The organism is Actinomyces lilanjuaniae (genome assembly GCF_003606385.1).
In the GTDB taxonomy this organism is placed as follows: domain Bacteria; phylum Actinomycetota; class Actinomycetes; order Actinomycetales; family Actinomycetaceae; genus Actinomyces; species Actinomyces lilanjuaniae.
In genome coordinates, this window is the sequence record NZ_CP032514.1 from 630922 (window position 1) to 746264 (window position 115343).

The window sequence follows — 115343 nt, forward strand, 5'->3', positions numbered from 1 at the left end:
CGGGGCCGCGCTGGGAGCGCGATACCGCGTCGCGGGCGCGGGCAAGAACGGCGGTACGTGCGTCCATCACTGGTCCTCCTGGGAAGCTGCCTGGGGTGCGGTGGCGGCCTCACCGGGCCTCCTCCCCGACGTCGGATGGGTGCGTGCCCACCACTGGCGGAAGCTCTCCGCAGGCGCCTCGGGGATGTCGCGCGCGCCGGTCCACTGCGAGGCTGGGAAGGGCAGGGCACCGATCCGGCCGTCTCTGCTGACCAGCCGTGAGGCCTTGACCGCCTGCTGGGCCAGTGACCACAGGCGGCCGTCACTCATCGCCGGCGCGGTGGCCTTCATGGCCACGTCCCACATGCCTGGCACGACCCTGCGTCTGGCCTCCACGGTGCGGGCGCGCAGGTGGATGAGGATCGTGGGGATGTCGATGCTGACCGGACAGGCCTCCCCGCAGGCCCCGCACAGGGAGGAGGCGAAGGGCAGGGTGTGGACCGGGTCGTCCTCGGACAGTCCCTGGGTCAGCTGGGGGGTGAGGATCGCGCCGATGGGGCCGGGGTAGACTGATCCGTAGGCGTGGCCGCCGGTGTGCTGGTAGACCGGGCAGATGTTCATGCACGCGCCACAGCGGATGCAGTGGAGGGCCTCGCGCCCCACCGGGTCGGACAGGACCTTGGTGCGCCCGTTGTCCATGAGGATGAGGTGGAACTCCTGGGGGCCGTCGCCCGGGGTGACTCCCGTCCACATTGAGGTGTAGGGGTTCATGCGCTCTCCCGTGGCGGAGCGCGGCAGGATCTGGGAGAAGATCTCCACGTCCTGGAAGCGGGGGACGAGCTTCTCGATGCCCATGAGGGTGATGAGGGTGTCCGGCAGGGTCAGGCACATGCGCCCGTTGCCCTCGGACTCGAAGATCGAGACGGTCCCGGTCTCGGCGATGCCCATGTTGGTGCCTGAGACGGCCACGGAGGCGTGGAGGAACTTTCTGCGCAGATGGGCACGCGCTGCCCCGGCCAGCTCGACCGGGTCGTCGGAGAGATCGGCGGGGGCGTCCTCCATGCGGTCCAGGAAGATCCCGCGCACCTCGGAGCGGTTGCGGTGGATCGCGGGCACCACGATGTGTGAGGGCATGTCGTCGGCGAGCTGGACGATCATCTCGGCCAGGTCGGTCTCGTGGGCGGTGATCCCTCGGCCTTGAGGTGCTCGTTGAGGTTGGTCTCCTGGGTGGCCATCGACTTGATCTTGACGACGTCGTCCACCCCCTTGGCCTTGATGATGCTGGTGACGATCCGGTTGGCCTCGGCGGCGTCGCGGGCCCAGTGGACCACGCCGCCACGCGCGGTGACGTTGGCCTCGAACTGCTCCAGGTAGTCGGGCAGGTGGCTCATGACCTCGTTCTTGACGGCGCTGGCCGCCTCGCGCAGCTGCTCCCAGTCAGGCATCTCCGCCGCACGCATGTCCCGCTTGCCACGGATGGTGCGGGTGGCCCGGCCCAGGTTGGAGCGCAGCTGGGTGTTCTGGAGGGTCTTGTGTGCGGCCTGGGGGAAGGTCTCCCCCCAGCGCAGGGTGTCGGTAGGAATAGTGACCGTGGTACGCCAGCCGCCGGTACCAGGCTCCTGGGCGGTAGGCCTGGAGCGGGTAGGCATGCCGAGAAAGACGCTGCTCATCGTGGTGTGGCCTCCTGGGTGTCCGCGGCAAAGGAGACGTTGCCGTGGAAGGGCTGGTCCTTGGTCGAGGCGAGGATCTCTGCCAGGTGCATGATCCGCACCCCGGAGTTGATGCGTGACAGTCCGCCTCCCACGTGCATGAGGCAGGAGTAGTCGCCCATGCACAGCACCTCCGCCTGGGTGGACATGACGTTGGAGACCTTGTCCGCCAGCATCGCGGTGGAGGTCTCGTGGTTCTTCATGGAGAAGGTGCCGCCGAACCCGCAGCAGACCTCCTCCTCGGGCAGGGGGAGCAGGGTGAGTGCCTCGACGGCGCGCAGCAGGCGGTAGGGCCGGTCACCGACCTTGGTGATGCGTAGCGAGTGGCAAGTCGGGTGGTAGGTCACCCGGTGGGGGAAGTAGGCACCGACGTCGGTTACTCCCAGGACGTCAACGAGCAGCTCGGGCAGGTCGTAGGTCCTGGCGGCGACCTCGGTGGCGCGCCGGGCCAGGGACGGGTTACCCACGTGCTCGGCGACCTGGGCCTGCTCGTGACGGGTGGCGCCTGTGCAGGAGCCCGAGGGGACGACGATGGCGTCCCACTCCCCGTCCAGGACCGGCTCAAAGGTCCGCACGTGGTTGGCGACCAGGGCGGAGGCCTGCTTGAAGTAGCCGGTGTTGGCGTGCATCTGGCCGCAGCACACCTGCCCTTCGGGGAAGACCACCTCGTGGCCAAGGCGTTCGAGGATGGTGACGGTGGCCTGCGGGGCTTGGGGGAACATCGAGTCCCCGATACAGGTGGCGAAGAGAGCGATGCGCACGGAATAACCTCCACGACGTCGTTGGCGGGAAGATGGCTGGCGGGAGGGTGGCGAGGACTCCTCTACCGTATTCGCTAGGAGGGCGTGGCGCGCGATGTGGTGGCTGGAGGCTGGTGGCCTGGGGCGGGGAGAGATCGAAGCGGTGCCATGACGCCGAGAAGCCTCTGCCGTCCATGTCGCGTGAGGGTAGTGGCGGGGGAGCGCCGGGTCGTGATCTGCGCGTGATTAAGCAAGCGAGGACTGTGCTTTTTCTGAGGCCGACAGCCTCTGTGGTCACGAGTCCTCTGCCTCGGGGCGGGAGGAGGGGGAACTCGGGGCGGGAGGAGGGGGGAAGATGACGTCCCACAGTGGTACGAGAATCAGGGGCGGCCCCGGGTGTGTGAGGACCCGGGGCCGCCCCTGAGCTGTCGCAGAGGGGTCCGGTCAGGCCCTGCCCCCTCGTCCACCAGCGCCCTCATGCGCGCGCGCGCGCCCTCGCGGCGCAGGGCAGCTAGCTCCTCAAGGAAGGTGGTGCGGAACCGCTCGTCGTCGGCCAGGTCCCGAAGACCTCCCGGTGACCGATGAAGGCGAGGTCATCGCCCGCCTCCTGCCTCTCCGCGAGTGGCCGCAGGTCGTCGGCCACCGGGATCTCCTGCCCGTTCTCGTCGGTGCCGAGAGCCCCCAGCGACCAGGCGGCGCACATGGCTGCTCCCAGTCGTACAGGTCCGTCGGCTGCCAGGTTGTCGCGCACAGTCGGCAGCACGAACTTCGGCATCCCGGAGGGGCCGAACTGTGCCAGCCGCAGCAGGGTGTCCGCGATCGCCTCGTTGGTGAAGCGCTCAAAGAGCGTGTCGATGTAGGTGTCCAGGTCGATGCCGGGCACGGGCAGCAGGCGCGGCCGTGCCTCACGCTGCAGGTAGGTGCGCACCCATGCGGCGATATCAGGGTCGGCGGCGGCGGTGTGGGCGTAGTCGATGCCCAGCAGCCGCCCCCAGTGGGCCAGCCCCTGGTGGGCGGCGTTGAGCAGGCGCAGCTTCATAAGCTCGTAGGGGACCACGTCCTCCACCAGCTGGGCGCCGACCTCCTCGAAGGCGGGGCGCCCGGCGGGGAAGGCGTCCTCCAGGACCCACTGGGTGAAGGGCTCGGCGACGACGGGCCAGGCGTCGTCCAGGCCTTCCAGGGCGCGGACCTCCTCAATGTCTGTCTGCGTGGTCGCGGGAGTGATGCGGTCCACCATGCAGTTGGGGAAGGAGACGTTGTCCTGGATCCACCCGGCCAGCTCGGGATCGCTCATCCGTGCCTGGGACACGACGGCGGTCCTGGCGACCTTTCCGTTTCCGGGAAGGTTGTCGCAGCTCATGACGGTGAAGGGCTGGGTCCCGGCCTCACGGCGGCGGCGCAGCGCCTCCACGACGTAGCCGAAGGTCGTCGTGGGCTGTCTCGGGTGGGTTGCGTCGTGGAGCGCCCCGGGGGAGTCGGTGCGGAAGGACCCGGTGGCGTCGTCAATGTTGTAGCCGCCCTCGGTCACAGTCAGCGACACGATGCGGGTCGTGGGCGCGGCCATGACCTCCAGGACGGCCTCAGGGTCGTCGGGGGCGAAGAGGTAGCGGTGGAGCGAGCCGATGACCGCGGGCTCGCGTCGCCCGCCAGGGTGCTTGAGCACGAGGGTGTACAGGTGGTCCTGGCCCTCCAGGGCGTCGCGCATGCGGGCGTCGCCGGGCAGCAGACCGACACCGCAGATGCCCCAGTCCGCCGCCTTGCCCTGGCGCATGAGGCGGTCGACGTACATGGCCTGGTGGGAGCGGTGGAAGCCGCCCACGCCGATGTGGACGATGCCGGTGGTGACGGCGGAGCGGTCGTAGTCGGGAGCCAGTGGTGACTCGGCCAGTGACAGGCCGGGGGCGGCGGGTGAGGTGGTGGTCATGATGGTCTCGCTTTCTTCAGCGGTGAGTAGAGTGCATGGTTGGGGGCGTGCGTTGTCTGGGTGTGAGAAGGGGGTGGTGGGCACTGGTCCTGCCAGGGACACCGCCATAGTGCCATGGTTCCTGTAGTGCGCCTGTCATGGCGCCTGTGGGGAGTGGAGAGACCGTATTCCCAGGTATTCCCAGGTATTTCCAGGTATCCCCAGGTCCCGGCGGGTGCCCGCCACGCACCCCTAGCGTGCGGCTTCCTTGTCCCTGATCTCCTTGTCCCTGATCTCGGGCTCCTCGTGCAGGACCCGGGCGTTACCCGGGAGCTTGAGGAAGAACAGCAGGATGAAGGAGATGCCGTAGATGCCGGCCAGGGCCAGCCCGGGAGCGGCGTAGTCGCCAGCGGTGTTGCCGTCGCCGATCAGCAGCAGCGAGACGATCCCCGGGCCGACGAAGGCTCCTAGCCCTGCGCCGAGGTTGAGGATGGCCAGGGAGTTGCCGGTCTCCCCCTTGGCGTGGGCCATGACGAGCGGTGTGGTGGGCACGTGCGCGGACAGGCCGATGCCGATGGCGGCCATGCCCAATGAGACGAGCCAGAAGTTCGGCCCGGCGACCATGGGGATGAAGTAGAGGTAGACCAGGGAGGCCCCGGTCAGCGGCGCGGCGATCCACTGGAGGGTGTTGCGCCAGCCCAGCTGGTCCCCGACCACGCCCCACACGACGTCCCCGATGATGGCGACGAGCCCGAAGACCGCGAAGGCGCGGGCGGCGTCGGCCTCCGGCATCCCGTAGACACGGTGGAGGTAGACCAGGTAGTAGGCCTGCATGCCGTACTGCCCGGACAGGTTGATGACCTTGACGATGCCCATGAGGGAGACCTTGGGGTGGCGCCACAGGACGCTGACTCCCTCAAAGAGGGAGGTCGCCACGGACACGCCCGTGGTCCGGGTGGAGGAGGGATGACGCAGCAGGAACAGCCACAGGATGGTGCCACCGATGCCGGCCAGTACCAGGCCCAGCCAGAGAGTGGCGATGTGTCCGATGGGGTTGAGCAGCAGGGAGGACAGCCAGGAGCCGAGGAGCTGCATGCCCAGGGAGAAGGCGAACCAGAACCAGCCTGAGGCGGCACCCTGCCGTTCGGTGGGGGTTACCATCATGACCCAGGTGAGGAATCCGTAGGCAAGCATCGGGTATCCCAGTCCCCGCGCCCCGTAGAAGACCATGACCAGGGGAAGGTTCCCCGACGGCAGGCCGACGGCGATGAACAGGAAGTCGAAGACCATGAAGGACAGGAAGCCGATGAGCATGACCCTGCGCGGCCCGATGCCGTCGCACAGGGCTCCGGAGAGGAACGCCCCGATCGCGACGACGACGCCGTAGGCGGTGTAGACGTCGGTGCCCTGTGATGTCGCGAAGCCGACGGCGTCGCTGGACAGGTAGCTGACGATCCATACGGCCTCGATCCCGTCACCGATGACGAAGATGATGACCGCCAGGAAGCCCAGCGCCAGGTTGGTAGGGAAGCCGGTGCGCTGGATCGCGGCCACCAGTATGCGCTGGATCGCGGCCACCAGTGGGTTTGAGCTAGGCATTGATAGACCTCTGGTGTGAGACGACGGTGTCTGCGGGCTTGTCCGGTGGTGACGGTGCCGTGGCTTCCGTAACCGCGACCGCCCGTGTCTCTATCGTGGGGTGTGGTGCAGGTCGTGTGGTTGCCCGGTCTGGTGGGAGGGCGTGACCGTTTTCTGACTGCTTGTCGCCCGGTGCCCCCGGTCGTCGAGACTGTGCTGCTGCGGTGTTTTTAGCGGCGCCTTCCGCGGTGTCTTCGCGCTGCTGGTGCGGCCTGTGAGAATGCGGCCGCGCGGCGAGGGGACTGATGGGGAGAACTGGCGAGCAGGGGTGTGCCGGGCACTGGCTGACCGCTGTGGACCGTGACGGTGACCGCTTCGTGGGGGCGGGGTGAGCAGGTTCGCGAGACTTTGTGCAGGTACGCAGCTCTCTTGTGCCCATCTGCATGTGTACAGTTCTCCTGTTCCTTGGTGAGGCAGGACAGGCCTGAGTTCCCTGCTGAGAGCAACAGAAGGTGTGCCATGTTGTCGGTTGTTGTTTCAGTCCTTGTCGCCCTGGTGGCGCTGGTTGTGGTGGTGGCCGTGGTGCACCGGGGCAGCGGGCCGCGCACCCGTCTGCTCCAGCTGGCCGCCGCATCCATGCTTGTGTCGGTGCTCCTGCGTGAGTACGAGGCGGTCTACGGGGACCAGGTGGTGGTGGACCTGGTCAAGCGCCTGGTGTTCCTGGTGACGATGGTGTCGGTGGCGGTGCTGGTGATGACGTTCCGCCGTGGTGGGCTGTCGCGGCGTGCGGCCTGGCGGGTGGCCGGGGCGGGCGCCGTGCTGGGCGTGGTGGACTGCGTGGCTGCGGCGGCGATGCCGCTGCGTGAGGGCGGCCTGCTCTACTCCTACGACCAGGCGGGGGTCTCGGCCTGGGTGGGGGTCTACTACGGGACCTACGAGGTAGCCCTGGCCGCGATGGCGGTGGCACTGGGCACGGGTGGGGTGTCGGCGCTGGTGCGCCGGGGCCAGCCGGGGGCGGCGCGGGTGTCGCTGGTGCTGCTGGTGGCGGCGGCGGGGCTGACGGTGGTCTACGCGGGCGTGGGCGTGGCCTCGCTGGCGGGGCTGGTCGGGCCCGGGGCCGGGAGGTGCGTCACGTGCTGTTCCTGGTGGTGCTGGTGCTGATCGTGGTGGCGCTGGCCGTGGGCGGCGTGCGCCGGATCGTGGAGGAGGGCCGCTCGGTGCTGGTGGAGCGCGTGGGCGAGCAGGTGGTGGAGCCGCTGTGGCGGGAGGTCACCCGGGTGCGTCCGGGGGTGCGCCTGTCGGTGGAGGGGCTGTCGGCTGGTGAGCGGGTGGTGCGTCAGGTGGTGGAGACCAACGACGTGCTGCACCTGGTGCGCTACGGGGAGGCCGCTGCGGGGGTGGCCGAGCCCGCCGGCCCGGCGGGCACCGCCGAGCTGGTGGTGGGCCTGGTGGGGCCTGAGGCGGTGCCGCGTCCGCTGGGGTGGTGGGACCGGGTGCTGGTGGGCCTGGGCCGGGTGGTCCTGCCGCGTGACGAGGTCAGTGCCTCCCTGCGCGAGCTCTACGAGCTGCGCCTGGCCCTGGCTCCCTACTACCCCGCACGCACGCGCTAGGGGCACGAGACGGCCAGGCCCTGCTCCGGCGACGTCGAGGAGCCCCGCCCCCACACGCTAGACACCGGAGCAGTTCCTGGGGGGCTGGCGTGAACCAGTCCGCCTGAGCCAGCCCGTCAGTACCGGGCCTAGACCCGCTCCACCTTGGTGCCCAGGAGTGACAGGCGCTGCGCCGTCGTGGAGCGTAGCTCGTGGCCGGTCAGGAGCACCTCCATCTCCCGCACGTGGGCGAAGCGGGTGAATGTCTGGCGTCCGAACTTCTCGTGGCCTCCTACGAAGACGCTGCGCCGGGCCGCGGCGATGACAGTCTCTTTGACGGAGGCGACAGCAGGATCGGGGGTGGACAGCCAGCCGTCCTCGCTGACGCCGTTGGCGCCGATAAAGGCCAGATCCGGGGTCATCTGCCGCAGGGTGCCCAGAGCCCAGAAGTCGACGACACCCATGGTGGTGCGTCGCACCCGCCCACCGACACTGATGACCCGGGTACGGGGACGTTCGCTCATCTCCATGGCTGTAGGAAGGGACGTGGTGATGATGGTGAGGTCGCGCTCCACGCTCAGTGCCCGGCCGACCAGCAGAGGCAGGTAGCCCTCGTCGAGGAAGATGGTCTCTGCGGTGTCGACGTACCTGCTGGCAGCGGCGGCAATTCTCAGTTTCTCCTCGGTCTGGTGGGTCTCCCGGAAGGCGCGGTCGGTCTCGAAGGTGGAGACGTCCACGGCGGTGACCTCGCCGTAGGAACGGGTGACCAGGCCGCGGTCCTCCAGGGCGCGCACGTCACGCCGGGCGGTCTCCTGGGAGACGCCGAACTGGGTGGACAGGTCGGAGACGGCTAGCGTGCCCTGCTCACGGATCAAGGCCAGCAGGACCTCACGACGGTCGCGTGCACTGCCTACTGGCCCAGTGGTGGTAGCGGTGGAGGCTGTCGGGGAGCTTGCTGACGACGCTGAGGCGGACGCCGGGGTGGGCGAGGGCGCGCTGGCTGGAGACGAGGTAGTCGGGGACGAGGAGGCCTGAGGGGTGGTGACATCGTCGTTACCCATATCTCCATGGTGCGCCCGCAGGCGGCTGCGCGCAGCTGTTTGTGCCGGGAGTGGGTCGGAGACGTGCTGCCCAGGAGCAGCCCCGAAGAGCAGCACCATGAGGTCGTAGCCGAGGTCGACGATGTGTGTGCCAGTCTCTGCTGCACATCTTCGGCTCTGGTTCGGTGCTGGAACGGCGTGGTTCCCGCGTGATGACGCCAGTTCGTCCGTGGCTGCTGGCTCAAGACAGTCTGAAGATGTGCAGCAGCCGATTCTCCCCGGCTCCAGGAGGTCAGGATGGGGTTGCCGTGCGTGGAGCTAGGAGGAGGTTCCTGTGCCGGTGAGGATGATGAGGTTGCAGCTGGTGGAGACGGCGAGCTCGTCGAGGGCCTGGGTGGTGGCTGGCCCGACGGAGACGACGGCGTGGAACCAGTAGGGACGATCAGGCTCCGGCAGCCGTGACTCGCTCTTGCTGACCCTGTACTGTGCGACAAACTGCGCCTCTGTGGCGATGATGCCTGGCATGCGTTGGGTCACTGAGCCTAGAGACGTCTGGACTTTCAGCGGCTCTGGTACGTATTGGGTGAAGTCGGCGAAGCGGTCGTCCTGCGGCTCCTCCTGGCCGGGGAGGGGCAGGACGGAGCACCCCGTCAGGAGGACGGCGCAGGCGGTTGTCGGAGTCGTCGCAGGCAATCCACCGGCGTGGCTCGTCACCTCGTAGGGCCGGAATGAGTGGCAGAAGCGCAGCGGTGTCGGTTCGAAGTCGGCCAGTCACCATCGACGCAACCTCCTCAGTACTGCCTGCCGTCAGGGTACCGGTTGGCCTGGTCGTCGCCACCGGGCTCGTGGCGGGGGTAGCGGCCTCCACCGTTGTCCCACCCGCCGCGCCAGTCGTTGCGGTCCCGGGACTCATCGTCGTGCGAGTCGCCTGGCTCCTGGCCGGAGCCGTCCCCGAGCTGGGGCGGCTCCTCCCCGACCTTCCACGACACCGTTCGGGTGAGGGTCCCCTGACGTATAGGGGAGTGAAACTCGGTGTCGGTATAGCCGTTCTCGACGAGCTCGTTGGCTGCCGTGATGGTCTCGTTCAGCTCTCCGTCAACCTCTTTGCGGATCGAGGTGTCCTCCCGGTACCCCTCCTCGTAGTCGAAGGTCATTTGATGGTCCGGTCCGGGGGTTCCCCGGTCGTGTAGCCATTGGCGGTGGTGTATGGGGCCTCCTGTGGCGACATGGGCGCAGTAGGCGCTGTAGAGGCCAGCGGGGCCGTGGCCTGGGTGTCCACCAGGGTGATCGCTTGGGCAAAGGCATTGAGCGTCGTCTGCATGGCAGCCATCTGGGTCAGGAGGAAACCTTGCCCGGTAGCCTGCTGCTGAGCCGCCGACAGGGACAGCGTCCAGTCGTCCGCAACCTCGAAACCCGCAGCCTCCATCTGCTGCGCGGCATCTACCGCTCTTGGCAGGCGGTGTTCCTCTGCATATGCATACCACTTCGGCAGGTTGGCATGCTGTATGAGGCTGCTGGCCAGCCCCTCTACCGTGCCTGCTATTGAGGTGGCGCGTGCTGCAAAGGCTGCTGCGGCCCTGCCCTTCCACCCCTCGGCAGCCGTCGTCTTGGCGCTGACGATCCCGTGCGCGGCGTCTTGGGCGGTGCGCCCCTGTGAGTTCAAGCGAAAAGCGGCCTGGTAGTAAGGCTCCGGGGTGAAGGACGCCGCAGCCGACAGCGTGACGGTCGTAGTCATGGCCGCAACCAACTTTATTCTTCTGGAGTGCTGGCAGCCGGGCACCGTGAGATCGCCAGGGAAGACGCGCCCCTGGGTGTGCGCAACCACATGACCACCAGGACGCCAGGTACCGGGAGCGGCCAGCGAGTACCGGAGGGTTGCAGTCGGTACGCGCCCGCCCGCGCCTTAGGCGGGCGTGTAGCCGCCCAGCCACCCCTGGGAGGCGGCCAGCACCAGTGCGCACAGGAGCAGGAGCAGGCCCACCGAGTACGGAGCCGCCCTGCGCAGGATCTCCGGCTCTGAGCCGGGGGAGTCCACGGCAGTGGTCACTACGGCCAGGTTCTGCGGGGAGACGATCTTGCCTAGACCGCCGCCGATGGTGTTGGCCGCCAGCAGGAGTCGGGGGTCCAGGTTCGCCCCCTGGGCTGCCGTGGCCTGGAGGTTGGCGAAGAGCGCCCCGGCGCTGGTGGCCGACCCTGCCACCGCCGTGCCGATCCAGCCCAGGACCGGGGACAGGAAGGCGAAGGCCCCGCCAGCCGTGGCCAGGGCCGCGCCCACCGCAGAGGTCTGCCCGGAGAAGTTCATGACGTAGGCCAGGGCCATGACCGTTGCGATGGTCAGGATCGACAGGCGCAGGTTGTAGCAGGTCTCCGGCAGGGCACGGAACCCTCGCGCGGCCGTCATCGGGAACATGCCCCCCGAGGAGCGGGCAGCGTACACCAGGGTCACGATGACTGCCGTGAGGAAGATCCACGTCCCGGGGTTGGACAGGGTCTGCAGCGTGTAGATCGCCGACTGGGAGGCCTCCCCGGAGGGGGTCAGCAGGGACCCGTACACTCCCGGCCACTGGACGGCCACGTCGGTGGAGGCCAGGACCTCACGCAGGTCCACGCCGATCCGCCACAGCTTGGTGACGGCGATGATTACCACCACCAGCACGTAGGGAAGCAGGGCCAGGACGACGCGCTCACGGTCCGGCCGGTCCTGTGCCGCCACCTCTGAGCGGTACTCCTGCGGAGTGCTCGGCGTCCACACCAGAAGGAACAGGTAGGAGGCGGCGAAGCCCAGGAGGGCGGCGATGACGCTGGTGAGCTCGTAGGAGACCGAGGGGGACAGGAAGTGCCCGGCGCCGGTCGCCAGTCCGGATACCAGGGCGAGAGGCCACAGCTGGCGCAGGGCACGCGCCCCGTCGAGCACGGACAGCAGGATGAAGGGCATGAGCACGCACATGAGCCAGGTGAAGCGGCCCATGAACGTGGCGACCACGGCTGGGTCCTCGCCCCCACCCAGGTTGGCGGCGGTGGTCACCGGGATCGCCATCGCCCCAAAGCCCACGTAGATTGAGTTGCCCACGATGGTCAGCAGCGCTGCCTTGATCTTGGGCAGCCCCAGTACCAGCAGCATCGCGGCGGTGATCGCCACCGGCGCACCGAAGCCGGCCAGGCCCTCCAGCAGTCCGCAGAAGGAGAAGGCCACGATGAGCGCCTGGGCGCGCTGGTCGCCCTTGCCGATGGTGTTGAACACGGCCCGCAGGTCCCGGGACCGGCCCGAGACCTCGGTCAGGTTGTACAGCCACACGGCCGCGATGATGATGTAGATGATGGGGACGAACCCCATGGCCAGTCCCTGGGTGGCTGACAGGGCCGTCATCCCCAGTGGCATGCGGAAGCACACGACTGCCAGGAGGGCGGAGACTCCCAGGCATATGAGGGAGCACCGGTGGGTGGGCACCTTGAAGGCTCCCATGAGGACGAAGAACAGGATGAGCGGGGCCAGCCCTACCAGGGCCGTGAGGAAGACGTTGCCGCCGACAGCGGTGGTAGAGGGGGTGAAGGAGGTTGCGAGCTGCAGGACCGGTTGGGTGAGGGGCGTCATTGGCGTGCTCTCCGAGTCTGGCGCGGGTTCGTGCAGACGGGACGTCACGGGCAGTGCGGGAGGGCGCTGCCTGGCGGACCGCGTTGTCCCAAGGGTGTGCCGGGCCGGGGCGGACGACGCCGGGACCCGACCGCGAGGGCGGGACGGCAGCACCAGCACTGACCGGACCGGCGTTGGCGCGACGTGTCACGATGATGCCACACGTTGTCACCATCATGTCATGGGGCGGTGCAGCCTGTCACAGGCGGTGTGGTGCCCTCGGTCAGGGTTCCGGTCTTGTCCAGCACCACCGGGGCCCAGCGGCTATGCCGTTCAGGCGCGCGAGGGCAACAAAAAACTCATAGGACAACATGCTGCGCGTTGTCCTATGAGTTTTTTGTTGCCGTGGGCGGGCCTGCCGTGGGCGGTGCGGGCGCCTGGGGCGCGGTGCACGCCCCAGGCCAGCGCCTACTCGACCACGTCCTCGTCCACCCAGTCGAGGGTGCGGGTCACGGCCTTCTTCCAGTTGCGGAAGAGACGCTCCCGCTCGCCCTCCTTCATGGCGGGCTCCCAGCGCCTGCCCTCGGCCCAGTTGTCGATGACGTCCTGGGTGCCGGACCAGAAGCCGACGGCAATACCGGCGGCGTAGGCTGCACCCAGTGCCGTGGTCTCGGTGACCTGGGGACGCACCACGGGCACGCCCACCTGGTCGGCCTGGAACTGCATGAGCAGCTCGTCGCGGGTCATGCCCCCGTCCACCTTGAGCTCGGTCAGCGTGGTGCCGGAGGCGGCCGCGTCGCGGTTCATCGCCTCCAGGACCTCACGGGTCTGGAAGGCGGTGGACTCCTCCACGGCCCTGGCGATGTGACCCTTGTTGACGTAGCGGGTCAGGCCCACCAGTGCGCCGCGGGCGTCGGGACGCCAGTAGGGGGCGAACAGCCCGGAGAAGGCGGGCACGAAGTAGGCGCCACCGTTGTCCTCTACCGTCTTGGCCAGCTCCTCGACGTCCTTGGAGTCCTTGATGATCCCCAGGTTGTCGCGCAGCCACTGGACCAGGGAGCCTGCGACCGCGATGGAGCCCTCCAGGGCGTAGACGGCGGGCTGGTCCCCGATCTGGTAGCACACGGTGGTCAGCAGGCCGTTCTCGCTGCGCACCGGGGTGGTCCCGGTGTTGATGAGCATGAAGCAGCCCGTGCCGTAGGTGTTCTTGGCCTGGCCCACCTCGAAGCAGGCCTGGCCGAAGGTGGCCGCCTGCTGGTCCCCCAGGATGCCGGAGACGGGGGTGTCAACCAGCAGGCCGTTCTTGCGGCCGTAGCCGAAGATGCCTGAGGAGGGCTTGATCTCAGGCAGCATGGAGGTAGGAATCCCCATGTCCGCGCAGATGTCCTCGTTCCAGTCGAGGGTGTCGATGTTCATGAGCATCGTGCGCGAGGCGTTGGTGACGTCGGTGGCGTGGACGCCGCCGTTGACGCCGCCAGTCATGTTCCACAGTACCCAGGTGTCCATGGTGCCCAGGAGCAGGTCTCCGGCCTCGGCCCGCTGCCGGGCGCCCTCGACGTTCTCCAGGATCCAGGCGACCTTGGGGCCGGAGAAGTAGGTGGCCAGCCCCAGACCTACCTGGTCCTTGTACCTGTCGGGGCCGACGTCCCCGGCCAGGCGGTCACAGATGGCCTGGGTGCGGGTGTCCTGCCAGACGATGACGTTGTACACCGGCTCCCCGGTGTTCTTGTCCCACACCACGGCGCTCTCGCGCTGGTTGGTGATGCCGACTGAGGCGATCTGGTGACGGTTGACCTCTGCCTTGGACAGCACTCCGGCCACGACGGAGCGCACGTTGTTCCAGATCTCGACGGCGTCGTGCTCCACCCAGCCTGCGCGGGGGAAGATCTGCTCGTGCTCCTTCTGGTCCACGGCGACGATGGCTCCAGCGTGGTCGAAGAGGATCGCACGCGAGGACGTGGTGCCCTGGTCGATCGACAGCACGTACTGCTTCTCGACGGTACCCGGGTTCTCGGACATGGGGATTCCTTTCACTCCGTTGTGAGTCCGTATGCGGACACGGTGGGTGCGGCGGTCCTGCTCAGAACAGGCCGGCCAGGTTAGGGACGATCAGTCCCGCGGCAACGCCACCGACGATCGGGCCGACGACGGGGACCCACGAGTAGGCCCAGTCGGAGCCACCCTTGCCGGGGATCGGCAGGAAGGCGTGGGCGATGCGGGGACCGAGGTCACGGGCGGGGTTGATGGCGTAGCCGGTGGGGCCGCCCAGGCTCAGGCCGATAGCGACAATGACCAGGGCGACGGCCAGCGGGCCGAGCTGGGAGGGGGTCTGGCCGGAGGCCAGGATCCAGCCGACCAGGACGAAGGTGGCGATAGCCTCGGTGACGACGTTCCACCCGTAGGAGCGTACGGCCGGGCCGGTAGCGAAGATCCCGAGCTTGGCGGCGGGGTCAGCGTCCTGGTCGAACTGCTTCTTGTAGGTCAGCCACACGGCCACGGCACCCAGGATCGCGCCCACGAACTGGGCGACGACGTACACGGCGATGTTGCCAGCGGTGGCGGGGACGCCCTCGGCCAGGTCACTGCCGGCCACGGTCAGGCCGATGGTGACGGCCGGGTTGAGGTGGGCTCCGGTGGCGTAGGCGCCGTAGACGCCGGCGAAGACCGCCAGGCCCCATCCCCAGGTGACGACGATCCATCCCGCGTCCTTGGCCTTGGAGGTGGGCAGCGACACGGCTGCCACCACTCCGACACCTAGAAGAATGAGGAGGAAGGTTCCAAAGGCCTCCGAGACGAAGATCTCTACCATGGACAGTTCTGTCATCGTGGTTCGCTTTCTGCGTGCCGACCCGGGTGGCCGTACGCGGTGTCGGGCGCGGCGGGCTGCCGTGCTCTGGACAAGGAAAAGGTGCCGTGGTCAGGTCGGCGGACGCACTCCTACCAGGCGGGTAGTGTGCCTGTGGCGGGAGCGCGGCCGTCTGGATCCAGGCGCCAGGACGTCACACGGGCCACGCAAGGTCCTCGCACGACGTCGGGAGAACTGTAGGGACCGGTGCGGCACAGCCGCGTGAGGAGCTCGGCGAGTCCTCCCTTTGTGACCTTTCTGGATGCGTGCCGGGTGTGTCCGGGTGGATGGGGCCACCGGTTCTTCCTGCCTCAGATCGGCCGGGAGACGTGGGCGACGGCGGCGGCGTCGCTCGTCTCCGTCTCGGCGGCGGCGAGCTGTGCCACTCGCTGGGCGTAGGACTCGCGCTCGGCGGAGACCTTCTCCTGGTCCCAGTCCAGCAGGGAGGCCATGACGGCCAGGACCTCGTCGGCTGCGCCCAGGCCCCGGTCCCGCCGGGAGATGTCCAGACGCACACGACGGGTCAGGACATCCTCCAGGTGCTCGGCCCCCTCATGGGTCACAGCCCAGGCGACCTCGGCACGCAGGTACTGCGGGGCCGCCTCCAGGGGCGCTGCCAGCCCCAGGCGCTCGGACTGCGGCGCAGCAGCGTCCGCGTCGATGGCGGCCAGCACCTCGGTGGTCTCCGAGCCGTAGCGGTCCAGCAGGTGGGTGACGCGCTCCAGGGTCCATCCGCGCTCCTGGGCGATCCTCCCGGCCTGGGAGGCCAGATCGGCGTATCCCGCGGCCCCGACCAGGGGCAGGTCGGCGGTTGCGGAGGGGTGTGCCTTGGCCAGACCCTCTCCCAGGGCGTGGTCGACGGCGTCGGCGGCCATGACCCGGTAGGTGGTCAGCTTGCCCCCGGCGATAGCGGTCAGGCCCGGGGCCACCCGGGTCACGGTGTGCTCACGGGAGACCTTGGTGGAGGCTGCCTGCGCCCCGGGCCTGAGGCGGGGCTGGAGCAGCGGGCGCAGGCCCGCGTAGACGCCGATGATGTCCTCGCGCTGCACCGGGCGTGTCAGGACCGAGTTGGCGTGCTCCAGGACGTAGTCGACGTCGGCCGAGGTGGCCACGGGCTTGGCGACGTCCTGGTCCCAGGGGGTGTCAGTGGTGCCGATGACCCAGTAGTCCGGCCAGGGGATGATGAACAGGACGGACTTCTCGGTGCGCAGGAAGATGCCGGTCTCGGCGTCGATGACCTCCTTGGGCACCACGATGTGGATGCCCTTGGAGGCCAGGACCTTGAGGCCTCCCTCCTGGGTGGCCAGGTCCTGGACGTCCTCGGTCCACACCCCGGTGGCGTTGATGGTGCGCCTGGCGTGGACCTCCAGCTCCTGGCCGGTGGCCAGGTCGGTGATGCGGGCTCCGGTGACGTGGTCGTGGGCGTCCTTGAGGAAGCCGGTGACCTTGGTGCGCGAGACCGCGTGGGCACCCAGGCCGACGGCGGTGCGCACCAGGTCGATGACCAGCCGGGCGTCGTCCACGCGGGCGTCGTAGAAGCGGATGGCGCCCGCCAGGTGGGAGGTGTCCAGGGCGGGTGCCAGGGCGGCGGTGCCCTTGCGGCCCAGGTGCTGCTGGACGGGCACGGTCTTGTGCCCGCGCGCGCCTGCCAGGGCCAGGGCGTCGTAGAGGCCGACCCCGACCGCGGAGTAGGACCTCTCGTAGTGGTGCTTGAGGGGCCACAGGAAGGGCTGGGCCTTGACTAGGTGCGGTGCGGTGGTGGTCAGCAGGCGGCCGCGCTCGGTCAGGGCCTCGTGGACCAGGGCGAAGTCGAGCTGGTAGAGGTAGCGCAGCCCGCCGTGGACGAGCTTGGAGGAGTAGGACGAGGTTCCGGCGGCCCAGTCGCCCATCTCGACGATGCCTGTGCGTAGGCCGCGGGAGGCGGCGTCCAGGGCGATGCCGGCGCCGGTGACTCCGCCGCCGACGACAAGGAGGTCGAGCCCCTCGGAGGAGGTGAGCTCGGCCAGTGCCGCCTGGCGCTGGCTGTGGTTGAGGGCTGTGGAGGGTTGATCAGTGGCGGGGCTCATGAGCTGTCTCCTGTCAGCGTTGGCTGTGCCTGCACTGGTGCCAGCCTCGTGCTGGGCTGGAACCTGCGCCATCTCTGCGGACGGGCGTGCAGGTGGGGGGAGGTGACCTGAACGTCGTTGCGGGACCGCAGCCCCTCCCAGAGGCGCCTTCTGGCCGGGTGCCAGGGGTGCCGGTGCCCGACGGGGAGCGGTCGCTCGAGAGAAGTAACAGAACTTCTGTTGTTTTTAACAAAAAATGTGTTTATAGTGGAGGGGTCAGGCAGCGCAGGCCTGAGCCCTGGCCCGTCGGCCCGCCCGGTTCGAGGGCGGGCTCACGTTGGCCCCAGCAGGGTGGCGGTCCCGGGCCGCCGGGCCGTGCGCGTCGGACTCGCAGCACCGTCGCTGCCCTCACACCTGGAGAGCGCTATGTCCTCACAGTCAGCACAGTCAGCACCACAAGCCGTCTCGCAACAAGAACCGCAGCCAGTCTCACGGTCGGCTTCTCAGCCAGCCTCCCCACCAGCACCGTCCTCACCGACGTCACCTCCTTCCTCCCGCCGGGCGGGCTCACGCCCGGTCCGGCCCGGCCACCCTGAGGCTTCGCCCGGGTCGGCACCGGGGCTGACTCCCTCGGGTTCGGAGGCCTCCCTGCCCACCTGGCCCGACCAGGCCCTTGTCGTGGGAGTCGACTTCGGCACGCTGTCCGGCCGCGCGGTCGTGGTCCGCGCCGCTGACGGCGCGGAGCTGGCCAGCGCCACCCACGACTACGAGCACGCCGTCATGGATTCCCGCCTCACCGCTGGTGACGGGCGTGAGCTGCCTCCTGACTGGGCGCTTCAGGACCCCGCTGACTACCTCGCCGTGCTGCAGCGCGCGGTGCCTGAGGCCTTGGAGGCAGCCCGCCGTGACCACGGGGCCAGTGCCCGCGACGTCGTCGGTCTTGCCGTTGACGCCACCTCCAGTACCGTCATGCCAGCCAAGGCCGACGGGACACCCCTGGCGCAGGTACCCGGCTTCGCCAACCGCCCCCACGCCTGGGTCAAGCTGTGGAAGCACCACGCTGCCCAGGCCCAGGCGGACCGGCTCACCGAGCTCGCCAGCCAGCGCCAGGAGCCCTGGCTGGCCCGCTACGGGGGCGTGGTCTCCAGCGAGTGGTCGATGCCCAAAGCCCTGCAGGTCTACGAGGAGGACCGCGAGGTCTTCGAGGTCATGGACCTGTGGGTAGAGGCCGCGGACTGGATCGTGTGGCAGCTGTGCGGCCGCTATGTCCCCAGCGCCTGCACGGTGGGGTACAAGCTTCTCTACCAGGACGGCCGCTACCCTGACGAGGAGCTCCTGGAGGAGCTGTCCCCCGGGTTCAGCGAGCTCAGCAGGAGCCGCCTGCCTCGTGAGACCTTTCCCCTGGGGGCGAGGGCCGGAGGGCTGAGCGCCCAGGCGGCTGCCTGGACCGGGCTGCCCCAGGGGGTGGCCGTAGCCGTGGCCAACGTGGACGCCCACGTGACCGCGCCTGCGGCCCAGGTGGTCGACCCCGGTCAGGTCCTGGCCATCATGGGGACCTCGACCTGCCTGGTGACCGTCAGCGAGGTGCTGGCCGAGGTCCCGGGCATGAGTGGCGTCGTGGACGGCGGCGTCGTGAAGGGGCTGTGGGGCTACGAGGCCGGGCAGTCCGGCGTCGGTGACATCTTCGCCTGGTTCGTCCAGTCCTGCCTGCCCGGCTCCTACCACCAGGAGGCCCGCCGCCAGGGAGTGAGTATCTACCGCTACCTGGGCGAGCTGGCCGCCCGCCAGGAGGTGGGTGAGCACGGGCTGCTCGCCCTGGACTGGCAGTCGGGCAACCGCAGCGTGCTGGCCGACTCCCGGCTCAGCGGCATGATCCTGGGGCTGACCCTCCAGACCCGCCCCGAGGAGATCTACCGGGCACTGGTCGAGGCCACGGCCTTTGGGGCGCGCACCATTATCGAGGCCTACGCCACCGCGGGCGTAGGCGCTACCGAACTGGTGGCTGCGGGCGGGCTGGTCAAGGATCCCTTCCTCATGCAGGTCTACTGCGACGTCCTGGGCGTGCCGGTCTCCGTGCTGGAGTCCAGCCAGGGTCCTGCCCTGGGCGCGGCCATCCACGCCGCGGTCGCAGCCGGGTGCTACCCGGACGTACGGGCGGCCTCGGCGGTGATGGGACGGCGCACCCGTGCGGCCTACACCCCTGACCCTGAGGCCCACGCCGCCTATGACGCCCTGTTCGCGGAGTACACGCTCCTGCACGACTACTTCGGCCGTGGCACCAACGAGGTTATGCACCGCTTGGGGGACCTGCGGCGCCAGGCCGTGGGTACTGGCGCTCTGAGCGCGCACGCAGGCAGGACAGGGGCGGTGCAGGAGACAGTGCAGGAGACGACAGTGCAGGGGAAGGAGCAGCAGACATGGCACTGAGGATCGTCGTCGCCGGGGACTCGGTGGGAGCCGACTACAAGGAGGCCATCAAGGCCGACCTGGAGGAGGACCCGCGGGTCGAGGAGGTCATCGACCTCGGAGCCACACCTGGTGAGGAGGCCACCTACCCGGGGCTCGGCTTCGCGGGTGCCCGGCTCATCGCCCAGGGGCGGGCCGACCGGGGGGTGTTCGTGTGCGGCACGGGCATGGGCATGGCCATCTGTGCCAACAAGGTACCGGGGGTGCGCGCCTGCACCGCCCACGACTCCTTCTCCGTGGAGCGCCTCATCATGTCCAACGACGCCCACGTGCTGTGCCTGGGTCAGCGGGTGATCGGCCGTGAGCTCGCCCGCAGGCTGGCCGGGGAGTTCCTCAGCTACACCTTCGACCCGGCGTCCCACTCCAAGGCCAATATCGACCTCCTGGACCGCCTGGAGGCCGAGGTCGGCAGCGCAACTACCTAGGGCCACCCACGTGGACCATCTACCTGGATCACCCGGCTAGACCACCTATCTAGACCGCCGACCTAGACCATCCACCTAGACCACCGACTTAGACCATCCACCTGGACTATCCACCTGGACCACCTACGGCGAAGGAACAACGATGTTTACCGCTTCCGTCGGGATACTCCTCTTCGGTCTCGTGCTCGCCTGCGCGGGCGGGGCCGTCGGTGCCGCGATCGGCGCCAACTACGCTTTTGTCCTTACCGGTGTCTGCGTGCTCGCCTCCTGGGGGGTGTTCGCCGCCACGGGATCGACTGTCGGCTTCGACTACCTGGCTTTCGGGCCGTTCATGGGGCCGCACGTCGCCTTCGCCGGCGGCGTGGCCGGCGCCGCCTACGCCGCCTACAGGGGCTACGTGGACGACGCCAAGGACATCAACTCCCCGCTGGCGGGCCTGGGGCGGCCCGACGTGCTCCTGGCAGGGGCGGTCTTCGGCGCCCTGGGCTACCTCGGCCAGGCCGGGATCTCCCGGGTTCCCTGGTTCGGGACCCACACCGACTCTGTAGCCCTGACTGTCCTGGTGTCCGCGTTCCTAGCGCGCTGCCTCTTCGGAGGGGCACCAGGCCGGGGACTCATGCGCGGCTCTCTGCTCAACCGGGACGCGCTGCCCAGTGGCGTCCAGGGGCTGGCCCGGCTCAGGCCCGGTGAGAACGGCCGCTGGCTCCAGTGGCAGGAGAGGCCGGCCCAGGTGGTGACCATCGGAGTGATGTTCGGGGCCTTCGCTGGCGGGGCCGCCCTCTTCCTGGCCGCCAACGTGGGTGCGCACCTGGCGGGCCGGGGACTGGCCCCCAACCTGGCCGCGGCCAACGCCAACACCTTCGCTTTCGGTATCTCGGCCGTCATCATCCTCTTCCTCATCACCAACAGAAGCATGCCGGTCCAGCACCACGTCACCAATATCGCCGGCCTGGCCGCAGTACAGTTCTTCCCGCTCCTTGAGGGCTCCTCCTTCGCCGACTACACCTGGACGGCCACCTCCTCCTGGCAGTCCGGTGCCTGGCTGTCTGCCGTGGGCGCCGTCGGCCTGGCGGCGCTCTTCGGCACAATGACGGCGTTCCTCGCCGAGGCTGCCGCGCGCCTGTGGCACAACCGGGGCACCAGCCATATCGACCCCCCGGCTGCCTCCATCTGGCTGGGCAACACGGTCGTGGTCAGCGTCGCGGCCCTCCTGTCGTGACCGGGAGCACTGCCATGAGACGCCCCCACCACCTGGTCCGCCACCAGGACCCAGCCCTGCTCTCCTTCCCCACCGAGCTCGCCCAGGCCTACGTGTTCGACCTTGATGGCACCATCTACCTGGGGGACCAGCTCCTCCCCGGCGCCAGAAGACTGGTCGCAGAGCTGAGGAGGCAGGGTGTCCCGGTGCGCTTCCTGTCGAACAACCCGACCAGGGACCCGCAGCAGTACCTGGACAAGCTCCGCGGCCTGGGAGTCTGCGTCCACCCTGAGGAGATCTGCAGCACCGTGGTGACCACGACCCGGTGGCTGCGCGAGCACCACCCCGGTGCCAAGGTCTTTGCCATCGCCGAGGAGCCTCTCAAGCGGGCACTGGCACAGGCGGGCATCGTCCTGACCGAGGACCCGGAGGAGATCGACATCGTCGTCGCCTCCTACGACCGCACCTTCGACTACCGCAAGCTCCAGACTGCCTTCGACGCCATCTGGTTCTACCAGCGAGCCTTCCTCATCCAGACCAACCCGGACCCGTACTGCCCTTTCCCGGGCGGGCGTGGCGAGCCGGACTGCGCCGCCGTCACCGCAGCCATCGAGGCGTGCACCGGCCACAGGTGCCGGGTCAGCCTGGGCAAGCCCTCCCCGCTCATGGTGGCCGAGGCGCTGCGGGGCCTGGAGGTGGAGGTGTCCCAGTGCGTCATGGTGGGCGACCGCCTGGCCACCGACATCCAGATGGCGCTGGACGCCGGCATGGGATCGGCCTGCGTGCTGACCGGGGAGGCCACCGCCTCCGACATCGCCTCCCTGGAGCCGTCGCGTCGGCCCCGCTGGGTCCTTGACCGCGTTGACCGGCTCGTACCCGCAGGGACGTGGCAGCGGCTGGGGTGGTCCGAGGACGAGTGAGCTGCCTGTCGGCTACGACCTGCCTTCCCGCCGACCCGCCACGACCACGACCACCAGCACGACGACCAGCACGACCACCAGCACGACGACTCAAAGGAGAGCATCATGACTGACAGAACCGACACCGTTGGCAGCACCGGCAGCACCGGCGGCGCTGGAAACCAGGGCACCTACCTGATGGGGATCGACTTCGGCACCGAGTCCTGCCGGGTCTCCGTCTGCGACGTCGAGGGCCGCCCTCTGGCTCTGGCGGCTACCGGGTACCCCACCTCCCACCCCCGGCCAGGCTGGGCGGAACAGGACCCCGAGGACTGGTGGAACGCCCTCCAGGCCTCCACCCACAGGGCGCTGGACAGCGCGGGGATCTCCGCCTCCCAGATCGCGGGGATCTCCTATGACGCCACTACGCTGACGCTGGTGGCCATGGACAGGCGCGGCCAGGTCCTGCGCCCAGCCATCATGTGGATGGACGTGCGTGCTACCGAGCAGGCCGCCCGGGCGCAGGCCTCAGACTCCGTGGCCCGCCTGTACAACGGCGGGGGGAGCTCCCCGGCCGTCGCCGAGTGGTACCCGTTCAAGGCCGCCTGGCTCAAGGAGAACGAGCCGCAGACCTACATCCAGGCCGCCCACGTGGTGGATGCGGTGGACTGGGCCACCTACAAGCTCACCGGGGAGTGGACCACCAGCATCAGCTCGGCGGCCCTACGCATGTACTACAACCGCAGCTACGGGGGGTGGCCGGAGGACTTCTACGAGACCATCGGCTGCGCCGACGTTCTGGCCAAGGTTCCTGAGCGGGTCCTGGACCTGGGTGTACCGGTGGGGCCGCTGGCCACTGTTCCCGCCCAGCTGCTAGGTCTGCGGCCCGGTATCCCCGTGGCCCAGGGGCCTGCCGACGCCTGGGCCGGGCAGATCGGCCTGGGGGTGCTGTCCCCGGGGTCCATGGCGCTCATCACCGGCTCCTCCCACGTGCTCACCGGCCAGTCGGCCACTGAGATCCACGGGCCGGGGTTCTTCGGCGCCTACACCGACGCCGTCGTGCCCGGACAGTACACCGTCGAGGGAGGGCAGGTCTCCACCGGGTCGGTCCTGAAGTGGTTCAAGGACGGGTTCGCCTCGGACCTGACCAGCGCGGCGGAGAAGGTCGGCCTCAACCCCTACACGGTCCTTGACGCCCAGGCCGCCAAGATCCGCCCCGGTAGCGACGGCCTCATCATCAACGACTACTTCCAGGGCAACCGCACGCCCTACTCCGACTCCAAGGCCCGCGGCATAGTCGCCGGGCTGTCCCTCATGCACACCCCGGCCCACTTCTACCGGGCTATTGAGGAGTCGGTGTGCTACGGGACGGCCCACAACCTGCAGGTCATGGCCGAGGCCGGGTTCCAGGTGCGTCGTATCGTCGCCTGCGGCGGGGCCACCAAGAGCCGGGACTGGATGCAGATGCACGCCGACGTCACCGGTGTGCCCATAGCGGTCACGGAGGTCGGAGACGCCGTGGCCCTGGGGGCCTGCGTCGTGGCCGCCGTGGGAGCGGGCCTGTACCAGGACCTGGGCGAGGCGGCCGCGTCCATGGTCCGTGAGATCGACGTCTTCGAGCCGCGCTCGGAGCCGCACGAGGAGTACCGCTTCTACCTAGAGCGCTACCGCGAGCTGTTCCCCGGGTCCAGGACACCATCCACAAGGTGGTTGACCGTGAGGCCATGCGCTAGAGAGGGCAGCAGTCAGGGAAAGAAAGAACCGGAAAGAAACAGGAGGTAGTGCCATGGAGCATGATCAGGAGCACGATCAGGACGGGGAGACCTGGTGCAGCAGGCCCTCAGGGACGCCGACGACACTGACGTCGTGCTGCGGGGCCGGGGGTGCTCGCCCGGACTGGTCAGGTGTTCACCGAGCTCTTCGGGCAGGCCCGGGGGTCGTCGTCGCTGACGGCAACACCTGGGAGGCGGCCGGGCGGGCCGTGCAGGACTCGCTGCGGCAGGCGGGGGTCGAGCTGGCTGAGCCCTGCGTGCTGCCCGCCGTACCGACGCTTTACGCCGACTACCGCAACGTGGAGCTCCTCCGGGAGCGCCTGCGCGACCTGGACGCGGTGGCCTGCTCGGTGGGCTCGGGGACCCTCAACGACCTGGCCAAGCTCGCCAGCGAGGAGCTGGGACGCAGGTACATGCACGTGTGCACGGCGGCCTCGATGGACGGCTACGCGGCTTTCGGGGCGGCGATCACCCGGGAGGGGTTCAAGCAGACGATGACCTGCCGGGCGCCCCAGGGGCTCGTCGCTGACCTCGACGTCATCGCCAGGGCGCCCCGGCGCTGCACCGCGTCCGGGGTGGGTGACCTGATCGAGAAGATACCCGCTGGGGCGGACTGGATCCTGGCCGACGAGCTGGGGATCGAGCCCATCGACCACGAGGCCTGGAACCTGGCCCAGGGGTCCCTGGGCAGGGCAGTCGGTGACCCTGAGGGGCTGGTCGCGGGACGGGCCGAGGCCTTTGAGGGCTCCTGGAGGGCCTGGTCATGTCCGGGCTGTCCATGCAGAGGTACCGTGCCAGCTCACGGCCCGCCTCCGGGGCAGGACACCAGTTCTCCCACACCTGGGAGATGGAGCACCTGGGCGCGGAGCAGGAGCCGCCCCTGACCCACGGCTTCAAGGTAGGTCTGGGGACCGTCGCGGTGCTGGCGCTGTGGGAGCGGGTCGTCGGCCCTGGCAGTGCTGGCAGTGCAGGTAGCGCTGGTGATGCTGATAGCGCTGGTGGTACGGACCTGGGTGCCCTCGACGTGGACGCTGCCGTGGCTGCCTGGCCCAGCGCCGAGCAGGAGGAGGCGCGGGTGCGTGCCTCCTTCACCGGGGCGATGGTCGAGCCCGCGGTGCGCCAGACCATGGCCAAGTACGTCAGTGCCGAGGAGCTGCGCCAGCGCCTGGAGCTCGTGCGGCGCTCCTGGCCGCAGGTACGACGCCGCTGCCGGGCGCAGCTGGTCGCCGCCGCCGAGGTGGAGAGCCTCCTGCGCCGGGTGGGCGGTGTCTACCACCCCCAGCAGGTCGGCCTGAGCCGCCAGCGGTTCCGTGACACCTACCTGCGCGCGCGGATGATCCGCTCGCGCTATACGCTCCTGGACCTCCTCTACCAGGCCGGGGTCCTGGAGGCGGAGGTGGACGCCCTCTTCTGCGACGGCGGCTTCTGGGCTGCTCGCCCGTGGTCACGGTAGCTGTTCCGCTGGTCCTGGCGGCGGTCCCCGGGCGGTCCGCGAGGTCGCCGCCCCGGGGCTGCGGGCCACCAGGGACGGTCGTGTCAGCCGGGTGGATCAGCCACCACCAGGCTGACCTCCGCCTCCCGCAGCCGCGCTACCAGGTCGGGGTCAAGGCCGGAGTCGACGACGACGTGGTCGAAGTCGGTGAGGTCGGCGAACTTGAACAGGGCACGACGGCTCATCTTGGTGTGATCCAGCAGGAGCACCGAGGTGTGCGCGGAGCGCATCATGGCCCGCTTGACCTCCGCAAAGGCCTGGTAGGGGTGGTAGCAGGACAGCCCGGCGATGCCGGAGGCGGACAGGAAGCAGAAGTCGGCGTGCATCGAGGCGATCTGCTCGGTCACGTACTGGCCCATCATGGCGTGCGCCCAGGGCTGGTACTCTCCGCCGGTGACGACGAGCTTGGCGGAGCGGGCGGAGGCGATCTCGTTGGCTACCAGTAGCGAGTTGGTCACCACCGTCATCGAGCCGAGGTCCGCGACGGCGCGAAGCAGCCAGATACCGGAGGTCGAGTCGTCCATCATGAGCGAGCTGCCGTGGGGGACCAGGGCTGCGGCTGCCGAGGCGATGCTCTTCTTGGCCGACGTGTTCTGCTGCAGACGGAAGTCGGCGTCGGCCTCGTGCAGGCTTGAGGCCAGGGCGACGACCCTGCCTCGGTGCCGCTGGACCATGCCACTGTCCTCCAGGGCGGCCAGGTCCCGGTAGATCGTCATCGTGGACACGCCCGTCAGTGCGGCCAGCTCCTCGACGCTGACGTTGCCGCGCGCGAAGACCGTCTCAGCGACGGCCAGACGGCGGTCCCGGGGACTGCCTGGTGGGTCGGGCTGCAACGGGACTCTCCTGAGGGTCGTGGCTGAAGGGCCTTCTCACGCTACTGCCAGCCGTCGCCGGGGAGGCGCCTTGGGCACAGTGACCTGGGACAAGTGGCCTGGGGGCCGCGCGGTGCCTGCGGGCACCGGGACGGGTGTGCTCGTGTTGTAGCTGGCCGCGTCGGGTTCCGCTGCACGTGTGCGCGGGGCGAGGATGGGACCATGTGCCCAGGGCCGTGCGCCCAGGTCCTCTGGCACCCTGGTTCCAGGGATGTGGTGCCCTCTGGGTGGCAGCACTGGCGGCCTGGCCGCGAACAGGCCGCAGACAACGTGACAAGACGTGACAACAGACTGCAGACCACGGCAGCAGGAGGAGCGTATGAGTGACGTGGCTGGTGGGACGCCTCCCGTGTACGCCAGCACCGATGAGCGCGCCTACACCGCCGCCTCCATGTACTACCTTCAGGGCGAGACCATGGAGGTCGTTGCCCGGCACCTAGGCGTGTCACGCTCGACCGTCTCCAGGCTCCTGGCGCACGCCCGCAGCACGGGCCTGGTGCGTATCGAGCTGGAGAGGCCCACGGGCGACTCCGCGGTCGTCAGGCGGCTTCGTGAGGAGTTCGGGGTGCGTGCCCGGCTGGTGCCTGTACGCAGGGGTGCCACGGAGATCCACCGGCTCAGGCAGGTGGCCACAGTAGCTGCCGAGCAGCTGACCGGCTACGTCACCCCGGGGTCGACCGTCGGGGTGGCCTGGGGGACGACCGTCTCCGAGATCGCGCTGTCCCTGCACCGGGCCACGGTCCCCGACGTCACGGTCGTCCAGCTCAACGGTGCCTCCGACGCGGTGGGGGAGGCGCCCTTCGCAGGGGAGGTCCTGTCGCGCATCGGAGAGGCTTTTGGCGCACGGACGGTCGCCTTCCCGGTGCCCGCCTTCTTTGACCGGGTCGAGGTGCGTGAGGCCATGTGGAAGGAGCGCTCCATCCGCAGGGTGCTGGCCCTGGCTGACCACACCGACGTCGCCGTGTTCGGTGTCGGCTCCGTGCGCGGGGCGGTTCCCTCCCAGGTGTACCAGGGAGAGCACCTGACCATGGAGGACCGCCGCACCCTGCGCGAGGAGGGGGTGGTCGGCGACGTGTGCACCGTGCTGCTGCGAGCGGACGGCACCTACCGTGGTATCGCCCTCAACGCCCGCGCGACCGGCCCCACGCCCGCCCAGCTCGCCCACATCCCGGTCCGGCTGTGTGCCGTTGCCGGGGAGGCCAAGGCCCCTGCGCTCCTGGCGGCCTTGCGTGCCAGGGTGGCCACGGACCTGGTCGTCGACGAGGCCACGGCCTACCGTGTGGTGGAGATCCTGGAGCGACGCCGCTAGGTGGGGCCGGGGCGCAGCGGCCAGGTGGGCATGGTCGAGGGTGGCCGTGAGCGGGTGTGGCACAATGTCGCGCCACCGGGCGGAGGCAGGTAGACAGACGGGTAGCACGGATATGAGTGACTATGAGTGATACGGCGGCGTACGTGCCAGGTGGCGCCCAGGGTGTGGCTGCCCCGGGGGCTGTCCGCCCCGGGGCGGGTACCGTGCCCGGGCGCGCCGCAACGGGCCAGGGTGGGCCGGGTACGGGAACCCGGACCCTCCTGCGTCCGGCCCGCCCGGCCGACGTTCGGGCGATCGCCGAGCTGGTGCAGCCCTACTCCGACCGCAGGGTCCTCATCGCCAAGGACCTCATCTCCTACTTTGAGGACGTCCAGGAGTTCACCGTGGCCGAGGACGTGGCCACCGCCAGCGCGCAGGCCGCCGACGGGTCAGCATCCCCGGGCTCGGCCATCGTGGGGTGCGGGGCGCTGCACGTCATGTGGGACGACATCGCTGAGGTGCGGACCCTGGCGGTCCACGCCGACCACCTGGGCAAGGGGGTGGGTTCGGCCCTGCTGCGTGAGCTGGTCGAGCGCGCCCGTACGCTGGGGCTCCAGCGCCTGTTCTGCCTGACCTTTGAGGTGGAGTTCTTTGCCTCCCACGGGTTCCGCAGGATCTCGGGTACTCCGGTGGGCACGGACGTGTTCTCCGAGATGGTCCGCTCCCACGATGACGGCGTGGCCGAGTTCCTCAACCTCGCCCGGGTCAAGCCCAACACCCTGGGCAACACCCGTATGCTGCTGCAGCTGTGAGTGGGAAGCAGACGGGCACCGGGTCTCCCGGGTCTCCTGCCGGCCGGGAGGGCGGGCGCGCCCGCCCAGGTGAGGCCCAGGCCGCCTCCGTGGGTGCCCTGACCCCGCAGTCCGTCATCTCCTGGTATCGGCGCAGTGCCCGTGACCTGCCGTGGAGGAGGCCGGGGACCACGCCGTGGGCGGTGCTTGTCAGTGAGGTCATGAGTCAGCAGACCCCCGTCTCACGTGTCGTGCCGGTCTGGCAGGAGTGGCTGCAGCGCTGGCCCGGGCCGGAGGAGCTGGCTGGTGCCCCAGCCTCGGAGGTCCTGCGCGTGTGGGGCCGTCTGGGCTACCCGCGCCGGGCACTGCGCCTTAAGGAGTGCGCCCAGGCGGTGGTAGAGCAGCACGGGGGCGTCCTGCCCCGGGACAGGCAGGAGCTGCTGCGCCTGCCGGGCGTGGGGGAGTACACGGCCGGGGCGGTCGTGGCCTTCGCCTACGGGCGGCGGGCGCTGGTTCTGGACACGAACGTGCGCCGGGTGCTGGCGCGGGCCGTCGGCGGTCAGGCCCTGCCTCCGCCCAGCCTGACCCGGGCTGAGCGGAGGCGTGCCGAGACGCTCCTGCCCTCCGGCGACAGCGAGGCGGCCGCGTGGTCGGTGGCGGTCATGGAGCTGGGCGCCCTGGTCTGCACGGCCCGTGAGCCTGGCTGCACCGCCTGTCCCTGGGAGGGTGGCTGCGCGTGGGTGGCGGCAGGTCGTCCCGCCGACCGTCACGCCTCCAGGCGCAGGACACAGGCATGGAGGGGGACGGACCGCCAGGCCAGAGGCATGGTCATGGCGGTGCTGCGCGAGACTGACGGACCTGTTGAGTCCGGTGTGCTGCGTGACGCCGCGGCACGGGCGTGGCAGGCCGGTCGCACCGCAACCGAGCGGCGCTCGCAGGGGCGAGCCGGGCTCGACGCCTCCTGCGACCGGGTACTGGCCAGCCTGCTGGCTGACGGCCTGGTTGTCACCCCTGACGGCGGCGCCACCTTCTCCCTGCCCTGACTGTCTCCCCCTGCTCCTGTGCTCCTCGCCGTCCTGACCTGCTGCTCCTGTCCTGCCGCCCGGCCCTTGCCCCTGGGACTCGCCTCGAATCCGTGCCTGTGGAGTCGTGGGTGGTGCGGCGGTCTCGTGAGCCACGGGTGCGGGCTGGCGGCGACGGTGGGTGAGGCGCTGGTCGGCGGGGGGAGTGGTCACCGGTACAGTCGTCTCCATGGCTCAGGGACGGGGGAACGACGCTGGTCGGCAGCCAGCGGGCAGGCGAGGGGCGGCCCGCCGCCGCGTCAGTAGTAGCGCCTCCTCCAGCAGCCAAGGCAGGCCGCGCCGTCAGGCCTCCGGAGGCTCCCGCGGTGTAACCCACCAGAGGCGCTCTGGTGCTGTCGGAGGGGAGGCGGGCACGGCTGCTACGGGACGCGCAGCTGGTCGCCCTGGCGCCTCCGGGTCCTCTAGTGCCTCCGGTACCCGGACGCGCCAGGCCGTGCCCGGTACGGCTCGCTCCGCTCGCGCCACCTCCACGCAGGCAGGGCGTCCCAGCAGGCGGGCTGCGGCCAGGCGCCGCTCCTCCGGGCGCACCACCGCAGCCGGTGCCCAGGCGGCACAGGCCCGGCGCGGTTCAGGGCAGCGTTCGCATCGGCCGACGTCGCGCACGCAGGGTCAGGAGCCCCGTTCCGCCGGTTCGCAGGGAGCGCGCGGTGAGACCCACACCCCGCGCCGTCCCGCCTCCACAGGTGCGGCCACAGGAACCCGGGGCCGCGCTACCCCGAGGTCCTCGCAATCCCGGCCTGCCCGGCGGGCGCCCCGGCGCCCTCGCTACGGGCTGAGGCGTCTTGTCTTCGCGATGGCGGCCGTCCTGCTTGTCGTGGGTGTGGGGGCGGGGGCCGTCGGCGGGGCTGCGTGGATGCGCCAGACTATCCGTTCCCAGGAGCAGGAGCGGGCGGCCGCCCAGACCCACACCGTCTACCCCGATCCGCAGGCCTGCGACCCGGCCTCCCTGGCGACGCAGGTCAGCGGACCTGAGTCCGTCAGCGCCGGCGCAGGTGCCACCTTCGTCCTGCGGGTCACGAACGACGGTGACGTCTCCTGCCTGCTGGATGCGGGCAGCGCCTCTCTGGGGGTCGTGGTCACCTCGGGCAGCCAGCAGGTCTGGAGCTCCACGGCCTGCCAGGAGGGGGCCTCAGAGCGCACCCTGCTGCTGGGGGGCGGCGACTCCACGGAGGTGACCCTAGGGTGGAACGGCTACGTCACCACGTCGGACTGCGCCCTGGCAGCAGCACCCGCGCCCGGGGCGCAGGCGGAGGCCTCTGCCTCGGCGTCACCGGGCGGGACAACCGGGCCGGGTCAGGCCTCGACCAGCCCGTCAGCCGCCCCGGCGCCCTCGGACCCCGGGGCGGCACCGGAGCCGTCCTCTGCGTCTGACCCTGCCCGGGAGGAGCCCTCTGCCGGGCAGAGCTCGGTGGCAGGGCAGGTCGCAGCGGCCGGGACCTACCGCTTCCGTGTCGTCCTGGGGGACCAGGACCTGAGCGAGGACACGGTTTTTCTTGTCCAGTAGCTGCGCGGCAGTCATGTCGTGGTCGTGCAGTAGTCATTCAGCGAGCGGGCCGTCAGCGACCTGGGCTGGCTGACCTGGCTGGCGGTGCTCCTGGGGAGGGGGTTCAGGTGGTGTAGCGCTCCACGATGGAGATCTCAGCCAGCCGGGACAGGCCGTCGCGCAGGATCCGTGCCCCGTGGCTTCCCACTCCCTCCACGGCGGCCAGCTCCTCGGTCGTGGCGCCCAGCACCGCCTGGAGGGAGCCCCAGTGCTCGACGACCGCCCGTGAGGTGGTGACGGGCAGGCGTGGGATCTTGGAGAGGATACGCAGCCCCCGGGGTGAGACCGGGGTGTCCAGGTCCTGTCCGTCGCTGCCCCCCAGGCCCATGGAGCGGGCCACCATGGCCAGGTCCAGGAGGGCGGGGGAGCCCACCCACTTCAGGCGGGCCTCCACCGCTGGGGGCTCCAGCCCGGTCGCCAGGTAGTCCTCCAGGAGGAAGCTGTGCTCGGCTGCGAGCCCGCGGGTCAGCTCTTCTACCTGGAGGGCCAGGAGCCGCCCGTCTGTCCCCAGCTGGAGGACGTAGCCGTCGATGTCGGCGGAGATACGCCGCACCATCTCCATGAGCTGGAGCACCGAGGTGACGTCACGCACGGTGACGAGGTCCTCGATCTCCAGGGAGTTGAGGGCGGCGGAGGTCTGGTCCAGGCGGGACTTGTAGCGCTCCAGCGCGGCCAGGGCCTGGTTGGCGCGCGAGAGGATCACCTCGCTGGGGTCCAGGACGTGGCGCCTGCCGTCGACGTAGAGGGAGATGATCCGCATGGACTGGCTGACTGAGATGACAGGGTAGCCGGTCTGGCGGGCGACGCGCTCGGCGGTGCGGTGACGCATCCCGGTCTCGGAGGTCTGGATGGAGGCGTTGGGCAGGAGCTGGACGCTGGCACGGCGGATACGGTTGGTGTCCATGTCCACCACGACGGCACCGTCCATCTTGGCCAGCTCGCGCATCCGGGCGGCTGACAGCTCGACGTCCAGGTGGAACCCTCCGGAGCAGATCGCCTCGACCACGGGGTCGAAACCCAGCACGATGATCGCACCCGTGCGCCCTCGCAGGATCCGCTCCAGGCCGTCACGCAGGACGGTCCCAGGAGCGACGAGCGCAAGGGTCTCGCGCAGCTGGCTGGCGGGCTCGGTCATCAGTGCCTCCTGGTCGTGGGGCGTCCTCGGTAGGAGGGGCTCGGCGGGTGGTTGCTCCAGGGGAGGTCTGGACGGTCCTGGTGGGTCCAGGTGCTTCCCGTGCCCGCCGGGGCCATGGTAGCGGCCAGTACCCCCGGTACCCCGGTACTAGCTCTTCAACGTCCTGGCAGAGGCTACCCCTGGGGGAGCGCTGCTCCCAGGGCCTCGCCCACGTGGGACACGGGCAGGACCTGCACGCCCGGCACGGGGCGCAGCTCCTGAGAGCCCGCTAGGGGGACGAGCGCCCGGTCGAACCCCAGGCGGGCGGCCTCCGCCAGGCGCCGCTGGATACCGACGGTGGCACGCACCTCACCGGTCAGCCCGACCTCGCCCAGGGCCACCAGCCCCGGGGAGGTCGGCAGGCCGCGCGCGGCCGAGACCACGGCGAGTGTGACCGCCAGGTCGGTGGCGGGCTCCACGGCGCGGGCCCCGCCTACCGTGGAGACGTAGACGTCGCTGGAGGAGGTGTCCACGCGCACGCGGGCGCTGAGCACGGCCAGCGCCATGGCCACGCGGGAGTGCTCCACCCCGGAGGTGGTCCGCCGGGGCGAGCCTGCGCCGGTGGCCGCGACGAGCGCCTGGACCTCCACAGGGACGGGGCGGCGCCCCTCCAGGGTGACGGTGGCACAGGTGCCGGGGACCTGCGACCGCGAGGCTGACAGGAACAGGCCGGAGGGGTCGGCCAGGCCGGTGATGCCGCGCTCGCCCAGGTCGAAGCAGCCGACCTCGTCGGTGGGGCCGTAGCGGTTCTTGACCGCCCTCAGCAGGCGCAGGCGCGCGTGCCGGTCCCCCTCGAAGTGGGTGACCACGTCCACCAGGTGCTCCAGGACCCGGGGGCCGGCGATCCCGCCGTCCTTGGTCACGTGCCCGACCAGGAGGACGGGGAGGCTGCGCTCCTTAGCCACGGCGATGAGCGCCCCTGCTACCGCGCGCACCTGGTTGACGCCCCCGGCACTGCCCTCCACCTGGGTGGAGGCGATGGTCTGGACGGAGTCCACTACCAGCATGGAGGGGGAGGCCTCCTCCACGTGCCCCAGGAGCGCTCCCAGCTCGGTGACCGAGGCCAGGAGCAGGTCTGGGTCCAGGGCGTCGATGCGCTCGGCCCGTAGCCGGACCTGGGAGGCGGACTCCTCCCCAGTGGCGTAGAGGACTGGGCCCTCGTCGCGCGCGCGGGCGGCTGCGGCTGAGCGCGCTGCGACGTCGAGCAGCAGTGTGGACTTGCCCACCCCGGGCTCACCAGCCAGGAGGACCACCGCGCCGGGGACGATCCCGCCACCCAGGACACGGTCCAGCTCCTCGACGCCGGTGGAGCGGGCCCGGGCCTCCTCCGCGCTGACCTCCCCGATGGGACGCGCGGGCTCGGCAGGCGGCACCACGGGCGTGATAGGCAGGCTAGGTGCCCCGCTTGGGCCGCCTGTCGGGGAGGAGGCCTCCTCCAGGGTGCCCCACTCGCGGCACTCACGGCACTGCCCCTGCCACTTGGGCGCGGTCCAGCCGCACTCGGTGCAGCGGAAGGAGGGGCGTGGTGCTCTTCTGGTCGTCGTGCTGGTCATGCTGGTGGTCCCGGTTGCTGTGTGGCTGTGGAGGGCGGGGTTGTGGAGGCTGGCACACAGGCAGGGTAGTCGGTGGGTGTGACAGCAATCGGGGCGGTGACCTGAGGACGCTGCCGTCCGCTGTACTCGGCTGCCGCCGTCCTGCCGTAGTACGGACCGCCGGGGTCCGGAGGTGGCAGCCGGGGTCCGTCAGACGACAGAGTGCGCCCCCAACTTTATTTGGGTCTGATATTGATGAATGTTAGCTCTGTGCCTGTGGTTGTTGCGGTGGGTTCTGACGAGTGTTATCGTAACGATACAACCGGAACAAGCCGGTTGTTTTAGTCTCTGCTGTGGAAGGAGTGCAGACCGATGACCTCATCCTCACTGTTGTACAGTCCCGTGCCTAGCCCCATCCTGCTGACGTCTCCTGTGGTCACGCGAGCCCGTTCCCGTTTTGATCAGGCTATCGTGCGTCACGACGGGTGGTTTCTTGTGGTCGTTGCCGTGATCCTTGCGCTTGGTGCCACTCTCCTGGCGGGAATGGCGGTCTGGTGCGTCGTCAACCAGCATGGGGCCTTCACCGGCAGGTGGGCCTGGAAGGACGGGCTCGAGGTTTATGTCGAGTGCAGTCGCTGACTGTGCCTCACTCGGGTAAGCGCGCCTTCTCTGTCCCTGCTCCTGTTCCTGGGAGCGGGGCGGAGTGGGCGCGTCAGGGGACGGTTGTCGATGTTCAGAACCTGACCTTCTCCTATAAAAGGACCCCGGTGCTTCTCAGGGTGTCGTTCAACGTCTACCCGGGTGACTTTGTTGCCATGATCGGCCCCAACGGCTCGGGGAAGTCGACGCTGTGCCGGGTCCTGCGCGGTATCGTCCCCACTCCTGCGGCCGCACGCGTGGAGGTCGGAGGCGAGCCTGCCGGGTCAGCTCCGGCCCTGCGCATGACCTGCTACACCGCCGATAACGACCACGTGCCCCGGTTTCTCAGCGCCCAGGAGTACGTCCGGTTCCTGGCACGGCTCCACTCGGCACCAGGGCGCCGGATCAGGTTTGACCCGGCTGCCGTTGACAGCCTGTTCGCCACGCTGGGGATGGGGGGCCGGACCCGCGAGCTCATGAGCGGCTACTCCCACGGCATGGTGAAGAAGACCCAGCTGGCTGCGGCCCTGCTGGTCAGCCGCCCCGTCACGGTCGTAGACGAGACCATGAACGGCATCGACATCGAGGCGCAGTACCGTATCGAGGGGATGCTGCGTGACTACTGCGCTGCCGGGGGCGCGGTCATCATGTGCAGCCACGACTTCTCCATGCTGCAGCGCTGCGCCAACCGGGTCATCATGCTTGACGAGGGCTATATCGTCGAGGACGCCTATACCGAGTCGCTAGCTCGGCAGTCCACGAGCATTGAGGCCCTGGTCACCAGCTACCTAGGGGTCGGTGGTGGCTAGAGGCGCGGTCCTGGAGAGGCCGGCACGCCTGGTGCAGGTGCTCCGCCTCCTCGCCCTCTACATCGTGCGGGTGGTGGTCTCCCGCGGGATTCTTGCCTCCCGGACGGTGCGTCGCGTCCTGGTCCTGTGCGTCACGGTGACAGGCCTGCTCATGGGCTCCCTGTCCTACCTCTTCCTGCGTCAGTCCGGTGATGACGCGCAGGTTGCGGTCTTCGTCTTTCGGCTGATGGCTGGATCGGCCCTCCTCTGGGCGCTGCTGTCGGTCCTGGTTGTCCGCGTGCTCGTCCAGGGGTCTCCGGAGATGATGGCGACGACGACCCTGCTTCCGGTCACCGCCCGGGAGCGCCAGCACGCGGTCAACGTCCTGGAGGCGGTGCTGGCCGCCTGTGTCAGTGCCGCCGCCCTGTCCTCCTTCACCACCGGGGCGGTTCTGGCCTACGGGGCGCCAGTCATGGCCGAGGTCCTTGCCTGCGTCGTCCTGCCCTGCCTGAGTGCGCTCACCGTCCTGCTCATCCTGTGCCGCCTGGCGGACCTGGCCATGGCTGTGGTCGGTATAGGAGGGATGAGGGCGAATATCATTGTTCTTGCGCTCATGCTGGTTGTGGTGCGGTCCTGGGGGTGGCTAGCGGACTACACCAGGCGCGTCAGCGCCTCTGCCCTGGACGGCGGGGAGGAGCCCTTCACGCTGTGGCCGCTGGTCTTTCACGACCTGCTGACGGTGCACGGTGTGCCAGCCCTCCTGCTCGCTGCCGTGGTGGCCACCATGACTGGGGCGGTGCTGATCCTCCTGGTCCCCGCGCCGCCGGTGCCCGTGAGGCCGCGCTACTACGCCCTGCGCCTTCCCGGCAGGCTGGTGGCCCTGGCGCCGTCGTTCTCCTACCACCTGGCCCAGGCGGCCCGCAGCAGGTTTGTCGTGGACAACCTGATGATCTCTGGGACGGCGGCGGTTCTCATTCTTGCCCTGCGGGCGCCGATCAGCTCCGTGTGGGCGCTTGAGCCCGTGGTGATGGGAGGCTTCTTCCACTACGCCAGCGTGAACCCGGGGCTCTTGGTCTTCCTCCCCCGCCAGAATACTGTCTGGCTGTACGCGCAGATGGTCGGGGCACAGGTCGTCATCGTGCTGCCCTTTATCGTTGGTGCCCTGCTCCTGGACGCGATGGCGGGAGTAATAACGCCGCAGGCCTCAGCCATTGCCTGCGCCAGCGTGATCTCCTCCGCGGTGGTGACGGTCTCGGTCGGCTCGATCATGCCGGCCCACGACGACAACCCGGTCTCGGTCCTCCTGGGCACGGCGATTATCGGTGTCATCCTGCTGCTGGCCGCCCTGATGCTGGGAATTGTCCAGCTCCCGGTAGTTGTCAATATCTCCGCAGCTATCGTTGGCTGGATTGCTGTAGCGGCTATAGGCGTCGCAGGAATCAGTTACAATAGAAAGGTGTCTCACTCATGAGGATCATGATGAGGGTCCTGCTCTCCGCCATGACGGGTCTTGTGGGGACGCTGGCCCTGGCGGTCTTCTCCATTCTCTCCATTATGTTCCAGACCACGGAGGAGGAGGCGTACAGGACTGCCCTCTTTGGCTCTGTCTTCTTTCGCTCTGAATTGCTGGATAACGGAAATATTGGGGCGTCTGCGGGGATTCGCTCTTTTGCGCCTCTTGGTGTGATATGGGCGGTAATATTTGTCTTCTGTCTCCTCGTCTTCGTGATCTACGACAGGTTGAAGGCTCGGCGGAGGGAGCTCCTTGAGCAGCAGGACAACACCCTGGGCTGATATTGCGGACCTGTCGTTCCGCCCGGTTGTGCGGCTGGTGGTGCGTGTCGGGGCAGTGCCTGCGGCCGTGGTGCTTCCTGCTCTGTGCTTCCAGCTGGCAGTGGAGTGGGGCTCGGGCTCCTACGGGGGGTCACTGCTGTTCGTCCACCTTCTGGTCGTGGTTGTCGCAGGGCTGGCTGGCTCCTACAGCCTCCATGAGGTGGCTCATCTCCTGGCCGCACGCCGCTGGTACCCGGCGGGGACGCAGGCCGCTTGGCAGTTGACCGTCCTGCGCGTGTCGCTGCTGACCCGGGGCGTGCCTCCTGTGCGGGGTGCGCGTGCCCTGGTCGCGGCGGCTGGCCCGCTGTCCTGTGTGGTACTGGGCGCGGTCATGGCCGTGGTGAGCGCGCCGACGTGGCTGTGGGCGTGGTACCTGTGCCACGGGGTCTTCCTGCTGCCGGTATTCGGTGATGGGATCACGGTGTGGAGGTACCTGTGGAGGCACTGCGTGCGCCGCTCCGGGGAGCCGGGAGACTAGCCTGCTGACCAGCCTCCCGGCCGCCGGGTGCAGCCACCGTCGCCAGTGTCTGGGGCTACCGCTGCTGGCGCTCCAGCGCCTGGCGCGCGCGCTGTGCCACGGCCTCCCCGGTGAACCCGTAGTCCTCGAACAGCTGGGTGCCGGGCGCGGAGGCGCCGAAGTGGTCAAGAGAGATGACCTCGCCGCTGTCACCCACCAGCTCGCGCCAGCCCATGGCGACCCCCGCCTCCACGGAGACCTTGACGGCGTCATCCGGCAGCACCGAGACGCGGTAGTCCTCCGGCTGCTGGGCGAACCACTCCAGGCAGGGAGCGGAGACCACCCGGGTCGGTACACCCTCAGCCTGGAGGATCTCCCGCGCCTCCATGGCGACCCCCACCTCGGAGCCGGTGGCCACCAGGACCACGGCCGGTGCCGCAGTGGTCACCTCGCCGTCGGCAGGCTCCCCCGCCTCAGCCAGGACGTAGGCCCCCTGGCGCACCCCGACGGCGGCGGCCCCGGGCGTGGCGTAGACGGTGAGGTTCTGGCGGGACAGGACGAGGCCTGCGGGCTCCTGGGAACGGCACAGGATCTCCACCCAGGCGGCGGCGGTCTCGTTGGCGTCGGCGGGGCGGACCACGGCCAGCCCGGGGATGGCGCGCAGGGCGGCCAGGTGCTCGATGGGCTGATGGGTGGGGCCGTCCTCACCGACCCCGATCGAGTCGTGGGACCACACGAAGACCGACCCGACTCCCATAAGGGCCGCCAGGCGCACCGCTGGGCGCATGTAGTCGGAGAAGACCATGAAGGTCCCCCCGTAGGGGCGGGTCAGGCCGTCCAGGGCGATGCCGTTGAGGATGCCGCCCATGGCGTGCTCGCGCACACCGAAGTGGATGGTGCGCCCGTAGGGGCCGTCGCCCTCCTTCGGCGCCACCGAGGCGGGCAGGAAGGATGGCTGGCCAGCCATGGTGGTGTTGTTGGAGCCCGCCAGGTCCGCCGACCCGCCCCACAGCTCGGGCATGACCGGGGCCAGGGCGGAGAGCACCTTGCCGGAGGCCGCGCGGGTAGCCAGGGAGTCGCCCATCTCCCATGCGGGCAGGGACTGCTCCAGCCCCATGGGGAGCTGCCCAGCCTCCAGCCGCTCCAGCAGGTCGGCCTGGTCGGGGTGGGCCTGCCGCCAGGCCTCGAACCGGGCGTCCCAGTCGGCCCGGGCCGCTGCGGCTCGCCTGGCCGCCTGGGAGCGCGTGTGGGCCAGCAGCTCCTCGGGCACATGGAAGGCCTGGTCGGGGTCCAGGCCCAGGGTGGTCTTGAGGCCTGCGACCTCCTCGCCGCCCAGCTTGGCCCCGTGGGAGGACTCGTCGCCCTGCTTGGTGGGGGCCGGCCAGGCGATCACCGTGTGCAGGCGGATGAGGCTGGGGCGGCGGGTCTCGGCCCGGGCGTGGTCCAGGGCGGTGTGGAGGGCGTCGTAGTCCTCCTGGTAGGCCTCCCCGGCCGTCCAGTCGACGTCGATGACCTGCCACCCGTAGGCCTCGAAGCGGGCGGAGGGGTCTTCGGTGAAGGCGATGTCGGTGCCGCCCTCGATGGAGATGTCGTTGTCGTCGTAGATGGCGATGAGGTTGCCCAGCTCCTGGGTGCCCGCCAGGGAGGCGGCCTCGGCGGTGACCCCCTCCTGCATGCACCCGTCGCCCATGATGGTGTAGACGTGGTGGTCGAAGACGGACTCCCCCAGGGGGGTGTCGGGGTCGAGCAGGCCGTGCTCGTAGCGGGTGGCCATGGCCAGGCCCACCGCGTTGGAGAAGCCTGCGCCCAGCGGGCCGGTGGTGGTCTCCACGCCGGGGGTGTGGCGGTACTCGGGGTGGCCCGGGGTCAGGGAGCCCTTCTGCCGCAGCTGGCGCAGGTCCTCCACCTCCAGGCCGTAGCCGGCCAGCACCAGCTGGATGTACTGCAGGAGGGAGGCGTGGCCGGCGGACAGGACGAACCGGTCGCGGCCCAGCCACCTCGGGTCCGCCGGGTCGCCGCGCATCTCGTGCTGGTAGAGCAGGTAGGCGACCCCGGCCAGGGAAATGGGTGTGCCCGGGTGCCCTGACCCGGCCTTCTCGACGGCGTCGGCGGCCAGCGCCCTGGAGACGGCGATGGCCTGGCGGTCGAGGTCGCTGAGCAGAGGCTCCGTACTCATAAGTGCTCCTTGCCGCGGTACTGCGATACCGCTGGTTGTCTCCGCTTCCGGACACATTGTCGCCCCGGAGGTGGGACGTGAGCAACATGTCATAGTGTGTGGTGCGGTTACGGCTGAGGTGCCCCCTAGTCCTGGCCCAAGTGGCTGACAAGCGGACCGGGGAAAGGCTAGGGTGGCTGCGAGGCACAACTGCACGTGCCGCAGCGCACGCCCGCCCCGGGCGGCCTGTGAGATAGGACCGGCTTGCCGCTGTGTCCCTCCCAGGCCGCCCCGAGCACCCTGAGACCCAGGAACGAGGGAGATACATGGGCCTTCAGCTGTCACTGCCAGCCACCGCCCACACGCAGCCGACCCTGTTCTTCGTAAACGCACTGTATGCCCAGGAGTTGGAGCGGATGGGCATCCGTCCGAGTCTCGCCGCAGGCCACTCTCTGGGCGAGTTGAAGTCCCTGGTATGCGCAGGCGTCATGTCGCTCAAGGACGGCTTGAAGGTAGCACTCGCTAGAGGTCGAGCAATGGCATATGCGGCCGAGAAGCGCGCGTTCCACGGGGGGATGGTGGCCATTGGGTCGGCGACAGACCCGGAAAGTCTGCGCGGGTTTCTTGACGAGGAGTGCTCCGACTGTGATCTGGCCGCCGAGAACTCGCGGACACAGCTCGCAGTGTCCGGACCAGCGGACCGCGTGAAAGGTCTGGCTCGACGCGTTGAGGAGAGGGGCCTTGGACGCGCAACAGTGCTGAACGTCGGAGGAGCTTTCCATAGCAGGTACATGCGGGATGCGTCAAACGCCTACCGTGAGTGGCTGCTCAGCGGCGAGATTGATGTCAACGCGCCCAGCATCCCCGTCTTTTCTAACGTCACGGCCGAGCCGTACCCATCAGATAGAACTGAGATCACCGAGCTAATGGTGCAGCAGCTGACCTCTCCTGTCCGATGGCGCGATGGGGTTCATGCCATGGCCAAACAGGGGCCTGTTCTGTTCCAGGAGCTGGGTCCACGATCAATCGTAACGAGCTTGGCCTCCGAAGTGCTCCAAGCGGTGCACTGTGACGAGGTGGTCGGTCGTCAATGAAAGACAACGGGCGCAAGAGCGGAGCAAGGTCTGACGGTCTCCACGCTTCCATGTCGGTGGAGGAGTTTGATGGAGGGTACTTCTATGCAACGGAGATCAAGGCGTTCGCGCGGGAGATAGGAATTCCTGTTGGAAATCGCCGCAAGACTGATCTCGAGGATCTGATCCGGAGGTTTCTAGAGACTGGCGTCGTTCCGACTAGCAAGCCTGTGCAGCCGAGAAAAGCGGGCCAGGCCCGTGACAAACTGAGTCTTGATACGCGGGTGACGAACTACGTCGGAGACCGAACCACAAAGGAGTTCCTGCTCAGGTCTGTACGAGAAACGAGTCCGGGCCTCCCTAACAAGTCAGGTCAATGGTATTGGCTGAATGACTGGCGTCGCCAACAGCAGGCGTCGGGAGCAGTATTTACATACGCAGACCTTGTGAATCATTTGCGGGGTCTCATGCAGACCGAAGGGCGCCTCCCGCAGATACCGTCCGCGCGGATGAATAACTTCATAACGGATTATCGCGCAGACCCCAGGAGTCCGAATGTCTCTCGGGAGAGAGTGCTCGACGAGTGGCAGTGGTTGAAGCGGCAGCCAGGCCCAAATACCTATGAAGAGTATCGACGAATGCGTGGTTACTAGAACCTAGCCTTGATGTTTCGTGGGTGGGGTGGGTGGGGTTGTGGGGGTTCGGGCTTGTTGGGATGGGGTTGACTGTGGTATGTGGGTGTGACGGGGTGCCGCGTGTCGTCGCGGTGGGCGGGCCTTGCCTGCCGGCGGGGTCCTTCCTGGGGCTCGTGGGTGGGCGGTGGTTTGCTGGTGCTATGGGTCGGCGTGTGCGCGCAGGTTGCTGATCGCTGGGGTCAGCAGGTCGGCGAAGGGGCTGGAGGTCTTGTAGCGGGTGGTGGTGCGTCGCGCGTGGCGCGCGATGACGGCTGGCACGTTGAGCAGGCGGTGGCGCACGGCCTTGGGCTCCCATCTGCGGGCGGGGTGGTCTGCCAGGCGGGGCATCTGCGTCCAGGCGAGGATGTCGCGGGCCAGGGCCACGACCTGGCACCAGATGCGGTTGGCCGCGAAGGCCTGCAGCGGCATGCGATCGAGCCCGGTGTCCTTGGCGCAGCGGACACGGTCCTCGCACCTGGCGCGCTGACGGTGGCGTACCTCCAGGTCGGCGAGCTGGCCGATCCTGGTGCTTGTCGCGAAGGCGGTCAGCCGGTAGCCGTCGACGTCGTCGAGCCTGGGGTGGGCGCCGGGGTGCGGTCTTTCGCGGCCCACGATGACACGCACGGCCTTGGGCCGCCCGTCCAGGTCGAGCAGGTCCGTCAGCTCTGCCACGTCCGCCGCCTCGCGGGGGTCCCCGTCGGCGTTGTAGGCAGGGGTCCAGGCCTGGGCGGGGACCAGCCTGTAGATCCGCGACATGTCACTGGGCAGGGTGAATCCGACGCTGCAGGACACCCGTCTGCGCTCCAGGGCGGCCAGGGCAGCCTTGGTCCCACCAGCGGCGTCGGTGCGCACGACCACCTTGCGCCCGGGTCTGGGGCCCAGGCCCACCTGGGTCGGCACCGCGGCGGTGACAGCCTCATGGTCGGCGGCGGTATTCGATCCCGCGCTTCCGGGCCGCAGCATGATCGTGGCGCTCTCGCCGGCGCCTTGGGGACCGTGGTCGACCCGCGCGGTCAAGGGGCGGAACCCGAAGCCCTTCTTGAAGGTCGGTGCCGCCCCCTTCTTGTCAGAGTGGGCGGTGACCAAGGTGGCGTCGATATCGATGACCAGCGGCCGCTGGGCGCTGGTAGCGGCCGTCGGCGCCCCCGATCCGGCCAGGGTCCAGGCCGCGCGGCGCGCCCGGGCCCTGGCCAGGGCCACCGCGCGCTCGAGCGCCGAAGCGTCCGCGGCCAGGGTGGCCAGCACACGACTAAGCGTCGGCGCCGACGCCACGGGCCCGAACACCTGCGGCTCGGCGCGCAGGAGCGAGACGTCGGCCAGGCAGTCGCCGCCGACCGCCAGCGACAGCGCCAGGTCGAGGACGACCTTAGCCGGGTCATGGCGCGCCAGCGGCTTGGACCACGACGCCAGAGCCTGTGACAGCAGCACGTCCAGCCCGCAGGCGCGCACCGTCTCGGTCAGCAGCGCTCCACCACCATGAGCGAGCGCGTCGACCCGGCCGGTCTCGACATCCGTCAACGGGTACAACCCTGCTACAGTCTTCACCTCGAAGGTGTCCTTCCCCTGAAACATGACGGATCTCAACAACCCGCATTATTCCAGGCGAAGCGACACCTTCACCCCTGCCTCAGCCCCTCAACCACGAAACCCCGAGGCCAGGCTGACTTCTGCGAGCCAGGCTCCCTCATCCGGCTCCCCGGTCCCGCAGGGCTCTAGTGATGGCGGCGTGTTGTTATGAGGTGCCGCTGATTGTCGGCCGCTACTCACTGTTTGCGGTGTAGGCGGCCCCTCACACCCACTCGGCAGGGTTGGCGACGACCCCCTCCAGGACCGCCCAGGCCGCTCCCGTGGCGCCGGGTGTCTCGTCGGAGGGTGCGGGCAGCACGCGCGGGGGCGACCAGGGGGAGGCCAGGACTCGTCGGCTCAGCTCGGGCTCCAGCTCGGGACGCAGCACCTCGGTCAGGGGTGCCAGGTGCCCGCCGAGGACGACTGCGGGAATGTCCAGGATGTTGATCGCCGCGCTCAGGGCCACCGCCAGGGCGTGGGCGGCTGCCGACACCGAGGCCCGCGCCTCCTCCCGGCCCTCCTGCCACGCACGGACCAGCTGGTCGGGGGAGGCGTCCTCACCCAGACCCGCCCCGGTAAGGATGACCCGGCGTCCGGCGTAGCGCTCCAGGCAGCCCCGGTTACCGCAGCCACACTCGGGCCCGTCCGGGGCCACCTGGACGTGGCCCACCTCCCCGGCGAACCCAGCCGACCCGTGGATGACGACACCGTCGCGCACCAGCCCCGCGCCGATTCCGTTCTCCCCGGACAGGTAGATGAAGTCGTGGGTCTGCGCCTGGGCGCCCGGGCGGGTGCGGGCGGCCACCAGCGCGCCGAAGTCGGCCTCGTTGCCCACCAGCAGCCTGCCTCCCACCGGGTCCAGGCGTGAGGCCAGGCGGGTGGCCGGGGCCACGCCTGACCAGCCGAGGTTGGGGGCGCGCAGCAGGGTGCCCTCGCTGACCAGGCCGGGCAGGGCCAGGGCCGCACCGGCCAGGCGCGCGCGTGCCAGGGCGGGGGCCTCTAGGACCTGCTCCATAAGGTCGGCAAGACGGCTCAGCGTTGCTGTCGGGTCCGAGCCTGCCAGGTCCGCGTGCACCACTCGCTCGGCCAGCACCGCCCCGGACAGGTCGATGGCGCGTACTGCCATGCGTGAGACGTTGACCTCCAGTCCCAGGGCCGCCACCGTCCCCCGGGCCGGGACCAGCGGCACGGCGGGTCGCCCGGGACCCGAGGAGGCTGCAGGCGGCAGCTCGGCGAGCAGGTGGGCGGCCACGAGCGCGTCGACCAGGCGGGAGGCGGTGGAGCGGGTCATGCCGGTCGCCGCCGCCACGTCGGCCCTTGACAGAGGCGCAGGGGAGGCGAACACGTGCTGCGCCACAAGGGCCAGGTTGGTGTCGCGCAGCGAGGACTGGCTAGCAGAGGCGGCGCGCCGTCTTGAAGGCAGTCGTGAGGGTGGTGCGGGGGAGGCTGCCGAGGTGGGGCGGACTAACGTGCGCCCGCCCGGGCGTCGCAGTTTCTGACTCACCCCTTGACCATACTCCATCACCGTGCCATAGTTGTTTCAATAAACAAATGCTGCTGCCAGGGTCCTGGGCGGCCCGTCCCAGGTCGTCTGACGCCGTCGCTGTCCCACGTCGTCTCGCGCAGTCTCCACGCATCTCACGTCGTCTCAAGGAGGAGACCATGGTCCGCACACCCACCAAGGAGGACAGGTTCTCGTTCGGCCTGTGGACGGTCGGCTGGAACGCCGTCGACCCCTTCGGCACCGGGACCCGCCCGGTGCTGGACCCCTGGGAGTACACCGCCCGGCTCGCCGAGCTGGGGGCCTGGGGCATTACCTTCCACGACAACGACGTCTTCGACTTCGACGCCTCGCAGACCGAGCGCGAGCAGCGAGTCAGACGCGTGAGGAAGGTCGCCGACGAGGCTGGCCTGGTCATCGAGATGGTCACCACCAACACCTTCACCCACCCCGTGTTCAAGGACGGGGGTCTGACCAGCAACGACCGGGGCGTGCGCCGCTTCGCCCTGCGCAAGCTGTTGCGCAACGTGGACCTGGCCGCGCAGCTGGGCGCGACCACCTTTGTCATGTGGGGCGGTCGTGAGGGTGCGGAGTACGACTCCTCCAAGGATCTGGGTGCCGCCTTCGAGCGCTACAAGGAGGGCCTGGACACGGTGGCCGGCTACATCAGGTCCCAGGGCTACAGTCTTCGCATCGGCCTGGAGCCCAAGCCCAACGAGCCGCGCGGGGACATCCTCCTGCCCACCGTGGGTCACGCCCTGGCGCTCATCGCCGAGCTGGACAACGGTGAGGTCGTGGGCCTGAACCCCGAGGTGGGCCACGAGCAGATGGCAGGCCTCAACTACACCCACGGCATCGCCCAGGCCCTAGTGGCGGGCAAGCTCTTCCACATCGACCTCAACGGCCAGTCGGGCATCAAGTACGACCAGGACAAGGTCTTCGGCCACGGCGACCTGGCCAGCGCCTTCTTCACCGTGGATCTCCTGGAGAACGGCTTCCCCGGCGGAGGCCCCCGCTACGAGGGGCCGCGCCACTTCGACTACAAGCCCTCACGCACCGAGGGCCTGGAGGGGGTGTGGGCCTCCGCGGCGGCCAACATGGAGATGTACCTCATGCTTGCGGACAAGGCGCGCGCCTTCCGTGCCGACCCCGCTACCGCCGAGCTCATGGACAAGGCCTCCGTGCCTGAGCTGGCCCAGCCCACGCTCGCCCCCGGGGAGTCCGTCGCAGACCTCCTGGCTGACACCAGCGCCTACGAGGACTTCGACGCCACGGCTGCGGGTGCGCGCGAATACCACTTTGTCGAGCTCTACCACCACGCCATGCGCCACCTCATTGGGTGACCTGGCCTGCCGTCTCCCTGTTTTCCTGCCGGGATATGACGGGAGGTGGTCGGCGGCTGCTGGCCGCCCACGTCCGCGTACCGCACCGAGACGGGCCTGGCACGCGGACAGTCTGCGAACAGACCGGACAGACAACCCTCGCCTGGTCACACCGGGCGCGCTCGGGGACACCCGGGAAGGAGACCTCATGACACTCGTAGCCGGAATCGACTCCTCCACCCAGTCCTGCAAGATCGTCATCCGCGACGCCGCCACCGGCGCCCTGGTCCGGCAGGCGAAGACCTCTCACCCCGATGGCACCGAGGTCCACCCGGACCACTGGTGGACGGCGCTGGAGCAGGCTGTTGACGCCGTCGGTGGTCTTGACGACGTCTCCGCCCTCAGCGTGGGAGGGCAGCAGCACGGGATGGTGGTCCTTGACGCCCACGGCGAGGTGATCCGCCCCGCCCTGCTGTGGAACGACACCCGCTCCGCGCAGGCTGCTGAGCAGCTTGTCGCCGACCTCGGGGACGGAGACGTCGCTGTCGGGCGAGCTGCCTGGGCTGATGCCGTGGGCAGCGTCCCGGTGGCGTCTCTGACCGTCACCAAGCTGCGCTGGCTGGCCGACCACGAGCCGCAGGCTGCCGCCCGCGTCGCGGCCGTGTGCCTGCCCCACGACTGGCTGACGTGGAGGCTGTCAGGGTCGCGCTCCCTGACAGACCTGGTCACCGACCGCTCCGACGCCTCCGGGACCGGCTACTTTGACGCCGAGGCCAACGTCTACCGGCGTGACCTGCTGGCCCTGGCGCTGCGGCGCCGCGAGGAGGAGGTGGCCGACATCGTCCTGCCGCGCGTGGCGGGACCCAGGGAGGCTGTTGGCCGCGGAGGCGGCGATGTCGCCGGGCGGGACCTGTCCCACCTGGTTCTGGGGCCCGGGTGCGGGGACAACGCCGGGGCCGCTCTGGGGCTGGGCCTGCGTACCGGGCAGACCAGCGTGTCCCTGGGCACCAGCGGCGTGGTCGCCGCGGTCTCGGCCGTGGCCACCCACGACGCCTCTGGTCTGGTCACCGGCTTCTCCGACGCCACCGGAGGGTTCCTGCCGCTGGCCTGCACTCTCAACGGCGCCCGGGTGCTGGATGCGGCCAGGACGGTGCTGGGGTGGGCTACGAGGAGTTCGACGCCCTGGCCCTGGCCGCGCCTGCCGGAGCGGGCGGCCTGGTGCACGTGCCCTACCTGGAGGGGAGCGCACCCCGAACCTGCCTCGTGCCACCGGGGTGCTCACCGGGATGACGCTGGCCTCTCTCACCCCGGGCAACTACGCCCGCGCCGCCGTGGAGGGGCTCCTGTGCCTCCTGGGGGCGGGATCGACGCCGTGCGCTCGCTGGGGTCGAGGTCGGCTCGGTGGTGCTGGTGGGCGGCGGCGTGAGGTGGGAGTGCGCCCGTAGGCTCGCTCCAGCCGTCCTGGGGGTGCCCGTGGAGGTGCCTGAGCCGGGGGAGTACGTGGCCGACGGCGCCGCCCGGCAGGCCGCCTGGGTCCTGGACGGGGGTGAGGAGCCGCCCGTCTGGGAGCTCGGCCCGGTTGAGCACCTGGAGGCCGAGCCTCAGCCCGAGGTGCGTGCCGCCTACGAGCGCGCTGCCGCCCTGGTGGCCTCCTCCCAGACGTCGTAGGGGCGGCGACGTTCCACGTGGTGGTGTGGTGGAGTTTCGCATCGCGGGACCGCGACGATATCGCGCGCTGCTGCGTCTGGCGCCGCAGGCCTGGGACCTCGGGGCCGCGGCGGTGGACCAGGTGCCCAGGAGCTCCGCTTCCCGGGCCGGTACCCTGTGTGGGAAAAGAGGCCGGGCCGCCAGGACCCGGTAGCGGTTTCCGACCGTGCGTTGCTCACAGCGGTCGCAGCCCTGCATCAAGGAGGATGCCCATGAGTGTCGTGGTGGTGGGGTCGCTCAACGTGGATCTCAACGTGACTGTGGATCGTCTTCCCGGGCCGGGGGAGACCCTTCTGGGCGCTGGCGGCCGCACGAGCCCTGGCGGCAAAGGGGCCAACCAGGCGCTCGCCGCCGCCCTGCGCGGGGCCGAGGTACGCATGGTGGGGGCGGTCGGCGAGGACGCCAACGCTGCCGTCGCCCTGAGCCGTCTGTCACAGGCAGGTGTGGACACGTCCCTGGTGGCTGGCCTGGACGCGCCTACGGGGCTGGCTGTGTGCGTGGTGGACGGCGCCGGGCGGAACACTATCGTCGTCGTCCCGGGTGCCAACGGTCTGGTTGGTGCCGCCCAGGTGGAGGCGGCCGCGCCAGCGATCACCCGTGCCAGCGTCCTGGTGCTCCAGGGAGAGGTTCCTCCTGGTGCGGTGGCTGCGGCCGTGAGGGCGGCCTGCGGACACGCTGGCGGGGCTGGGGTCCCTGGGCGGCCCCGTATCCTTCTCAACCTCGCTCCCGTCATCCCGCTGGACGCGCGGATCGTGCAGCTGGCCGACCCGCTGGTGGTCAACGAGCACGAGGGCCGACTGGTCCTCAAGGAGGTCTTCGGCATCGACCCGGCCTCCTTGGAGAAGCAGGCCGACCCGGACGTCGCGGTGGCCCGCGCCCTTGTGACCCAGGGCCTGGCCTCGGTGGTCATGACCCTGGGGAGCGGGGTGCGGTCGCGCTGGAGGCGGGAGATCCCAGTAGGCCGCTGGCCTTCCCCTCACCCGAGTGGCGGTGGTGGACACGGTGGGCGCTGGGGACGCCTTCGTGGGGCGCTGGCGGCCAGCCTGGCGGCAGGTGGCACGCTCGCCCAGGCCGTGGGGCCGGGGTGCGGGTGGGAGCCTACGCCTGTACCGGCCGCGGCGCCCAGGACTCCTACCCGGGCCGGGGGACGAGCTGCCGCGGTAGCGGGGTGCGGCATCCCGACTCCGCTCGTGCCAGTGCGGTACGTCCGCCTTACATCCTCTTTACATCCTCCTTACCTCCTCCTCGCGCCCGGGCGGGCGTGAGGGCCGCCGCACGCCCCAGTACCTCCAGGCCTCGCTCTTGACGCCCGAGGGTGGACGTGAGAGCATGGATGTAGTCCATTCGACGATGAATGGATATACACCAGGTTGGTGCGTCAGCCCTGGTGGGTCTGCCGGAGCAAGGAGGCTCTCGCGTGGCACAGATAGACAGCACTACGGACAGCGGCACAGGCAGGAGCACCTCGGGCAGGCCGGGCGGGTCGGGTGTAGACCGGAGGGTGCGGGCAGGGGCGAGCGCGGCTTGGCGACGCCCAATCCTGTGGCGTACGGTGGCGGCGGCGGTGCTGGTGGCCGTCTGCCTCCTGGGCACACGGTTCGTCTCGCCCTCCGAGGCTGAGGCGATCCTGTCGGGTGACAGCGTCGACCCCGTCGACTACGCGACGGACACCTACTCCGACGTCGTCGCCTACGTGGAGGACAACGCGGTCCCCCTTCCCGAGCTCGCGGCCGATCTGGAGGCTGACGAGGACGCGGCCGCCGAGCAGCACGGCCAGCGTGACGGCGAGGCCGCCTACACCTACGCCACCACCTTCACCGGCATCGTGGGTGGGGGAGGCTTCGGCACCGTCTCGGTCCAGGTGGACGGCATGCCCCGGGGTGTGGCCGTCTACGTGCCCACCGGGCCGGCACTGACCGGGACGGCGCTGCGGGACGTCACGGGGGAGACCACCTTTGACATGTTCACCAACCAGATCGACTACGCCCAGGTGGGCATTACCCTCAACGAGCAGGTCCGCGACGACGTCCTAGTCCCAGCGGACCTAGCCTCGCTGGGCGGGAGGACGGTCACCGTGACGGGCGCCTTTGCCTACTCCGACCCCAGGCCATCACCGTCGTGCCCGTAAGCATCGAGGTCGGGTCATGACGGCGGGGCGGCCGACGGCACCTACTCGGCCAGTGGTCCTTGCGGGGCGGGGCGTCACCAAGGCCTATGGGGCCACCCACGCGCTGCGCGGCGTGGACCTGGAGATCCACCAGGGCGAGGTTCTCGCCCTCATTGGGGAGAATGGAGCCGGGAAGTCCACGCTGATGAAGATACTCTCCGGCGTGGAGCAGCCCAGCTCGGGGACCGTCGAGCTCGACGGGCAGCCGGTGCTCCTCGCCTCCCCGGCGCAGGCGGTGGCGCTGGGCGTGGCGATCATCCACCAGGAGCTCAGCCTGTGCCCCAACCTCTCCGTGGTGGACAACATCTTCCTGGGCCGCGAGCTGGCTGGGCCCACCGGTGTGGCCAGGCGCCGTGAGCGCGAGGCCACCCGCGCCGTCCTGGAGCGGCTGGGGGAGGAGATCGACCCTGACGCCCTGGTGGGCGACCTGAGCCTGGGCCAGCAGCAGCTCGTCGAGATCGCCCGCGCCCTGGACGAGGACGCCCGAGTACTCATCATGGACGAGCCCACCTCCGCCCTGTCCGCCTCCGAGGTCGAGATCCTCTTCAGTGTCATCCGCGACCTGACCTCCCGTGGCGTCGCCGTGGTCTACATCTCCCACCACATGGATGAGTGCCTGGAAGTCGCGGACACTGCCGTCGTCCTTCGGGACGGCTGGCTGGTGGCCAGCCGTCCCGTGGCGGAGGTGGACCTGCCCTGGATCGTGCGCACCATGGCCGGACGCGACCAGTCTGACCTTTTCCCCGCCATCACGGCGAGTCCGGGACAAGTGGTTCTCCAGGTGGAGGACCTTATGGTGCCCGACCCGGCCAACCCCTCCCGCCTCGCGGTGGACACGGTATCCCTGAGCGTGAGGGAGGGCGAGGTCGTCGCCGTCTACGGGCTCATGGGCGCCGGGCGCACCGAGCTGCTAGAGACCCTGGCCGGCCGCCACCGCCCGGCCGCAGGGCGGATCCTTCTGGACGGGCGGGACGTCACCGCTACCTCGGTGGCCGACAGGATCGACCAGGGCGTGGTCCTGGCGCCGGAGGACCGCCAGGCTGACGGGCTGGTCCAAGTCATGAGCGTGGGCTCCAACATGTCGCTGGCCGCCCTGAGACGCCTCACCCGGGCGGGCGCCATCCACAGGCGGCGGGAGGCCGCCGAGGTGGGCCGGGGGATCGAGGCAGTGCGGGTCAAGACGGAGTCCGCCTCTGCACCTATCACCTCCCTGTCCGGCGGCAACCAGCAGAAGGTGGTCCTGGCCAAGGTGCTCATGACTGCCCCGCGCCTGGTGCTGCTGGACGAGCCCACACGGGGCGTGGACATCGGCGCCAGGTCGGACATCTTCGCCACGACGGCGCAGATCGCCGGGTCCGGCGCCGGAGTGCTCCTGGCCACCTCCGAGCTGGCCGAGGCTCTGCAGGCCAGTACCAGGCTCCTGGTCATGGCCCGGGGGCGCCTGGTGGCTGAGCTGGACCCGGGCACCGCTACCCGCGACCAGGTCATGGCCGCCACGGGTGAGCAGCTGAGGACCGCGTGACAGCCGCACCTGCTTGCCTCGCCGCAGTGATGGCACGACCGCCGCGACTACCGCGTCCGTTCGACTGGGCCTCACCCGCACCACCTCGCGACTGACCCTCATCACCTTCATCCACTCACGCAAGACCCACTCAGGATATCTACCCAGGACGGCCGCCCATGACCACCCCGACCACCTCATCCACTCCGCCCGGCCCGACAGCCTCGTCGACCCAGTCCGCCCCTCCTGACGCACGTCTGGCGCGTACCGGCCTGCGCGTCGGCGACCGCAGCCTGGGAGAGTTCCTCATGGCGCAGCGCGCCTTCATCGCCCTCATCGTCCTCGTCGTCGTCTTCGCCTCCCTGTCCAGCAGCTTCCTGGACCCGACGAACCTCGTGTCCATGACCAAGCACGTGGCCTACAACGCCCTGCTCGCCCTGGGAATGCTCCTGGTCATCCTCACCGGGGGCATCGACTTGTCGGTGGGGTCGGTAGTAGGTCTGACCGGCGTGGTCGCGGGTGTCATGCTGCGTGGGACGCACCTGTCCCTCCTGGACCTCAACGCCTACCCCTCGGTACTTGTCGTCGTCATCGTCGCCCTGCTCGTGGGCACAGGAGTGGGTGCGCTCAACGGTCTCCTGGTCACCCGCTTCCGCGTGGCCCCCTTCATCGCCACCCTCGGCTCCCTGTACATGGCTAGGGGAGCCGCCCTGCTCATCTCTGGTGGGGAGACCTACTCCGACCTTGACGGCGCGGAAGGGCTGGGCAACACCGGATTCTACGTTCTGGGCGTCTCACGGTTCCTGGGCCTGCCTACCTCGGTGTGGCTCATGATCGTCCTCGGGGCGCTCGTGGCGCTCCTGGTCGCCCGGGCGCCCTTCGGGAGGTGGTTGTACGCCGTGGGTGGCAACGAGCGGGCCGCTGAGCTCTCCGGGGTGCCGGTGAACCGGGTGAAGATGCGCGTCTACATGGCCTCGGGGTTCTTCGCCGCCCTGGCCGGGCTCATTATCGCCTCAGAGCTGACAGCCGCCGCCCCTGCGGCGGGCGAGACCTACGAGATGAACGCCATCGCGGCGGTCGTCATCGGCGGGGCCTCCCTGGCCGGAGGGCGCGGGGACGTCAAGGGGGCGCTTATCGGCGCCTTCGTCATCGGCTTCCTCAACGACGGGCTGGTGCTGGTCGGGGTCTCCTCGTTCTGGCAGACCTTCCTCAAGGGTCTGGTCATCGTCCTGGCCGTGGTGCTCGACCAGGGCCAGCAGCGCCTGGAGCGCTCCCGGGCCGCCGCCCAGGCCGCCCGCAGCGTCAGGCTCGAGGTCGAGCGGACCAGCCCGGGCGGAGAGGCCAGTGCGGGTGCGCAGGCCGGTCCGCCTGACGAGGCAGGCGAGGGTGGCACCAGTGCCCGGCGGCCGCAGGCGCAGACCCAGACGCAGACCCGGACCCAGATACAGACCCAGACGCAGACCCGGACGGAGGCGGCGGCCTCCCGGTCGGCTTCCTTGCCGACAGCGACGGATGAGAGCGAGGACACGCAATGACGCCCCGGACACCCCTGACATTCCCACCGGCTCTGCCCGCTCCTCCGGCGACCTCGGCCGCGCTGCTGGCCAGGACACCAGCCGCTGCGCTGACGCCCGGTGCAGCCGCTGTGGTGCCCACGCGGCGCAGCCTCCTGAGGGCCTCGCTGGTCGGCTGCGTCGCCCTGCCGGCGTTGGCTGCCCTGGGCGCCTGCTCCTCGCGGGGCGCGGACTCGGACTACATCGCCGTCATCACCCCGGCCCACGACAACCCCTACTTCAAGACCGAGGCTGACGCAGCCGTGGACAGAGCGCGCGCCCTGGGGTACGCGGCCACGGCCTTCTCCCACCGCGACGACGTCAACGTGCAGTCCGAGCTCATCGACTCCGCGGTCTCCCAACGCGCGGTGGCCATCATCCTGGACAACGCGGGCGCGGACTCCACCGAGGGGGCCTCCCGCAGGGCCGTGGAGGCCGGGGTGCCCGTGTTCCTCATCGACCGCGAGATCAATGAGGCGGGGATCGTCCAGGCCCAGATCGTGGCCAACAACTCCCAGGGGGCGGCGCTGGTGGCCCAGCGGCTGGCCGAGGAGCTTCAGGGAAAGGGGCGCTACTACGAGCTGCTCGGGCGTGAGACCGACACCAACGCGGCGGTGCGCTCCACGGCCTTCCACTCTGTGCTGGACCAGTACGAGGGCCTGGAGCTCGCTGGCCAGGAGACCGCCAACTGGGACCAGCAGGAGGCCTACACCAAGGTGGAGACCCTGCTGCAGCGCGACAGCGGCATCCAGGCCATTATCTGTGGCAACGACACCATGGCCGTGGGGGCGGTGGCTGCCGTCCAGCAGGCCGGGCGCACCGGTGACATCGTGGTGGCCGGGTTCGACGGCAGTCCTGACGCCGTGGACGCGATCAAGGCGGGCACCATGCTCGCCACCGGCATGCAGCCCGCCGTGCTCATCGCCCAGATGGCGGTGGAGCAGGCCCACGCCTACGTGACCGGTGGCAGTACCGGGAAGAGGGAGAAGCAGCTTGTGGACTGCGTGCTCATCGACGAGTCCAACGCGCAGGGCTACACCCTCTTCGAGATGGAGGAGGACTCCTAGGGCCCGTCGCGACAGTGGTGTGGGGGCGGGGAGCCAGACGGGCAGGACTGGTGCTGCGCAGTGTCGTCTGCTAGGCTAAGCACAGATATCATTCAAAGATGAATGCTTATTCTCTCTTGTCCGTTGCCCGCGTGGCAGCCCGCTTCCCTCGCAGAGGAGGCTTCTGATGAGTACCCCCTACATCCTCGCCCTCGACGAGGGCACCACCAACGCCAAGGCCCTCGCCGTGGCACGTGACGGTACCGTCCTGGCAGCAGGGTCGGCACCCGTGCCCGTGGCCTACCCGCGCCCCGGCTGGGTGGAGCAGGACGCCGACGCCGTCTGGAAGGCCCAGGTCGAGGCGATCAGGGCCTGCCTCGGGGTTCTCGACGCAGTCCCGGAGGGTGTCGCCATCTCCAACCAGCGCGAGTCCGTGGTTGCCTGGGACGCGCGCACCGGTGCCGCGCTCGGCCCCGTCATCGGCTGGCAGGACTCCCGTACCGCCGAGTTCTGTGACTGGCTGCGTTCCCCTGAGCGCGAGTTCGCCGTGTCCGTGGCCACCGGCCTGTCCCTGGACCCTATGTTCTCCGCCCCGAAGATGCGCTACCTGCTGGACCGGCTCGGTGCCAGCGCCGGGGTCGTGGACGGGCAGGTGCGGGTGGGCACGATCGACTCCTGGCTGGTGTCACGCCTGACCGGCCAGGACTCCTACGTCATTGAGGCGGGCAACGCCTCGCGCACCCTGCTGCTGGACCTGTCCACGCTGGAGTGGTCGCAGCCCATGTGCGACCTCTTCGGCGTGGCCAGGGAGATTCTGCCCCAGGTGGTGGCCTCCAACGCCGACTTCGGCTCCACCAGGGGGCTGGACGTGCTTCCCGACGGGGTGCCGGTGGTTGGGGTGCTGGGCGACTCCCACGCCGCGCTGTTCGGACACGGCTGTCGCACCCCTGCCGAGGGCAAGGCCACCTACGGCACTGGCTCCTCCGTCATGGTGCCCGCAGGTGCGCAGCCCTCCGTGCGCCGGGGCGTGTCCACCACCCTGGCCTGGTTGACCGAGGAGCCCGTCTACGGTCACGAGGGCAATGTCGTCGCCTCTGGGACTGCCATGGACTGGGCCGCCCGGCTCCTGGGCGTGGAGGCGGGCAAGGGCCTTGACGCGCTGGCGGCTACCGTGGAGGACGCTGCAGGTGTCAGCCTGGTACCCGCCTTCACCGGGCTGGGCGCCCCCTGGTGGGACCGCCAGGCCGTGGGCGTCATCACTGGCGTCACTGCTGGTTCCAGCCGCGGGCACCTGGCTCGCGCGGCCCTGGAGAGCGTGGCCCACCAGGTCGCCGACGTCGTCGATGCACTGGGGGCGCAGGACCTGACCGTCCTGCACGCCGACGGCGGGGCCACCGCCTCCTGCCTGCTCATGCAGACCCAGGCCGACCTGCTGGGCCGTGACGTCATGGTCAGCGCCGATGCGGAGATCTCCGCCCTGGGCGCAGCCCTTATGGGTTTCACCCGCCTGGGCTGGGAAGTGCCGACACCCCTGCCGGGCCAGCAGGAGCAGGGCGGCAGGCGCTACCACCCGGTGCTCGACGAGCACCAGCGCTCCTGCGCCCGCACCCGGTGGTCCCACGCTCTGGCCCGCTCCCGCCTGGCCCCCGGCGCGTGAGCCCTCACGGTGGCTCCGCAGCCGGGCGGGGTGCCAGAAGGCCCCGGATGCTGCTGGCCGTCCACCGCAGCCAGTCCACACCTGAGACCGCCAACCATTCTCAGACAACACCACCAGTCGGGGGAGATGACACATCATGACTACAGCGACTACGGAGACTACAGCGACTACGGCGACTACAGCGACGAACACGACCCCAGCTGCGGCGACAGGCACTGCAGCAGGTCCAGGGATGTGCCCGGGGACGGTCCAGGCCGCTGCCAGCCCCGTCTTCGGCGCGGGCCTGTGGAACTTCGCTACCTACGTGGACCGCTACGCCGTGGACCGCTACGGGGAGGCCCGCTCCACCATCGAGCAGATTGAGCTGGCTGCGCGGGTGGGCGACATCAGCTATGTGGACCTCAACTACCCTTTCACGCACGGTGTCAGTCTCGGCGACGTCAAGGCGGCGCTAGAGCGCACCGGTATCGCGGCCATCGGTGTCACCCCGGAGATCTACCTACGCGAGCACCAGCTGGGGGCCTTCACCAACCCAGACCCGGCCAGGCGGGCCTCCGCCATGGCGATCATGCAGGGCGCGGCCGACGTGGTACGCGAACTCGGCGCACGCTACGTCAAGATCTGGCCCGGCCAGGACGGATTCGACTACCCCTTCCAGGTGGACTACGCCGAGCTGAACCGCCTGGCCGTCGACGGCATGCGCGACCTGGCCCAGGCCAACCCCGACCTGCGATTCGTCATTGAGTACAAGCCGCGTGAGCCGCGTACCCACATGCTCTGGTCCTCCGCGGCCAGGACAGTACTGGGCATCCAGCAGATGGGGGTGGACAACGTGGGCGTGCTGCTGGACTTCGGCCACGCCCTGTTCGGCGGGGAGTCCCCCGCTGAGGCCGCCCAGCTGCTCATTGACCACGGCCTGCTGTGGGGTATGGACGTCAACGACAACTTTCGGGGCTGGGACGACGACATGGTGGTGGGCAGTGTCCACATCACCGAGGTATTCGAGTTCTTCCACACCCTGAGGAAGAACGGCTGGGAGGGGGTGTGGCAACTCGACCAGTTCCCTTTCCGTGAGGACGTGGTGGATAACGCCCGCACCTCCATCCGCTTCCTCAAGGCCATCCACCGCGCCCTAGAGCGCCTGGACGAGGAGGCCCTGGCGCAGGCCCAGGCCCGCCACGACTCCCTGGCCGCCCAGCGCGCCGTCCAGGACGCACTTCTGGGCTGCATGGCCTGAGCCGCCAGGAAGCACCTGAGCCGAGCAAGAGGAAAGGAGACCTGCTGTCATGACTGTCTCGGCCGACCTGCCCGTCATCGGGCGCACCGCACCTGGAGCCTCCCGGGAGGAGGTGATCAGCCACCTGAGGGAGGGGGCGCGCCTGATCCGCCGCAAGGCCCTGACCAACATCGTCAGTGCCGGGATGGGACACGTAGGCGGGAGATGTCGATCATTGACGCCCTGGCCGTCCTCTACCTGCACTCGGCCAGGATCACCCCGGACAACCTGGAGGACCCCGACCGCGACCGTGTCATCCTGTCCAAGGGGCATGCCGCCAACGCCCTGTACACGACGCTGGCGGCAGCCGGAGTCATCCCTGTCGAGCAGCTCGACACCTTTGTCCAGCCGGGCTCCGCCCTCAACGGACACCCCTCCCGTACCTCGGTGCCCGGCGTGGAGGTCAGCACGGGACCCTTGGGGCACGGCCTGCCTGTCGGTGTCGGGGACGCCGTCGCCGCCAAGATCGACGGCTCGCCCCGACGCGTGTTCGTCCTCACCGGCGACGGCGAGCTCCAGGAGGGATCCAACTGGGAGGCCCTCATGTTCGCCTCCCAGCAGCAGCTGGACAACCTGTGTGTGCTGGTGGACCGCAACCGTCTTCAGCAGGGTGCCCGGGTCGAGGACACCAACGACCTGTCCCCGTTGGACGACAAGGCCCGAGCCTTCGGCTGGGAGGTCGTTGAGGTCGACGCCCACGATTACGGACAGCTCCTTGACGTGTTCGCAGGGGTCCCCTCCGCCAGCGGGCGGCCCACCTTTGTCATCGCCCACTCGCACAAGGGGCACCCGATCTCGTTCATGTCTGACTCGGTCGCCTGGCACCACAGGCTGCCCAGTGATGCCGAGGTGGAGCAGGCACTGGCAGAGCTGGAGGCACTGGTATGAATACCATCACTGAGACAGGGCACATGTACGACTGCCGACAGGCCTACGCGCAGACCCTGCTGGACATCGCGCGCCATGACGAGCGGCTTGTCGTGGTTACCAATGACTCCGTGGGATCCTCAAGCCTGGGTGAGTTCCGTCAGGAGATGCCTGGTCGGCTCGTCAATGTCGGCATTGCTGAGCAGAACCAGGTGGGAGTGGCCGCAGGGCTGGAGAACGGAGGCAAGGTCCCTGTCGTCTCCTGCGCGGGATCCTTCCTGTCCGCCCGCGCCACCGAGCAGGTCAAGATCGATACTGCCTACTCCCGCCGTCACGTGCTGCTGTGCGCCCAGTCGCCGGGCCTGGCCTATGGGGCGCTAGGCTCCACCCACCACAGCGCAGAGGACGTGTCGATCATGCGCGCCATCCCGGGCATGACCGTCATCGTCCCGGCGGACCCGGCTGAGACCGCCGGAGCCGTGCGCTGGGCTTACGAACAGCTCGACGGCCCGGCCTACATCCGCGTCTCACGTATGAAGGTGCCTGCCGTCCACGCCGAGGACTACGCGTTCACACCCCGGGCGGTCGTGCTCCACGAGGGAACGGACCTGACGGTGATCGCCAACGGTGTCACCGTCCACCGGGCGGTCCAGGCCGTGACACAACTGGCTCGGGAGGGGATCAGTGTCCGGCTGCTGTCGGTGCCTGTGGTCAAGCCGCTGGATGAGGAGGCGGTCCTGGCTGCCGCCCGCGAGACCGTAGGGATCATCACCGTGGAGGAGGGGACTGTCAAGGGTGGCCTGGGTGGTGCCGTCGCCGAGCTGACCGCCAGTCGGCACCCTGTGCCAGTCAGGAGAGTCGGCGTGCCCGACGAGTTCGCCCCCACCGGCTCCGAGTCCTGGCTCATGGACCACTGGGGTATCAGCGCTGAGGGCATTATCGCCGCGGCCAAGGACCTGCTCGCCTGACGCAGGAGCTGTCCAGGTTCTTGTCCCGCAGCGGGGCCTCCAGGCAGCGCCGACGTTGACGGCCCGGCGTGCACCTGGTGGGCCCCGCTGTGCGGTGCTCCGGGGGTGCGCTCTGCTGACTGTGCCCGCCGTCTGGACGCACGATCCGTGCCCGGTACGTCCTGGCAGTGAGGTAATGGTTCCGCCGACCTCGTGCTACCGGAGCCACTGGTGATCTCTGGGGATCACCCAGATTCTAATTCAGATTGGCATACAGATGACATTCGGGTGGGTGAGATGAGGACGGCTTGGTCTAGACTCCGCAGGTCTCGGGCGTGCGACCCCTATTTTTAGGGTGAGATTGCGGCATATCTGGGAGGGGTGCGTACGTGGGGGAGGTGGGGTGGGTTGACACAGAGGTGCGAGGGAGATAGCATGAAGTGCAGACATTCGGTACTGAATACTGATTCATCAACTCAAGGGCGAGTGTGAGGAGTACCTTCATGTCACAGGACCAGATATCGACGCTCTTCCGCGACCACTTCGCGGGAAGGCACGTTGTCGTCACCGGCGCCGCAGGAGGCATCGGCCTGGGTATTGCTCGGGCCTTCGCGAGCTGCGGGGCGACGGTGCGTGTCGCTGACCTGTGCGGCGCAGTGCTCGATGTGGCTGAGGATCTGCGCAGCGAGGGGCTTGCGGTTACTGCCGAGCAGCTCGACGTGACCGACGACCCCAGCGTGCGAGCCTTCTTCCGGCGTGTTGGCGAGGACTTCGGCGGGCTTGACGTCTTGGTCTCCAACGCGGGCGTCATCGAGATCGAGAGGCTGGAGGACACGACGACCGAGGGGTTCGAGCGTGTCCTGCGCGTCAACACCCTGGCTCAGTTCATCGCCGCTCGGGAGGCTGCGCCTTTACTACGCAGGGCCGGCGGGGGGTCGATCATCAACGCGGCCTCGGCCCAGGCCCGTCACGGCTTCATCTACACCCCCGGTTATGCCGCCTCCAAGTTTGGTGTGCTGGGACTGACCCAGTCGCTGGCCAAGGAGCTGGCTGCGGACGGTATCCGGGTCAATGCCTACTGCCCGGGCATCGTGGTCACGGACATGTGGGCCTACAACGACAGGAGGTGGGGCTCCCTGCTGGGCGGCTACGAGCCGGGTGAGCTCGTGGCTGAGTGGATAGACAAGATTCCCCTGGGCCGTGCGGCAACCAGGGAGGACGTCGCCAACCTCGTCCTCTTCCTCGCGTCTGACGCTGCCGGGTGCATCACGGGCCAGGCCGTCAACGTTGACGGCGGCATGGAAATGAACTGACCGGGTGCGGAGGAGAACTCAGATGTCGTACGCACAAGCCGTGGCGCACGGCTCAGTCCAGTCGGCCGCGCCTCGCTGGGGAAGGCTGGCCGAGGCTCTCAAGAGCACCGGGGGGGCGGTGATAGGGCTTGTCGTCCTTGTCGTCGTCCTGTCCCTGGTCGCCCCCGGCTTTGCCACCTCGCGCAACCTTGTCAATATTATCGACCAGGTGACGACCCTAGGTATTGTCGCTATCGGTGGGACCGCTATTATTATCACCGGCGGTATCGACCTGTCGGTGGGGTCGGTCATGGCACTAGCGACGATGGTGCTGGGCTGGTTGTCTCACGACGGCGGCTGGCCCATGTGGGCGGCTATGGTCGCTGCGGCGCTTGTCGGTACCGCGTGCGGCGCCGTCAACGGCGTAGCAGTGACGATCGCCAAGCTGCCGCCCTTTATCGCGACGCTGGCCATGATGTCTGTTGCGCGCGGCCTGGCCAACCTCATCACGGACGGCCAGCAGATCGTGGGCTACCCCGACTGGTTCTTCAGCCTCTCCTCCCAGAGGTACCTGGAGTTCTTCTCGGTCACGGCCGTGACGCTGGTCGTCATCGCTGTCGTGTCCGCAGTGTGGTTGCGGTCGCGGCCCTCGGGGCGGGCGCTGTACGCGATCGGGGGAGGTGAGGAGGTCGCCCGGCTGGCTGGTATCCAGGTCAGGCGGGTCGTGACGGCTACCTACGCCATTGCGGGAGCCCTGGCCGGGGTGGCAGGGATCATCCTCGCTACAAGGCTCGACTCCTCGCAGCCCAGCGCAGGGACAGGGCTTGAGCTCGATGTGATCGCGGCCGTCGTCATCGGCGGAGCGAGCCTGACCGGTGGGGTGGGGAGCATATCGGGGACCGTCGTCGGCGTGCTCATTATCGGCATCCTTCGAAACGGTCTCAACCTTCTTGGGGTGTCGCCGTTCATTCAGGCCATTCTCATCGGCCTGGTTATTGCCGTTGCGGTGATGGGTGACGTCCTCAGACGCAGGAACTAGGCGGGACCAGCGGAAGGAAAGGGGTCCTCCATGAGACGTAAAGAATTTATCAGGCTTGTTGGGGCCGGGGTGGCCGTCGCGGCCGTCGGCCCGCTGGCTGGCTGCCGCTCGAGCCAGTCCTCTGGTGGGAGGAGGATAGGGCTGGCCGTCGCCAACCTCCAGGCCGACTTCTTCAACCGTATACGCCAGTCTGCGGAGGCAGAGGCTCAGGCCCAGGGCGCGCAGATCATCGTCGCAGACGCAGGAGGCGACGCCGACAAGCAGGTCAGCCAGGTCCAGGACCTCATCAGCCAGCAGGTCGAGGCAGTCATCTACATCCCGGCCGGGGCCACCGCAGCGAGCGTACCTGTCCGTAACGCCCGCGCCCAGGACATCCCGGTCGTGACGGTTGACCGAAATCCGGACGGAGAGCCCGGAGACACCTTTATCGCCACCGACTCCGTGGCGGCGGCCCAGGTCCTGGGCGAGTGGGTCGTGGAACGTACCGGAGGTGCCGGGACGCTTGGAGTCATCCAGGGGCAGGTCGGGACCACCCCGGAGAACGACCGGGACGAGGGGTTCAAGAACGGGATCTCCGGCTCCCAGGTCACTGAGGTCGCGCGTCAGGCCTCCGAGGGCTGGCACCAGGACGAGGGCTTTGACATTGCACAGGACATGCTTCAGGCCCACTCAGAGATCGACGTCATCTTTGGCCGCTCTGACGCTCTTGCGCTGGGTGCGGCGCAGGCAGCCCGGGCAGTAGGGCGTGACGACATCCTCATCGTGGGGTTCGACGGCGACGACGCCGGGCTCCAGGGGGTCAAGGACGGCACGATCGCCGCGACCATGGTCCAGAAGACCATGTACATGGGGCAGCTGGCGGTTCAGTCCGCTCTGCGGCTCATCAATGGGGAGACGGTCGAGCCCGAGCAGCTTCAGGAGGGGAGTCTGGCCACGCCTGACAACGTCGACGAGTTCATCGGTGAGCACCCATGAGGGGGACAGCGACTGGCGTGGCTCACGAGAGCCTGACGGGTGTGGTTGACAGGGACGCTGACAGCGGCGCAGCCGGGAGCGTACCGCTGCTGTCCGTCAGGCAGGTGGGCAAGCGCTACCCGGGAACAGTAGCGCTGACGGGTATCGACCTGGACGTCCGTGCCGGCGAGGTAGTGGCGCTGCTGGGTGAGAACGGGGCCGGGAAGTCGACGCTGGCGAGGATCATTGCAGGCGTCGAGGCCCCGACCAGCGGGACGATGGAGTGGCAGGGGCGTGCCTACGCTCCGACCTCCCCGCTGGACGCCATCCGTGCCGGTGTAGGCATGATCCACCAGGAGATGCGGCTCCTGCCGGATCTGACGGTGGCTGAGAACGTGTTCGTCGGACGGTGGCCCCGCCTCGCGCGGGGCAGTGTCGACCAGAGGGCGATGCGAGAGGAGGCGCGTAGGCACCTCGAGCGGCTTGGCTTCTCCAGACCGATGTCCACCCTGGTGCGCGACCTCAGCGTGGCCGGGCAGCAGCAGGTGGAGATCGCCAAGGCGCTGTCGCAGCGCTCACGGCTCATCATTCTCGACGAGCCCACCGCAGCCCTTGGGGGCGAGGAGACCCAGGCGCTGTTCACATGTGTCCGCGATCTTCAGGCTGACGGGGTCGCGTTCGTCTACGTCAGTCACAGGCTCGCTGAGATCGCACAGATCGCCACCCGGGTCGTGGTCCTGCGTGACGGCGCACAGGTGGCCCAGCACGCCAGCGCGCGGGTCCCGCCTGAGGATCTGGTTGCCGAGATGGTGGGAAGAAGGGTCGACAGGCTGTTCCCGCCTCTGACCACCCCGGGTGAGCGGGTGGTGCTGCGCGCCAGTGGGATCAGCGCCGCCAACGGGTTCGTCAGGGACGTCGACCTTGAGGTGCGCGAGGGCGAGGTCCTCGGGATCGCAGGTCTTGTGGGGGCGGGCCGTACTGAGCTGGTTCGGGCGGTGGCCGGAGCGGACACGACGGCCAGCGGCACCGTGTGGGTGGAGGGCAGTCGGCTGCGGCCACGCTCCATCAGGGCAGCGAAGGCCGCGGGTCTCGTCATGGTCCCCGAGGACCGCAGGCGGCAGGGGCTGCTTACCGAGGCGTCCGTGCGGGAGAACGTGAGCCTGCCGAACTTTGACAAGGTATGTGGGCCGTCCGGGTGGCTGAGCAGCTCCCGGGCCAAGGCGCTGGCCAACGACGTCATATCGCAGATGGGCGTCAAGGGCGACCCCGGCAAGAAGGTCGGACAGCTCTCCGGAGGGAACCAGCAGAAGGTGGTCATCGGAAAGTGGGTCGCGCGGTCTCCCAAGGTCGTCATCCTTGACGAGCCGACTCGCGGGATCGACGTGGGCGCCCGTGCCTCCGTCTACGAGGTGGTTGACCAGTTGCGGCGTCGTGGCGTCGCTGTCGTCGTGGTGAGTTCGGACCTGGAGGAGGTGATCGGGCTGTCTCACCGCGTCATGGTGCTCAGCCGGGGGCGGGTCCAGGGAGTCCTGGACCACGAGGAGGCTGACGGGGAGCGAATTATCTCGATGGCTACCCGTTGACCAGGCCCGTTGGCTGGTGGCCTGAGCGGTACCAGTTCTGCGGTACCAGTTCTACGGCGGCCGTGCGGGCAGGAGGGAGACGATCGGGGACGAACCAGAACAACCAGGCGAGATCACCGTCACCGGTGACGCTTCCGCGCTCATAGGTCGTGGGGCCTTGGGCAGGAGAAAGGCATGTACGAAGGGAGCTCGTATGAGCGTCAACGACACCAGTACCACTAGCAGCGTCGACGTATTTGACATCTCCGGCAGGGTCGCTGTCGTCACTGGGGCGGCCTCCGGAATCGGCCAGGCAGTTGCCAGGCACCTGGCCGCCTGCGGGGCCAGGGTGGCCTGCGCCGACCTGCCCGGCGAGCCCCTGGAGGCCGTCGTCGAGGACATCACTGCGGCAGGCGGTAGCGCCGTCACCGTCCCCTGGGACGTCACCGTGGAGGAGGAGGCCGAGGCCGCCGTCGCCACCACCCAGGACAGGCTCGGTCCGCTGACCCTGGCCTTCAACGCCGCAGGAATCGCAAACGCCACCCCGGCCCTGGACATGTCACTGTCCCAGTGGCAGCGCATGTACGACGTCGACTGCACCGGCGTCTTCCTGGCCAGCAGGGCCCAGGGCCGGGCCATGATTGCGGCCGGCGGGGGCTCGATCGTCAACGTCGCCTCTATGTCGGGCACGATTGTCAACCGGGGCCTGGTCCAGGTCCACTACAACTCGGCCAAGGCAGCGGTTATCCACCTGTCGAGGTCCCTGGCCATGGAGTGGGCACGCCAGGGGGTGCGGGTCAACACCATCAGTCCCGGCTACACCGCCACACCCATGAACACCCGACCCGAGGTGGCCGAGCAGGCTAGGCAGTTCGCCGAGGACACCCCCCTGGGACGCATGGCCCAGCCGGAGGAGATGACTGGTCCTGCCCACTTTCTCCTGTCCGACGCCGCCAGTTTCCTTACCGGCCACGACCTTCTCGTCGACGGAGGCTTCACTGCCTGGTGACATGACGACGTCTCAGGTACGTACCAGTGGCGTACCTGAGACACGCCTGGTACGTACGGGCGGGTCTGCCAGCCGTGCCTGCAACCGGGTGCTCTGGGGCTGGTGGCTTCACGGGTAGATTGGGAGTGCCCTGGTCCCGTCAACCGGGACAGCCCCTGCCCCGGAGAGGACACCAGTCGGTGAACGACGACAGCCAGCTGCGGCTCATGGCCCGCATCGCGCGCATGTACCACGAGCTCGGTATGAAGCAGACGCAGATCGCCACCGAGCTGCACGTGTCCCAGCCGCGTGTCTCCCGCCTGCTTAAGCGTGCTGGTGAGGAGGGCATCGTGCGTACTGTCGTCGCGCTGCCCACTGGGACCTACACCGAGCTGGAGGAGGCTCTGGAGGAGCGCTACGGCCTGTCGGAGTGCGTCGTCGTCGACGCTGACGACTCTGACCAGGGCGTGACCTCGGCGCTTGCCACGGCGGGGGCCGCCTACCTGGAGACCACGCTGACCGGCGGGGACACCATCGGACTGTCCTCGTGGTCGGCCACCTGGCTGGCGGCGGTCCAGCAGCTGGCCCCGTTCCGGCTGCCCGTGGCGGACCGGGTCATCCAGCTGTTCGGAGGGGTCGGGCACCCGCAGGTCCAGGTCAAGGCGACCAGGCTGATCGACCAGCTGGCCCGGGCCACCGGGGCTCAGGCTGTCTTCTTCCCCTCCCCTGCGGTCCTAGGGACCCCGGAGGCGGCGGCCCAGCTGCGTCAGGACGTGTCGGTGCGCTCGGTTCTGGACCAGCTCCGCGAGGTGACAGTCTCCCTGGTGGGCATCGGCAGCCTGGAGCCCTCCCCGCTGCTGCGCGAGTCAGGGAACATGACGTCGGAGGAAGACGACGCCCAGCTACGGGCAGCGGGAGCGGTGGGGGACGTGTGCCTGCGGTTCTTTGACGCGCAGGGGCGGCCCGTGGCCTCCGACTACGACGAGCGTCTGGTGGGGGCCGACGCCGAGCAGCTGCGAGCGGTGCCACGTCGCGTGGCGGCGGCGGGAGGGCAGCGCAAGCACGCCGCCGTCAGGGGAGCCCTGCTGGGCGGCTGGGTGGACGTGCTTATCACCGACGTCGACACCGCCAGGGCGCTGCTCGCTCAGGAGCGGCCCCTCTCAGGAAAGGACGTCTCTGGCGCCGGTGGTGCTGCCTGAGGCCGTGGCGAGTCACGTACCCGGGCGGAGGTGCCTGCCGACAGCAATGACGGGTGCAGGGGGTTGACGATCTTCGTGTCAGCGGTCACCATCGGAATGTCCACGACACCGGCCTGTTCAAGAGCCCCCGGCCCCGTGCGCACGAGCCTCGTCCTGGACCGGCAGCAAAGGAGCCACCATGTCGTCTCAGTCATCCCCGTCGCCGTCCCCCTCGTCACCCCCGTCGTCACCGTCCCGGTCGTCTCAGCCGCAGCGGCCCGTCCCCGTGCTGTCCGAGCTGGACCCGGCTCTTCGGGAGGCCGTCGCCGCCACCCGGGAGGTTGTCGCCGCTCTTCACGCCGAGCTGCCCCGGTGGGGGCTGGTCGTGTGGACAGCGGGCAACGTCTCCCAGCGTGTCGTTGTGGACCGTGGCAGCGGCCCGGAGAAGACCGACCTGTTTGTCATCAAGCCCTCCGGTGTGTCCTATGACGAGCTGAGCGCGGACACCATGGTGGTGTGCACCTTGGAAGGGGACAAGATTGAGGACGGCACGCCAGCCAGGCTCACGCCCTCCTCGGACACGGCCGCCCACGCCTACGTCTACCGGCACATGGACCACGTGGGAGGGGTTGTGCACACCCACTCCACCTACGCCACCGCCTGGGCCGCGCGCCGGGAGCCGATTCCCTGTGTCCTGACGATGATGGCTGACGAGTTCGGCGGGGACGTCCCTGTGGGTCCTTTTGCTCTCATCGGTGACGACTCCATCGGCCGGGGCATCGTGGAGACCCTGAGCGGGTCACGGTCCCCGGCGGTGCTCATGGCCAACCACGGTCCTTTTACGATCGGCAGGGACGCGCGTGCTGCGGTCAAGGCTGCTGTCATGTGCGAGGAGGTCGCCCGCACCGTCCACGTCGCCCGTCAGGGCGGGGAGGTCGTGTCTATCGCGGCTGATCAGGTCGAGCGTCTCAACAACCGCTACCAGAACGTCTACGGCCAGCGCTGACTGTGCTGGCGCGCTGGCGGTGCAGTCAGCGCTGCCAGCCGGTGCCCCCGGCTAGGGCACGGTGGCCCAGGCTGTCTCGTGCCAGTCTGGGCCCGTGTCGTGAACATTTGTGCTTCTGGAGGGTGCCTGTTGTGCACCGAAGTGCACAACTCCCTTGTAGTCCCCGATTATGTTAGGACAGGAGCGGTCGGTCGAGTACCGTTCGAGGCTATGAAGAAACTTATCAACGCCACTGACAGCATCGTTACTGACAGTTTGCGCGGCATGGCCGCAGCCCACCCTGAGCAGCTTCGTGTCGACCTGGAGAACCGGGTGGTCCTGCGTCGGCACCCTAAGGAGGAGGGCAAGGTCGCTATCGTCTCCGGCGGAGGCAGCGGGCACGAGCCGCTTCACGGCGGTTTCGTCGGCCCTGGCATGCTTGACGCGGCCTGTGCGGGAGAGATCTTCACATCCCCGGTCCCTGACCAGATTGTCGCCGCTACCAGGCAGGTTGACCGGGGCGCAGGAGTCCTCCACCTCGTGAAGAACTACACCGGCGACGTCATGAACTTTGAGATGGCTGCCGAGATCGTCGACATGGAGTCTGGGATCAAGGTGGCCTCCGTGGTTACCAACGACGACGTCGCCGTGGAGGACTCCCTCTATACCGCCGGGCGCCGTGGGGTCGGTGTCACGGTGCTGGTGGAGAAGATCGCTGGCGCGGCGGCGGAGGAAGGCCGTGCGCTGGACGAGGTGGCTGACATCGCCTCCCGTGTCAACGCGGCAGGACGCTCCATGGGGATGGCGCTGACCTCGTGCACCGTACCGGCCAACGGTAAGCCCTCCTTCGACCTTCCTGAGGACGAGATGGAGATCGGTATCGGTATCCACGGTGAGCCGGGACGGCACCGGGAGAAGGTCGCCCCGCATCCGAGATCGCCGAGCGCCTGGTCTCACCGGTGCTGGCTGAACTACCTGACGCCGCAGGACCTGACGAGGGAGTGATCGCCTTCGTCAACGGCATGGGTGGCTCGCCGCTGCTTGAGCTCTACCTCATGTACGGGGAGGTGGCCCAGCGCCTGGAGGACGCCGGTGTACGGGTTGCCCGAAGCCTGGTGGGCAACTACATCACCAGCCTTGACATGGCGGGCTGCTCACTGACGCTCCTGCGGGCCGACGCCGAGATGCTGCGTCTGTGGGACGCGCCCGTGTCCACCCCGGGCCTGAGGTGGGAAGCGTGAGCCAGCTCGGGGTCGCAGACCTGGAGGCCTGGGTACGGCGTTGCGCCGAGCTCGTGGGTGCCCGTGCCGAGGAGCTGACTGCCCTCGACGCGGCTATCGGAGACGCTGACCACGGTGCCAACATGCGGCGTGGTCTGACCGCTGTGGTCGAGGTGCTGGACACTGGGACGTTCAGCAGTGCTGATGCCCTGCTCAAGCGAGTAGGCATGACCCTGGTGTCCAAGGTGGGTGGTGCCTCCGGTCCTTTGTACGGCACCTTCTTCATGCGCATGGGGGCCTCCCAGCAGGACGTGCAGTCCCTGGACGCCTGTCGCCTGGCCGAGGCCGTCGAGGCCGGGGTCGCGGGTATCGTGGCGCGTGGCCGGGCGGCTGCGGGAGAGAAGACGATGCTGGACGCCTGGTACCCGGCGCTGGAGGCTCTGCGGGAGCACCCGGAGGACCTTGGTACTGCTGTCTGCGCTGCCGCGCAGGCGGCGGAGCGGGGCCGTGACGCCACGGAGTCGATGGTGGCCACCAAGGGGCGGGCCTCCTACCTGGCAGAGCGCTCGGTCGGCCATATCGACCCCGGGGCGGCCTCGACGGCCCTGATCCTCCAGGCGCTGGCGGAGACAGTGGCAACAGTGGCAGACGGGGGCGACTCGTCCTCACAGGGGTCGACGGCCTCCCGTACCGGGGTCGTCCCGGAGGCCGCGACCACGACCCGCGCTCCCGGTGGGGCCTCGGGGCCGGGCACGTCGGTGGCGGCCAGCGAGCAGGACTCCGCTACTCCGCACACCTCCACCGGGGCCGGGCCGGGGCCGACCGGGTCCGACACGGCTGCGCAGCAGGGAGCGCGGGTGGGGATCGTGCTGGTCTCGCATTCACAGGTGCTGGCCCAAGACACGTTGAACCTGGCACGTCAGCTGGTCTCCTCCGTTGAGACTGAGGTGGCGGTCGCTGCCGGGCTGTCAGACGGTGGCCTCGGGACGGACTCGGCTGCAGTGGCTGCTGCGGTGGAACGAGTCGCTGCCGTCAGCAGCGGGGTCCTTGTCCTCGTTGACCTGGGCAGCGCCGTGATGAGTGCAGACTCCGCCCTCGAGCTGGTGGCGCCTGAGGTGGCGGCTCGTACGCGGATCTCCTCCGCGCCGTTCCTGGAAGGCACGATCGGCGCCTACGCCGCGGCAGGGATAGGCCGCGACCTGGACTCTGTGACCGCCGAGGCGGAGTCTGCGGCGATAAGCAAGGCGACCCAGGTGAGTCAGCTCGACAGGCGGTAGCGTGCCCGCCTTTCTGGTGGGAGCATGAGGAGCGGTAGGGATCTGCGCAGCGGCGCGTGGACCCGTACCGCTCCTCAGCGTCTGGGGTGGTCTGGAGACCGGTGATGGCACCATGATGCTGGCCGCTACCAGGGTGGCTGGTAGCAAGGGCGTAGGGACTAATTCATAGATTAAGGAAGGCTCGGGAACTGGGCCGACTCGCTCCTGCCTGCCGCCCGCGTCGGCTGGCAGGATCCTGTTTTGCGACGGGGCCCGAGCGTTCTGCTGCCAGTCTCCCAGAGCGCGGGGCGCTGAGTGGGCACACGGGCTGGCCCGGTGCCCGGATAGGTACAGTGCTTCTCGATATGTCCGGGGGCGCACCGCTGTGCGGCTCGCGGGGCGGCGGGCTCCGAGGCAGTAGATGACTGCTGAGCTCTGTTTGGCGCGGCTCCGCCAGGACCAGGGACTCCTCCAGGGTGGGACCGTGTACCTTCCTGCGTGCCCACGACTGAGGAGCGGCTACTGCCAGGTCTCAAGATCACTGTTTTGAAATACCGTTGTCAAATCCTGGTGCTCCCGCGGCGTGGCGGGTAGTGTCAACCTATGGATGCATCCAAGAACGGTTACGGCACCATTGTCACCAGTATGTTGTGCTGCGTGCCCGGCTCCCTCCGGCTGTGCGGGGACGCTGCTCCGGGGGGCCTGCACTCCTACGGGTCCTGCGGCCAGATCAGGGGGTGGGCGGCATGAGCGGAAGTGCTCTTGAGATCAAGGACCTGGAGGCCTGGATCCGGCGTGCCGCCGAACTCGTCTCCCTCAACGCCGAGGCGCTGACCGAGCTGGACGCCGCGATTGGCGATGCTGACCACGGCATCAATGTAAAGCGAGGTCTCCAGTCGGCGGTCTCTGTCCTGGAGTCTGGAGACTTCTCTGGCGTTGACGCCTTGCTGAAACGGGTTGGCATGACGCTGGTCTCGACCGTGGGCGGTGCCTCCGGCCCTCTGTACGGCACCTTCTTCATGCGGATGGGAGCGGCTCAGACGGGGCAGCGGGTGCTGGACGCCCACTCCCTGGCCGACGCGGTCGAGGCCGGGATCGGGGGGATTGTCGAGCGTGGCCGGGCCACCATCGGGGACAAGACGATGCTGGACGCCTGGTACCCGGCGCTGGCGGCGCTGCGGGCCAACCCGGAGAACCTGGTGACTGCCGCCTCTTCGGCGGCGCAGGCTGCCGCCAGGGGTCGTGACGCCACGGAGGCCATGGTGGCCAGGCGCGGGCGAGCCTCGTACCTGGGAGAGCGTTCGGTCGGCCACATCGATCCTGGTGCTGCATCGACGACTCTTATCCTCCAGGCGCTGTCAGAGGTGATCGAGGGCCGTGAGCGGGCGGAGGGCCTGCACGTGGACAGCGGGACGTCCTCCGGCAACGGTCGCTCGGGCGCCAAGGTTGGGCTGGTCCTGGTCTCGCACTCGTGGGCTCTGGCTGAGGCCGCCCTCGACTTGGTGACCCAGCTGGTCGGCCCAGTGGAGGTGCCTGTGGAGATCGCTGCAGGCCTGCCCCAGGGGAAGCTCGGTAACGACACCGCCGCGGTGGCCGAGGCGATCGAGAAGGCGGCAGGCCCGGAGGGGGACCGCGACGTTCTCATCCTGACTGACCTGGGGAGCGCCGTCATGAGCGCGGAGACCGCTCTGGAGCTGATCCCCCAGCACATCGCGGCCCGTACTCGGCTGTCCACGGCGGCGTTTGTCGAGGGGCTGATTGCTGCGTACACGGCTGTGGGAGTCGGACGCGGGCTGAAGGATGTCGCGGCGGAGGCCGAGGCAGCCGTGGTGACCAAGAGCTCGCGACCGGGTGCTGTGGTCTAGGACGTGCCGCTGCGGTAGGGTTCTAGGGCGCGCAGGGCAGACGGCCCAGGCTGTTCCTCGGTGAGCCTGGTGATGGGTCACGCCGTTGGGTCTGCGCGTCTTCGGGCGGTCACGGTGGCAGCCCGGCGGTCGTGGAGGCGGCGTCATGATCAACGGAGAGCTGATTGACCTGGAGGCTGGGGAGTACCAGGCCCGTGTCGCTACGTCGGGTGCCACCCTAGTGCACCTGCGTTGCTCCGGGCGGGACCTGGTGGTCCCCTTTGACGCTGAGGCCAGTCTTGCCGGTGCCTGGCAGGGCAAGATCCTGCTGCCCTGGCCCAACCGGGTGACGGGTTCGCGCTACGTCTACGGTGGCCAGGAGCACCTCCTGGCCTGCAACGAGCCGCAGACGGGCTCTGCGCTGCACGGCCTAGCGGGGTGGAGCGACTTCCAGGTGGTCGGGCTGGCCGAGGCTGAGGTGGTCCTGGCCCTGCTCCTGCCTGCCTCCTATGGCTACCCGTGGAGCCTGGACGTCAGGGTGAGGTTCGCCCTGGACGCCACAGCAGGTCTTGAGGTGGGGGTCACGACGACCAACCTGGGCGCGGCCCTGTCGGCAGACGGGGCGCCTGGAGCGCCGCAGGACGCGGGGCTGCCTGCGCCCGCCCCCTACGGGGTCTCCTACCACCCCTACCTCACGCGTTCTGTTCCCCTGGACGACTGCGTGCTCACTGTCCCGGCTACGAGAGTCCTTGACGTCGATCCTGGCACGCTGGCTCCCGCAGGCGAGCGGGAGGTCGAGGGCACCAGCTGGGACTGGCGTGAGGGGCGGCTGGTCGGGCGGGCCTCGACTGACAACGCCTATACGGGGCTGCCTGGCCGCTGGCAGGTGAGCCTGCGCGGTGGGGAGTCGGGCAGAGCGGTGGTGATGGAGGCAGCCACCGCCTGGCTCCAGGTCTACACCGGTGAGAACCTGGGGCGGCGCGGTGTCGCCGTCGAGCCCATGACCTGCCCGCCCAACGCCTTCAACACCGGCCGGGACCTGGTCACCCTGGCGGTAGGGGAGTCCCACCATTTCAGCTGGGTGCTGCGTGAGGAGGTCTGAGGCTTCCGCATCGGTCCGGCCTGGCAGTGGTCAGGCGCGGTTGGCGAAGTGCTCTAGAAGGGCGGCGTCCCCGCCGACCACAAGGATGTCGTCAGCGGAGACCAGCGTGTCCGAGGCAGCGTACTCAAAGGGCTCCCCGGGACTCATGAGGCCGAAGACCGTCACCCCGTAGCGGGAGTGGATCCTGGACTGGCCGATGGTGAAGCCGTGGAGCTCGGCGGGTGGGCGCATCTTGACGATGGTGAAGCCCCCCTTCTCCATCTCGATGTAGTCGAGCATACGCCCGGACACCAGGTGGGCGGCGCGCTGGCCGGCGTCGAACTCAGGGTAGATCACGTGCTGGGCACCGATACGGCGCAGGATGCGTCCGTGGGCACGGGAGATGGCCTTGGCCCAGATCCGTGGAGTCTCCAGGTCCACGAGGTTTCCGGTGATGAGGACGCTGGCCTCCAGGGAGGTGGCGACGCCGACGACGGCGGTGCCGAACTCGGTGGCACCAAGCTGCTCCAGCGCCTCGACGTCGGTGGCGTCGGCCTCCACCAGGGGAAAGCGTCCCGTCCACTGGCGTACGATGGCCGGGTTGGCCTCCACGGCCAGGACCTCCCTGCCCAGACGGTCCAGGGTCGCGGCCACGGCGGAGCCGAAGCGCCCCAGCCCGATGACGAGGGTGGAGTCGTTGTAGGTGGTGCGGTCAGGCATGGGGTCCTCACAGCGCGGTGCAGGGGGTGTCAGGTAGCCGTGTGCTGGCACGGGCGTGCCCAGCATGCCTCACGGTGCCGGTCCGCGCGAGTTCCGCAGCTGTCTACGTGCCCTGTAGGGTGCGCTGCCTGCACTTGTGCTCAGCCGATGAGCGGCAGCGCCTCCGGCATGCGGATCACTCGGCGCCGCTGCCGTAGCGCCAGGGCGGACACGGCTGTGATCGTCCCGACGCGTCCCACGAACATCAGGACGACCATGACGTACTTGGCACTTGAGGGCAGCAGCGGCGTGATTCCCGTGGACAGGCCGACCGTGGCGAAGGCAGAGATGACCTCGAACAGGACCCGGTCCAGGCTCAGGTGGGTGATCTGGATGAGCAGAAGGGTGGCTGTCCCCACGATGCTGGCCCCGACGAAGGCCACGGCCACGCTCAGCCGTACTGTCGAGGGGCTGATCCTGCGTCCGAAGGCCTCGATGTCCTGGTCTCCGCGGGCCTCGGCAACGATCGCCAGCACCAGCACGGCCAGTGTGGTCACCTTGATGCCCCCCGCCGTCGATGCGAAGCCTCCACCCACGAACATGAGCGCGTCCTGGAGGAACCAGGTCGCCTCTCCCATGTGCTCGGTGTCGATCGTGGACAGGCCCGAGGAACGGGCGTTGACGCCGTTGATGAGTGCGGACAGGATTTTTCCACCGGTAGGGAGTGCCCCGTAGGTGTCCGGGTTGCCCCACTCGAAGGCGGCGATCGCGACGGAGGACACGACGGTCAGCACCCCGTAGGTGGTCAGCGTCAGCTTGGTGTGCAGGCTCCAGGCCCGCGGTCGGCGCCGGTTGCGCAGGATGTCCAGGATAACTGGGAAGCCGATCGCCCCCATGGCGGTTCCCAGGACGATCGGCATCCCCATCCACCAGTCGCTGGCGTAGGGCGCTAGGCCCTCCGGGAGGATGACGAAGCCGGCGTTGTTGAAGATGGACATCGCCATGAACAGCGCGTACCACAGGGACTGGCCTGGACTGGTTCCCTGTGACAGGAAACGAGGCAGCATCACGGCCGCCAGCACCAGCTCGCAGCTGACGGCGGTGAACAGGGCCGCCCTCAGCAGCGCGACTACGTCTCCCAGACGTGACTTGGTCTCCGAGGCGGCCAGGATTCGCTGTGTCAGCCCCAGGTGGCGTGAGACCATGAGGGACATCAGCGAGGTCAGGGTCATGATGCCCAGCCCTCCAACAGCGGCTCCCAGGATGATGACGGTCTGGCCGAAGAGTGACCAGTAGGTGGCTGTCTCGACGGTTGTCAGCCCGGTGACGCACACTGCCGAGGTGGCGGTGAACAGGGCGTCCACTAAGGGGGCACCCTGCCCGCTGGCTGTGGACAGGGGAAGGCTCAGCAGCACGGTGACAGCCGCGATGATGGTGGCGAAGACTGCGATGGCCAGCCGTGCCGGGTAGAACGTGGCGGTACGCCGGATGGGGTAGAGCAGCCCCGTGCGCTGGAGCAGCCCGCGCAGCCCAGGGGTCTCAGTCTGCGGGACGGCGGGGACGATGCTGCGGGAACGTCGTGCCCGGGACCGGGCAGCGGTATGGGTGGCATGGGTGGCATGGTCGTGGCGTCCCGCCTGGCTGACGGTGCCTGCGCGCGGGGGGCGCCAGCCGGAGCGGTGGGGCGTGCGGCCCGGGGCTGCTGCGGACGGCGGTCCTGCGGACTGCGAGCCGTGTGTGTGAGGCACGGTGCCATTGTGCCTCCTCTCCCGGTCTCTGCTGATGTGCCGCCCTGCTGCGGGAGGGCGGAGGAGAGGCGGGTGGTGTGAGATGCGACGCGTGGTGCGTTTGTGTGCGCACAGGACTGTGCGTCAGGTGTTACAGGGGTTATATTGGGCCTGTTCCTGCCCCCTGTGGGCCACTTGCGACGATGGGACCTGAAGTACCGATGGCACCGGGCCTGCCCACACCTTCATCCAGCGCCTCGCGCGCCCCCTCATTCCTGACCGTGGCTGAGGTTGCCTCTATGCTGCGCGTGTCCAAGATGACCGTCTACCGCATGGTGCACTCTGGCGACCTGCCTGCGATGCAGGTCGGCCGGTCCTTCCGTGTTCCCGAGCGTGCTGTCCAGGAGTACCTGGCCGCAGGGCTGGGTGACTGGGGCCACGACGTATCGGAGGCCTCGGGCTCGTAGGACCCGCTAGAATCGGCCGGTCACCTGGCGCGGTCGGCGCGTAGCCTCATGCGCTGGCCGACTGCTCTTCCCACGGCTACTGCTGTCGGCTTTGTGCCGACTCTGGTCGGTCATGGGTGCCTACCACATGGACTGCGAGGAGATCTCATGGGATCGGTCATCAAGAAGCGTCGCAAGCGCATGGCAAAGAAGAAGCACCGCAAGCTGCTGCGCAGGACGCGTCACCAGCGTCGCAACAAGAAGTGAGCACCCGCGCTCCTCGTCCTGCTCCCGGGCACTTCTCCGCTTCCGACGGGTCTCCACCTTCTGAGCCGGGCAGGCTGGTCGGCGGCGCCTGCGGCTCTGCCTCCGGTTCTCGGCTGCCAGCAGCCGTCGAGGCGCTGGCACGCCCCCTTGGCGCCGCGGTACCCGTGAGCATGGCTGACCTGACCACCCTGCGCGTGGGCGGTCCGCTGGGTACCTACGTGGAGGCAACTACCGAGGCCGAGCTGGTTGACGCGGTGCAAGGCGCTGACGCGCAGGGCGCACCGCTTCTGGTCGTGGGTGGAGGGTCGAACATCCTGGTCTCGGACGCTGGCTTTGACGGTGTTGTCGTTCGTGACGCCCGGCAGGAGATCGTCCTCACGTCCCGGGACCACGGGGAGGACGAGGTCACGGCAACGGCGGGAACCACCTGGGACGACCTGGTCAGGCAGGCTGTGGCCTCTGGCTGGTACGGCTTCGCCCCTCTGTCTGGTATCCCCGGTACCGTCGGGGCGGCTCCGGTGCAGAACATCGGCGCCTATGGTGCCGAGGTCGCCGACCTGCTGACCTGTGTGCGCGTGTGGGACCGCCTGGAGGGTCGCGTGGAGATCCGCACGCTGGCAAGCCTGCGTCTCGCCTACCGGGACTCTGACCTCAAGCGCTCCCTGACTGACGAGGACGTCGGCGGAGGGCGCACCTGGGGGCCTACAGGACGCTGGGTGGTGCTCAGCGTCACTCTCCTGGCCCGGCACGCCGACCTGGAGGCTCCCGTGGCCTACGGTCAGCTGGCGACGGCGCTGGGGGTGGCTCTGGGGGCTCGAGCCCCCGCTCGGGAGGTGCGCGAGGCGGTCCTGGGGCTGCGCAGGTCCAAGGGGATGGTCCTGGACCGTAGCGATCACGACACCTGGTCGGCTGGCTCGTTCTTTACCAATCCCGTGCTGACTCGGCAGGAGGCGCGTGCACTGCCTGACGAGGCTCCCCGGTACCCTGCTGTCACGGACCGGCTCGGGGGCGAGGCAGGACCGGGGACAGGGCACACGGGACAGGCGCGGCGTGCCGCGCGTAGCGGGGATCAGGCCTGCCTGGTCAAGACCAGTGCCGCCTGGCTCATTGAGCACGCGGGGTTCTCCAAGGGGTTTGCCCTGACGCAGGACGCTCCCGCCCGCCTGTCCACCAGGCACGTCCTGGCCCTGACCAACAGGGGAGGGGCCAGGGCGCAGGACCTGGTGGCCCTGCGCGACGCCGTGGTGTCCGGGGTCAGGCAGCGCTTCGGTGTGACCCTGGTTCCCGAGCCGGTCCACGTCGGCTTCTGAGCCCGGTAGGAGTAGGGGGCTCGGGCCTGACCCCGGTGACAGGGTAGGGGTCGCGCGGGCAGGAGGCTCACGCAGCTGCCTGCGGACTCGGCTCGTCCGCGAGCCAGTCGTCCACCTGTGCCAGCCAGGTGCGCTTGGAGGTCGGCGAGGCCAGGGAGGCGCGGATGGAGCCTCGTGCCAGCTCTGCCAGGGTCACGTCGTCGCACCCCAGGTCCCGTGCGATCTGGTACTGGTCTGTCAGCCGCGACTGAAACAGCAGGGGGTCGTCCGCGCCCAGCGCCACCTGCGCCCCATGCTGCAGCAGTGTCTGCAGGGGGACGTCAGCGCGCTGACGGTAGACGCCCAGGCTCACGTTCGACGCCGGGCATACCTCCAGGCTGGTCCCATCCCGGACGAGCTGGTCCAGGAGGCGGGCGTCCTCGCTGGCGCGCACCCCGTGGCCCAGGCGGGTCGGTCGCAGGGAGGAGACGACGGCCCGCACGTGCTCGGGGCCAAGCAGCTCTCCGCCGTGAGGCAGCGACGCCAGCCCACCACGCCGGGCGATGTCGAAGGCCGGAGCCCACGACGAGGTGCTTCCGGCACGCTCGTCATTGGACAGGCCGAAGCCGACGACGCTGCCTGGCTGGTCCCCGGCGTAGCGCACCGCCAGCCGTGCCAGGGTACGTGCGTCCAGCGGGTGGCGGACCCGTGAGGCAGCCACGACGACAGCGACCTCGACCCCGGTCAGGACGGTGGCCTGGCGGGCCGCGTCCAGGACTACCTCCAGGGCGGGGGTGATACCACCGACGAAGGGCGCGTAGCTGGTGGGGTCCACCTGGATCTCCAGGCGGCGTGAGCCCTCCGACGCGTCGTCGATAGCGGCCTCCAGGACGATACGGCGCATGACCTCCTCACTGTCTACCAGTGCCCGGGCCGTGTCGTAGGCCCGCTGGAACCGGAACCAACCGCGACGGTCGGCCGGGACGCGCAGGGGGTCGCCCTCAAGGAAGCTGGCGGGTAGGCGGGAGCGGGTGCTGGAGGCGAGCTCGGTCAAGGTGTCCAGACGCATCGCTCCGGTGAAGTGCAGGTGCAGGTGCGCCTTGGGCAGGGTGGCAAGGTCGCGCATGGCGGAATTGTTTCACGGGCGCGTACCGGACCCTGGTGGGGCACACTGGGTCCATGAACCACCCGGGCAGCTCTCGTGAGCCGGAGGATGTCGCCCTTCTCACAGGGTCCGGGGCCTCGGCGGTGCTTTCAGCGGCCCTGGCCTCAGAAGGTCGTGGACTGGCGAGCTGGGAGGTCCACTCGGTCCACCACCGTCCCGGTGCAGGGGTGTCGGTGGGCTACACCGCGCTCGTCGTGTCTGCGGACGGGCGCTCCACCACCGAGTACCTGTGCGCGACGACGGCCCGGCTGTCGCACCCGCACGCACCGGGCCTGACCCGGGTGGCGCCCGCGGGCGGCAACGGTCCCGTGGTGCACGTGTGGTGCCACCCAGCCGATCCCGAGCTGCCTGGCCTGGTGGTTGCCTGTACCCCGGCCCTGCTGTCGGCTCGTCTGGGGACCCGGCTCGAGGCCGCCATGGTCGCCTACCGGCCGACACGTCGTGCCGTGGTAAGGACGACCTTCTCCGATGGCGCCACGGCCTACGTCAAGGTCCTGCGTCCCAGCCAGTCTCCTGGTCTAGCCCAGCGGCACCGCATGCTCACCACGGTTGGCGTACCCGCTCCGGAGGTGCTGCGGGAGGACGCTGACGGGTTGGTGGTGCTGTCCGCGGGACGGGGTACGGCGCTGTCCGGCCTGCTGTCACGGGGCATGGACGAAGGCCAGGCGGAGAGGGTCTTCCGCAGTCTTGTCGCCCTCCTGGACTCTCTGCCGCAGACGGCTCTGCGCCTGCCGGCCCACCCCGCGTGGTCGGAGCGTGCCCGCCACTATGCCCACGCAGCGGCTACCGTCCTTCCCGAGGAGGCCGCCAGGGCACGTGCCGTGGCCGAGGGGGTGGAACAGGTCATGAGGACCTGTGACATCGGGCCTGTGCTCCCTGTCCACGGCGACTTCTACGAGGCCAACATCCTCATGGACGGTGAGCGAGTTGCCAGCCTGCTGGACGTGGACTCCCTGGGGCCGGGTCACCGGGTGGACGACCTGGCCTGCCTGCTGGGGCACGTCAGCGTCCTCGATCACCTGGCACCGTCCTCCTACCCCCGGCTGGGTCCTGTCCTGCGGACCTGGACGCGCCTGGCGGAGCAGCTCGTGGACCCTGTTGCCCTGCGGGCACGCTGCGCCGGAGTCGTGCTGTCGCTGGTGGCTGGAGCCAGACGTGAGGACGGCGGACCGTGGCGTGCCGACGCCGAGGGAAGGCTTGCGCGGGCAGAGGCCTGGCTGGCCCAGAGCCGGGAGGCTCAGGCACGTCGCGCTCCTCACTGACTCTGTTGTCTCCCCGGTCACCTCGCCGTCGTGATTCTGGGCCTAGTCTTCGGCCTGCGCCCGGTGCCCCGCCGGGCTGAAGGAGAGACAGCCCGTGACGCCCCAGACCGTGACCGCCCTTGTCCCTGCGACCGTTGCCAGCGGCCCGGTCGAGGACGTCCTGACCGCCGTCAACGGCTTCATCTGGGGACCCTGGTTCCTTGTCCCCCTCCTGCTGGGGACCGGTGTCTTCCTGACGATCCGCCTGCGGGGCCTACAGGTCCGCACGCTGGCTGCGGCCCTGCGCTTCGCGCTGCTGGAGCGCGAGGACGGCGAGAAGGGGACTGCGGAGGGAGACATCTCCCACTACCAGGCGCTCACGACGGCACTGGCGGCCACGGTGGGGGTGGGCAACGTCATCGGAGTAGCCACCGCGATCCACCTGGGCGGACCCGGTGCCCTGTTCTGGATGTGGGTCACGGCGCTGTTCGGCATGGCCTCGAAGTACTCCGAGGCCTTTCTCGCGGTGCGCTTCCGGACCACGGATGCCCACGGCAGACAGTCCGGCGGTCCCCAGTACTACCTGCAGCAGGCTGTGCAGGGTCGCACGGGCAGGATCCTGTCCGTGTGCTTCGCGCTCGCGACCATCCTGGCCTCCTTCGGGATCGGCTCAACCACCCAGTCCAATGCCGTAGCCGCCCAGCTGTCGCACTCCTTCGGCTGGGACCCGGCCCTGGTGGGCATCCTCCTGGCGGTCGGTGTGGGTGCGGTCCTGCTGGGAGGCATTGACGCGATCGGTACGGTGACGGCCGCCTTCGTCCCGATGATGATCGTGTTCTATGCAGCAGGCTGCGTCTACGTCCTTGTGGCGCGCCTGGGCGAGGTTCCTCACGCCCTGGGGCTGGTGCTCCAGGGGGCCTTCACTGGTTCCGGTGCCGCCGGTGGCTTCCTGGGGTCCACGGTTATCATGGCGCTCCAGTACGGCGTGGCGCGGGGGATCTTCTCCAACGAGTCCGGCATGGGCTCGGCGGCTATCGCCGCAGCTGCTGCCCGGACCAGGCACCCGGCGCGTCAGGGCCTGGTCTCCATGACCCAGACTTTTATCGACACGATCATCGTGGTCAGCTGTACCGGTCTGGTCATCCTGACCACGGACAGCTGGATGGGCAGCGACCCTGACACGATGACGGCGCAGGCCTTTACCCGCGGCCTGCCCGGCGACTGGGGGCACTACATCGTCTCCGTGGCGCTGGTCTTCCTCGCCTCCTCCACGATCCTGGGCTGGGCGTACTACGCGGAGCGCTGTGTGGTGAGGCTGGTGGGCGTCCACGGGGTCCTGCCCTTCCGCCTGGTGTTCACGGTCGCGGTGTTCCTCGGCTCGGTGACCCGCCTGAAGGTGGCCTGGACCTTTGCTGACATTGCCAACGGGCTCATGGCGGTCCCCAATCTTGTCGGCCTGCTGCTGCTCTCCGGGCTCGTGGCGCGAGAGACCCGGGCCTACCTGGTCCAGGACCCTCACCTGCGTCGTCCCGGCGACGAGTTCTCCTCGGTCCCTGAGACGGCCCCGTCCACCCGGTCCTTGGGCACCTAGCCCGGGCAGCCAGCGGCGGCCGTGAGGCCGTCGCGCTCCTGGGGGCAGCCACGGTGCGGGGCAGGGCAGTCCCACAGGCAGGGCTAGTCCACCTCTGCCAGCAGGGACTGGATACGGCCCACGCCCTCGACCAGGTCCTCGTCCCCCAGGGCGTAGGACAGGCGCAGGAACCCGGAGGGGCCGAAGGCCTCGCCGGGGACCACGGCCACCTCGGCGTGCTCCAGCACGAGCTCGGCGAGTGTGGCCGAGGAGTCGATCACCGTGCCTCGCAGGCTGCGCCCGACAAGCTTCTCCATGCTCGGGTAGGCGTAGAAGGCTCCCCGGGGGACGGGGACCGTCAGGCCCTCGACGGCTGACAGCATCTCCACCATGGTGCGACGGCGCCGGTCGAAGGCGGTGCGCATCTCCTCCACCGCCGACAGGTCTGCGCTCACGGCAGCCAAGGCTGCTCTCTGGGAGACGTTAGCAACGTTGCTGGACAGGTGGGACTGGAAGTTCGTGGCTGCGCTGACGACGTCGGAGGGGCCGCTCATCCAGCCCACGCGCCACCCGGTCATGGCGTAGGTCTTGGCCACGCCGTTGAGCACGATGGTCTGGTCGGCCAGATCGGGGACCAGCGAGACTACGTGGGCGGGTCGGGCGTCGTCGTAGAGCAGGTGCTCGTAGATCTCGTCGGTCACGACCCACAGGCCGTGCTTCAGCGCCCACTGCCCGATCGTGCTCAGCTCGGCGGGGGTGTAGACCGAGCCGGTGGGGTTGGAGGGCGAGCACAGTAGGAGAGCCTTGGTGCGTGCGCTCAGCGCGGCGTCGAGTTGGTCAGTCGTGACCTTGTAGTCCTGGGCGGCTCCGGCGAAGACCTCGACCGTCGTGCCTCCTGCCAGGGCCACCACCTCGGGGTATGTGGTCCAGTACGGTGCCGGCAGGAGCACCTCGTCACCAGGGTCGATGATCGCGGCAAAGGCCTGGAAGACAGCCTGTTTGCCGCCGTTGGTGACCAGGATGTCGTCGGGGGAGACCGTGTAGCCGCAGTCGCGCAGGATCTTGGAGGCGATCGCCTCGCGCAGGGCCGGCAGCCCCTTGGCGGGAGAGTACTTGTGGCAGGAGGGGTCCTTGGCGGCGGCCACGGCCGCCTCGACGATGTAGTCGGGGGTGGCGAAGTCGGGCTCGCCCGCGCCGAAGCCGATGACGGGACGGCCAGCGGCCTTGAGGGCCTTGGCCCGGGCGTCGACGGCGAGGGTGGCTGAGGGGGTGATCGCGGCCAGACGTGAGGAGACGCGGGAGGCGGGTGCTGGTGTCATGCTTCTTATGCTCCCACAGTGCTCCTACAGGGGTGGACCGCTGGTTCGGGGTACCCCCGGAGCGCGCACGGGGACGTGTCGCAACCCACCACTGACAGACCGCGCTTTCCTGTCCACGCTGTGGCAGACTTGATCCTCGCTGAAGGGCAGTGGCGCAATTGGTAGCGCACCGGTCTCCAAAACCGGCGGTTGTGGGTTCGAGTCCCGCCTGCCCTGCTGAGAACGGCGGATCGGTCGGGAGATCCCGTCGGGTTTCGTCTTCTCTCCCGGCATCCCGGGCTACTGACCAGACCGTTGACCCTGAGGACCGACGACATGAGCGAGAGCGCTAGCGGCGCGGCGAGCAAGCAGCGTGGAAAGAGACGGGGCGTCCTCGCCCGTGTCGTCCTGTTCACTCGCCAAGTTGTCGCTGAGCTGCGCAAGGTGGTCTGGCCGACCCGCAGTGAGCTGGGAACCTACTTCGTCGTCGTGGTCTTCTTTATTCTCGCTATCATGCTGTTCACCGGCGTGCTCGACCTGGCCTTCAACCGGGCGGTGACCTGGCTCTTCACCTGACCAGGTACCGGGGCGTGCCTACGAGACCATCCGAGACAACCGACATTGCCAGGGCACTGCCCTGTAATCCCTTCTCGCGCCACCGGAAAGCAGGTACACCATGTCTGAGGACTTCCCCGTGCAGCCACTGCCCGAGCAGGCTGACGAGCAGGGTGAGGAGGCTGTCAGCGAGGAGACTGGTGCAGCGGGTGCCGACGTGGCTGGCGGTCCTGGGCACTCCGAGTCTGAGGGGCAGGGGGAGGCGGAGGCTCCTGCCGACCCGGTGGAGGAGTTCCGCAGGCAGATGTCATCCCTGCCCGGCGAGTGGTACGTCCTCCACACCTACTCCGGGTACGAGCGCAGAGTGGCTGCTGACATCATGGCCCGTGCGGAGAGCTTCGACCTGGAGGACTACGTCTTCGACACCACCGTCCCCATGGAGACCGTGATCGAGATCAAGAACGGGAACAAGAAGAAGGAGGTCACGCGGGTTCGTCTGCCCGGGTATGTCTTTGTGCGCATGGACCTCTACGATCCCGAGACCTCTGACCAGGTGTGGCGCACTATCAAGGACACCCCGGCTGTAACCGGGTTCGTGGGTGACCGCTACAACCCGGTGCCCCTGACCTTTGAGGAGGCTGTCTCTCAGCTGGGCCCCACGCCCGAGGAGATCGCCGCCAAGGAGGCGGCACGGCCTGCGGCCGAGTCCGGGACCGGCTCCCAGATCACCTCCGACGGCAAGGTCTTCGAGGTCGGCTTCGAGCCGGGAGAGTCCGTTATCGTCACCGACGGCCCCTTCGAGTCCCTGCCGGCCACGATCTCCGAGATCCACCCCGAGACCCAGAAGCTCCAGGTGCTTATCTCCCTGTTCGGCCGGGACACTCCCGCCGAGCTCTCCTTCAGTCAGGTCGCCAAGATCTGACCCCTCACCCGTTCCGGTGCCGAGCCGGAACGTGGCGGGAGCCTCATATCACAGGGTGCGCGCCTGTGATATGAGGCATCACGCGTCCTGACTGCTCCTGCGGGGGCTACGATGGGCGCCTGTGCGCGTTACGCGCCGACGTGCTGCACGGCAGGTGTGCAGCGTCTCCGGACAAGAAGGACCACGATACATGCCTCCTAAGAAGAAGGTCACTGGGCTCATCAAGCTCCAGATCCAGGCTGGCCAGGCAAATCCTGCCCCGCCGATCGGCCCAGCCCTGGGTGCCCAGGGCGTCAACATCATGGAGTTCTGCAAGGCGTACAACGCTGCGACCGAGTCGCAGCGCGGCAACGTCATCCCCGTGGAGATCACCGTCTACGAGGATCGCTCCTTCACCTTCGTCACCAAGACGCCCCCGGCTGCCGAGATGATCAAGAAGGCTGCCGGTGTGGCCAAGGGCTCCGCCACCCCGCACTCAGCCAAGGCCGGCTCTATCACAGCTGCCCAGGTGCGCGAGATCGCCGAGACCAAGATGCCCGACCTCAACGCCGACGACGTCGAGGCCGCCTACAAGATCATTGCCGGGACAGCCCGCTCCATGGGCGTCACGGTCGAGGCCTGAGCCTGGACCGCACACCGCCCGCTACGGTGTCGGCACCTGTGTGACAAAGACTAAGAACCATCTGTGGAAGGGCTGTGCGCGGCCCGTGCACCACGACTGCTAAGGAGAAGCAGATGACCAGGAAGCGCAGCAAGGCCTACCGTGCCGCCGCTGAGAAGATCCAGTCCGGAGTCCTCTACACCCCGGCCGAGGCCGTCCACCTTGCGAAGGCCACCACGGTGACCCGTTTTGACGCCACCGTGGAGGTCGCCTTCCGTCTTGGCGTGGACCCCCGCAAGGCGGACCAGATGGTCCGAGGTACCGTGTCCCTGCCGCACGGTACCGGCAAGACGGCGCGGGTTGTCGTCTTCGCCCAGGGCGACCGCGCCCAGCAGGCCCTCGACGCCGGTGCCGATGAGGTCGGTGGCGACGACCTCATCGAGAAGGTGTCCGGGGGCTACACGGACTTCGATGCCGCCGTGGCCACGCCAGACCTCATGGGTAAGGTCGGGCGCCTGGGCCGGGTCCTGGGGCCTCGTGGCCTCATGCCTAACCCCAGGACTGGGACGGTGACCATGGACGTGGCCAAGGCCGTCACCGACATCAAGGGTGGACGCATCGAGTTCCGTGTCGACCGTGCCGCCAACCTCCACTTCGTCATCGGCAAGACCCAGTTCACCGAGGAGCAGCTGCTGGAGAATTTCGCCGCTGCCTTGGAGGAGGTCCAGCGTCTCAAGCCCTCCGCCTCCAAGGGCCGCTACATCCTCAAGGTGGCGATGACGACCACGATGGGACCGGGGATCCCCCTAGACGTCTCCCGGCTCTGAGGCGGTCTCGGCTGTTAGGCCAGGCCCCGACCAGGTTCGCCGGGGCCTGGCCGCCGTACCCGGCTACCGGCTGAGGAAGGACGCCACCGCGGCGTGGACTCTCTCCTGCCCGGGGCCGAGCCAGAACAGGTGGGTGGGTGTGTCCAGCTCAACCAGGGCCGCTCCTGGGATGCGGGCGGCAAGATCCCACGCGTGGGTGATGCTGACGGCCCCGTCCGTGCGTGACCCCGTCACGAGGGCGGGGCACGGGACCCGCCCCAACAGCTGGCGCCGGTATTCCGTGCGGGTGGCACGTCCCTGCCGCATGTCGAGCATGAAGCCCCGTCCCGATGACATTGAGGTGAACAGCTCCCGGGCGCGGTGCCGGTCCTTCTGTGACCATGAGTCCCACCACTGGTCTGCGGGACGGGTGGACAGGCTGGACACCATCAGCCGCAGCCCGGCGTCGGTGGAGACCAGGCGGGCCACCGCCGACCAGGTGAGTTCTTGCGTCACGGGGCTGAAGACCAGGGAGCCCGTGAGGATGGTGCCTAGGTCGTCCGGGTAGGGCCGGGAGGAGGGGGCGCTGGAGCTCAGGACGAGCCTGGGCACCAGCCCGGGGTGGCGTACGGCCAGCTCGATCGCCTGCAGCCCGCCAAGGGAGACTCCGACGGCGGCTGCCAGTTCTGGCACGCCCAGCTGCCGACAGCACGCGGCCACAGCGTCGCAGAACTCTGCTGCTGTCACGTCCCCGACCGCCGTGCGCCCGTACCCGGGGCGAGAGAAGGCGATGACGCCGTGCCCGGCCGTGGTATAGAGGCTCCACCCGCAGTCGCTGCGGGCCGTGCAGTGTCCGCCCGGGAAGAAGGCGACTGGCGGCTTCTCCCCGGGCAGGAGCAGCACCTCCACCGGGCCGAGGGCGGTCCGTAGGAGCACGGACTTCACTGCGCCTCCGTCTCACCTTCTCGCATAGCCGACGAGCGCCACGGTCAGGGCGGGCGGCCAGAGGAGAGCTGGGGCGTAGGCCGCTGCCAGGACGGCGACCTGGCCGCTGCTCATGCCAGCCGTCGGCGTCCACCCCTGGGCCAGTCCGAGCCACCGGCTCGCCAGGACCGCCGTGGTACCACCAATGACCACGTACAGGACCACGTTGCCTGTCCCACCGACAACCAGGGGAAGCAGGCGTGGCAGTGCCCGCCCGCCGACTCCTGGCACCCAGCGTGGTACCTGTTCCCCCCACCGGGAGCACAGTCCCAGCGACAGTGCGGCGGAGCCGACCTGTGCGAGCTCAAGACCCAGGACATAGGCGGTTCCGGTAGTGCTACCGCGGTAGGAGGCGGTCTGGGAGAATCCCGTCTCCACCCCACTGAGCATGGCCAACCGCCAGGCCGCCGACGGCAGGGCCGAGCAGAAGGCCGCCCAGCAGGCGGCAGTGGCCCACCGCTGGGGAGGGTGATTCTCGGTCGCGGGTGACAGGAGGGGGCGCATGGTTCGCATGTTAGCGGCCGATGCTGGTGGCCTGGGGCTTGCTGCCCGCCCCGGGGACCCGCTCATGATGACCGCCCCGGGGCGCGCGGCTCCCGGGCGACCACATCCGCGAAAACACCGAATCCTCACAGAACGACTGGCATGTCAGTCATCTGTCATCTATGAGGAATCGGTACATCTCGGTGTGTGCGGACTCTCGGTGTCTGCGGACTTGTCGCCGAACCCGGTCACGCAAGGGTCAGGATCCAGGCCAGCCACCCGCCCGTGGCCAGGTAGGGGCCCAGGGCGAGGTGGTCTCTGCGGTCCGCGCGGCGGGTGACGATGAGGAGACCGGCGGCCACTCCACCCAGGAGGAAGCCTAGGACGAGCCCGGTCACCGCCGCAGCCGCACTGAGCTGCCCAAGCCAGCCTCCCAGGACGGCGCCCAGCTTGACGTCGCCCAGGCCCAGCCCGGAGGGCAGCACTGCCATGACCAGGAGGACGCCACTGGCGCCGACCGCGCACAGGAGGGCACGGGCCGCAGGCCACACGGCATCGGCGGGTGCGGTCCCGCAGGCCAGGATCCGCGTGAGGGCTGTCAGCGCGGCTGCTCCCACCAGCCAGGTACCAGTGGCACCCAGGAGGCGGTTGGGCAGGCGGTGGCACACGGCGTCGACACTGCAGGCTGAGGCCAGGAGCGTGACGACGGGCAGGGCCAGGAGCGTCTGGGTCGGGGCGTGCGCCTGCAGTCCCCAGCCGAGGAATGCTGCGACCAGGCACACGGACAGCACCGCCTGGGGGAGGGGAGCCAGCAGCCAGCGGGCTCGTACGTGCGGCGGTGACAGGGGAGAGCTGGTCTCCGCAGCACCGTTGCTCCCGGGGGCTGTACCGGTGTCCTTTCGACGGTGTCCCCGGTGTCCCCGGCGTCCCCGGCGGAGTCGACGGGGCCTCCTCGAGCGCCTCCAGGCGGCTGAGGTAGCCCTGGGCGTAGGTGCAGGCCGGTCCTGCGGACACTGCTACGGCAGCCACGGCGGTGGCCAGCACCAGGACAGTTCCGGGAGATATCACGTGCCCTACTTTCTCACGGGAAGAGGGCTATCGGTGAACCCGCTGGCTCACGTGCAGTTGGCGGAGGTTCCCGTTCCCGGTGACCTGGCTGGTGACGTGACCAGGTGCACGGCGCCGGGGCTTGCGCAACAGCCGGGACCCGTGTCTACCCTTGACTCTGCCAGAGACCGCAGGTCCCCGTGCGAGCGGGGCCAAGTCCGCCCGGGCGGAGCCAGCGCAGGCGAGAGCGAGAACTGATGGCTGTTCAGGCCTGGAGGTCCCGCGCCCGTCGGCGTGGGACCTTTTGTGCTGGGTGGGACCCTGCGGCAGACCACGGAAGGAGGGCCCATGGCACGGCCTGACAAGGAGGCAGCGGTCGCAGCGCTGGCGGACAAGTTCCGCGAGTCTGACGCCGTCCTGCTGACTGAGTACCGGGGACTGAGCGTCGCCCAGCTCAGGGAGCTTCGTCGTTCCCTGGGCGGTAACGCCGAGTACGCCGTGGTGAAGAACACGCTTGCAGCGATCGCCGCTCGTCAGGCTGGCCTGGAGGCCTTTGCCGACGAGCTGACCGGCCCCTCGGCCCTGACCTTTGTCTCGGGGGAACCGGTCGAGGCTGCCAAGGCTCTGCGTGACTTCGCCCAGGACAACAAGCAGCTCGTCATCAAGGGCGGCGTCATGGACGGCGCCCCACTGTCCGCCGACGGCGTCGAGAAGCTGGCGTCCCTCGAGTCCCGTGAGGTGCTCCTCGCCAAGGCTGCGGGCGCTGTCAAGGCGTCCCTGTCCAAGGCTGCCTACCTCTTTGCCGCACCGGCCTCCGAGGCTGTGCGCACCGTTGACGCCCTGCGCGAGAAGCAGGAGACCGCGGCCTGAGCCGCCGCACGCGTCGTCCACCAAGCCCTGCACGCGCAGGAACCACACCAGGAAGGAACGTCTACCATGGCGAAGATGACCCCCGAGGAGCTCGTTGAGGCATTCAAGGAGCTGACCCTCATTGAGCTGTCCGAGTTCGTCAAGGCCTTCGAGGAGACCTTCGACGTGACGGCCGCGGCCCCGGCTGCCGCTGTTGTGGCTGCGGCCCGGGTGCTGCTGCCCCGGAGGCGGCCGAGGAGGAGAAGACCGAGTTCGACGTCATCCTTGAGGCTGCTGGCGACAAGAAGATCCAGGTCATCAAGGAGGTGCGCGCCCTGACCTCCCTCGGCCTGAAGGAGGCTAAGGAGCTGGTCGACTCTGCCCCCAAGGCTGTCCTTGAGGGCGCTAACAAGGAGGCCGCCGACAAGGCCAAGGAGCAGCTCGAGGGCGCTGGCGCCACCGTCACTCTCAAGTAAGGACTCCGCCAGGGCTCCTTCGTCGCGAGCCGCTGCCGGGACAGCCCCGGCCTCGCTGCCTGGGCCGTCTGGCACCGCTGTCAGGCCTGTCGGCCTGGAGCCGTCAAGGCTGAGGCAGGCGCCCAGAGGCGCTCGACAACCCGGGTCTCGCCCCCACAGCAGTTGGGGACGGGACCCGGGTTGCGTACCAGTGGCGCCGGTACGCGCTGCGTGACACCCTGGTGGAGGTGTGGGAGGAGACGGCGGGGCTGCGGCGAGGTGGGTGCCGTAGTATGCGTGATTGTGGCGGGAATCGCAAGAAGGTGGCTGAGCTGGCCGTAGATCCTCATGGGTCAGGCGTGTACGCTAGCGCTTTGCGTCCAATGTGTGTGCCCGCTTCGGTGGCGTCTCCGGGCCCAGGGTCCTCAGTGCTCTCGGGCTGCGGGGGGTCTCGCCTGCCCGCGCACCCACTGTACGCCGAGTGATCCCTGGACTGAGGGAAGGATCCCCTTTGGCTGCCTCGCGCACCTCTGCACCTACCGCCGCTGACATCGCTGCCCGAACCGCGTCGCGACGCATCAACTTCGCTAAGATTGCGGAGCCTATGCAGGCTCCGAACCTGCTTGCCATCCAGACCGAGAGCTTTGACTGGCTCGTCGGCAATGAGGCATGGCGTGAGCGGGTGACGGCCGCCAACCGAGAGCGGCCAGGATCTCTGCCGGAGACCTCCGGCCTGGAGGAGATCTTTGACGAGATCTCCCCGATCGAGGACTTCGGGAGACGATGGCGCTGTCCTTCCACGACCACCGCTTCGAGGAGCCGAAGTACACCGCGGAGGAGTGCCAGGCCAAGGACCTCACCTACGCCGCCCCGCTGTACGTCGTGGCTGACTTCGAGAACTTCTCCACAGGGGAGATCAAGTCCCAGACCGTCTTTATGGGGGACTTCCCGCTCATGACGGACAAGGGGACCTTCATCGTCAACGGTTCCGAGCGCGTGGTGGTCTCCCAGCTGGTCCGCTCACCCGGGGTGTACTTCGAGCGCACCACGGAGAAGGCGACGGACAAGTTCGTCTATAACGCCAAGTTCATCCCCTCCCGCGGTGCCTGGCTGGAGTTTGAGGTGGACAAGTCCGACCGCGTCGCGGTGCGTGTCGACCGCAAGCGCAAGCAGGACGTCACCGTGTTCCTCCTGGCCCTGGGCATGGAGGAGGCGGAGATCCGCGAGGAGTTCAAGGACTATCCCGCGCTGACCTCGGTGCTGGACGAGGACCGCAAGGTCACCACCCAGGACGAGGCTCTCCTGGACATCTACAAGAAGATCCGCCCCGGCGAGCCGCCCAGCGTGGAGGCGGGACGCACCCTGCTGGAGAACTTCTACTTCAACGCCAAGCGCTACGACCTGGCCAAGGTGGGGCGCTACAAGATCAACAAGAAGCTGGGCCTGGCCGCGGACCTGACCGAGTCCGTGCTGCGCATCGAGGACGTCGTCGCCGCGATCAAGTACCTCCTGGCGCTGCACGCGGGTGAGGAGACGGTCGAGGGCGTGCGTGATGGTGAGATTACCCAGATCGCCGTGGAGTACGACGACATTGACCACCTGGGCAACCGGAGGATCCGGGCCGTGGGCGAGCTGATCCAGGCGCAGGTGCGTACCGGCATGAGCCGCATGGAGCGTCAGGTGCGTGAGCGCATGACCACCCAGGACGTGGAGGCCATCACTCCGAACACGCTCATCAACATCCGCCCGGTCACCGCGGCGATCAAGGAGTTCTTCGGGACCTCTCAGCTCAGTCAGTTCATGGACCAGAACAACCCGCTGGCCGGGCTGACCCACAAGCGGCGCCTGTCCGCCCTGGGTCCCGGCGGCCTGTCGCGCGAGCGCGCCTCCATGGAGGTCCGTGACGTCCACACGTCCCACTACGGGCGCATGTGTCCCATCGAGTCCCCCGAGGGGCCCAACATCGGCCTCATCGGCTCCCTGGCTACCTTCGGCCGCATCAACCCCTTCGGCTTCGTCGAGACTCCCTACCGTGTCGTGGTGGACGGCCAGGTCACTGACGAGGTTCACTACCTTACTGCTGACGACGAGGACCGCCACGTCATCGCCCAGGCCAACGTGGCGCTGACCGAGGACGGGCGCTTCGCCGAGGACCACGTTCTGTGCCGGGTCACCGGGGGCGAGCCCGCGCTACTGCCCTCCTCCCAGGTGGACCTGATGGACGTCTCGCCGCGCCAGATGGTCTCCGTGGGCACCTCGCTCATCCCCTTCCTGGAGCATGACGACGCCAACCGTGCCCTCATGGGCGCCAACATGCAGCGTCAGGCCGTGCCGCTCATCTGCCCTGACGCCCCCCTGGTGGGTACAGGGATGGAGCGCCGCACTGCCGTGGACGCCGGCGACGTCCTCGTGGCGGACAAGGCGGGCGTGGTGACCGAGGTGTGCGCGGACTTCGTGCGCGTGGACAACGACGACGCCACGCAGAGCGTCTACAAGGTCGCTAAGTTCCGCCGCTCCAACCAGGGCAACTGCTACAACCAGAGGGTGGTGGCTACCGAGGGGGAGCGGGTCGAGGTCGGCAGCGTCCTGGCGGACGGCCCCTCGACCTCTGAGGGGGACCTGGCCCTGGGGCAGAACCTCCTCGTGGCCTTCATGACCTGGGAGGGCCTCAACTACGAGGACGCGATCATCGTCTCCCAGCGCGTAGTCTCCGAGGACCTGCTCACCTCGATCCACATTGAGGAGCACGAGGTGGACGCCCGGGACACGAAACTGGGAGCCGAGGAGATCACTCGCGATATCCCCAATGTCTCTGAGGAGACCCTGGCTGACCTCGACGAGCGCGGCATCATCCGTATCGGGGCCGAGGTGCGCAGCGGTGACATCCTCGTAGGCAAGGTGACTCCTAAGGGGGAGACCGAGCTGACCAGCGAGGAGCGTCTCCTGCGGGCAATCTTTGGCGAGAAGGCCCGGGAGGTGCGTGACACCTCGCTGCGCGTGCCCCACGGCGAGTACGGGATCGTCACCGGCGTGCGTGAGATCGACGCGGCCTCTGAGGACGCGGAGCTGCCGGCCGGCGTCAACCGGATGGTCCGTGTCTATATCGCCCAGCGTCGCAAGATCACCGTGGGCGACAAGCTCTCCGGTCGTCACGGGAACAAGGGCGTCATCTCCAAGATCCTGCCTGTGGAGGACATGCCCTTCCTGGAGGACGGCACCCCCGTGGACGTCATCCTCAACCCCCTGGGCGTGCCCAGCCGGATGAACATCGGCCAGGTGCTCGAGCTGCACCTGGGATGGGTGGCCTCCCAGGGCTGGGACGCCTCCGCTGCCCGCGAGGCCGGGCAGGAGTGGGCGCTGCGTCTTCCGGACAACGGCGTCACCGCTGAGCCGCGCACGCCGGTGGCCACTCCGGTCTTCGACGGGGTGCGTGACGACGAGCTCATGGGGCTGCTGGACTCGACCCTGCCCAGTCCTGAGGGCATGGAGCTAGTGCGCCCCGACGGGAAGGCCCAGCTGTTCGACGGGCGCTCCGGTGAGCCCTTCCCCTACCCCGTGTCCGTGGGCTACATGTACATCCTCAAGCTCCACCACCTGGTGGACGACAAGATCCACGCCCGCTCCACGGGTCCGTACTCGATGATCACCCAGCAGCCGCTGGGCGGCAAGGCCCAGTTCGGTGGTCAGCGCTTTGGAGAGATGGAGGTGTGGGCGATGGAGGCCTACGGTGCTGCCCACGCACTGCAAGAGCTCCTGACGGTCAAGTCGGATGACGTCAACGGTCGTGTCAAGGTCTACGAGGCGATCGTCAAGGGTGATGACATCCCCGAGCCCGGTATCCCGGAGTCCTTCAAGGTCCTGATGAAGGAGATGCAGTCCCTGTGCCTGAACGTGGAGGCGCTGGACGCGGAAGGAAGCGCCATCGCCCTGGACGACACCGACGACGACGGGCAGCGGGCCAGCGAGGAGCTCGGCTTCGACCTGGCTCGGCGGCCAGGGGGAGTGACGGTCTCGACCGTGGACGAGATCTAGGCCGTCTGTGGGCCGTCACGGCCCCTTGGACTGAACCAGGGCTGGCGGGCGCACCGCGTGGCGCCCTGGCTGACCCACCGGGCACCCCTGGCCGCCGTGGAACAGCGGTAAGGGCCCGCCCCGACCACCTGAGAACCACCTGATGAGCTGACACATCGGAAGTAGGAACTGTGCTCGACGCCAACGTGTTCGACAGGATCCAGCTCGGCCTCGCTACCACGGAGGACATCCGCTCCTGGTCCCACGGAGAGGTCAAGAAGCCCGAGACCATCAACTACCGCACCCTCAAGCCGGAGAAGGACGGCCTGTTCTGCGAGAAGATCTTCGGTCCTACCCGGGACTGGGAGTGCGCCTGCGGAAAGTACAAGCGGGTGCGCTACAAGGGCATCGTCTGTGAGCGCTGCGGTGTGGAGGTCACCCGCTCCAAGGTGCGTCGCGAGCGTATGGCGCATATCAAGCTGGCCGCCCCTGTGACGCACATCTGGTACTTCAAGGGTGTGCCCTCCCGTCTGGGGTACCTGCTGAACCTAGCGCCCAAGGACCTGGAGAAGGTGATCTACTTCGCCGCCTACATGGTCACCGAGGTGGATGAGGAAGGCCGTCACGACGACCTGCCCAGCCTGCGCAACGAGCTCGAGGTGAAGAAGAAGCACATCGAGGAGGCCGGGCTGGCTGACGTCGAGGCGCGTCAGCGCCGACTGGAGGAGGACCTGGCCCAGCTGGACGCCGGTGGCGGAGAGTCCTCCCAGCGGGAGAAGCTGCGCAAGGCGGCCGAGCGGGAGATGACCGCGCTGCGCCGCAAGACCCAGCGCACCCTGGAGCACATGGACAAGGTGTGGGACCGTTTTGTCTCCCTCAAGGTGGGTGACCTGGAGGGGGACGAGGTCCTCTACCGGGACATGGTCGCCGACTACGGCATCTACTTCAAGGGCTCCATGGGTGCTGAGGCCGTCCAGGCGCGCCTGCGCTCCTTCGACCTGGAGGCTGAGGCGGCCGCCCTGGGGGAGATCGTGGAGACCGGGGCCGGGCAGCGCAAGACCCGGGCCATCAAGCGTCTCAAGGTGGTCAACGCCTTCCGCCTGACCGGCACCGCCCCGGAGTCCATGGTCCTGGACTCCATCCCGGTGATCCCCCCGGACCTGCGTCCTATGGTCCAGCTGGACGGTGGACGCTTCGCCACCAGCGACCTCAATGACCTGTACCGCCGGGTCATCAACCGCAACAACCGCCTCAAGCGGCTGATGGACCTGGGGGCGCCCACGATCATCGTCAACAACGAGAAGCGCATGCTCCAGGACGCGGTGGACGCCCTGTTCGACAACGGCCGCCGGGGTCGGCCGGTCACCGGGGTCGGTAACCGTCCACTGAAGTCCCTGTCCGACATGCTCAAGGGCAAGCAGGGCCGCTTCCGCCAGAACCTGCTGGGCAAGCGGGTGGACTACTCCGGGCGTAGCGTCATCGTAGTCGGTCCCCAGCTCAAGCTGCACCAGTGCGGACTGCCCAGCCAGATGGCCCTGGAGCTGTTCAAGCCCTTCGTCATGAAGCGCCTGGTCGAGCTCAAGGAGGCTCAAAACGTCAAGGCAGCCAAGCGTATGGTGGAGCGCGCCAACCCCAAGGTGTGGGACGTGCTGGCGGAGGTCATTCGGGAGCACCCCGTGCTCCTCAACCGGGCTCCTACTCTCCACCGCCTCGGTATCCAGGCCTTTGAGCCCCAGCTGATCGAGGGCAAGGCTATCCAGCTCCACCCGCTGGTGTGCGGTGCGTTCAACGCCGACTTCGACGGTGACCAGATGGCGGTCCACCTGCCCCTGGGGGCTGAGGCGGCCGCTGAGGCTCGCATCCTCATGCTGTCCTCCAACAACATTCTCAAGCCCTCCGACGGCCGGCCCGTGACCATGCCCAGCCAGGACATGGTCATCGGGACCTACTACCTCACCAGCGACCCGGACCCGGTCGTGGCGGTGGAGACAGGACCGGACGGCGAGCCTGTCGTCCCCTCCTTCTCCTCCTTCGCCGAGGCGGTCATGGCCTACGACTTCGGCCACCTGCACGTCAACGCAACCTGTGACATCCGCTTCGAGGAGGGCATCGTCGCACCCAGGGGCTGGACGCCGCCGGAGGGCTACGAGGAGGGGGACGCCATCACCCTGCGCACCTCGCTGGGCCGGGCGCTGTTCAACACGGCGCTGCCGGAGTCCTTCCCCTACGTCAACCGCGTGGTGGACAAGAAGGAGCTGGGCAACATCGTCAACGCCCTGGCGGAGAACTACTCGCGCGTCGAGGTTGCCGCGTCCCTGGACGCCCTGAAGGCCGCCGGCTTCTTCTGGTCCACCTGGTCCGGTATCACCGTCGCCTTCGCCGACGTAGTCTCTCCCGGCTCCAAGACCGAGATCCTGGCCCGCTACGAGACCGAGGCTGCCGAGATCGAGGAGCAGTTTGACCTGGGGGCGCTGACCGAGGAGGACCGCTACGCCTCCCTCATCGACATCTGGACCAAGGCGACGGCCGAGGTCGCCGAGGCGATGCGGGAGAACTTCCCCCAGCGCAACACCGTCTACCAGATGGTCGTCTCCGGGGCGCGTGGCAACTGGGACCAGATCCGCCAGCTGGCCGGCATGCGCGGTCTGGTGGCCGACCCCAGGCAGCGTCTTATCGAGCGTCCTATCAAGTCGAACTACCGTGAGGGCCTCAGCGTCCTGGAGTACTTCATTGCCACCCACGGTGCTCGCAAGGGCCTGGCAGACACCGCGCTGCGTACCGCCGACTCCGGGTATCTCACCCGCCGTCTGGTCGACGTCTCCCAGGACGTCATCGTGCGCGAGGACGACTGTGGGACCCGCAAGGGCCTGACCAAGCGTCTCTTCTCCTGGAGGGAGGCTGGCCAGGAGAGGTTCAAGGAGCCCAGCGAGATCCTGGACACCACCGTCTACGGCACCACCCTGGCCCGCGACCTCACTGATGCTGAGGGCAACGTCATCATCGCCGCGGGCACGGACCTTGGCGCCAAGGAGGTTCAGGATGCCATTGACGCCGGGGTGGAGGAGATCACCGTGCGCTCGGTGCTCACCTGCGACTCCGTCGTCGGCACGTGCGCGGCCTGCTACGGCCGCTCCCTGGCTACCGGCAAGCTGGTGGACATCGGCGAGGCGGTGGGGATCATCGCGGCCCAGTCCATCGGTGAGCCAGGGACCCAGCTGACCATGCGGACCTTCCACACCGGTGGTGCTGCCGGCGCCGCTGACATCACCCAGGGTCTTCCTCGAGTCCAGGAGCTCTTCGAGGCACGTACTCCCAAGGGCGAGGCGGCCGTAGCCGAGGCCGCGGGCACGCTCAAGGTGGAGGATGACGCCGATGGCAAGCGGCTGGTCATCACCCGTGACGACGGTGAGGAGGACGTGGTCGTGCCGGTCTCGCGGCGCCAGCGTCTCCAGGTGGCTCACGGTGACCACGTCGAGCCCGGGCAGGCTCTGACCGAGGGACCTGTGGACCCCAAGAAGGTGCTGCGCCTGCGGTCGGTGGCGGCTACCCAGCGGCATCTCGTGGAGGAGGTCCAGGAGGTCTACCGCTCTCAGGGTGTGGACATCCACTCCAAGCACATCGAGGTCATCGTGCGCCAGATGCTGCGTCGTGTCACCGTGCTGGACTCAGGCGACACCCGCCTGCTCCAGGGGGACCTGGTTGACGTCATGCACTACCGCGAGGAGAACCGGCGGGTCATGGCAGAGGGCGGCAAGACCGCTACTGGCCGGACCGAGCTTATGGGTATCACTAAGGCCTCCCTGGCCACGGACTCCTGGCTGAGTGCGGCGTCCTTCCAGGAGACCACGCGTGTCCTGACCGAGGCAGCCATGAACGGCAAAGGTGACCCGCTGCTGGGGCTCAAGGAGAACGTCATCCTTGGTAAGCTCATCCCGGCAGGGACCGGTCTGGCCCGGTACGCCGACATTGAGGTGGAGCCCACCGAGGAGGTCAAGGCTGAGGTATTCTCTCGCACCGGCTTCAACGAGGGCATCCTCGGGGAGTCCGTCGCTCTGGACGACTTCCACTTCGGTGGGGACTTCCGGGCGGACTTCTCCGAGGAGTTCCAGACTGAGCCGGTCGGCCCGGAGGACTTCCAAGTCTGAGGTCCTACGGTCCAGGGGCTCCTGAGACCGTCTGGACCACCTGTCGCGGCCTGGTGCCCGCTCCTGACAACGAGGGCGGGTACCAGGCCGCGTGCCTGCTGCGGTGCGGGGCACCTGGAAACTGTCCGGGGGCTGGCGTAGCCTCGTCGTGGACCTGTTCCCCAGTGGCCTCGGCCAGTTGAAGGAGCCTCGCACCGTGTCTCTCCCCCCAGTCTCAGGACCCCGGCGCCACGACCCCTCTGCGGACAGCGGCGCGACCCAGCGGCTCGCTGTCCCGGCGGGCGCAGAGCGTGAGACGGCGGCAGCGCAGGACGGCGCAGCGCCGTCTGCGGAGCCGACGGCGGCACTGCCAGCCAGCGGCCCCGTCAGTGCCCCAGGCGGCCGAGTCCAGGCGTCAGCGGCACAGGAGACGATGGCCCTGCCGGCCTCGCAGGCTGAGAGGACCACCGTCGTGCCGGTAACGGGGGAGCGTGCCACCACGGTGATGCCGGCCTCGGTTATGCCGACGTCACAGGCTCAGGTGCCTCAGTCTCAGGCGTCGCAGGGCCAGGCAACCAGCGTCATGCCGGTGGCAGTGCCTCCCCAGCATGCTGGCCCTGCTCCCGGTCGGCCAACCTACCAGCCCCAGGCGCCGCAGCCGACCTACCGGCAGCCTGAGCCGCAGCCTCGTGCGGACCTGCCGCTGTCTCCACAGCGTCGACGCTCTGCCGCGCTGCCCGTGGGGACGGTGATGCTGCTCGTTACGCTGGGGCTCCTGGGCTGGGGCTTCTACACCCTGCTGTCCACCTTCCAGTTCCTGGACCTGTTCCTACGCGACGTCAGCCTCACCGAGGTGATTGACCTGAGGGCTGCGGCAGCGGTTGCAGGCGGTGCGGTGCTTGCCTTTGTCACTGTCATGGTCAGCCTCACGGCCGTCTCCCGCTCCCGCCCCAGGACCGCGGCCATCGCCCTGCTCCTGGGGGCGCTCCTGCTGCCCTTGGGTGCGTCGGGAGCCGGTATCTACTACGGCGGGTCGGAGCTGAGGGACCAGACCCTGGCGCAGGCGCAGACCGTCTCCGGACAGGTTGACGCCGGGGAGATCGACTCTGTCCTCAACCAGGTGGAGGAGCAGCTGGGGATCGAGGTACCGGGGCACGACGAGCTGATGGAGATTCTCGGCTCGCTCCAGGGCCAGGGGGGCCGGGCGACGCAGTAGCCCGACGGTACCAGCACGGCACCAGCGCGGAATCTGCGCCTGTCACCGCAGCGTGTCGCCGCACCCGCCGCTGCTCAGTACTTGCGCAGCTGTTGCTGCGCCGCCCCGGCCTCGGTGGCCGGGTGAAGGCGGGCGAGCTCGCGCTGCCCGGCCGCGGGCAGTACCCCTGCCTCGGTGGCCGGGGGTCCCTCGCGACAGGTGGCATGAGGCGAGGCTGCTGGTCGCTTATCTCCTGTGACCGCTTGTGCCAGATAGCAGTTTCATGAATACTGCACCCAATTGTTCCCAACATCTCCTGAGAAAGGCCGCACTATGAGCGAGCCAGGTCCGGCTCCTACGCCCCCCGTTGACCCGAGTGCTGGCGCCGCGACGCCGTCCCAGCCCCAGACACCAGCCGCTGCCGCCCGCCAGGCCACCTTCGCCGCGCTGGTGCGCCAACCCGGTCTCATTTCTTTCGCCCTGGTGCAGGCAGTGGTCCTGGGCGGGGCGCTGCTGAGCGCTCTGCTGCTCATGGCGGCAACCTCCGAGGCGCGAGAGGATCTCAACCTCCCGGCGTCGTTGTCGGCACTGCTGGTGCTCATGGGAGCGGCTCTGGGCGGCCAGCTCTCCATCACGGCCACGTTCTTCATCCAGGTCAGCGCCACAGTGACCGTCTTACCGCTGGGGACACTTCTTGCCATAGGCTGCGGTGTCTACCTGGTGGCGCGCCGACGTGCGCCGGTGGACGGCTCCTCCCTCCACCGGGCGGCGACCCTGCAGCGCTGTGCTGTCGAGGCCCTGGCCACCGGGCTGCTCCTCGGCCTGCTCACGGGACTTCCACGGGCAGGCGGCGACTCGGGGGACGGCCTGTCTGTCTCCTCCTCCCCGCTGCCTACCGTCGTCCTGGTGTCTGTGGTGGTCATGACGGCGCTGAGCGCGGCCCGGCTCGACCGCGCAGCCGTGATCGGGCTGCCCATAGGGCTGAGGCAGGCGGGCCGCGAGGTGTGGGCGCTCCTGGTCAGCCTGGGCACGGTGACAGGGGCCGTTACCCTTGTTGCAGGCACTGCGTGGGCGCTGGCTGAGGGCGTCCCGCAGGCCCTGGCTCTCCTTATCGTCTACCTGCCCAACCTGGTCGTGGTCCTTCTGTCCCTGGCGACGCTGGGAGGCTTGGTCGCCAGGGGAGAGGTGGCTGGCCTCGGCGTCGCTGCGAACTCCTCGGAGGACTCCCTGGTCACCGTGGGCGACCTGCCTGTCGGGGCTGTCCTCCTCCTGGTTGTCACCGTGCTCCTGGCCACCGTCGTCGCCGCGGCTCGTGTGGGTGTCCTGCGTGCGCGCAGCCGTGGGGCGGTCCTGGCCCGTACCTGGCCGCTGGCTGTCGCCGCCCTCGCCCTGAGCGTCCCGCTGCTTTACGTGCTCGTCCCGGCCCGCATGTCCGGGGGAGGTGAGATGGTCTCGGCGTCGGCGATGCCGTCAGGGTGGTCCTTCATCACGGTGTCTCTGCTGGCTTGCGTGGTCTCCGTCCTGGCCGAGTACCTTCCTGCCTGGCTGTACGCCAACGCCAACCAGCTCCTGCGGGTCATGGTCGGCACCAGGGCGGTGACTGAGTGGGTCAGTGGCAGAAGCTCGCTGGGTGGCTCGATGGGTGTCGCGCAGGGTACTGGTCAGGCTGGCCAGGCCGAGGGCTCACACACCTGGAGCTACGGGACGGACCCGGCCACGGGCGCGGCGACAGCCACCGACCTGAGCACCGGAGCGCTCTTCGTCGAGGACGCCAGCACCGGCCAGTGGGTGCTCCAAGGCCATCCAGCCTCTGGCTCCCCGGTGTCTGCGTCCGCGGAGGTGGCGGACCCGGTGTCCTCCGACCCGGTGTCCTCCGACCTGGCAGCGCCAGGTCAGCAGGCGCCCGCCCCGACTGCCTCACAGCAGGCTCAGGCGCTGCCGGAGCCGCAGCCGATGAGCCCGCAGGCGCGGCGCCGTATGAGGCTGGTGCTGGGGACGGCGGGACTGCTCCTGGTGCTTGTCGTCGTCGGTATGGCCTGCGTCAACTTCCTCAACGGCCGCCGCGGCCCCGACCAGGAGGTGGAGGCCTACCTGGACCTGCTGTCGCAGGGAAGGGCCGAGGCCGCCACGCAGATGGTGGACCCCGGTGTACCCAACTCCCAGCGCGCGCTGCTCAATGACGAGGCCCTGGCGGCCGCGACCTCCAGGGTGGAGGTCGTGACGGTGTCGGAGCCGCAGGTCGAGGAGGACACGGCTAAGGTATCGACAACCCTCTCCCTGGATGGTGAGCACTTTGACTTCACCTTCACGGTGGCCAGGGGTGACAGGCAGTACGGGCTCCTGGACACCTGGGAGGTCACCACGCCCCTGGTCGTCCCGGTCACCTTCAGCTCGGCCGACGGGCTGGACGCGATCTCCGTGGCAGGTACGGACCTCGCCCTGGAGGCCTCGGAGGAGGAATACAGCTCCACCAGCACCACATTGCAGTACGTCTACGCCGGGACCTACGATGTCGGGGTGCCCCAGAGCCTGGCCAGCTACCTGACCGCTGAGACCTCCTCCCTGATAGCACTGCCCGCCTCTGCTGCCGCCGACATGCTTATGGAAGTCACCAGCGAGCCGACCCAGGAGCTGGAGGACCTGGTCCTGGAGGAGGTCAAGGCCCAGACCGAGTCGTGCGCCTCCGTCCCGGGCAACACCGACGCGGTGTGCCCGAGCGAGGTTCAGGACACTGATCTTGCGTCGCTCAAGGTGACCCAGGACGCCTCCGGGCTGGACGAGGTCACTGCGTCCTCCTTCGCCTCCGAGCAGATCATCATCTCGGTCACGCAGAACCCGTCGCAGTGGAACAAGGACCCCAAGCCCCGGTCGGTGAGGTTCACCTTCTCCGGAAGCATCGAGTGGCCGGAGGGTGGCGGAGAGCCTGAGGTGACGGTTGACAGTTCCTCACCCTCGTGGGGGTGAGCGGGCTGGTGCGCCCCTGAGCCGTGAGGCGGCTGGGCCGGACTGGGACGGAGGCAGCAACGCCGCAAAAAGACGCCGGACGGACAAGCAGCCCCGGCGGGGTCTCGGTGCGGACGCGGTGTGACAGCGGTGTGGGAGTGTTGAGAAACACTCCCACACCGGCTTCCTCGGCCTGGTGGCTGTGGGGAGCAGGTGTGTATCCTGATCTGCGGTGCCCGAGCGCGGGTCGCCGTTCTCTACTCCGTTCCCAGCGGGCTGGTTCTGTGTCCTGGCTGCTGATAGCCGACGGCTCAGGCCGACCGTGACGCGGGTCTGCCGCGGCGGGAACCGACGGGCCCTGCGGGGCTCCGGGCGTCGTGGACCCCAGGTCGGGCGCTCCGGCACTTCTGTGCTGACGTGTGCGGTCGGCCTGAGAACGGGGCCGGTGAGCGGGTAGCATCCAGACCCAACGCACGTCGCAATGGAGAATCAGTAGTGCCCACGATCCAGCAGCTGGTCCGCAAGGGCCGCTCGACCAAGCGCTCGGCGTCCAAGACGCCCGCGCTGAAGTCCAGTCCGCAGCGTCGTGGTGTGTGCACCCGCGTGTACACCACGACTCCCAAGAAGCCGAACTCCGCTCTCCGTAAGGTCGCCCGTGTGCGCCTGTCCACCGGTATCGAGGTGACTGCCTACATTCCCGGTGAGGGCCACAACCTTCAGGAGCACTCGATCGTGCTCGTGCGTGGCGGCCGTGTGAAGGACCTTCCTGGTGTCCGCTACCACATCGTGCGCGGCTCCCTTGATACTCAGGGCGTCAAGGGCCGTCAGCAGGCACGTTCCAAGTACGGCGCCAAGAAGGAGAAGAAGTAATGCCTCGTAAGGGTCCCGCACCCAAGCGCCCCATCGCCGTCGATCCCGTCTATGGCTCGCCTGTGGTCACCCAGCTGGTCAACCGCGTCCTCCTGGACGGGAAGAAGTCCACCGCCGAGCGCATCGTGTACGGCGCCCTGGAGGGGGTGCGCTCCAAGACCGAGCAGGACCCGGTCTCGGTGCTCAAGCGCGCTCTGGACAACATCCGTCCCTCCCTGGAGGTCCGTTCCCGCCGTGTCGGTGGGGCCACCTACCAGGTCCCGGTCGAGGTCCGTCCCTCGCGGGCCACCACCCTGGCGCTGCGCTGGCTGGTGGACTTCTCCCGCAAGCGCAGGGAGAACACCATGACCGAGCGGCTGATGAACGAGATCCTCGACGCCTCCAACGGCCTGGGCGCCGCTGTCAAGCGTCGTGAGGACATGCACCGAATGGCCGAGTCCAACAAGGCCTTCGCCCACTACCGCTGGTAGCCCCGGCGCCGGCTCACCCTGGCGCGTCGGCTGGCCCGCTGCAGGCGGGCCGTGGCCGACGGCCTCTGGCCAAGACCTACGAAAGAAGGACACCACTAGTGGCACTCGACGTGCTGACCGACCTCACCAAGGTCCGCAACATCGGCATCATGGCCCACATTGACGCCGGAAAGACGACCGTCACCGAGCGTATCCTGTTCTACACGGGTATCAACTACAAGCTCGGCGAGACCCACGACGGCGCCTCCACCATGGACTGGATGGAGCAGGAGCAGGAGCGCGGTATCACCATCACCTCCGCGGCCACCACCTGCTTCTGGAAGAAGAACCAGATCAACATTATCGACACTCCCGGCCACGTCGACTTCACGGTGGAGGTTGAGCGCTCCCTGCGCGTGCTTGATGGCGCCGTCGCGGTCTTCGACGGCAAGGAGGGCGTGGAGCCCCAGTCAGAGACCGTGTGGCGCCAGGCGGACAAGTACAACGTCCCGCGCATCTGCTACATCAACAAGATGGACAAGCTCGGTGCCGACTTCGACTTCTCCGTGCAGACCATCAGGGACCGGCTCCACGCCACCCCGATTGTCTTGAACTTCCCCATCGGCGCGGAGAACGAGTTCTCCGGCCTGGTTGACGTCCTGGAGATGCGGGCTGTGCGCTTCCCGGAGAAGGACGCTGACGGCAAGGACACCCGCGGCTCGGTGGTGGAGTACGAGGAGATTCCCGCAGACCTGGTGGCCAAGGCGGAGACGCTGCGCGGCGAGCTCGTCGAGACGGTGGCCGAGGCGGACGACACCCTCATGGAGAAGTACCTGGAGGGGGAGGAGCTGACGCTGGCCGAGCTCAAGGCTGGTATCCGCAAGCTGACCGTCTCCGGGCAGGCTTTCCCGGTCCTGGCGGGCTCCGCCTTCAAGAACAAGGGAATCCAGCCGGTGCTGGACGCGGTGCTGGACTACCTTCCCTCGCCCCTGGACGTCCCCGACGTCGAGGGCTACGTCCCGGGCAAGGAGGAGGAGGTCCTCACCCGTGCCGCCGACGAGAAGGCCCCCTTCTCCGCGCTGGCCTTCAAGGTGGCCACCCACCCCTTCTACGGCAAGCTCGTCTACGTGCGCGTCTACTCCGGGAAGGTGGCCCAGGGAGAGATGGTCCTCAACGCCACCAAGGGCAAGAAGGAGCGCATCGGCAAGCTCTTCCAGATGCACTCCAACAAGGAGAACCCTGTCACCGAGGCGCACGCGGGCCACATCTACGCCTTTATCGGGCTCAAGGACGTCACGACGGGTGACACCCTGTGCGCCCAGTCCGCGCCGGTCGTCCTGGAGTCCATGTCCTTCCCCGACCCCGTCATCCACGTGGCGATCGAGCCCAAGACCAAGAGCGACCAGGAGAAGCTGGGAGTGGCTATCCAGAAGCTCTCGGAGGAGGACCCCACCTTCACCGTCTCCCTGGACGAGGAGACAGGCCAGACTGTCATCGGCGGCATGGGGGAGCTCCACCTGGACGTCTTCGTGGACCGTATGCGCCGCGAGTTCAAGGTGGAGGCCAACGTGGGTGCCCCGCAGGTGGCCTACCGTGAGACCATCCGCAAGAAGGTCGACAAGATCGAGTACACCCACAAGAAGCAGACCGGAGGCTCCGGCCAGTTCGCCCGGGTCCAGATGAGCTTCGAGCCGCTGGTTCACGACCCCCAGCAGGAGGGCGAGGGCGAGGCGGCTCACTACGAGTTCGCCAACGAGGTCACCGGTGGCCGTGTGCCGCGCGAGTACATCCCCTCCGTGGACGCGGGCGTCCAGGACGCCATGCTCACCGGTGTGCTTGCCGGCTACCCCATGGTCGATATCAAGGCTACCCTTGTCGACGGCGCCTACCATGAGGTGGACTCCTCCGAGATGGCCTTCAAGATCGCGGGCTCTATGGCCTTCAAGGAGGGGGCCAAGAAGGCCTCCCCGGTCCTCCTGGAGCCGGTCATGGCGGTGGAGGTCCGAACCCCTGAGGAATACATGGGGGACGTGATCGGTGACCTGAACTCCCGTCGCGGCATGATCGCCTCCATGGAGGACGCCGCTGGCGTCAAGGTGGTGCGCGCCACCGTCCCGCTGTCGGAGATGTTCGGCTACGTCGGGGACCTGCGCTCCAGCACCCAGGGGCGAGCGGTGTACTCGATGAGTTTTGACTCCTACGCTGAGGTTCCCCGCAACGTCGCCGAGGAGATCATCGCCAAGGTCAGGGGTGCCTGACTTCCTCGCCTCCCTGGCAGCCGGGGCCGTGATCCCGGTCCCGGCTGCTACCGGTGGTGCGCCACCCCCCAGACCACAACTTCAGTAAGATTTCCAACAATCCACCAGTAGAGACTCTCCTCGCCATGACCGCTAGCATGTGCTAGTCGAGTCACGACGAAGAGCACTACCCGAGTCCCAGGAGGACACCAGTGGCCAAGGCCAAGTTCGAGCGGAGCAAGCCGCACGTCAACATCGGAACGATCGGTCACGTCGACCACGGCAAGACGACGCTGACCGCTGCGATCTCCAAGGTTCTGCACGACGAGTACCCCGAGCTGAACCCCTTCACCCCCTTCGACGAGATCGACAAGGCTCCCGAGGAGCGTCAGCGCGGTATCACCATCAACATCGCGCACGTCGAGTACGAGACGGACAAGCGTCACTACGCCCACGTGGACGCGCCCGGTCACGCCGACTACATCAAGAACATGATCACCGGTGCCGCCCAGATGGACGGCGCGATCCTGGTGGTCGCCGCCACCGACGGTCCCATGGCCCAGACCCGTGAGCACGTCCTGCTCGCCCGCCAGGTGGGTGTGCCTGCACTGCTGGTCGCCCTCAACAAGTCTGACGCCGTGGACGACGAGGAGCTGCTCGACCTGGTTGAGATGGAGGTGCGCGAGCTTCTCTCCTCCCAGGACTACAACGGTGACGAGGCTCCGGTCATCCGCGTCTCCGCCCTGAAGGCACTGGAGGGCGACGCCGAGTGGGCTGCCAAGGTCAAGGAGCTCATGGACGCGGTGGACGAGTACATCCCCACCCCCGAGCGTGACATGGACAAGCCCTTCCTCATGCCTATTGAGGACGTCTTCACCATCACCGGCCGCGGTACCGTCGTCACCGGCCGTGTGGAGCGCGGCAAGCTGCCGATCAACTCCGAGGTCGAGATCCTCGGTATCCGTGAGGCCCAGAAGACCACCGTCACCGGTATCGAGATGTTCCACAAGCAGATGGACGAGGCCTGGGCCGGTGAGAACTGTGGCCTGCTGCTGCGTGGTACCCGCCGTGAGGACGTCGAGCGCGGCCAGGTGGTCTGCAAGCCCGGCTCCATCACCCCGCACACCGAGTTCGAGGGGCACGTCTACATCCTGACCAAGGACGAGGGCGGCCGTCACAACCCCTTCTACTCCAACTACCGTCCGCAGTTCTACTTCCGGACCACCGACGTCACCGGTGTCATCACGCTGCCTGAGGGTACTGAGATGGTCATGCCTGGTGACACCACGGAGATGACCGTGGAGCTCATCCAGCCCATCGCCATGGAGGAGGGCCTCGGCTTCGCCATCCGTGAGGGCGGGCGCACGGTCGGCTCCGGCCGTGTCACCAAGGTTATCAAGTGACACGCTGCTGGCGTCCTGCCTGACGCACCCCTGAGGTGCAGGTCTGTTGCCGCTGTTCCCCCGGCGCTCCTCGCAGCGCCGGGGGAACGTGCATTCTGGGCGCGCCATCAGGGCTGTCACGCAGGTGTGCAGGCGGAGGCTGAGCGGGGCGGATCTCCGCACGTCCGGGAGGGGACCAAGCATCTGTCACGGGGCCTGTCCCGTTGTCGTGCTGAGGCGCCGGGCTTGCAGGAAGGGCGTTCACCGCTGGGCTGCGACGCTCAGGGAGGTATACGGGATAACAATTAAAGAATGGTGCTTGCGCTGGTAGGTGCGTGAAGTAAGAATGAGAATTACCGGCCTCTGGTCGTAGCCGCATCGCGGCACCTGTTCCTGTCTGACCGTCGTTGGAGATCCTCGTGAGCACAGTGTTGACCACACTGTTGACCAAAGTGCTGAGTACCGTGTCGAGCACAGTGTCCAGCCCGGCCCCGCAGCGCACCTGCACCACCGGTGGCAGGCCGCGCCGACAGGTCCTGGTGACCATAGCTGTCCTGGTGACTGGGCTTGCTGCCGGTCTTGCGCCTGCCGTGCTGACACCACTCCTGCTTCCCGCTGGTACCGTTCAGGCAGCGGAGATGGAGCCCGGGGCCGACATCTCGCTCGACCTGAGTGACATCACTGGTCGTATGACGGTCAGTGCCGTCAACGACTCCGCGACGGACTCGGCCCAGGACTACGAGGACTGCCAGGCCTACGGGTACGTCTCCGCTGACGGTGTGGTCACACAGACCGCGCAGTCGCAGTGGGTGGACAGCGACTACTGGTCCTACTTCCAGCGGGGCAGGCCCGGCAGCTCCACCGGCACCGAGTGCCCTGGACTCACCGAGGCCTCTCTCGACGCGACGTCAGCCCTCGGATTCAGGACCAATGATCCAGGGACCGTGCAGGGTGGGCAGACCTTCCTTGTCGGCACGATCCGCCACAACAACTACCCGATCCGATCAAGCTACCACTGGGTGCACGGCGCTATCAACGTCAGGATTGACGGCATGGAGGAGTCCTTCCCGTTCGTCCAGGAGGAGACCGACAACACTGAGGCAGAGGGTGGTGTCGCTGACGTCCTGACGATTACCAGGACCACCGCGACGAACATCGTCGTCACCGAAGACGGGATGCCCTACCGGCTGGTGCTGTGGGGATTCCTGCCTACGCAGGACGGGACCTGTGCGGGGGACCCCGACGACGCCGAGGCGGCCTCCGACCAGTTCGTTACGGCCGAGGGGCAGACCACCTACGCCTGCCTGTACGGCTCCTTCAACCAGGAGCGCACTCTCACCCTGACCAAGACAGCCACGGCCGACCCCGGCGCGCAGGACGTCACGATCCCCGCCTTCTCCTACACCGTCTCCCCCGGCAGGTCCCTGGTCGCTCAGGACGCCTTCGCCCCCGTCACGCCGACAGGCCTGGGGGAGTCGGGCACCCAGGCCTCGAGCACCGTCAGCTTCTACGCGGGCATGTCTGACTTCACTGTCACGGAGGACGACCTGGACGCGGGTCAGGGCGGTGGAGGAGCCGGTGACGCCGGTACCCCGTCAGGCTGGGCGCTGACCGGGCTGAGCTGCCTCAACGGTGTGGGCCAGGCCGTTGACGTGACCTACGACCTCGCGTCCAGGACGGTTGACTTTACCGGCGTGTCAGCCGCTGCCTCGGTCGAGGCGCTACCGGTGACCTGTGCCTTCACCAACCACTACTCCGCCAGATCCACCCTGACGCTGGTCAAGGAGCTGGCAGGTGCGGACGGGGGGACCGGTCCCGACCCGGCCGCCTGGACGCTGACCGCCACTGGTACCGACGCGGCGACGGCTGGAACGGTCGTGTCTGGCACGTCAGGGTCGTCGGAGGTGACTTCTCAGGTGGTCCCTTCCGGCACGTACCTGCTGAGTGAGGACAGCCCTGAGGGCTACCAGGCCTATGGGCGTGACTCGACTCGGTGCGTCACGGCGGCGGGGGAGCAGCTCGACGTCGCCCAGGACTCCGTGACCCTCTCGGACGGGGCGGATGTCACCTGCACGGTCACGAATGCCCCCTTGCCGGCGACACTGACCTGGTCAAAGACCAGCGACACCGGAGAGCTCCTGCCAGGCTCCGAGTGGCTCCTGCACGGTCCTGACGGCGCGCAGACAGCGGTGTCGGACAACAGCCAGCCTGACGAGGACCCGGCTGACGGCCGCTTCCGGCTGACGGGACTGGCCTGGGGCACCTACACCCTGGAGGAGACGCAGGCCCCGACGGGCTACAGCCTTTCCACCCAGACTCTGAGCGTGACCGTCGACGCCTCGACACCTGAGGCCACGGCCGACTTCGGCGCCGTAGTCAACGCTTCCGCTCCGGCCTCGCCGACGGCGTCCCCCACAGGGCTGCCGCCTTCTATGGAGCCTTCCGCGGAGCCCTCTACGGAGCCTTCCGCAGAACCTTCCATGGGGCCACCTACGGAGTCGCCCACAGAGCCGTTCCCGTCTACAGGGCCACCGGTGCTGCCGACCGCGGAACAGTCCGCAGCGCCTCCTGTATCTTCTTCCACACCGTCTTCTACGCCGTCTTCTACACTGCCTTCCACATCGCCTTCTACACTGCCTTCGCCTTCTACGTCGCCCTCAGTAGGGCCGCTCACGCTGCCCCTAACCGGGAGCCGAGCCGTCACCGGGCTGCTTGTCACAGGTGCAGTGCTGCTGGGGCTGGGTGCGCTCGCTCTGGCTGCCAGGCAGCGTTCTCGGCGCAGTGACCTGATCTGACCGGCGCGGACGGGGCGGCTGCGGGACAAGCCTGGGACGACACGCCCGAACCCGGGGAACGGTGTGCGGTCTCACAGGCCTGAGAGGTTGTCGCAGGTTTCTGTCAGGCCAGAGCCCTGATAGCGTTGTCCGGCCGGTGAGGGCCACCCCTCCTGGCCGCGTCCCGGGTAGCGCCCGGGACCCAGTCTGACGGACCTGGCCTGCTGGGCCAGGTCCGCGCATGTCCAGACCGGCCTGCGTCTTGACGCCCCGGGATCAGTGTGCGCCGCCCAGGCGACACGCCCGAGTGCGTGGACCGGTCAGAAGCAAGTACAAGAGAGGTTAGGCGCCATGGCGGGACAGAAGATCCGCATCCGGCTCAAGTCCTACGACCACGAGGTCATCGACTCCTCGGCGCGCAAGATCGTCGATGTCGTGACCCGCGCAGGCGCGACGGTCGTGGGTCCCGTGCCGCTGCCGACCGAGAAGAACGTTTTCTGCGTCATCCGGTCGCCGCACAAGTACAAGGACAGCCGTGAGCACTTCGAGATGCGTACGCACAAGCGGCTGATTGACATCGTTGACCCGACGCCCAAGGCTGTTGACTCGCTCATGCGGCTTGACCTGCCCGCTGACGTCAACATTGAGATCAAGCTCTGAGGACCGCCATGACAACGCTTCACACGCCGGCTCCGGCTGCGCCTGCCAGGCCCGCCAAGGCGCTGCTAGGTACCAAGCTCGGCATGACCCAGATTTGGGACGAGGGCGGCGTCCTGCGCCCTGTCACCGTCGTGCGGGTGGACACCAACGTGGTCACCCAGATCCGCACCTTGGAGACTGACGGCTACCAGGCCGTGCAGCTTGCCTTCGGGGAGGTCAACGAGCGCAAGGTGACCAAGCCGCTCCAGGGCCACTTCGCCAAGGCAGGTGTCACGCCACGTCGTCACGTGGCGGAGGTACGCACCTCCCTGGTCGAGGACTACGCCCTCGGCCAGGAGCTGACTGCTGACACCTTCGAGGTCGGGCAGCTGGTTGACGTGACCGGAACGTCCAAGGGTAAGGGATTCGCGGGCGTCATGAAGCGCCACGGCTTCGCTGGCGTCGGCGCCTCCCACGGATCCCACCGCAACCACCGCAAGCCGGGCTCGATCGGTGCCTGCGCCACCCCTGGTCGCATCTTCAAGGGGCTGCGCATGGCTGGCCGCATGGGTCACGCGCGGCGCACCGTCCAGAACCTCCAGGTCCGTGGGGTGGACGCCGACAAGGGCGTCCTGCTCATCAACGGTGCCGTCCCCGGCCCCAAGGGCTCGGTGGTCGTCGTCCGCACAGCCGTGAAGGGAGCCTGAGACCGATGCCTGAGAACCTGACTGCGGCGCTGAGTGTCGACGTCGTCGACTCCACGGGTGCCAGGACCGGCACCGTCGAGCTTCCTGCCGAGGTCTTCGACGTGGCGCTCAACATCCCGCTCATGCACCAGGTCGTGGTGGCACAGATGGCCGCCGCCCGCCAGGGTACGCACTCCACCAAGAACCGCGGCGCCGTCCGCGGCGGCGGCAGGAAGCCCTACCGCCAGAAGGGGACCGGTCGGGCCCGCCAGGGCTCGACGCGTGCTCCCCAGTTCACCGGCGGTGGCGTGGTGCATGGCCCCAGGCCGCGGGACTACACCCAGCGCACTCCCAAGAAGATGAAGGCTGCCGCTTTGCGCTCGGCGCTGTCTGACCGTGCCCGCAACGGCCGTATCCACGTCATCACCGAGTTCGTCACCACCGAGGTCCCCTCGACCAAGGCTGCGCTCGACGCGCTGCACCACCTGACTGACCGCCAGGCGCTGGTGGTCATCACCCGTGGGGACGACCTGTCCAGGCTGAGCCTGCGCAACATCCCCGAGGTGCACATCCTGTGGGCCGACCAGCTCAACACTTATGACGTCCTCAACTCCGACGACGTCGTCTTCACCGAGCCTGCTCTGGACGCCTTCCTGGGGCGGGGAGAGAACCAGGACAGCAGTGAGGAGGAGTCCAAGTGAGTCTCGAGAAGTCCAAGAACCCCCGCGACGTCATAATCGCCCCGGTCGTCTCCGAGAAGTCCTACTCGTGCATGGACCGCGGGCAGTACACGTTCATTGTGGCTCCCGGCTCCAACAAGACCGAGATCAAGATGGCTATCGAGTCCATCTTCAACGTCAAGGTCGCCTCGGTCAACACGATGAACCGCAAGGGCAAGACCCGGCGGACCCGCACGGGCACGGGGAAGTCCAAGGACACCAAGCGCGCCATCGTCACCCTGCGCGAGGGCACGATCGACATCTTCGGCGACGTGGCTGAGTGACACGGAAGGTAGAGGACCGACATGGGAATCCGTAAGTACAAGCCCACGACACCCGGCCGGAGAGGCTCCTCGGTCTCCGACTTCGCGGAGATCACGCGTAGCAGGCCCGAGAAGTCGCTGGTGCGCCCGCTACACAAAACTGGTGGGCGTAACTCCTCAGGGCGCATCACGACGCGGCACAAGGGCGGTGGGCACAAGCGAGCCTACCGGGTCATCGACTTCCGCCGGGGAGACAAGGACGGTGTGCCCGCCAAGGTGGCGCACATCGAGTACGACCCCAACCGTACCGCTCGTATCGCCCTGCTCCACTACGCCGACGGGGAGAAGCGCTACATCATCGCCCCGCAACGGTTGCGTCAGGGTGACGTGGTTGAGGCAGGGCCGGGGGCGGACATCAAGCCGGGCAACAGTCTGCAGCTGCGCCATATCCCGACCGGTACCGTGGTCCACGCGGTGGAGCTGCGTCCTGGCGGGGGAGCGAAGATCGCCCGTAGCGCCGGCACCTCTGTCCAGCTGGTCGCCAAGGAGGGCAAGTACGCGCAGCTGCGCATGCCCTCCGGTGAGATCCGTAACGTGGAGGCTGCCTGCCGGGCTACCGTCGGGGAGGTCGGCAACGCCGAGCAGGCCAACATCAACTGGGGCAAGGCCGGCCGTATGCGCTGGAAGGGCGTGCGCCCGACCGTGCGTGGTGTGGTCATGAACCCGGTCGACCACCCGCACGGTGGCGGTGAGGGCAAGACCTCCGGTGGCCGCCACCCTGTCTCTCCCTGGGGCAAGCCCGAGGGTCGTACCCGTCGTCCGAAAAAGTCCAGCGACCGCCTCATCGTGCGTCGTCGTCGGACCGGCAAGAAGCGCTGATAGGAGCCTGATATGCCGCGTAGCCTGAAGAAGGGGCCCTTCGTCGACGACCACCTGCAGAAGAAGGTGGACGCCCAGAACGAGAAGGGCACCAAGAACGTCATCAAGACCTGGTCCCGTCGTTCGGTCATCACCCCGGACTTCCTCGGGCACACCTTCGCCGTCCACGACGGCCGCAAGCATGTCCCGGTCTTCGTCACCGAGGCCATGGTGGGCCACAAGCTCGGCGAGTTCGCTCCGACCCGCACCTTCCGCGGGCACGTCAAGGACGACCGTAGGTCTCGTCGCTGACGGGCCCCGGAAAGTTTGAGAGGCAGAGAACATGGAAGCCAAGGCGCAGGCTAAGTACGTGCGCTGCACACCGATGAAGGCCCGCCGCGTCGTGAACGTCGTCCGTGGCAAGCGCGCGGTCGAGGCGGTCAACGTGCTCCGCTTCGCCCCGCAGGCCGCTGCGGTGCCGGTGCGCAAGGTCGTGGAGTCCGCTATCGCCAACGCGCGCTTCAAGGCGGAGCGTGACGGGGAGCGCTTCGACGAGAACGACCTGTTCATCGTCGAGGTGTATGCCGACGAGGGCCCACCCTCAAGAGGTTCCGTCCTCGTGCCCAGGGCAGGGCCAGCCGGATCCTGAAGCGAACCAGCCACATCACTGTCATCGTCGGCGACAGGGCCGACTCCGCACAGAAGGAAGGAGCCCGGTAATGGGGCAGAAGGTCAACCCGACCGGGTTCCGCCTGGGCATCACCACGGACCACCGCTCACGGTGGTTCGCCGACTCCACCAAGCCCGGCCAGCGCTACCGCGACTTTGTCGAGGAGGATGTCAAGATCCGCCGCCTCATGGAGAGCGGTATGGAGCGGGCCGGCATCTCCAAGGTCGATATTGAGCGCACCCGGGACCGTGTGCGCATCGATCTCCATACCGCACGTCCGGGCATTGTCATCGGCCGCAGGGGGACCGAGGCAGAGCGCCTGCGTGGTGAGCTGGAGAAGCTTACCGGCAAGCAGGTGCAGCTTAACATCCTGGAGGTCAAGAGCCCCGACCTGGACGCCCAGCTGGTCGCCCAGGGGATTGCTGAGCAGCTGGCGTCGCGTGTGTCCTTCCGTCGGGCGATGCGCAAGGGCATGCAGTCAGCCGCACGTGCTGGCGCCAAGGGCATTCGGGTGCAGTGCTCCGGACGTCTCGGCGGCGCTGAGATGAGCCGCTCGGAGTTCTACCGCGAGGGGCGCGTCCCGCTGCACACCCTGCGGGCCAACATCGACTACGGCTTCTACGAGGCCAGGACCACCTTTGGACGTCTCGGTGTCAAGGTGTGGATCTACAAGGGCGACCTTACTGAGCGCGAGTTCGCCCGTCAGCAGGCTGAGTCCGGCTCCCGCGGCCGGGGCCGTGGCGAGCGCCGTGGCCGACGCGGTGAGCGGGGCGCGCGTCACAACAGCGAGCAGCAGGCCGAGCAGGCGCCGGCTACCGAGACCGCTGCCGCAGACCAGGGAACGGAGGCCTGAGCTGTGCTGATCCCTCGTCGGACGAAGTTCCGCAAGCAGCACCGTCCGCACCGGACGGGTATGTCCAAGGGCGGGAACCGGGTCTCCTTCGGTGACTTCGGTATCCAGGCCCTGGAGCCAGCCTATGTCACCAACAGGCAGATCGAGGCGGCTCGTATCGCCATGACCCGCCACATCAAGCGTGGGGGCAAGGTCTGGATCAATATCTTCCCGGACCGCCCACTGACCAAGAAGCCTGCCGAGACCCGCATGGGCTCCGGCAAGGGGGCTCCCGAGTGGTGGATCGCTAACGTCAAGCCGGGGCGCGTCGTCTTTGAGCTTGGCGGTGTCGATGAGGCTCTTGCTCGCGAGGCCATGCGCCGTGCCCAGCACAAGCTGCCGATGAAGACCCGTTTCGTGACCCGTGAAGGTGGTGACATCTGATGGCTATCGGTTCGAAGGGCCTGACTCCGTCGGATCTCGACGGCATGGATGACGAGCGCCTTGCCGAGGAGCTCTCCAAGGCCAAGGCTGAACTGTTCAACCTGCGGTTCGCCTCAGCGACCGGGCAGCTTGAGGACCGGGGGCGACTCAAGGCCGTGCGCCGTGACATCGCCCGTATCTACACCATCGCGCGCGAGCGTGAGCTCGGCATCCGCACCGCTCCCAGCAGCACGGAGGAGTCCAAGTGAGCGAGCAGACTACAGCAGGAGAGACCGCGTCGGGCGTCGCGGAGGCAGGCCAGGCCCCCGTTGAACGTAACCACCGCAAGGTTCGTCGCGGCTACGTGGTATCGGACAAGATGGACAAGACCATCGTGGTTCTGGTCGAGGAGCACTACAAGCACGCCCTGTACGGCAAGGTTGTGCGCCGTTCCAAGAAGTTCAAGGCCCACGATGAGCGCAACGAGGCCGGGATCGGTGACCTCGTAACTATCATGGAGACCCGCCCTCTCAGTGCCACTAAGCACTTCCGGCTGGTTGAGATCATCGAGAAGGCCAAGTAGAGGCCACGCCAGGGTCGAGGAGGGGCTGTCGGCTGGAGCCCTGTTCCCTGTCCCGATCGCAAGCGGCGCCGCTGCCCGTCAGTGACGGCACCGCACCCCGTCAAGGGGTGCGGTGCCGTCTGTGTATATGGCGCTATATGATGCTACGCAGACCTGTGCTGCACAGACGGGGTGGCTGGGCGCAGTGACTATAGGTGCACGGAGCCGGAAAGCGGCGGAGACTGGTCGTGGTGAGCAATCACATAGGACGTTAGTGTTTCTTCGGTGTCGCCTCGCCAGTTCCGTGGACTATCCTCGGAGGGCTGCGTACGTCCTCGACGCGCCCGGCAGAGACCTCGTGCCCGTGCGCCTGTGTCTGCCGGGAGAGCGTGTTGCAGGCTCCCCCTGTGGATCGGCTCGTCCCGTCACGCCGGGGGTGCTGCGCAGGTCCAGAAGAACGTTCGGCCAGGCTCGGGACTCCTCTCGAGAACCAGCTCGACGACAGGAGAATACTCAATGATCCAGCAGGAGTCGCGACTGAAGGTCGCCGACAACACCGGTGCCAAGGAGATCCTGTGCATCCGTGTTCTCGGCGGCTCGGGTCGGCGCTATGCGGGCATCGGTGACACGATCGTCGCTACAGTGAAGGACGCCATCCCCGGTGGCAACGTCAAGAGGGGCGATGTCGTCAAGGCGGTCGTGGTGCGCGCCCGCAAGGAGCGACGCCGCCCGGACGGGTCGTACATCCGTTTCGATGAGAATGCTGCCGTTATCCTCAGGAACGACGGCGAGCCGCGCGGAACTCGTATCTTCGGCCCCGTCGGCCGTGAGCTTCGTGACAAGAAGTTCATGCGCATCGTCTCACTCGCCCCGGAGGTGATCTGACCATGGCGCGCGTCAAGAAGGGCGACCAGGTCATTGTCATTGCAGGCAAGGACAAGGGCAAAACAGGCCGGGTCCTGGAGGTCCACCGCAGCACGGACCGGGTGGTGGTCGAGGGCGTCCAGCGCGTTACCAGGCACACCAAGGTGGGGCAGTCCGCACAGGGGGCTCGTACCGGCGGTATCGAGACCGTTGAGGCGCCGATCCACATGTCTAACGTCATGCTCGTGGACCCCAAGACCAAGAAGCGCACCCGGGTGGGCTTCCGTCTCGAGGAGGGGGAGCGTCCCAACGGCCGTAAGCGTACTGTGCGCGTGCGTTACGCGAAGAAGAGCGGGGAGGACCTGTAACCATGGCTGACAGCACTGACGGGGGCGCTGAGAAGAAGATGACCCCACGGCTGAAGACGCGCTACACCCAGGAGGTGCGTCCTGCCCTGCTCAAGGAGTTCCAGCACGGCAACGTGATGGAGGTCGGTAACGTCGTCAAGGTTGTCGTCAACATGGGTGTGGGCGAGGCGGCCCACGACTCGAAGATGATTGAGGGCGCCGTGCAGGACCTCGCCGCCATCACCGGCCAGAAGCCCCAGGTCACCAGGGCGCGCAAGTCCATCGCGCAGTTCAAGCTGCGGGCGGGTATGCCGATCGGGGCGCACGCCACGTTGCGCGGAGACCGGATGTGGGAGTTCCTCGACCGTCTCATCTCCATCTCCCTGCCGCGGATCCGCGACTTCCGGGGACTGAGTCCCAGGCAGTTTGA

General features: G+C 68.5%; 96 protein-coding genes, 1 tRNA gene and 8 pseudogenes (2 of these 105 only partly in view). 79 read left to right on the forward strand and 26 right to left on the reverse strand.

Translation table 11 applies throughout. The annotated features are described in order from the left end of the window. The 5 genes and pseudogenes from D5R93_RS02735 to D5R93_RS02755 form a co-directional block, all read right to left on the reverse strand. Positions 1 to 67, reverse strand: partial view of a LutC/YkgG family protein gene (locus D5R93_RS02735; protein WP_119836447.1) — the 5' end (the start) only. Its footprint begins 584 nt before the window's first position; 67 of the gene's 651 nt are visible here — the first part of the coding sequence; its start codon is at positions 65 to 67; its stop codon lies off the left edge, out of view. After that, positions 67 to 1649, reverse strand: a pseudogene (locus tag D5R93_RS02740) (LutB/LldF family L-lactate oxidation iron-sulfur protein). The gene D5R93_RS02735 and the pseudogene D5R93_RS02740 overlap by 1 nt, the downstream one beginning before the upstream one ends. Continuing rightward, a complete protein-coding gene (locus D5R93_RS02745) occupies positions 1646 to 2449 on the reverse strand; it encodes a (Fe-S)-binding protein (RefSeq protein WP_119836406.1) in 804 nt (267 codons plus the stop codon). Before D5R93_RS02745 ends, D5R93_RS02740 begins: the two are co-directional and overlap by 4 nt. 359 nt (positions 2450 to 2808) lie before the next feature. Next, positions 2809 to 4352: pseudogene (locus D5R93_RS02750) on the reverse strand (mannitol dehydrogenase family protein). 231 nt (positions 4353 to 4583) lie between these two features. Further along, positions 4584 to 5930: an RbtT/DalT/CsbX family MFS transporter gene (locus D5R93_RS02755; protein ID WP_120203701.1), complete on the reverse strand. Its 1347-nt coding sequence runs from the start codon at positions 5928 to 5930 to the stop codon at positions 4584 to 4586. A 498-nt stretch (positions 5931 to 6428) separates the two neighbouring features. Here D5R93_RS02755 and D5R93_RS02760 point away from each other — a divergent pair, with 498 nt between their 5' ends. Both D5R93_RS02760 and D5R93_RS02765 read left to right on the forward strand, forming a co-directional pair. Beyond that, the gene (locus tag D5R93_RS02760; RefSeq protein WP_162933792.1) at positions 6429 to 7070 is read left to right on the forward strand and encodes a hypothetical protein; all 642 of its coding nucleotides are present in this window, start codon (positions 6429 to 6431) and stop codon (positions 7068 to 7070) included. Continuing rightward, the gene (locus D5R93_RS02765; protein ID WP_120203707.1) at positions 7043 to 7519 is read left to right on the forward strand and encodes a DUF6545 domain-containing protein; all 477 of its coding nucleotides are present in this window, start codon (positions 7043 to 7045) and stop codon (positions 7517 to 7519) included. Before D5R93_RS02760 ends, D5R93_RS02765 begins: the two co-directional genes overlap by 28 nt. A gap of 128 nt (positions 7520 to 7647) precedes the next feature. Here the strand turns inward: D5R93_RS02765 and D5R93_RS02770 are convergent, their stop codons facing one another. The 8 genes from D5R93_RS02770 to D5R93_RS02805 all read right to left on the reverse strand — a co-directional run bounded on the left by D5R93_RS02770 (position 7648) and on the right by D5R93_RS02805 (position 17020). Next, a complete protein-coding gene (locus tag D5R93_RS02770; RefSeq protein ID WP_120203709.1) occupies positions 7648 to 8559 on the reverse strand; it encodes a DeoR/GlpR family DNA-binding transcription regulator in 912 nt (303 codons plus the stop codon). Positions 8560 to 8856: 297 nt separating this feature from the next. Next, complete coding sequence (locus D5R93_RS02775) at positions 8857 to 9231, reverse strand: hypothetical protein (RefSeq protein ID WP_120203713.1); 375 nt, start codon at positions 9229 to 9231, stop codon at positions 8857 to 8859. Between the two features lie 98 nt (positions 9232 to 9329). After that, positions 9330 to 9692: a hypothetical protein gene (locus tag D5R93_RS02780; RefSeq protein ID WP_120203715.1), complete on the reverse strand. Its 363-nt coding sequence runs from the start codon at positions 9690 to 9692 to the stop codon at positions 9330 to 9332. Beyond that, positions 9689 to 10363: a hypothetical protein gene (locus D5R93_RS02785; protein ID WP_120203717.1), complete on the reverse strand. Its 675-nt coding sequence runs from the start codon at positions 10361 to 10363 to the stop codon at positions 9689 to 9691. The genes D5R93_RS02780 and D5R93_RS02785 overlap by 4 nt, the downstream gene beginning before the upstream one ends. A 78-nt stretch (positions 10364 to 10441) precedes the next feature. Further along, positions 10442 to 12130 carry an L-lactate permease gene (locus D5R93_RS02790; RefSeq protein WP_120203720.1) on the reverse strand — a complete coding sequence of 563 codons (1689 nt, stop codon included), beginning with the start codon at positions 12128 to 12130 and terminating at the stop codon, positions 10442 to 10444. A gap of 447 nt (positions 12131 to 12577) precedes the next feature. Further along, positions 12578 to 14128 carry a glycerol kinase GlpK gene (gene glpK / locus D5R93_RS02795; RefSeq protein ID WP_119836969.1) on the reverse strand — a complete coding sequence of 517 codons (1551 nt, stop codon included), beginning with the start codon at positions 14126 to 14128 and terminating at the stop codon, positions 12578 to 12580. A 61-nt stretch (positions 14129 to 14189) separates the two neighbouring features. Next, entirely contained in the window at positions 14190 to 14933 is a 744-nt protein-coding gene (locus tag D5R93_RS02800) for an MIP/aquaporin family protein (RefSeq protein WP_119836970.1), read from the reverse strand. A 332-nt stretch (positions 14934 to 15265) separates the two neighbouring features. Further along, on the reverse strand, positions 15266 to 17020 hold the full coding sequence (locus D5R93_RS02805) for a glycerol-3-phosphate dehydrogenase/oxidase (RefSeq protein ID WP_119837080.1): 1755 nt from the start codon (positions 17018 to 17020) through the stop codon (positions 15266 to 15268). A 657-nt stretch (positions 17021 to 17677) separates the two neighbouring features. On the opposite strand from D5R93_RS02805, the gene D5R93_RS02810 reads away from it, so the two are divergent. The 7 genes from D5R93_RS02810 (at position 17678) to D5R93_RS13835 (ending at position 25212) form a co-directional block, all read left to right on the forward strand. Beyond that, positions 17678 to 19426, forward strand: a complete 1749-nt coding sequence (locus tag D5R93_RS02810) for a ribulokinase (protein WP_243106910.1) — start codon at positions 17678 to 17680, stop codon at positions 19424 to 19426. Beyond that, positions 19417 to 19890 (forward strand): RpiB/LacA/LacB family sugar-phosphate isomerase, encoded by a 474-nt coding sequence (locus D5R93_RS02815; RefSeq protein ID WP_119836972.1) that lies wholly within the window; start codon positions 19417 to 19419, stop codon positions 19888 to 19890. Before D5R93_RS02810 ends, D5R93_RS02815 begins: the two co-directional genes overlap by 10 nt. Before the next feature lie 142 nt (positions 19891 to 20032). Beyond that, complete coding sequence (locus tag D5R93_RS02820) at positions 20033 to 21109, forward strand: DUF7973 family transport facilitator (RefSeq protein WP_119836973.1); 1077 nt, start codon at positions 20033 to 20035, stop codon at positions 21107 to 21109. 14 nt (positions 21110 to 21123) lie between these two features. Then, positions 21124 to 22008, forward strand: a complete 885-nt coding sequence (locus D5R93_RS02825) for an HAD-IIA family hydrolase (protein ID WP_119836974.1) — start codon at positions 21124 to 21126, stop codon at positions 22006 to 22008. Positions 22009 to 22113: 105 nt separating this feature from the next. Next, positions 22114 to 23769 (forward strand): FGGY-family carbohydrate kinase, encoded by a 1656-nt coding sequence (locus D5R93_RS02830; RefSeq protein ID WP_205570081.1) that lies wholly within the window; start codon positions 22114 to 22116, stop codon positions 23767 to 23769. A 4-nt stretch (positions 23770 to 23773) separates the two neighbouring features. Further along, positions 23774 to 24643 (forward strand): iron-containing alcohol dehydrogenase, encoded by an 870-nt coding sequence (locus tag D5R93_RS13830; RefSeq protein ID WP_279221378.1) that lies wholly within the window; start codon positions 23774 to 23776, stop codon positions 24641 to 24643. After that, the gene (locus D5R93_RS13835) at positions 24607 to 25212 is read left to right on the forward strand and encodes a dehydroquinate synthase/iron-containing alcohol dehydrogenase family protein (RefSeq protein ID WP_243107107.1); all 606 of its coding nucleotides are present in this window, start codon (positions 24607 to 24609) and stop codon (positions 25210 to 25212) included. Before D5R93_RS13830 ends, D5R93_RS13835 begins: the two co-directional genes overlap by 37 nt. 83 nt (positions 25213 to 25295) lie before the next feature. Here the strand turns inward: D5R93_RS13835 and D5R93_RS02840 are convergent, their stop codons facing one another. Next, entirely contained in the window at positions 25296 to 26084 is a 789-nt protein-coding gene (locus D5R93_RS02840) for a DeoR/GlpR family DNA-binding transcription regulator (RefSeq protein WP_205570082.1), read from the reverse strand. 358 nt (positions 26085 to 26442) lie between these two features. Between D5R93_RS02840 and D5R93_RS02845 the strand changes: the two genes are divergently transcribed. The 4 genes from D5R93_RS02845 (at position 26443) to D5R93_RS02860 (ending at position 30788) form a co-directional block, all read left to right on the forward strand. Beyond that, positions 26443 to 27432, forward strand: coding sequence for a sugar-binding transcriptional regulator (locus D5R93_RS02845; RefSeq protein ID WP_119836977.1), 990 nt, complete (start codon positions 26443 to 26445; stop codon positions 27430 to 27432). A 122-nt stretch (positions 27433 to 27554) separates the two neighbouring features. Further along, positions 27555 to 28223 (forward strand): amino-acid N-acetyltransferase, encoded by a 669-nt coding sequence (locus tag D5R93_RS02850; RefSeq protein WP_119836978.1) that lies wholly within the window; start codon positions 27555 to 27557, stop codon positions 28221 to 28223. Positions 28224 to 28312: 89 nt separating this feature from the next. Next, positions 28313 to 29245, forward strand: coding sequence for an HhH-GPD family protein (locus tag D5R93_RS02855; protein ID WP_243107017.1), 933 nt, complete (start codon positions 28313 to 28315; stop codon positions 29243 to 29245). A gap of 832 nt (positions 29246 to 30077) precedes the next feature. After that, entirely contained in the window at positions 30078 to 30788 is a 711-nt protein-coding gene (locus tag D5R93_RS02860) for a hypothetical protein (RefSeq protein ID WP_120203725.1), read from the forward strand. A gap of 103 nt (positions 30789 to 30891) precedes the next feature. Here D5R93_RS02860 and disA read toward each other — a convergent pair whose 3' ends face one another. Together disA and radA are read right to left on the reverse strand one after the other, a co-directional pair. Beyond that, positions 30892 to 31962 (reverse strand): DNA integrity scanning diadenylate cyclase DisA, encoded by a 1071-nt coding sequence (disA, locus tag D5R93_RS02865; protein WP_119836981.1) that lies wholly within the window; start codon positions 31960 to 31962, stop codon positions 30892 to 30894. A gap of 173 nt (positions 31963 to 32135) precedes the next feature. Then, entirely contained in the window at positions 32136 to 33554 is a 1419-nt protein-coding gene (gene radA, locus D5R93_RS02870; protein WP_120203728.1) for a DNA repair protein RadA, read from the reverse strand. Between the two features lie 351 nt (positions 33555 to 33905). Between radA and D5R93_RS02875 the strand changes: the two genes are divergently transcribed. The 5 genes from D5R93_RS02875 to D5R93_RS02895 are packed head-to-tail and all read left to right on the forward strand — an operon-like array spanning position 33906 to position 37271. Beyond that, positions 33906 to 34172 carry a hypothetical protein gene (locus D5R93_RS02875; RefSeq protein ID WP_205570083.1) on the forward strand — a complete coding sequence of 89 codons (267 nt, stop codon included), beginning with the start codon at positions 33906 to 33908 and terminating at the stop codon, positions 34170 to 34172. Further along, on the forward strand, positions 34160 to 34981 hold the full coding sequence (locus tag D5R93_RS02880) for an ATP-binding cassette domain-containing protein (RefSeq protein ID WP_162933794.1): 822 nt from the start codon (positions 34160 to 34162) through the stop codon (positions 34979 to 34981). Before D5R93_RS02875 ends, D5R93_RS02880 begins: the two co-directional genes overlap by 13 nt. Next, positions 34974 to 36431 (forward strand): hypothetical protein, encoded by a 1458-nt coding sequence (locus D5R93_RS02885; protein WP_162933795.1) that lies wholly within the window; start codon positions 34974 to 34976, stop codon positions 36429 to 36431. Before D5R93_RS02880 ends, D5R93_RS02885 begins: the two co-directional genes overlap by 8 nt. Next, positions 36428 to 36754, forward strand: a complete 327-nt coding sequence (locus tag D5R93_RS02890) for a hypothetical protein (protein ID WP_120203735.1) — start codon at positions 36428 to 36430, stop codon at positions 36752 to 36754. Before D5R93_RS02885 ends, D5R93_RS02890 begins: the two co-directional genes overlap by 4 nt. Further along, positions 36726 to 37271: a hypothetical protein gene (locus D5R93_RS02895; protein WP_162933796.1), complete on the forward strand. Its 546-nt coding sequence runs from the start codon at positions 36726 to 36728 to the stop codon at positions 37269 to 37271. Before D5R93_RS02890 ends, D5R93_RS02895 begins: the two co-directional genes overlap by 29 nt. 55 nt (positions 37272 to 37326) lie before the next feature. Here the strand turns inward: D5R93_RS02895 and tkt are convergent, their stop codons facing one another. Then, complete coding sequence (tkt, locus tag D5R93_RS02900) at positions 37327 to 39426, reverse strand: transketolase (protein ID WP_120203739.1); 2100 nt, start codon at positions 39424 to 39426, stop codon at positions 37327 to 37329. A gap of 305 nt (positions 39427 to 39731) precedes the next feature. On the opposite strand from tkt, the gene D5R93_RS02905 reads away from it, so the two are divergent. Both D5R93_RS02905 and D5R93_RS14915 read left to right on the forward strand, forming a co-directional pair. Further along, a complete protein-coding gene (locus D5R93_RS02905) occupies positions 39732 to 40499 on the forward strand; it encodes an ACP S-malonyltransferase (RefSeq protein ID WP_120203742.1) in 768 nt (255 codons plus the stop codon). Between the two features lie 50 nt (positions 40500 to 40549). Further along, a complete protein-coding gene (locus tag D5R93_RS14915) occupies positions 40550 to 41131 on the forward strand; it encodes an SAP domain-containing protein (protein ID WP_423243326.1) in 582 nt (193 codons plus the stop codon). Between the two features lie 180 nt (positions 41132 to 41311). On the opposite strand, the gene D5R93_RS02910 is transcribed toward D5R93_RS14915, so the two are convergent. Beyond that, positions 41312 to 42697 (reverse strand): IS1380 family transposase, encoded by a 1386-nt coding sequence (locus D5R93_RS02910; RefSeq protein ID WP_120205764.1) that lies wholly within the window; start codon positions 42695 to 42697, stop codon positions 41312 to 41314. A gap of 244 nt (positions 42698 to 42941) precedes the next feature. After that, the gene (locus tag D5R93_RS02915; protein WP_243106911.1) at positions 42942 to 44222 is read right to left on the reverse strand and encodes an ROK family protein; all 1281 of its coding nucleotides are present in this window, start codon (positions 44220 to 44222) and stop codon (positions 42942 to 42944) included. A 158-nt stretch (positions 44223 to 44380) separates the two neighbouring features. Between D5R93_RS02915 and xylA the strand changes: the two genes are divergently transcribed. The 24 genes and pseudogenes from xylA to D5R93_RS03025 all read left to right on the forward strand — a co-directional run bounded on the left by xylA (position 44381) and on the right by D5R93_RS03025 (position 71682). Further along, positions 44381 to 45562: a xylose isomerase gene (gene xylA, locus D5R93_RS02920; RefSeq protein WP_120205766.1), complete on the forward strand. Its 1182-nt coding sequence runs from the start codon at positions 44381 to 44383 to the stop codon at positions 45560 to 45562. 187 nt (positions 45563 to 45749) lie between these two features. Next, positions 45750 to 47209, forward strand: a pseudogene (locus D5R93_RS02925) (FGGY family carbohydrate kinase). A 251-nt stretch (positions 47210 to 47460) separates the two neighbouring features. After that, complete coding sequence (locus D5R93_RS02930) at positions 47461 to 48513, forward strand: PfkB family carbohydrate kinase (protein WP_205570084.1); 1053 nt, start codon at positions 47461 to 47463, stop codon at positions 48511 to 48513. A 152-nt stretch (positions 48514 to 48665) separates the two neighbouring features. Continuing rightward, positions 48666 to 49376: a DUF2291 family protein gene (locus tag D5R93_RS02935; protein WP_162933797.1), complete on the forward strand. Its 711-nt coding sequence runs from the start codon at positions 48666 to 48668 to the stop codon at positions 49374 to 49376. 16 nt (positions 49377 to 49392) lie between these two features. Next, a complete protein-coding gene (locus tag D5R93_RS02940; RefSeq protein WP_120203748.1) occupies positions 49393 to 50937 on the forward strand; it encodes a sugar ABC transporter ATP-binding protein in 1545 nt (514 codons plus the stop codon). A 158-nt stretch (positions 50938 to 51095) separates the two neighbouring features. Then, entirely contained in the window at positions 51096 to 52451 is a 1356-nt protein-coding gene (locus tag D5R93_RS02945; RefSeq protein ID WP_120203751.1) for an ABC transporter permease, read from the forward strand. Continuing rightward, positions 52448 to 53536 (forward strand): D-ribose ABC transporter substrate-binding protein, encoded by a 1089-nt coding sequence (locus D5R93_RS02950; RefSeq protein WP_120203754.1) that lies wholly within the window; start codon positions 52448 to 52450, stop codon positions 53534 to 53536. Before D5R93_RS02945 ends, D5R93_RS02950 begins: the two co-directional genes overlap by 4 nt. 166 nt (positions 53537 to 53702) lie before the next feature. Beyond that, on the forward strand, positions 53703 to 55172 hold the full coding sequence (locus tag D5R93_RS02955) for an FGGY-family carbohydrate kinase (RefSeq protein WP_120203756.1): 1470 nt from the start codon (positions 53703 to 53705) through the stop codon (positions 55170 to 55172). A 232-nt stretch (positions 55173 to 55404) separates the two neighbouring features. Then, a complete protein-coding gene (locus tag D5R93_RS02960) occupies positions 55405 to 56409 on the forward strand; it encodes a sugar phosphate isomerase/epimerase family protein (protein ID WP_119836997.1) in 1005 nt (334 codons plus the stop codon). Between the two features lie 204 nt (positions 56410 to 56613). Further along, positions 56614 to 57336: a transketolase gene (locus D5R93_RS02965; protein WP_120203759.1), complete on the forward strand. Its 723-nt coding sequence runs from the start codon at positions 56614 to 56616 to the stop codon at positions 57334 to 57336. After that, complete coding sequence (locus D5R93_RS02970; protein ID WP_119836999.1) at positions 57333 to 58283, forward strand: transketolase family protein; 951 nt, start codon at positions 57333 to 57335, stop codon at positions 58281 to 58283. Before D5R93_RS02965 ends, D5R93_RS02970 begins: the two co-directional genes overlap by 4 nt. 482 nt (positions 58284 to 58765) lie before the next feature. After that, positions 58766 to 59575, forward strand: coding sequence for an SDR family NAD(P)-dependent oxidoreductase (locus D5R93_RS02975; RefSeq protein ID WP_119837000.1), 810 nt, complete (start codon positions 58766 to 58768; stop codon positions 59573 to 59575). 22 nt (positions 59576 to 59597) lie between these two features. Continuing rightward, the gene (locus tag D5R93_RS02980) at positions 59598 to 60593 is read left to right on the forward strand and encodes an ABC transporter permease (RefSeq protein WP_119837001.1); all 996 of its coding nucleotides are present in this window, start codon (positions 59598 to 59600) and stop codon (positions 60591 to 60593) included. 30 nt (positions 60594 to 60623) lie between these two features. Then, positions 60624 to 61568 (forward strand): substrate-binding domain-containing protein, encoded by a 945-nt coding sequence (locus D5R93_RS02985; RefSeq protein WP_120203762.1) that lies wholly within the window; start codon positions 60624 to 60626, stop codon positions 61566 to 61568. A gap of 41 nt (positions 61569 to 61609) precedes the next feature. Then, positions 61610 to 63130: a sugar ABC transporter ATP-binding protein gene (locus D5R93_RS02990; protein ID WP_205570085.1), complete on the forward strand. Its 1521-nt coding sequence runs from the start codon at positions 61610 to 61612 to the stop codon at positions 63128 to 63130. Positions 63131 to 63323: 193 nt separating this feature from the next. Next, positions 63324 to 64118: an SDR family oxidoreductase gene (locus tag D5R93_RS02995; RefSeq protein WP_120203764.1), complete on the forward strand. Its 795-nt coding sequence runs from the start codon at positions 63324 to 63326 to the stop codon at positions 64116 to 64118. 179 nt (positions 64119 to 64297) lie between these two features. Further along, positions 64298 to 65296 carry a sugar-binding transcriptional regulator gene (locus D5R93_RS03000; RefSeq protein WP_243106912.1) on the forward strand — a complete coding sequence of 333 codons (999 nt, stop codon included), beginning with the start codon at positions 64298 to 64300 and terminating at the stop codon, positions 65294 to 65296. A 178-nt stretch (positions 65297 to 65474) separates the two neighbouring features. Further along, the gene (locus D5R93_RS03005; protein WP_120203767.1) at positions 65475 to 66281 is read left to right on the forward strand and encodes an L-ribulose-5-phosphate 4-epimerase; all 807 of its coding nucleotides are present in this window, start codon (positions 65475 to 65477) and stop codon (positions 66279 to 66281) included. A 210-nt stretch (positions 66282 to 66491) separates the two neighbouring features. Continuing rightward, a pseudogene (gene dhaK / locus D5R93_RS03010) lies at positions 66492 to 67501 on the forward strand (dihydroxyacetone kinase subunit DhaK). Beyond that, positions 67489 to 68118: pseudogene (dhaL, locus tag D5R93_RS14920) on the forward strand (dihydroxyacetone kinase subunit DhaL); the annotation flags it as partial. The pseudogenes dhaK and dhaL (D5R93_RS14920), both read left to right, overlap by 13 nt. A gap of 228 nt (positions 68119 to 68346) precedes the next feature. Next, entirely contained in the window at positions 68347 to 68757 is a 411-nt protein-coding gene (dhaM, locus tag D5R93_RS14925) for a dihydroxyacetone kinase phosphoryl donor subunit DhaM (protein ID WP_259390822.1), read from the forward strand. Between the two features lie 582 nt (positions 68758 to 69339). Beyond that, entirely contained in the window at positions 69340 to 69486 is a 147-nt protein-coding gene (locus tag D5R93_RS13090; RefSeq protein WP_162933798.1) for a hypothetical protein, read from the forward strand. Continuing rightward, positions 69483 to 70601 carry a dihydroxyacetone kinase subunit DhaL gene (gene dhaL, locus D5R93_RS14690; RefSeq protein WP_162933799.1) on the forward strand — a complete coding sequence of 373 codons (1119 nt, stop codon included), beginning with the start codon at positions 69483 to 69485 and terminating at the stop codon, positions 70599 to 70601. Before D5R93_RS13090 ends, dhaL (D5R93_RS14690) begins: the two co-directional genes overlap by 4 nt. Positions 70602 to 70746: 145 nt before the next feature. Beyond that, positions 70747 to 71682: an aldose epimerase family protein gene (locus tag D5R93_RS03025; protein ID WP_120203769.1), complete on the forward strand. Its 936-nt coding sequence runs from the start codon at positions 70747 to 70749 to the stop codon at positions 71680 to 71682. Between the two features lie 30 nt (positions 71683 to 71712). Here D5R93_RS03025 and D5R93_RS03030 read toward each other — a convergent pair whose 3' ends face one another. Both D5R93_RS03030 and D5R93_RS03035 read right to left on the reverse strand, forming a co-directional pair. Then, positions 71713 to 72381: a potassium channel family protein gene (locus tag D5R93_RS03030; protein ID WP_119837009.1), complete on the reverse strand. Its 669-nt coding sequence runs from the start codon at positions 72379 to 72381 to the stop codon at positions 71713 to 71715. 140 nt (positions 72382 to 72521) lie between these two features. After that, a complete protein-coding gene (locus D5R93_RS03035; RefSeq protein ID WP_119837010.1) occupies positions 72522 to 74108 on the reverse strand; it encodes a TrkH family potassium uptake protein in 1587 nt (528 codons plus the stop codon). A 200-nt stretch (positions 74109 to 74308) separates the two neighbouring features. Between D5R93_RS03035 and D5R93_RS03040 the strand changes: the two genes are divergently transcribed. The 3 genes from D5R93_RS03040 (at position 74309) to D5R93_RS03050 (ending at position 76110) form a co-directional block, all read left to right on the forward strand. Next, positions 74309 to 74554, forward strand: a complete 246-nt coding sequence (locus tag D5R93_RS03040; protein ID WP_119837011.1) for a helix-turn-helix domain-containing protein — start codon at positions 74309 to 74311, stop codon at positions 74552 to 74554. 147 nt (positions 74555 to 74701) lie between these two features. Then, the gene (locus D5R93_RS03045; RefSeq protein WP_012085056.1) at positions 74702 to 74800 is read left to right on the forward strand and encodes a 30S ribosomal protein bS22; all 99 of its coding nucleotides are present in this window, start codon (positions 74702 to 74704) and stop codon (positions 74798 to 74800) included. Further along, complete coding sequence (locus D5R93_RS03050; RefSeq protein ID WP_243106913.1) at positions 74797 to 76110, forward strand: UDP-N-acetylmuramate dehydrogenase; 1314 nt, start codon at positions 74797 to 74799, stop codon at positions 76108 to 76110. Before D5R93_RS03045 ends, D5R93_RS03050 begins: the two co-directional genes overlap by 4 nt. Before the next feature lie 67 nt (positions 76111 to 76177). Here the strand turns inward: D5R93_RS03050 and D5R93_RS03055 are convergent, their stop codons facing one another. After that, complete coding sequence (locus D5R93_RS03055) at positions 76178 to 77215, reverse strand: adenosine deaminase (RefSeq protein ID WP_120203772.1); 1038 nt, start codon at positions 77213 to 77215, stop codon at positions 76178 to 76180. A 53-nt stretch (positions 77216 to 77268) separates the two neighbouring features. On the opposite strand from D5R93_RS03055, the gene D5R93_RS03060 reads away from it, so the two are divergent. Next, positions 77269 to 78516, forward strand: coding sequence for a phosphotransferase (locus D5R93_RS03060; protein WP_119837013.1), 1248 nt, complete (start codon positions 77269 to 77271; stop codon positions 78514 to 78516). A 160-nt stretch (positions 78517 to 78676) separates the two neighbouring features. Beyond that, a complete protein-coding gene (locus D5R93_RS03065) occupies positions 78677 to 80086 on the forward strand; it encodes an alanine/glycine:cation symporter family protein (protein WP_396027248.1) in 1410 nt (469 codons plus the stop codon). Positions 80087 to 80169: 83 nt separating this feature from the next. On the opposite strand, the gene D5R93_RS03070 is transcribed toward D5R93_RS03065, so the two are convergent. Beyond that, a complete protein-coding gene (locus D5R93_RS03070) occupies positions 80170 to 81384 on the reverse strand; it encodes a pyridoxal phosphate-dependent aminotransferase (protein ID WP_119837014.1) in 1215 nt (404 codons plus the stop codon). A 143-nt stretch (positions 81385 to 81527) separates the two neighbouring features. Here D5R93_RS03070 and D5R93_RS03075 point away from each other — a divergent pair. From D5R93_RS03075 to rplA, 5 genes are all read left to right on the forward strand, one after another. Further along, positions 81528 to 81600 (forward strand) — tRNA-Trp (locus tag D5R93_RS03075). A 99-nt stretch (positions 81601 to 81699) separates the two neighbouring features. Next, on the forward strand, positions 81700 to 81939 hold the full coding sequence (gene secE / locus D5R93_RS03080) for a preprotein translocase subunit SecE (protein ID WP_119837015.1): 240 nt from the start codon (positions 81700 to 81702) through the stop codon (positions 81937 to 81939). Positions 81940 to 82039: 100 nt separating this feature from the next. Then, positions 82040 to 82840 (forward strand): transcription termination/antitermination protein NusG, encoded by an 801-nt coding sequence (nusG, locus tag D5R93_RS03085; protein WP_119837016.1) that lies wholly within the window; start codon positions 82040 to 82042, stop codon positions 82838 to 82840. Positions 82841 to 83030: 190 nt separating this feature from the next. Further along, the gene (rplK, locus tag D5R93_RS03090) at positions 83031 to 83462 is read left to right on the forward strand and encodes a 50S ribosomal protein L11 (protein ID WP_119837017.1); all 432 of its coding nucleotides are present in this window, start codon (positions 83031 to 83033) and stop codon (positions 83460 to 83462) included. Positions 83463 to 83575: 113 nt separating this feature from the next. After that, entirely contained in the window at positions 83576 to 84268 is a 693-nt protein-coding gene (gene rplA, locus D5R93_RS03095; protein ID WP_120203775.1) for a 50S ribosomal protein L1, read from the forward strand. A 63-nt stretch (positions 84269 to 84331) separates the two neighbouring features. Here the strand turns inward: rplA and D5R93_RS03100 are convergent, their stop codons facing one another. The 3 genes from D5R93_RS03100 to D5R93_RS03110 form a co-directional block, all read right to left on the reverse strand. Next, positions 84332 to 85192, reverse strand: a complete 861-nt coding sequence (locus D5R93_RS03100) for an alpha/beta fold hydrolase (protein ID WP_120203778.1) — start codon at positions 85190 to 85192, stop codon at positions 84332 to 84334. 12 nt (positions 85193 to 85204) lie between these two features. Continuing rightward, positions 85205 to 85735, reverse strand: coding sequence for a hypothetical protein (locus D5R93_RS03105; RefSeq protein WP_182911408.1), 531 nt, complete (start codon positions 85733 to 85735; stop codon positions 85205 to 85207). Between the two features lie 227 nt (positions 85736 to 85962). Next, positions 85963 to 86505 (reverse strand): A24 family peptidase, encoded by a 543-nt coding sequence (locus D5R93_RS03110; RefSeq protein ID WP_162933800.1) that lies wholly within the window; start codon positions 86503 to 86505, stop codon positions 85963 to 85965. A 604-nt stretch (positions 86506 to 87109) separates the two neighbouring features. Here D5R93_RS03110 and rplJ point away from each other — a divergent pair. From rplJ to rplE, 25 genes and pseudogenes are all read left to right on the forward strand, one after another. Then, complete coding sequence (gene rplJ, locus D5R93_RS03115) at positions 87110 to 87631, forward strand: 50S ribosomal protein L10 (RefSeq protein WP_119837021.1); 522 nt, start codon at positions 87110 to 87112, stop codon at positions 87629 to 87631. Between the two features lie 66 nt (positions 87632 to 87697). Beyond that, positions 87698 to 88086 (forward strand): annotated as a pseudogene (rplL, locus tag D5R93_RS03120) (50S ribosomal protein L7/L12). A 490-nt stretch (positions 88087 to 88576) separates the two neighbouring features. After that, positions 88577 to 92097, forward strand: a pseudogene (rpoB, locus tag D5R93_RS03125) (DNA-directed RNA polymerase subunit beta). A 170-nt stretch (positions 92098 to 92267) separates the two neighbouring features. Continuing rightward, positions 92268 to 96221, forward strand: a complete 3954-nt coding sequence (locus tag D5R93_RS03130) for a DNA-directed RNA polymerase subunit beta' (RefSeq protein ID WP_120203785.1) — start codon at positions 92268 to 92270, stop codon at positions 96219 to 96221. 196 nt (positions 96222 to 96417) lie between these two features. Beyond that, positions 96418 to 97416 carry a hypothetical protein gene (locus D5R93_RS03135; RefSeq protein WP_162933801.1) on the forward strand — a complete coding sequence of 333 codons (999 nt, stop codon included), beginning with the start codon at positions 96418 to 96420 and terminating at the stop codon, positions 97414 to 97416. A 312-nt stretch (positions 97417 to 97728) separates the two neighbouring features. Further along, positions 97729 to 100359, forward strand: coding sequence for a hypothetical protein (locus tag D5R93_RS03140; RefSeq protein ID WP_162933802.1), 2631 nt, complete (start codon positions 97729 to 97731; stop codon positions 100357 to 100359). Positions 100360 to 100833: 474 nt separating this feature from the next. Beyond that, positions 100834 to 101208, forward strand: coding sequence for a 30S ribosomal protein S12 (rpsL, locus tag D5R93_RS03145; protein WP_043558700.1), 375 nt, complete (start codon positions 100834 to 100836; stop codon positions 101206 to 101208). Beyond that, positions 101208 to 101678 (forward strand): 30S ribosomal protein S7, encoded by a 471-nt coding sequence (rpsG, locus tag D5R93_RS03150; protein ID WP_119837027.1) that lies wholly within the window; start codon positions 101208 to 101210, stop codon positions 101676 to 101678. The genes rpsL and rpsG overlap by 1 nt, the downstream gene beginning before the upstream one ends. Before the next feature lie 98 nt (positions 101679 to 101776). After that, positions 101777 to 103915, forward strand: coding sequence for an elongation factor G (gene fusA / locus D5R93_RS03155; RefSeq protein ID WP_119837028.1), 2139 nt, complete (start codon positions 101777 to 101779; stop codon positions 103913 to 103915). Between the two features lie 191 nt (positions 103916 to 104106). Further along, entirely contained in the window at positions 104107 to 105297 is a 1191-nt protein-coding gene (gene tuf, locus D5R93_RS03160; protein WP_119837029.1) for an elongation factor Tu, read from the forward strand. Positions 105298 to 105740: 443 nt separating this feature from the next. Continuing rightward, entirely contained in the window at positions 105741 to 108071 is a 2331-nt protein-coding gene (locus tag D5R93_RS03165; protein ID WP_162933803.1) for a SpaA isopeptide-forming pilin-related protein, read from the forward strand. 330 nt (positions 108072 to 108401) lie between these two features. Beyond that, complete coding sequence (gene rpsJ / locus D5R93_RS03170) at positions 108402 to 108710, forward strand: 30S ribosomal protein S10 (RefSeq protein ID WP_003786051.1); 309 nt, start codon at positions 108402 to 108404, stop codon at positions 108708 to 108710. Positions 108711 to 108718: 8 nt separating this feature from the next. Then, the gene (gene rplC / locus D5R93_RS03175; protein ID WP_119837031.1) at positions 108719 to 109396 is read left to right on the forward strand and encodes a 50S ribosomal protein L3; all 678 of its coding nucleotides are present in this window, start codon (positions 108719 to 108721) and stop codon (positions 109394 to 109396) included. Between the two features lie 5 nt (positions 109397 to 109401). Next, positions 109402 to 110076 carry a 50S ribosomal protein L4 gene (gene rplD, locus D5R93_RS03180; protein ID WP_119837032.1) on the forward strand — a complete coding sequence of 225 codons (675 nt, stop codon included), beginning with the start codon at positions 109402 to 109404 and terminating at the stop codon, positions 110074 to 110076. Then, entirely contained in the window at positions 110073 to 110378 is a 306-nt protein-coding gene (gene rplW / locus D5R93_RS03185) for a 50S ribosomal protein L23 (protein WP_119837033.1), read from the forward strand. Before rplD ends, rplW begins: the two co-directional genes overlap by 4 nt. A gap of 21 nt (positions 110379 to 110399) precedes the next feature. Beyond that, on the forward strand, positions 110400 to 111236 hold the full coding sequence (gene rplB, locus D5R93_RS03190) for a 50S ribosomal protein L2 (protein ID WP_119837034.1): 837 nt from the start codon (positions 110400 to 110402) through the stop codon (positions 111234 to 111236). A gap of 12 nt (positions 111237 to 111248) precedes the next feature. Further along, positions 111249 to 111527, forward strand: a complete 279-nt coding sequence (rpsS, locus tag D5R93_RS03195; RefSeq protein ID WP_119837035.1) for a 30S ribosomal protein S19 — start codon at positions 111249 to 111251, stop codon at positions 111525 to 111527. A 31-nt stretch (positions 111528 to 111558) separates the two neighbouring features. Beyond that, positions 111559 to 111935 (forward strand): annotated as a pseudogene (gene rplV, locus D5R93_RS03200) (50S ribosomal protein L22). Continuing rightward, positions 111935 to 112738: a 30S ribosomal protein S3 gene (gene rpsC, locus D5R93_RS03205; RefSeq protein ID WP_119837037.1), complete on the forward strand. Its 804-nt coding sequence runs from the start codon at positions 111935 to 111937 to the stop codon at positions 112736 to 112738. The pseudogene rplV and the gene rpsC overlap by 1 nt, the downstream one beginning before the upstream one ends. A gap of 3 nt (positions 112739 to 112741) precedes the next feature. Next, positions 112742 to 113161, forward strand: a complete 420-nt coding sequence (gene rplP / locus D5R93_RS03210; protein WP_119837038.1) for a 50S ribosomal protein L16 — start codon at positions 112742 to 112744, stop codon at positions 113159 to 113161. Next, positions 113161 to 113409, forward strand: coding sequence for a 50S ribosomal protein L29 (gene rpmC / locus D5R93_RS03215; protein ID WP_119837039.1), 249 nt, complete (start codon positions 113161 to 113163; stop codon positions 113407 to 113409). The genes rplP and rpmC overlap by 1 nt, the downstream gene beginning before the upstream one ends. Further along, on the forward strand, positions 113406 to 113723 hold the full coding sequence (rpsQ, locus tag D5R93_RS03220; protein ID WP_120203794.1) for a 30S ribosomal protein S17: 318 nt from the start codon (positions 113406 to 113408) through the stop codon (positions 113721 to 113723). The genes rpmC and rpsQ overlap by 4 nt, the downstream gene beginning before the upstream one ends. Before the next feature lie 495 nt (positions 113724 to 114218). Then, positions 114219 to 114587: a 50S ribosomal protein L14 gene (rplN, locus tag D5R93_RS03225; protein ID WP_119837041.1), complete on the forward strand. Its 369-nt coding sequence runs from the start codon at positions 114219 to 114221 to the stop codon at positions 114585 to 114587. Positions 114588 to 114589: 2 nt separating this feature from the next. Continuing rightward, a complete protein-coding gene (gene rplX / locus D5R93_RS03230) occupies positions 114590 to 114934 on the forward strand; it encodes a 50S ribosomal protein L24 (protein ID WP_119837042.1) in 345 nt (114 codons plus the stop codon). 2 nt (positions 114935 to 114936) lie between these two features. After that, a protein-coding gene (rplE, locus tag D5R93_RS03235) for a 50S ribosomal protein L5 (protein ID WP_119837043.1) crosses the window boundary here: on the forward strand, positions 114937 to 115343 show its 5' portion. It continues 175 nt past the right edge of the window; only the first 407 of its 582 coding nucleotides appear in the window; the start codon lies at positions 114937 to 114939; its stop codon lies beyond the right edge, outside the window.

Bases quoted from the DNA above. Each gene is read 5' to 3' on its own strand.
- D5R93_RS02755 (WP_120203701.1), bottom strand. From the start codon at position 5,930: ATGCCTAGCTCAAACCCACTGGTGGCCGCGATCCAGCGCATACTGGTG.
- D5R93_RS02760 (WP_162933792.1), top strand. From the start codon at position 6,429: ATGTTGTCGGTTGTTGTTTCAGTCCTTGTCGCCCTGGTGGCGCTGGTT.
- D5R93_RS02770 (WP_120203709.1), bottom strand. From the start codon at position 8,559: ATGGGTAACGACGATGTCACCACCCCTCAGGCCTCCTCGTCCCCGACT.
- D5R93_RS02780 (WP_120203715.1), bottom strand. From the start codon at position 9,692: ATGACCTTCGACTACGAGGAGGGGTACCGGGAGGACACCTCGATCCGC.
- D5R93_RS02790 (WP_120203720.1), bottom strand. From the start codon at position 12,130: ATGACGCCCCTCACCCAACCGGTCCTGCAGCTCGCAACCTCCTTCACC.
- glpK (WP_119836969.1), bottom strand. From the start codon at position 14,128: ATGTCCGAGAACCCGGGTACCGTCGAGAAGCAGTACGTGCTGTCGATC.
- D5R93_RS02800 (WP_119836970.1), bottom strand. From the start codon at position 14,933: ATGACAGAACTGTCCATGGTAGAGATCTTCGTCTCGGAGGCCTTTGGA.
- D5R93_RS02805 (WP_119837080.1), bottom strand. From the start codon at position 17,020: ATGAGCCCCGCCACTGATCAACCCTCCACAGCCCTCAACCACAGCCAG.
- D5R93_RS02815 (WP_119836972.1), top strand. From the start codon at position 19,417: ATGGCACTGAGGATCGTCGTCGCCGGGGACTCGGTGGGAGCCGACTAC.
- D5R93_RS02820 (WP_119836973.1), top strand. From the start codon at position 20,033: ATGTTTACCGCTTCCGTCGGGATACTCCTCTTCGGTCTCGTGCTCGCC.
- D5R93_RS02825 (WP_119836974.1), top strand. From the start codon at position 21,124: ATGAGACGCCCCCACCACCTGGTCCGCCACCAGGACCCAGCCCTGCTC.
- D5R93_RS02830 (WP_205570081.1), top strand. From the start codon at position 22,114: ATGACTGACAGAACCGACACCGTTGGCAGCACCGGCAGCACCGGCGGC.
- D5R93_RS13830 (WP_279221378.1), top strand. From the start codon at position 23,774: ATGGAGCATGATCAGGAGCACGATCAGGACGGGGAGACCTGGTGCAGC.
- D5R93_RS13835 (WP_243107107.1), top strand. From the start codon at position 24,607: ATGGAGCACCTGGGCGCGGAGCAGGAGCCGCCCCTGACCCACGGCTTC.
- D5R93_RS02845 (WP_119836977.1), top strand. From the start codon at position 26,443: ATGAGTGACGTGGCTGGTGGGACGCCTCCCGTGTACGCCAGCACCGAT.
- D5R93_RS02850 (WP_119836978.1), top strand. From the start codon at position 27,555: ATGAGTGATACGGCGGCGTACGTGCCAGGTGGCGCCCAGGGTGTGGCT.
- D5R93_RS02860 (WP_120203725.1), top strand. From the start codon at position 30,078: ATGGCGGCCGTCCTGCTTGTCGTGGGTGTGGGGGCGGGGGCCGTCGGC.
- disA (WP_119836981.1), bottom strand. From the start codon at position 31,962: ATGACCGAGCCCGCCAGCCAGCTGCGCGAGACCCTTGCGCTCGTCGCT.
- radA (WP_120203728.1), bottom strand. From the start codon at position 33,554: ATGACCAGCACGACGACCAGAAGAGCACCACGCCCCTCCTTCCGCTGC.
- D5R93_RS02875 (WP_205570083.1), top strand. From the start codon at position 33,906: ATGACCTCATCCTCACTGTTGTACAGTCCCGTGCCTAGCCCCATCCTG.
- D5R93_RS02890 (WP_120203735.1), top strand. From the start codon at position 36,428: ATGAGGATCATGATGAGGGTCCTGCTCTCCGCCATGACGGGTCTTGTG.
- tkt (WP_120203739.1), bottom strand. From the start codon at position 39,426: ATGAGTACGGAGCCTCTGCTCAGCGACCTCGACCGCCAGGCCATCGCC.
- D5R93_RS02905 (WP_120203742.1), top strand. From the start codon at position 39,732: ATGGGCCTTCAGCTGTCACTGCCAGCCACCGCCCACACGCAGCCGACC.
- D5R93_RS14915 (WP_423243326.1), top strand. From the start codon at position 40,550: ATGTCGGTGGAGGAGTTTGATGGAGGGTACTTCTATGCAACGGAGATC.
- xylA (WP_120205766.1), top strand. From the start codon at position 44,381: ATGGTCCGCACACCCACCAAGGAGGACAGGTTCTCGTTCGGCCTGTGG.
- D5R93_RS02930 (WP_205570084.1), top strand. From the start codon at position 47,461: ATGAGTGTCGTGGTGGTGGGGTCGCTCAACGTGGATCTCAACGTGACT.
- D5R93_RS02940 (WP_120203748.1), top strand. From the start codon at position 49,393: ATGACGGCGGGGCGGCCGACGGCACCTACTCGGCCAGTGGTCCTTGCG.
- D5R93_RS02945 (WP_120203751.1), top strand. From the start codon at position 51,096: ATGACCACCCCGACCACCTCATCCACTCCGCCCGGCCCGACAGCCTCG.
- D5R93_RS02950 (WP_120203754.1), top strand. From the start codon at position 52,448: ATGACGCCCCGGACACCCCTGACATTCCCACCGGCTCTGCCCGCTCCT.
- D5R93_RS02955 (WP_120203756.1), top strand. From the start codon at position 53,703: ATGAGTACCCCCTACATCCTCGCCCTCGACGAGGGCACCACCAACGCC.
- D5R93_RS02960 (WP_119836997.1), top strand. From the start codon at position 55,405: ATGTGCCCGGGGACGGTCCAGGCCGCTGCCAGCCCCGTCTTCGGCGCG.
- D5R93_RS02965 (WP_120203759.1), top strand. From the start codon at position 56,614: ATGTCGATCATTGACGCCCTGGCCGTCCTCTACCTGCACTCGGCCAGG.
- D5R93_RS02970 (WP_119836999.1), top strand. From the start codon at position 57,333: ATGAATACCATCACTGAGACAGGGCACATGTACGACTGCCGACAGGCC.
- D5R93_RS02975 (WP_119837000.1), top strand. From the start codon at position 58,766: ATGTCACAGGACCAGATATCGACGCTCTTCCGCGACCACTTCGCGGGA.
- D5R93_RS02980 (WP_119837001.1), top strand. From the start codon at position 59,598: ATGTCGTACGCACAAGCCGTGGCGCACGGCTCAGTCCAGTCGGCCGCG.
- D5R93_RS02985 (WP_120203762.1), top strand. From the start codon at position 60,624: ATGAGACGTAAAGAATTTATCAGGCTTGTTGGGGCCGGGGTGGCCGTC.
- D5R93_RS02995 (WP_120203764.1), top strand. From the start codon at position 63,324: ATGAGCGTCAACGACACCAGTACCACTAGCAGCGTCGACGTATTTGAC.
- D5R93_RS03005 (WP_120203767.1), top strand. From the start codon at position 65,475: ATGTCGTCTCAGTCATCCCCGTCGCCGTCCCCCTCGTCACCCCCGTCG.
- D5R93_RS13090 (WP_162933798.1), top strand. From the start codon at position 69,340: ATGGATGCATCCAAGAACGGTTACGGCACCATTGTCACCAGTATGTTG.
- dhaL (WP_162933799.1), top strand. From the start codon at position 69,483: ATGAGCGGAAGTGCTCTTGAGATCAAGGACCTGGAGGCCTGGATCCGG.
- D5R93_RS03025 (WP_120203769.1), top strand. From the start codon at position 70,747: ATGATCAACGGAGAGCTGATTGACCTGGAGGCTGGGGAGTACCAGGCC.
- D5R93_RS03030 (WP_119837009.1), bottom strand. From the start codon at position 72,381: ATGCCTGACCGCACCACCTACAACGACTCCACCCTCGTCATCGGGCTG.
- D5R93_RS03040 (WP_119837011.1), top strand. From the start codon at position 74,309: ATGGCACCGGGCCTGCCCACACCTTCATCCAGCGCCTCGCGCGCCCCC.
- D5R93_RS03045 (WP_012085056.1), top strand. From the start codon at position 74,702: ATGGGATCGGTCATCAAGAAGCGTCGCAAGCGCATGGCAAAGAAGAAG.
- D5R93_RS03055 (WP_120203772.1), bottom strand. From the start codon at position 77,215: ATGCGCGACCTTGCCACCCTGCCCAAGGCGCACCTGCACCTGCACTTC.
- D5R93_RS03060 (WP_119837013.1), top strand. From the start codon at position 77,269: ATGAACCACCCGGGCAGCTCTCGTGAGCCGGAGGATGTCGCCCTTCTC.
- D5R93_RS03070 (WP_119837014.1), bottom strand. From the start codon at position 81,384: ATGACACCAGCACCCGCCTCCCGCGTCTCCTCACGTCTGGCCGCGATC.
- secE (WP_119837015.1), top strand. From the start codon at position 81,700: ATGAGCGAGAGCGCTAGCGGCGCGGCGAGCAAGCAGCGTGGAAAGAGA.
- nusG (WP_119837016.1), top strand. From the start codon at position 82,040: ATGTCTGAGGACTTCCCCGTGCAGCCACTGCCCGAGCAGGCTGACGAG.
- rplK (WP_119837017.1), top strand. From the start codon at position 83,031: ATGCCTCCTAAGAAGAAGGTCACTGGGCTCATCAAGCTCCAGATCCAG.
- rplA (WP_120203775.1), top strand. From the start codon at position 83,576: ATGACCAGGAAGCGCAGCAAGGCCTACCGTGCCGCCGCTGAGAAGATC.
- D5R93_RS03105 (WP_182911408.1), bottom strand. From the start codon at position 85,735: ATGCGCCCCCTCCTGTCACCCGCGACCGAGAATCACCCTCCCCAGCGG.
- rplJ (WP_119837021.1), top strand. From the start codon at position 87,110: ATGGCACGGCCTGACAAGGAGGCAGCGGTCGCAGCGCTGGCGGACAAG.
- D5R93_RS03140 (WP_162933802.1), top strand. From the start codon at position 97,729: ATGAGCGAGCCAGGTCCGGCTCCTACGCCCCCCGTTGACCCGAGTGCT.
- rpsG (WP_119837027.1), top strand. From the start codon at position 101,208: ATGCCTCGTAAGGGTCCCGCACCCAAGCGCCCCATCGCCGTCGATCCC.
- rpsJ (WP_003786051.1), top strand. From the start codon at position 108,402: ATGGCGGGACAGAAGATCCGCATCCGGCTCAAGTCCTACGACCACGAG.
- rplC (WP_119837031.1), top strand. From the start codon at position 108,719: ATGACAACGCTTCACACGCCGGCTCCGGCTGCGCCTGCCAGGCCCGCC.
- rplD (WP_119837032.1), top strand. From the start codon at position 109,402: ATGCCTGAGAACCTGACTGCGGCGCTGAGTGTCGACGTCGTCGACTCC.
- rplB (WP_119837034.1), top strand. From the start codon at position 110,400: ATGGGAATCCGTAAGTACAAGCCCACGACACCCGGCCGGAGAGGCTCC.
- rpsS (WP_119837035.1), top strand. From the start codon at position 111,249: ATGCCGCGTAGCCTGAAGAAGGGGCCCTTCGTCGACGACCACCTGCAG.
- rpsC (WP_119837037.1), top strand. From the start codon at position 111,935: ATGGGGCAGAAGGTCAACCCGACCGGGTTCCGCCTGGGCATCACCACG.
- rpmC (WP_119837039.1), top strand. From the start codon at position 113,161: ATGGCTATCGGTTCGAAGGGCCTGACTCCGTCGGATCTCGACGGCATG.
- rplN (WP_119837041.1), top strand. From the start codon at position 114,219: ATGATCCAGCAGGAGTCGCGACTGAAGGTCGCCGACAACACCGGTGCC.
- rplX (WP_119837042.1), top strand. From the start codon at position 114,590: ATGGCGCGCGTCAAGAAGGGCGACCAGGTCATTGTCATTGCAGGCAAG.